This is a genomic window from Xanthomonas sp. NCPPB 3218 (genome assembly GCF_056725185.1).
This window is the reverse complement of the sequence record NZ_CM161516.1, coordinates 3890056-4005398: the sequence shown is the minus strand read 5'-3', so window position 1 is coordinate 4005398 and position 115343 is coordinate 3890056. Positions and strand designations below refer to the sequence as shown.

Genomic DNA, 115343 nt, shown 5'->3' with positions numbered 1-115343 from the left:
ACGGCAACGCACCACCGAGCCAGGCACCAGCGGCAGCGGCAGCACCACCAGCACGTCGGCCGGGTCGCCGTCGCCGCACAGGGTGTTGGGCACATAGCCGTAATTGCAGGGGTAACGCATCGGGGTGGACAGGATGCGGTCGACGAAGATCGCGCCGCTGGCCTTGTCCACCTCGTACTTGACCGGCTCCGAATCCTTCGGAATTTCGATGACGACGTTGATTTCTTCCGGCAGATTCTTGCCGGAGGTGACCAGTTCAAGACCCATGCGCGTAACTCCCGAGGCGTCATCTAGTGTGTGGAGCGCGATTCTACGCGTTCGGCTGTTGCGGTGCAGCGACACTGAATGGGCAATGTTCTGACCGCCGTGTGCGGCATAGCCCGCATTCATCCCGGGGAGCTCCCCGATCGTCGCGGCCCGCGGCGCGGCGCACGCTGCAGACTCATCCACTGCTCGGGAACTGCCATGTTCAAGCCTGTGCGTTTGCTCGTTGTGCTGCTGCTCGCCGGTGCCGCCAATTTCGCCTCTGCGGCGACGCCGGCGCCGACCTTCGTCGATGCGGTGGACTGGCCCGCCAATAGCGAAGGCTGGGAAGCCTTTGTCGATCTGGAGCAGCGGCTGGAACAGGATTTCGACAACATCTGCGGCGACACCTTTTGCGGCGGCGAGTTCAGCGACTACCAGCCGCTGCGCTTGCGTTGCTCGGTGCACCGGGTCAGCGGCGTGGTGCGCAGCTGCATCTGGACCTTCGGGGCCAGCGAGGTCAGCGTCGACCCCGGCAGCGGGTACCTGCGCTCGGACAGTCGGGTCTGGCGCTGCACGGCGCCGCTGAAGGCAGGGACGCGTCTGGACGAGATGTACCGCACCCTGGCGGTGAACAATCCGCTGTTCGAGCCACTGCCCGGTGGGGCGCCGCCGATCTATGACGGCTTGATTGGTTGCCTCTGAGGAACGCTTGCACCGCAAGCCGTGGCGCGGTGTGTTGCCCGGTGCAGCGATTGCATGCGGGCGCCGGACCTGCCCGGCGTCGGCACGTGCGAGCCGATGCGGCACGCGGACCTCAAGGCCACAGACCTATCGCTTGCCCGTAGCGGGCCGACAAGCGGTGCAAGCCGGCGCAGGGACCGGTGCGGTGCCTGGGATCCGGAACGTGAGCCGGCACGTTCCGGGTCCCCGACTTCCATCACCTTCGATCCGCCTGCGGCTTGCGAAAAGTCGGCCTCAAAGCAGCGGCACCAGCAGCAGGGCCACGATGTTGATGATCTTGATCAGCGGATTGATCGCCGGTCCGGCGGTGTCCTTGTACGGGTCGCCCACCGTGTCACCGGTGATGGCGGCCTTGTGCGCCTCGCTGCCCTTGCCGCCGAAATGGCCGTCTTCGATGTACTTCTTGGCGTTGTCCCAGGCTCCACCGCCGGTGGTCATCGAAATCGCCACGAACAGGCCGGTCACGATCGTGCCGATCAACAGGCCGCCCAGGGCACGCGGGCCGAGCAGCAGCCCGACCACCACCGGCACCACCACCGGCAGCAGCGAGGGCAGGATCATTTCGCGGATCGCCGAGCGGGTCAGCATGTCGACTGCGCGGTCGTATTGGGGCTTGGCGGTGCCGGCCATGATCCCCGGAATCTCGCGGAACTGGCGACGCACTTCTTCGACCACGGCGCCTGCCGCGCGCCCCACCGCTTCCATCGCCATCGCGCCGAACAGATACGGGATCAAGCCGCCGATCAACAAGCCGATGATCACGCTGTGGTCGGACAGATCGAAGGCGAAGACCTCGCCGGGATTGGCCGCCTGCAGGTTGTGCGTGTAGTCGGCAAACAGCACCAGCGCGGCCAGTGCGGCCGAGCCGATCGCATAGCCCTTGGTGACCGCCTTGGTGGTGTTGCCCACAGCATCCAGTGGGTCGGTGATGTTGCGCACCTCCGGCGGCAGCTCGGCCATCTCGGCGATGCCGCCGGCGTTGTCGGTGATGGGCCCGTACGCATCCAGCGCCACGATCATGCCGGCCATCGACAGCATTGCCGTCGCTGCGGTTGCAATGCCGTACAAACCGCCAAAATGAAACGCGCCCCAGATTGCCGCGCACACCGCGATGACCGGCAGCGCGGTGGATTTCATCGAGACGCCCAGGCCGGCAATGATGTTGGTGCCGTGGCCGGTGGTGCTTGCGGCGGCCACGTGCTGCACCGGCTTGTACTGGGTGCCGGTGTAGTACTCGGTGATCCAGACGATCAGGCCGGTAAGCACCAGGCCGATCAATGCGCAGGCGTACAAGGCCGTGGCGCCATGCGTGTTGTCGCGCATCAGCGACTGGGTGATCGGCCAGTAGGCGAGTGCGGCCAAGACGCCGGAAACGACCACGCCTTTGTAGAGCGCGCCCATGATCGAGCCGCCCGCTTTGACCTTGACGAACGAGGCGCCCACGATCGACGCGATGATGGAGACGCCGCCCAGCACCAGCGGGTACAGCACCGCGTGCGGCCCGGTTTCACTCAACGTCAGGCTGCCGAGCAGCATCGTGGCGATCACGGTGACCGCATAGGTTTCGAACAGATCCGCCGCCATGCCGGCGCAGTCGCCAACATTGTCGCCCACGTTGTCGGCGATCACCGCCGGATTGCGCGGGTCGTCCTCGGGGATGCCCGCTTCCACCTTGCCGACCAGGTCTGCGCCCACATCCGCACCCTTGGTGAAAATGCCGCCACCCAGGCGCGCGAAGATCGAAATCAGCGACGAACCGAATGCCAGTCCTACCAGCGCATGCAGGTTGCGCTCCAGCGGCAGTCCCATCGCTTGCAGCAGCGCGTAATAACCGGCCACCCCGAGCAACCCTAGCCCCACCACCAGCATGCCGGTGATGGCGCCGCCGCGGAACGCCACATCCATCGCACGGCCGATGCCATGGCGTGCGGCCTCGGCCGTGCGCACGTTGGCGCGTACCGACACGTTCATGCCGATATAGCCGGCCAACCCGGATAGCACCGCACCAATCGCAAACCCGATGGCGGTGTACCAACTCAGAAACAGCCCGACCAGGACGAACAGCACGCCGCCGGCAATCGAAATGGTGAGGTATTGCCGGTTGAGATACGCGCGTGCACCTTCCTGGATCGCGGCGGCGATCTCCTGCATGCGTGCGTTGCCGCTCGGCTGCGCGATCACCCAGCGTGCCGATACACCGCCATAGACGATTGCCAGGACCGCACATCCCAGCGCAAGTGGTAACCCGTAGTGTTCCAGCATGACCCCTCCCAGAGAATGGATGTCGTCCGGTCGGGACGAACCAAGGGCGATGCACGCAGCGAGTGGGGTGGCGAATACGGACTCGACGGCCATGGAGGCCGCAATGCGCGTCGCGATGTTCGGGTGGCCGGATTGCGGGCGAGTATGCGCCGCGGCCTGCGCCGCTGCCACCACTGCGGCTTTGGCGCGTCGTTCAGTCGCGGCATGACAGCCTGCGGCCAACGTGATCGAGCCGATCCAGGAGTGACGATGTCCAACCATGCCGCGTCAACATATGCCGTGACCATCGCTGCAGTGCTGCTCAGCGCCCATGCGCTCGCTGCCGACCCGACGCCGGAGCTGAAACAGCGCCCGGCCGGCACCGCGCAAGCGGTCGGTGCCGTGCACACCCTGCGCCAGATTCCAGAAGCCTGTGCGCGCCTGGAAGGCGTATTCACCGGCAATGCTGCGCAGCCGTATACGTTGTCGGTGGTGCGCAGCAGTCCCACCTGCCAGCCACGCGCCCGCTTCGTGGATTTCGCCAAGGCCACGCCCAGCGTCGCATCGGGCTGGATCTACAACGACGTGATCCGCGTCCCCAGCGCAGCCTGCCCCGCGCAGCAGGCGGTAGTGCGCATCTGGCGCAAGCCGGTGGATGCCAAGCCGCAGCTCGATGGCCAAGGCCAGTCGCGCATCTATCTGGAAGATGCCAAGCAACAGGCTGCCGCCGGAAAGATCCCGCAGGTGCCGATGTTTGCTGCGCAGATGACGGTGGAAGGCAAGGCCTGTCAGTAACTCAGGCGTTCGCTTCAGTCACTCTATTCAACGACAAACCCCGGCCAGGCCGGGGTTGTCTGCATGACGCTTCACAAGGTCACATGCGTCGTCGCAGCGGCGCATCCGTCGATCAGTGTCGTCAAAAACCTGGACGACCAGGCGGGGCACTGTATCGATGACCGCATGCCGTGTTGCGGTGCATGAGCACTGTGGCAGAGGTGCGAGTGGGTGTATGGGCGTGCAGTGTCCATTACCCCTTCCGGTCGCCCACGCCGACGTTCATCCCTCCCAGTTCGGCAATTTTTTCGCCACTGCCACGTTCTTCAGCGTCACATACTTCGGCAACCCGTCGCTGCCGTAGGCCAGCGGCGCTTCGCCCTTGATCAACGGGGCGAAATAACGGCGAGCGCGCTCGGTGATGCCGAAGCCGTCTTTGCGCAGGAAGCTGGGCGGCATCTTCTTTTCGTGGTTGGCCACCTTGTGCAGCGGGGCCGGCACGATCTTCCAGCGATACGGTGCGTCGCTGACGCGTTCGATCACCGGGATCACCGCGTTCATGCCCTTGAGCGCGTATTGCACCGCGGCCTTGCCGACGGCCTGTGCCTGCTCCCAGTCGGTCTTGGAGGCCAGATGGCGTGCGGAGCGCTGCAGGTAATCGGGCAGGGTCCAGTGCACCTTGTAGCCGAGTTCCTGCTTGACCTGCGCGGCCAGGAACGAAGCCACGCCGCCCAGTTGCGCATGGCCGAACGAATCGGCCGCGCCGCCCGCGTCGGCGACGAAGCTGCCGTGTGCGTCCTGAATGCCTTCGCTTGCGACCACCACACACCAACCGACCTTTTCCACCACCTGCTTGACCTTGGCCAGAAACGCGGCCTGGTCGTAGGCCCGCTCGGGCAGCAGGATGATCTGCGGTGCGTCGTCCGGGCCTTGGCCGGCCAGGCCTGCGGCAGCGGCCAACCAGCCGGCGTGGCGTCCCATCGCCTCGTAGATGAAGACCTTGGTCGAGGTGTCGGCCATGGCGGCGACATCCAGTGCCGCCTCGCGCACCGATACCGCGGTGTATTTGGCCGCCGAGCCGAAGCCGGGGCAGGTATCAGTCACCGCCAGATCGTTGTCGATGGTCTTGGGCACGCCGATGCAGTGCAGCGGGTAGCCATAGGCCTTGGCCAGCTGCGAGACCTTCCAGGCGGTATCGGCCGAGTCGTTGCCGCCGTTGTAGAGGAACCAGCGCACGTCATGCGCACGCAGCACATCAAGCAGGCGCTCGTACTTGGCGCTGTCTTCTTCCAGCGATTTGAGCTTGTAGCGGCACGAGCCAAACGCGCCACCCGGGGTCTGCGCCAGTGCGGCGATCGTGGCGGCGGACTCCTTTGACGTGTCGATCAGCTCCTCGCGCAATGCGCCCAGGATGCCGTTGCGTGCGGCCAGCACCTTGATCTTGCGTGCGCGCGCCTCGGTGATCACGCCGGCGGCGGTGGCGTTGATGACGGCAGTGACGCCGCCGGACTGGGCATACAACAAGTTGCCAGTAGACATAGGGGGACGGGCTCCTCGATGGGACATGGCGCAGGGGACAGTGCCGGGACATTCCCCGGATGCGGTAAGCTGCACGACCATACGGTCAGCGCTGGCGAAGACCTGAGTCTAACGCCGCCAACCGCAACGCGTTTTTATTCGAAAGTGGAGTCCACTGATGCGATTGGTTCTGTTGGGACCGCCCGGTTCGGGCAAGGGCACCCAGGCGACACGTCTCAAAGACAAGTTTGAGATCCCGCATATTTCCACCGGCGATCTGCTGCGCGCCGAAGTGGCCGCCGGCTCGCCGCTGGGCCTGAAGGCCAAGGAAGTGATGGCACGCGGTGATCTGGTCTCCGACGAGATCCTGCTCGGCATGCTGGAGGCGCGGCTCGGTCAGGCCGATGTCGCCAAGGGTTTCATCCTCGACGGCTATCCGCGCAACGTGGCGCAGGCCAATGCGCTGGACGACCTGCTCGGCAAGATCGGTCAGCCGCTGGATGCGGTGGTGCAGCTGGATGTGGCCAGCGAATTGCTGGTCGAGCGCATCGCCGGCCGCGCCAAGGCCGAGGGCCGCGAGGACGACAATCCCGAGTCGGTGCGCAAGCGCCTGCAGGTCTATACCGACTCCACGGCACCGGTGATCGGTTTCTACGAACAGCGCGGCAAGCTGGCACGCGTGGACGGCGTGGGCTCGCTGGATGAAGTGCTGAAACGTATCGGCACCGCGCTCGGTCGCTGAGACGGTTCGGGCCGGGCAGTGCGCCCGGTCCATCCGCCGCGCTGGAATCCGTCGCGGCTTGCGTAACGCATTGATTGCGCAAAAGAAAAACCCCGGACGTACAAGACGCCCGGGGCAGAATAACGCCAGCAATGAGCTTGCTCAGAGCTCCACAGCATGAGCTCCCTGGGGATTTGGCCTCTTGGGGAGTAGGACCAAAGGGGTGCTGCGACTGGCGTTCAGCATAGTGATGGATGTGACGCAGTTCGCATATCGGGAAATTCCCGACAGTACGGTAGGTCTTTCCTGACACTGCGCTCGGCAACGAGGCGGAATGGCCGGCAACTCCGGCGATCGGCGACAATGCGCCCCATGACCAAACTCCACATCCTCGGCATCGCCGGGACCTTCATGGGCGGTGTCGCCGCCCTTGCGCGCGAGCTGGGCTGGCAGGTAGAGGGCAGCGACCAGGCCATCTATCCGCCGATGTCCACCCAGTTGGAAACCCTCGGCATCGCGCTGGCACAAGGCTACGCGCCGTCCAATATTTCGGCCGATGCCAGCGACGTCGTCATCGGCAATGCCTTGTCGCGCGGCAACCCGGCGGTCGAAGCAGTGCTCGATGCCGGCCGTCGCTATAGCTCCGGTGCGCAATGGCTGGCCGAGCAGGTGTTGCCGGGCCGCGACACCCTGGCCGTCGCCGGCACCCACGGCAAGACCACCACCACCACCATCCTGAGCTATCTGCTGGAAGCTGCCGGGCGCGCGCCGGGCTTTCTGATCGGTGGTGTGGCCGAAGACTTCGGGGTCTCGGCGCGGCTGGGCCAGGGACGCGAATTCGTGGTGGAAGCCGACGAATACGACACCGCGTTCTTCGACAAGCGCAGCAAGTTCGTGCATTACCGGCCGCTGGTGGCGATCCTCAACAACCTCGAGTACGACCACGCCGACATCTTTCCGGACGTGGCCGCGATCCAGCGCCAGTTCCATCATCTGGTACGCACGGTGCCGGCGCGCGGGCGGCTGATCGTCAACGGCGAGGATGCGCGCCTGGCCGAGGTGCTGGCGATGGGCTGCTGGACCCCGGTGGAGCGCTTCGGTTTCGATGCCTCTCTCGAGTGGAGCGCACGCTTGATCGCCGCCGACGGCAGTGCATTCGCGGTGCTGCAGCGTGGGGTGGAGATCGGCCAGGTGCAGTGGCCGCTGGTCGGGCGGCATAACGTGCTCAATGGATTGGCGGCACTGGCCGCCGTGCATGCGGTAGGCGTGGATCCGGCAACGGTGATGCCGGCGCTGGCGCGCTTTCAAAGCGTCAAACGGCGGCTGGAGCTGTTGGGGCAGGCGCGCGACATCACCGTGTACGACGACTTCGCCCATCACCCCACTGCGATTGCGACCACCTTGCAGGGCTTGCGTGCGAAGGTTGGTGCGGCGCGCGTGCTGGTGGCGATGGAGCCGCGCAGCAATTCGATGCGGCTGGGCGCACATGCGCAGGCGTTGGCGCCGTCGTTGCGCGATGCCGATGCGGTGGTGTTTCTGCATCGCCCCGAACTGGCCTGGGATGCCGCACCGATCATCGCGCAGGTGCGCGGTGAGGCGCACGTGGCGCATGACGTGGAGGCGTTGCTGCAGACACTGGGCGAGATTGCGCAGCCGGGCGACCATGTGGTGTTCATGTCCAATGGCGGTTTCGATGGCGCGCCGCGTCGCTTCCTGGCGCAATTGTCCCGATGACCGGCCTCACGACCACCGCCGACACCAGCGCCTTGCCGCTGTTTCCGCTGCACAGCGTGCTGTTGCCGGGTGCGGCAATGGGCTTGCGCGTGTTCGAGCGCCGCTATCTGGACCTGGTGCGCGAGAGCGGCCGCACCGGCAGCAGCTTCGGTGTGTGCCTGATCCTGGATGGCAGCGAAGTCGGCGTGCCGGCGACACCGGCTGCGTTCGGTACCGAAGTGCGTATCGAGGATTTCGATGTCGGTGCCGATGGCGTGCTGGTGCTGCGCCTGCGTGGCACGCGTCGCTTCCGTGTGCAGCGCTCGCGCATTCGCGACAACGGGTTGGTGGTCGGCGAGGTGAGTTGGTGCGAGCCCGACAGCGACGACGAACTGCGGCCCGAGCATGGCCTGCTGGCAACCGTGCTCGAGCGCATGCTCGAACAAGTCGGCGGCGAATTCGCCTCTGCCGGGCCGGAGCTGCTGGACCAGGCGGCATGGGTCGGCTGGCGGCTGGCCGAACTGCTGCCATTGACCGAGCAGCAGCGTCTGTCGCTGTTGCAGCTGGACGATCCGCATCGGCGCCTGGACCAATTGCTGGCCTGGATGCCGTGACGCGGTGAAACAACTGCGCGCGTGACCCATCACCGCGCTTGCACCCTTGCAACGGCACACTCGCCACGCTTGAGTGCGCTCACGATGGCATCCATGTAGTGGATGCGCGCATGGGCGTCACTCGTTTTCGATCCACGGAGTGTGCCTTGATCATCGATGTCAAACCGCGTGTGGCGGATGTGTTCAGTCAGGTCTGGCGGACCCTGGCGGTATTGTTCGTGTGGGACGTGTTGATCACGATCATCTACTACGTGCTGCCGTTCCGCGCGCCCGCATTGCCGTTGACCATCTTCGGCTCGGCGCTGGCGTTGTTCCTGGGCTTTCGCGCCAACTCGACCTATCAACGCTGGTGGGAAGGGCGTGTGCTGTGGGGCCAGATGATCAATGCATCGCGCAATCTGGTCCGCCTGAGCGTCAGCATCCTGTCCGCGCCGGAAGCGGCAGCACTGGGCCGCACCATCGCGCTGCGCCAGATCGCCTACGTCAATGCGTTGCGCTGCCAATTGCGGCGGCTGCCGGTGGCGATGGCGCTGGAGCCGCGTCTGCATGCCGACGAAGTGGCCGCGGTGATCACGCGCACCAATGTCGCCAATGGCCTGCTCGACACCACCGGGCGCAGCGTCGAGCAGGCGCGTCGCGATGGCTGGATCGACAGCATTCAACAAGCCAGTGTCGAGCGCATCCTGGTGGATATCGCCAACGCGCAGGGCGGCATGGAACGGCTGAAGAATACGCCGTTGCCGTACCAATACCGCTTCTACCCGAACCTGTTCACGCGGCTGTTCTGCGTGCTGCTGCCGATCGGCCTGGTGGAGACGCTGCAATATGCGACGCCGGTGGGGTCGACGGTGGCAGGTCTGATGTTCCTGGCAGTACTCAAGATCGGCGACGAACTGGTCGACCCGTTCGCCAATGCCATCCACGACCTGCCGCTGGACAGCATGTGCCGGACGGTGGAAATCGACGCCTTGCAGGCCATCGGCGAACAGGCGCCCGAGCCGATGCAGCCGGTGGATGGCGTGCTGTGGTGAGTGCATCGCGCCTGCATCAATGCGGTTTGTGCGTATCCAAACGGCGTTGAGGCGCAGGCTCTCGGTCAGCTCGAGAGCTGATCGGACGCTGCGGATGCGTCGGTTGTAGGCGGCTGATCTGCAGACTGGCTGCAGGGGGCCTTGCCCGCCTACCGTCACGGGACACGCTGCAAATCCGTCCATGTAGGTTCTTGCGCGGACGCGGCATCCATGCCGCGTAAGGTCCCGCGAGCGGTGAGGCAACGCGCACTCGACCAACCAGGCTGTTGAGCTGAACATTCGGCCGCATCCACGCGACGCGAGCGCGTTGCCGCCATCGGTACAGCGTTCAAGAAGTTCTCCTGGCGGCTCCTGTCTACAGAAGTGCGCGTTCGCCGACCGCTGCTGCTGCCCGATTGATCAAGGACGCTGTCGTGACGGATCCGATGCAGCCGGATCGGACGCGGTGGTTTCCGTTTGTGATGCAGCGCTGTCTTTGTCCTCTCGCTGCAGCGCATTTGCCGACGTGCTGTCGATCAATATCACTGGGACCTGCGAGCGCCGACGCTGTTCGACGCGATGCGGCAATGGGCCGAGTGCTTCACGTAATGCGCTTAGCGCCGGGTCGACACCACGCAGCGGATACCACAGGCCGATCAGGCTGAAGTGGCGGCTGTAGCGCAGCGTCTGCGTGCTGCCCACCCACAACGGTTGCGCGCCAGGCTGCAGGCGTGCGGCCGCCGGCCACAGGCGCAACACATGCACATGGCCGGGCGCGGCGTGACGCACCATCAGCAGCGCTTCGACCTGCGTGTCCAGCGTGGCCGGGAGGATCGGCACCTCGTCCGGGCGGCCGCCGACATCCAGCAGATGCAGCGCCTGCTCCCAGCCGGCTTGTGGCTGGATGCGCCACCCGCGTGCTTCCAGCTGGCGCTGCAGCGGTGCCAGCGGGCCGGCCAGTTGCACGTCCAGCGGCCAGCGCTGGTCGTCGTCGAATTCGTTGCGGCGTGCCGGCAGCAGGCGCCATTGGCCATCCCACCAGTCGCTGGCGGGCAACTCCATCAGCAACGGTGGCGGCGGTTCGAACCTGGCCAGTTTGGTGCCCAGGTTGCGCGGTGCGAACACGATCGCGCAGGTCAGGAACACGCCGTAGAAGATCCACGAGACCGGCTTGACCCAGAACGCACGGGTGGCACGACGGCGATAGGCGATGCCCAGCACCAGCAGCCAGAAGATGCCGAACAGCATGCCGCCGACCACGTCGCTGAGCCAGTGCGCGCCCAGATACAGGCGGGCGAAACCGATCAGCGACACGATCGCGCCACTGACCAGGTACGGCCATACCCGGCGCCGGCCCGGCAGCTCGCGCGCGATCAGCAGCGCGAAGAAGCCAAAGCCGATCGTGGCCATGGTGACCGCCACCGACGGAAACCCGAAGCCGCTGCTGGCCGCCGGCGGGCGCACCACCTGCACGGTGGCGCCCAGCAGTTGTGTCAACGCCAGGCCGAAGGCCAGTGCGATCACCCAATGCGCCACCGCCATCCAGCGGCGCCGCCAGGCCAGATAGCCCATTGCCGCCGCGATCGCCGGCAGCAGCACCTGCCAGTCGCCCAGCGAGGCCAGCGCCACCATCGGGTAGTCGGCCAGCGGGTTGCGCAGCGCCAGCATCAGATCGTGCACGGCCAGGTCCACGCGCAGCGGCTCACCGTGCGCCAGCACCACCATCAGCAACACGAACCAGCCCCAGCCCAGCAGCAACAGCATCAACGCCATCATCGCCAGCGGTACCGACTCGCGACGGCGCGGGTCGAATACGCTCACCGACCAGTTGCCCAGCACCGGATGCCGATGCGACCACTCCAGCAGGCGCGCCAGCAAGGCGTCCAGGTGGCCGGCCGACCAGCGGTACGAGTACAGCACCATCGCCCAGGCCAGGCCGATCACTGCGGCCAGCAAGGCGACCACCACGAACAGGCGGCCGGCGACTGCAGCCACCGCGTCGTAGGCAGTGCCCAGCACCCAGCCGGGCACCAGGAACAGCAGCGCCCACGAGATGCAGGCCAGGCCGCTGGCGATCAGATAGCGCTTGAACGGCATGTGCGACATGCCGGCGATGGCCGGCACGAACGGCCGCACCGCGCCCACGTAACGCGCGATCAGGATGCTCTTGAAGGCATTGCGCCGGAACAGGAGCTCGCCGCGCTCCAGCAGTTGCGGGTAGCGGCGAAACGGCCAGTAGGTGTGCAACTGGTGGCCCCAACGATGGCCGACCCAGAAACTGAGCGCATCGCCGATGAAGGCGCCCAGGGTGGCACAGGCCACCGCATACGGCCCGTTGATCTGACCCAGCCCGATCAGCACACCGATGGCGAACAGCAACGGCAGCGCCGGCACGATGGCGCCAAGCACGATCACCGCATCGGAAAATGCGATGGCAAAGATCACCACGCCAGCCAGGGTGGGGTGGTGTCCGATCCACTCCAGCGTGGCGTCGATCCATGAATTCATCCCGCGATTATAGGTGGGCATGGCGATGAGGTGACTTGCGCCCTCGTCACATCGCCCGGTCCGCTTCACCTCGGGTTGCGGGCGGATCAGAGCGCACGCGAGCTTGACCGCAGGCAACGCGCGCTGTGGCGATGCAGGCGCCCCGCCTACAATGGGGGATGAGTGACGAACCCGCCGGCAACCTACCGCTGAAGTCCGATACCTTCGGGCGCATCCTGTTGATCCGCGACGCCGATCGCCTGTTCGTGCGGCGCGACCTGAGCGCGGCGCCATGGCTGCTGCGCGGGGTGGCCTGGTGGCTGGCGCGGCGCGAAGCCCTGGCGCTGCGCCAGCTCGATGGCTTGGCGCGGACACCGCGTCTGTTGCACTGGGACGGATGCCATCTGGACCGCAGCTATCTGGCCGGCGACGCGATGTACCAGCGCCCGCCGCGCGGCGATCTGGCCTACTTCCGCCGTGCGCGCAGGTTGTTGCAGCAGTTGCACCGCCGCGGGGTGGCACACAACGATCTGGCCAAGGAAGCCAACTGGCTGGTGCAGGACGACGGCAGCCCGGCGGTGATCGATTTCCAGCTGGCGGTACGCGGCAATCCGCGCGCGCCCTGGATGCGTCTGCTTGCACGCGAAGACCTGCGGCACCTGCTCAAGCACAAGCGCATGTACTGCCCGGCCGCGATCACCCCGGTGGAACGTCGCGTGCTCAAGCGCACCTCCTGGGTCCGCAAGCTGTGGTTCGCCACCGGCAAGCCGGTCTACCGCTTCGTGACCCGCCGCGTGCTGCATTGGGAAGACAACGAGGGGCGGGGGCCGAGGCCCTGAGGGGCGGGGATTGGTTATTGGGGATTGGGGATTCGTAAGAGCGTATGGCTTGGGCCTGCGGGTTGGTCGATGCAAGTGGGGGAGGCGATACGCTTTTGCGAATCCCGAATCCCGAATCCCGAATCCCGAATCCCGAATCCCGCACCGTTCTTGCTCGGGTTGTAAGCTTTTGCGAATCCCCAATCCCCAATCCCCAATCCCCAATCCCCAATCCCCAATCCAATGACCCTAAACGGCAAAACCCTCTTCATCACCGGTGCCTCGCGCGGGATCGGCCTGGCGATTGCGTTGCGGGCGGCGCGGGATGGGGCCAATGTGGCGATCGCGGCCAAATCGGCAGTGGCCAATCCCAAGTTGCCCGGCACCATCCACAGCGCGGCCGCGGCGGTGACTGCGGCCGGTGGGCAGGCGCTGGCGCTCAAGTGCGATATCCGCGACGAAGCGCAGGTGCGTGCTGCGGTGGCCGCCACGGTCGATGCGTTTGGCGGCATCGATATCCTGGTCAACAACGCCAGTGCGATCTGGTTGCGTGGCGCGCTGGAGACGCCGATGAAGCGCTTCGACCTGATGCAGCAGGTCAACGCGCGCGGCAGTTTTCTGTGCGCGCAGGCGTGCCTGCCGCATCTGTTGCAGGCGCCCAATCCGCATATCCTCACGCTGGCGCCGCCACCGTCCTTGAACCCGGCGTGGTGGGGCGCGCATACCGGCTACACGCTGGCCAAGATGGGCATGAGCCTGGTGACGCTGGGGCTGGCAGCCGAGTTCGGCCCGCAAGGCGTGGCGATCAATGCGCTATGGCCGCGCACGGTGATCGCCACCGATGCGATCAACATGATCGATGGCGTGGACGCAGCCGCGTGTCGACGGCCGGAGATCATGGCCGACGCGGCACATGCGGTGCTGACGCGCGAGGCGGCCGGATTTCATGGCCAGTTCCTGATCGACGACCAGGTGCTGGCCGAGGCCGGCGTCACCGACCTGAGCGGCTACGCGGTCGACCCGTCGCGCGCGTTGTTGCCGGATCTGTTTCTCGACTGAGCGCGGCCAACGGCCCGCGCGCGCAGCCGGCCTGATACGGGTACGCCGTCAGCGGCGCATGCGGCCAGCGCGATTCGAAAAAATCGATGCGGCGGACCAGCGGCCGCGCCCCGGCATGACAGCCAAGCCGTCGGCGTCCGGGCGTGAGCACAGGGAGTTCACAGTCGTGTTTGCTATCGTGCGCGGCTGAAACCGTTTCCAACAAGGATGTACAGCGCGTGTCTTCGATGTTCCGTGTAGTCGTTTTGGCGGCGTCCGTGTCCGTCCTGGTGGCCGCTTGCGGCGGCAAGTCGCCGTCGCCTGCAACCGATGCCAAGACGAGTGAAAAACAGCCGGACTCCCTGCAAGGCGTGACCGCAAAGCTCGGCGCCTACATCGACTGCTTCAATCGCATCGATGCGAAGGTGCACGCCGGCGCCAGGCAATACACCGGCTGGATGCAGGACCCGTTCGCCGGCCCGACCGGTCGCGAATCCGGCATGACCGGCCCGTACGATATCGACGCCTACGACATGAAGCAGTGCGATGCGCCGGTCAGCGCGGCCGCTGCGGCGAACCCGTCGCTGCCTGCATTGGACAAGGCGGCGCGCGACTACCGCGCGGCGTTGAAGGCGCTGCAGCCGATCAGTCACGCGGTAGCCGACTACTACACGCGTCAGGACTACGAAGACGACCAGTTCGCCAAGGGTAAGCAGCTGCACCCGGAGCTGATGAAGGTGCTGGCCACCTATGCCGATGCCAGTACCGCCTTCAGCGCCGAACTGGACACGCAAAACGACGCGGCGCAACGCGAAAAACTCAAGATGCTGGAGCAGGGCGAGGGCCGCACGCGCGAATACTACCGGCTGGCGATGATGCTCGACGCCAAGGAGATCGCCGATGCGCTGGAACAGGAGCAGTTCGACGTGCCACGGGTCAGTACGCTGCTGGACGGCTTCAACCGTCTCTCCGACGAAGCGCATGCCAAAGTGGCCGATCAGGAGCCGGGCAGGCTGGACTGGAACAGCTTCGAGACCGCTGCGGAAACCTTCCGCAGACAAGCCAAGGCGCGGGTGAAACGCGTGGTCGAACGAACGCCCTATAGCAAGATGGAACAGGGCTGGCTGGACAACCCCTCGCTGGCGCCGGAGGGTTCGCCACGCAAGTTGCTCAACACGTACAACGCGCTGGTGTTCGAAAGCAATCGTCAGTAATTGCCGCGCTGCACCCGCCGCGCGCGTGCCGAGGGTGCGCCGCGCCAGATGTCATTCGGCCGCACGCTGCGGCAGCCACCTCGTTCAACCCATCACTGGAACCCAAGATGACCCTTCGACTTCGTTATGCGCCGCTCACCGCGGCGATGGCTTTTGCCGCGCTGCTTGCCGGCTGCCAGAAAGACGCACCCGCCGCCGCAGTGGAAGGCGCCGACAAGATCAATGCCTACATCACGTGCTTCAATGGCGTTGAGCAGCCGATCCACGAGAGCTACCAGCAATACATCGAGTGGATGCAGGACCCCGAGGCTGGCCCGACCGGCAAGGAAAGCGGCATCCATGCACCGGGCACGGTGCTGTCGCATCACGTGGACGAATGTGGTGCGCCGATGACTGCGGCGCTGGCGCAAACGCCGGCCAACCCCGAGCTCGATCCGGTGGCCAAGACCTATCAGGAACGGTTCACCGCACTCAACGAGCGTATCGGCGAAGCGGTGCGCTACTACGACCGCGAGGATTATCTGCGCGACGACGGCAAGGGCATGAAGGCGCTGCACGCGCCGTTGATGCAGGCCTATCATGCGTTCTTCGAAGCCGGCGAAGCCATGAATGCCGCACTCGAACGTAACGAAGACATGCGTCGCCAGGCGCAGATCGATGCGATCGAAAAGGAAGAAGGTCGCAGCGCCTCCTGGTATCACCTGAAGATCATCGGCGAAGGCAAGCAGCTGGTGCAGGTGCTCGACAGCGACACGCCGGATCTTGCCGCAGCGCAGTCCCAGCTCGCGCGTTATCAAGGCATTCTGGAAGAGGCGCAGAAAGCCAAGATCGGCCAGGGCGATGCGATGTGGGGCCACATGGAACGCTCCGCCGACAAGCTGGCGCGCGAGTCGGGACGACTGGTCGAACGTATCCGCACCAAGACGCCACTGAACAAGAGCGAGCAGATGCTGCTGGAAAGCGGTTCGATGCCGCCGGGCGGCACCCGCCAGGCCGTGCTGGCCAGCTACAACGATCTGATCGACATGAGCAACCGCATGTCCCATTGATGCTGTGCAGGCATTCCTGTCGCGTTGTGTAAGCGGATCGCGCACTGCTTTCACCGTGCACACCGATTATCTCGACAGGTCCTTGCCCGCCCATCGTCGCGGGCTCTTACGCGGCATGGATGCCTGTAAGAGCCTACAAGGACGTACTTGCGGCGTGTCCTGCGATGGTGGGCGGGCAAGGGCCCCGCAGCAAAGCAACAGATCATTCGTTCTACGATTGATCCATCAGCACTATCCAGGTCCATCGAAACACACCACATAAAGAAGTCGAGACCTGTAAGCGTGACCGTGTTTAGGCGCGATCAGCTGCTGAGATCGAAAGTTCGGCGAGTCGACGGCGCGATGCCTCCACCGCTTGCGGGACATGCCGTGAATCCGTGCCAGCAGGCTCCCTAGCGGCATCCTTGCCGCCAAGGGTTCCGAAATCGATAAGACCACCGCACATGTCAGCCTTGTTGCATGCCGATGGGAACCGCAAAGCCGGCTGCCTCCGCTTCTCGGCGGGCGCAGGCGTTGCGTCGCGTCGGCAGCACCGCGTCAGCCGTTGGAGATCTCCGGCAGCGGCTCGGCACACTGGCGGCAATAGCGTGCGTCGGGCGCGTGGCCTTCCAGCCCGCAACGTGGACAATTGCGCACATCGCGCTTGCCGGTGTGGCCACCTTCGCGCAGCGTGCTGGCCAGCTCGGCGGTGTAGATGCCGGTAGGCACGGCGATGATGCTGTAGCCGATCAGGATCAGGGCCGAGGTGATGAAGCGGCCCAGCGTGGTCTGCGGCACCAGGTCGCCAAACCCCACCGTGGCCATGGTCACGATGGCCCAGTACATGCTGGTCGGGATGCTGGTGAACCCATGTTGGGGGCCTTCGATCACATACATCGTGGCGCCGGCGATCACGGTGATGGTGAGCACGCTGAACAGGAACACCAGCACCTTGCGCCGGCTGCGCCACAGCGCGTCCACCAGTTGCCCGCTTTCTTCGATGTAGCGGGTGAGCTTGAGGATGCGGAACAGGCGCAGGATGCGCAGCACACGCACCACCAGCAGCGTCTGCGCACCGGGCACGAAGAACGACAGATAGCTGGGCAGAATCGAGAGCAGATCGATCACGCCCCACACGCTCAATGCGTAATGCAGCGGGCGCCGCACCACCGCCAGGCGTAACGCGTATTCGACGGTGAACAGGACCGTGAACGCCCATTCCAGCGGCACCAGCCAGTGCGCCGAATGCGAATGGATGCGCGGCACGCTGTCGATCATGATCACCACCACGCTGGTGAGGATCGCCACCACCAGCATCAGGTCGAAATTGCGCGATGGGCGGGTGTCGTGCCGGTAGATGATGTCGAACCATTGCCGGCGCCAGCCGTGGTCGGTGGCGGGAGTGAGCTGGGGATCGGAGAAGGGGCGCATCCGCGCATTGTGCCGCAGGCCGGCGAATGCGCGAGAATGCGCATTCTCCCTCCGCTTCTGTGACCCACCATCATGAGCACCGCTGCCGATTCGCCCCTGTCCCTCGCACATTACTACCTGCCGGTGTATCGCCCGCGCCAGGTGGTGCTGGAGCGTGGCCAGGGCAGTCGCGTGTGGGACGACCAGGGCCGCGCGTATGTGGATCTGTCCGCCGGTATTGCGGTCAGCGGGCTGGGCCACAACGATCCGGACCTGATGGCCGCGCTGACCGAGCAGGCCGGCAAGCTGTGGCACACCAGCAATGTGTTCTTCAGTGCGCCGCCGCTGAAGCTGGCCGAAGAGCTGGTCACCGCCTCGCGCTTCGCGCACAAGGTGTTCCTGTGCAATTCGGGTACCGAGGCCAACGAAGCGGCGATCAAACTGGTGCGCAAGTGGGCCAGCAGTCAGGGCCGCCCGGCCGACAAGCGCGTGATCGTGACCTTCCGCGGCAGCTTCCATGGGCGCACCCTGGCGGCGGTCACCGCCACCGCGCAGCCCAAGTATCAGGAAGGCTACGAGCCGCTGCCCGGCGGGTTTCGCTATGTGGACTTCAACGATGTCGCCGCGCTGGAAGCGGCCATGGCCGCGGGCGATGTGGCCGCGGTGATGGTCGAGCCGATCCAGGGCGAGGGCGGGGTGATGCCGGCCGCGCCGGGCTTCCTGAGCCGCGTGCGGGCGCTGTGCGACCAGCACGATGCACTGCTGGTGCTGGACGAGATCCAGTGCGGCATGGGCCGGACCGGCACGCTGTTCGCGCATTGGCAGGAGCAGGTGACGCCGGACATCGTGACGCTGGCCAAGGCGTTGGGTGGCGGCTTCCCGATCGGCGCGATGCTGGCCGGCCCCAAGGTGGCCGAAACCATGCAGTTCGGCGCGCACGGCACCACCTTCGGCGGCAACCCGCTGGCCGCGGCGGTGGCGCGCGTGGCGCTGCGCAAGCTGGCTTCGCCGCAGATCGCCGAGAACGTAGCGCGTCAATCGGCGGCGCTGCGCGCCGGCCTGGAGGCGCTCAACACCGAGTTCGGCCTGTTCGCCCAGATCCGCGGGCGTGGCCTGATGCTGGGCGCGGTGCTGGCGCCGGCGCATGCCGGGCAGGCCGGCGCGATCCTGGATTTTGCCGCCAAGCATGGCCTGCTGTTGCTGCAGGCCGGGCCGGATGTGTTGCGCTTCGTGCCGGCACTGAATCTGACCGATGCCGAGCTGGCCGATGGGTTGGAACGCCTGCACCTGGCCATTGCCGAGTACGTGGCGCAGAAGTGATGGAGTCCTGCGCGTTCTGCACCGTCGTGGCGGGTGCCGCGACGGTAAGCGCGGTGGGGTAAGCGGCGCGGGTCGTTGCGTTTCTTCGAGGCGTTCAACGCTGCGATCAGCGTCTTGCGTCACCCTTGAGGGTGATCAGTGTTTCGTGATGCTCAACGATTCCCGATTCCCCAATCCCCAATCCCGGCTCTTCACCCCAGCCCATACCGTTTCAAGACCCGCCGCAACGCCCGCGCATCGCGCACCGTGTCCGCATGCAGGCCGGCGGCACGCGCGCCGCGGACGTTGACGAACAGGTCATCGACAAACAGCGTGCGTGAGGCAGTCGCATCGAGCTGTGCAAGCGCGCGCTGATACACCTGCACATCGGGCTTGCGGCCGCCAAGCGCGCCGCTGCACAGCACGCGGCCCTGCAATAGCGGAAACAGCGGCGGCACGATCCGCTCAATCGCTTCCGCCATCAATGGCCCGTTGTTAGTGAGCACCGCCACCGCGGTGGTTGCCGCCACCGCCAGCACCTGCGTCAGCACTGCCGGGTCGGCGCGGCATGCCGCCACGCGTGCGGCGATCCAGGTGGCGCGATCGATCGTACAGCCAAGGCCGTCGCTGAGCTGCGCCAGATAGGCCGGCGTGTCGATCACCCCGGCGTCGTAGGCGCGCTCCAGGCCCTGCTCGAACAACACCTGTTGCACACGCTGCGGCGTGCACGCCGCCGCATTGGCAAGCGCCGCCACACGGCGCGGCCGCGAATAGCTGGCCAGCACGCCGTCGAAATCGAGCAGTAACAGGGACGGGGCTGCAGGCGGCATGGGTGCACTCGGAATGTGGCGGGGCAGCGTTGTCGATTCACCACGGGATGGCAAGCGTGCAAGACCTGGTATGTCCGGATCCACGCAGGTGGGTAGGGATGGTACCCATTCAGATCGTTGAATTCGGCAGCAACCTACCCACCCGCGCCGCCCCTACCCTCCGCGCGGCGCTTGCGGTGGAACTGTGCTGGGTATGGTCGATGCATGCCGCATCCGCGGTGTCAGCCGGTCTTGGGGAGCGGGCCCGGTCACTCAGCACGTCACACCATCCAGGGGGTCGATTGCATGCGCAAGCGCTTGAACACCGATCAACTGGCGGCGTCGGTCGCCGCCATTCTCACCACTGCCACGCGTGGCCGCACGCTGGCTTCGATGACCTTGGTGCTGGCTGGCGCACACAGCCTGCCCGTCCTGGCACAGGAAGCGCGCACGCTGGACGCGGTCAGCGTGGTCGGTACCGGCTCCACGCGCACCACGGCTTCCATCTCCGTTGCCGAGATCCAGGCCCAGGTGCCCGGCGTGGCACCGCAGCAGTTGCTGGCGAGCCTGCCCGGCGTGAATGTGCAGACCACCGATCCATTCGGGCTGTACGAGTTCGGCGACTCGATGACCATCCGCGGCTTTTCCGCCAACCAGATCGGCGTGACCCTGGACGGCATCCCGATCGAAACCTTCGACACCCGCGAAGGCGGCCCGATCACCCGCTACGTGTCCAGCGAGAACCTGCTCGACGTCACCGTGTCGGCCGGCTCCGGCGATGTCACCCAGCCGTCGTACCACGCACTCGGCGGTGCGATCCGCTACACCAGCCTGCCCCCGAAGGGCGGCGACAGCTGGAGCGGCAATCTCACCCAGACCATCGGCTCGGACGATCTGGTACGCAGCTTCGTGCGGCTGGATACGCCGGACTGGTGGGAAGGCGGCCCCAGCGCGTACCTGTCTGCCTCGCGCACGCAGGGCGGGGTGTGGGACATGGAACCGGCCACGCAGAAGAGCGATCACTTCGAAGCCAAGATCCGCCAGGCCTGGGACGTGGGCCACCTGACCCTGGGCTGGATCTACAACAACCGCAAGGACTACGACGTGCAGTCGTACAACTCCGACGGCTCGGTCGCGTGGGATCTGCACGAACGCATCACCGGCAATCCGGAAGTGGATGCCGAGCATTACAGCGAATGGCAGAACGGCCGCCGCGACTCGCTGCTCAGCCTGCACGGCGATTTCCTGTTCAACGATGCGATCGGTTTCACCTTCACCGGCTACTACGAGAACAAGCATGGTTACGGCGTCGGCGGCACGCCGCCGAGCACGGCCACTGGCCTGTACAACGATGCCATCGCCGGTACGCCAGGGCGCACCGACATCGCCATCAACGACCCGCAGATCGTCGATGCCAACGGCAATGTCACCCGCGTCGGTGCGATGACGCGGCGCGAGGAAATCATGGGCGGCGATCGCTACGGCGTGACCACCGCGGTGTCGTGGGAGACCGAGCACAACAAGCTCGAAGTCGGTGCGTGGTACGAGAACTACGACTTCGACCAGGTGCGCCCGCTGTACAACCTGGACCCGGCCACCGGCGCACTGCTCAAGGGCTCGCTGCCGATCGTCATCTACTACGACAACCACTTCTCCACCGAGGTGAAGCAGCTCTACATCAAGGACACGCTGCGCCTGCTCGATGACCGGCTCACCATGGAGTTCGGTGCCAAGGGACTGGATGTCAAACGCGACTACAACGGCATCGCCAATCTCGATGACTTCAATGTCGGTGTGCGCCGCGATGTCACCATCAAGAACAGCGACTGGTTCCAGCCGCAGGTCGGCGCCAGCTTCCAGCTCGCCGACGGCGTGCAGGTATTCGCCAACTACGCGGAGAACTTCAGCTCGGCGCCGCGGCTGGCGTTGACCTCGGGCGCATTCAATCCGGATATCGCGCCGGAGGAATCGACCAATATCGATATCGGCATCCGCGCCGAATCCAGCCAGTGGAGCGGCTACGTCGCTGCCTACAAGATCGATTACGAGAACCGCATCATCGCGCTGACCGACCCGGACCCATTGGTGGTCGCACCCACGATCTACGCCAACGTCGGCGACGTGCAGACCTATGGTGCGGAAGTGTCCGGCATGTGGAAGCCGGCACCGGGCTGGCGGCTGGGAGCGTCGCTGACCTGGAACAAATCCGAGTTCCAGGACAACTATTTCGGCCCGGTCAGCGGCAACCTGGTGCAGGTGGAAGGCAACGAAGTGCCGGACTCGCCCAAGGTGATGTTCAGCCTCAACGGCGGTTGGGAGGGCGAGCATTTCTTCGCCAACCTCGACACCAAATACACCGGCAAGCGCTACGGCGACACGCTCAATACCGACCAGGTGGATGCCACCTTCATCGTCAACGGCAGCATCGGCTATCAGGGCGAGGATGCCGGGTTCCTCGCCGGTGGGCGGCTGCAGTTGTCGGTCTACAACCTGTTCGACAAGGACGATGCGATCGGTGCGGTGTTCCCGAACGAAAGTTCCGGCTCGTACCAGTTGATCGCACCGCGCCAGCTGTTCGCCAGTCTGTCCTACAAGTTCTGAGGCGGTGATGCGGCCGGCGTCACTGCCGGCCGCGTCATGCGTTTTGTCAGTCGCACTCGTTCCATGACATGCAAGGACTACGCGTTGATGCAAGGCAATCATTCTGGGGCGATGACGCGGCGGCAACTGCTGGCGCGCATCGGCATGACCGCTGGCGGCGCGATGATGTACCAGGCGATGAGCAGCCTGGGCATGGCCGCCGAATCAAATTTCAAAGGGCCGCTGCAACTGGACGGCGACCCGAAAGGCGCCTCGGTGCTGATTCTGGGGGCGGGGCTGGCCGGCATGGCTGCGGCCTTCGAACTGCGCAAGGCGGGGTACCGCGTGCAGGTGCTGGAATACAACGACCGCCCCGGTGGGCGTAACTGGACGCTGCGTGGTGGCGACCGTTACACCGAACTGGGCGGGGCGACCCAGCATTGCCAGTTCGACGACGGGCTGTACCTCAATCCGGGGCCGTGGCGCATTCCGCATCACCACAAGGCGGTGCTGAGTTACTGCAAGCAATTCGGTGTGGCCCTGGAGGCATTCAACCAGGTCAACTACAACGCGCTGTTGCACAGCCAGCAAGGCTTTGGCGGCAAACCGCAGCGCTTTCGCGCCATCGATGCCGATTACAAGGGCCACGTGTCCGAGCTGCTGGCCAAGTGCACGCAGCAGCAGGCGCTGGACAAGAGCGTGAGCCGTGAAGACCAGGAGGTGCTGTTGGAGTCCTTGCGCACCTGGGGCGCGCTCGACCACAAGTTCGGCTACGTCAAAGGCAAGGACAGCAGCGAGCGGCGCGGCTTTGCGCGGTATCCCGGCGGCGGCCTGTCGGGCAAGCCGGAGTTCTCCGATCCCTTCAGCGTGCAGGACGTGTTGCGCTCGCGTCTGTGGACCACGTTGGCGGCCGGCAACAACTACGAAATGCAGACCACCATGTTCCAGCCGGTGGGCGGCATGGACCAGATCGGCAAGGCGTTCGCGAAGCAGCTTGGCGATGCCATCACCTACAACGCCAAGGTCACCAGGATCGATCAGGACGGCAACGGCGTGCGTGTGTCCTGGCAGGATGCCGCGCACGGCGGCGAAGAACGCATCGCCAGCGCCGATTGGTGCATCTGCACGATTCCGCTGTCGGTGCTCAGTCGTATTCCGGTCACCGCCGGCGACGCGATGACCACCGCGATCGGCCAGGTGCCGTACGCGGCATCGGTGAAGGTGGGCCTGCAGTTCAAGCGCCGCTTCTGGGAAGAGGACGAGGCCATCTACGGCGGCATCAGCTATACCGATCTGCCGATCACCTTGATCAGCTATCCCAGCACCAACTATCACAGCCCCGGCAAGGGCGTGCTGCTCGGTGCCTACGTGTGGGGACTGGACGCCTACCAGTTCACCTCGATGCCCCCGGAGCAGCGTGTGCGCAAGGCGGTCGAATACGGCACGCAGCTGCATCCGCAGTATCCACGCGAGTTCGAGAACGGCATTTCGGTCGGCTGGCACCGTGTGCCGTTCACGCATGGCTGTTTCGGCATGTGGAGCGAGCAGGCGCGTGCCGAGCACTACACGCCGCTGTGCCAGATCGACGGGCGCCTGGCGCTGGCCGGTGAACACGTCTCCTATATTCCGGCCTGGCAGGAGGGCGCGATCTTGTCCGCGCACGATGTCGTCGGCCGTCTGCATCGCAAAGTGCTGGCCGGAGGAGGTCGCGCATGAGTCTGTTACCACGATTGGCCGCGGCCAGCTTCGTCGTTGCGATGGCTGCCTTGCTGGTGCCGCCGGGCGTATACGATGCGCAGGCGCAGAGTTCCGATGCCACCCAGCTGTTCCCGCAGCAGGGCTTTGCCAAGGCATCCGGCCAGGATGTCTACCAGGCGATCTGCCAGGGCTGCCACATGCCGGCCGGGCGCGGCGCGCAAGGTGCCGGCGAATACCCGGCGCTTGCCGGCAATCCCAAGCTGGCCGCCGGACCCTACGTCACCATGATGGTGCTCGACGGCCACGCCGGCATGCCCGGCTTCGGCGAGATGCTCAACGACCGCCAGGTGGCCGAAGTGGCAAGTTATGTGCGCACGCATTTCGGCAACGATTACGCCGAGCGCGTCACCGTCGACGACGTCAAATCGCTGCGCCACTGATTCCCCCTTTTCTCTCATGCAAGGAGTTGCCATGTCCCGTCCAGTGACAGCCGTCCTCACTGCCGCCCTGTTGTGGTCTGCGGGTCTCACCGCTGCGCACGCCGCCGAGGTGATCCGCCACAAGATTCCCAACAGCGATTTCCCCATCGCTGCCGCCGTGGAAATTCCTGCCGGCAAGGCCACTGTCTATGTCAGCGGCAAGGTGCCGGCGGTGGTGGATGCCAGTGCGCCCAAGGATTCGGCTGCCGCCTATGGCGACACCAAGGCGCAGACGGTGAGCGTGTTGAACCAGATCAAGCAGCAACTCGCAGCGCTCGGCCTGGGGATGGGCGATGTGGTGAAGATGCAGGTGTTTCTGGTCGGCGATCCGGCCATGGGCGGCAAGATGGATTTCAACGGATTCATGGAGGGTTACCGCCAGTTCTTCGGCACCAAGGAGCAGCCCAACCTGCCGGCACGCTCGGCCTTCCAGATCGCCGCGCTCGGCAACCCGCTGTATCGGGTGGAAATCGAAGTGGTCGCCGTTCGTCCCTGAAACCGTCGTGCCGTCCTGCTGGAGGTTGTCATGAAAACTGCTCTTTCGCGCCGCATGTTTCTGCGCGATTCCGCGCTGTTTGCCGGCGCTGCCGGTGCGAGTGCGCTGCCGCTGCTGGCCAGCGCCGCCGAACGTTCCGCCGCCGTCGCGCCGACACCGGCCAGTGCGCTGTCGCCGGTGATGATCGGCTCCAACGAGTTTCCCGATGGCCCGTCGGCGGCCGCGGTCAAGGCCATCGCACAGATCGCACCGCAAGGCGGACGCTACCTGCGCGATGTGCAGAGGGAACTGATGGATACCCTGGCCGCCGAGCTCAAGCTGCCGGTCGATCACCTGATGGCCTACGCCGGCTCCACCGAGCCGCTGGACTACACGATGCTGGCGTTCACCTCGCCCAGCGCCGCGCTGGTCACTGCCGATCCCACCTACGAATCCGGTTGGCGCGCCGCCACCCGCAATGGCGCAAACCTGATCAAGGTACCGTTGCGCAAGGACTTTTCGCACGATGTGCAGGCGATGTGCGCCGCCGACGCCAGCCCCGGCGTGATCTACATCTGCAATCCCAACAATCCCACCGGCTCGGTCACCGCACGTAAGGATCTGGACTACGCATTGGCGCACAAGCCCAAGGGCAGCGTGCTGGTGGTGGACGAGGCCTATATCCACTTTGCGCAGAGCACCAGCAGCGTGGTCGACATGGTCGCCGCGGGCGAGGACGTGGTGGTGTTGCGCACCTTCTCCAAGCTCTACGGCATGGCCGGCATTCGCCTCGGCTATGCGGCCGCGCGCCCGGACCTGCTGGCCAAGCTGATGTTCTACAGCGTCAACAGCCTGCCAGTGACCGCCGCCGCCGCAGGCCTGGCCAGCCTGCGCGATCCCGCACTGGTGCCGCAGCGACGCGCGCGCACCGCGGCCACACGCAAGGACGTGATGGAGTTTCTCGCCAAACAGGGCTACGCCTGCACCGCCTCGGAGAGTAACTGCTTCATGGTCGATGTGAAGCGCCCGGCCGCCGGCTTCAAGGACGACATGGCCACCCATGGCGTGTTCATCGGACGCAGCTGGCCAGTATGGCCGACCTGGTCGCGCATCACCGTCGGAACCGACGCGGAGATGGCACGCTTCAAGCAGGCCTTCGTGCAGGTGATCGCCGGCAAGCGCGGCCCGTTGCCGCTGCCGGACGCTACGGCCGCTGTGCATGATCCGATGGATGCTTTTTTCCGTTACGCATGAGGCGTTACTCTGGCACCACCGGCGCATGCGAACGCGCTGGTGTGGCCAGGCGCGCTGGGCGTCGCGCATCCCTTAACGCAGGAGTGTTCCCTTGAAAGTGTTTTCGACATTTGCCGTGCTTGGTCTGGTGCTGCTGGCGCCTTCGGCATGGGCGCGTACCTGCGCCGTCACCATCACCGGCAACGATCAGATGAAGTTCGACCAGAGCGCGATCAAGCTGGCACCCGACTGCACGCAGGTGGACCTCACGCTCAAGCACTCCGGCAAGATGGCCGCCACGGTGATGGGGCACAACTGGGTGCTGACCAAGTCCGCCGACTTCCAGGCAGTGGCCAATGCCGGCATACGCTCCACCATTGCCGACAGCTATCTGCCCAAGGCCGACGCGCGCGTGATCGCCCACACCAAGGTGATCGGCGGCGGCGACAGCACCACGGTGAGCTTTCCCACCAGCAAGTTGAGCAAGGGCGGCGATTACACCTTCTTCTGCTCGTTCCCCGGCCACTGGGCGATGATGAAGGGCACGCTGAGTTTTGGTTGAGCTGTCACGTGCCGCAGGTGTGCGTGGCCGCGGCAGGAGTGAAGTGTGAGGGAGCTGGCACGCGGTCACGCCGCGTGCTCCAGGGCAATCGTGAGCGGAGCGGACGGCAGCGCCAACCAGCGTCGTGGACGCTGCTTCTGGTTCCGGCGTTGGCGCATCAGCGTCTTTCGCCGAACGCGATGTAGTCTGCGTTTTTAACGGGCTTTCCCGGTCAATCGGTTGATCTACTCGTAGCTTGGCAAGGCGATGGCATTGGCGTCCCGTGCAAAATGGTTGTTGATGAACGACCTGAGTGCGGGCCGGCTGGCCAGGCGGATGGCGTTGCGCAGCACGGCCAGGCCGAAGCGGGTGTGCGGCCACAGCAGGCGCGGAACCAGCTTGGGAATGTTCTGCCCCTGTTTGACGAAGGGGCGCATGATGCGTTCGTAGTGAGCGAAGGCGGTTGCCGGCGTGTCCGACCTGGCAAGCTCCCCGGCAAGGACGTAGGCACCCACGATCGCAAGCGTGGTGCCGATGCCGGACAGTGCGGTCGGGCACCATGCCGCATCGCCGGTCAGGACCACCCGACCGTTGGACCAGCGGTCCATGCGTACCTGGCGCAGCACATCGAAGTAGAAGTCGTCGACGTCCGTCATCGCATCCAGGATGCGTGGAAACTCCCAGCCCAGCGCAGAGAACTGCGCACGAATGAAGGCGCGCTGTTGCGCCACGCTCCAGCTGTTCTCGTGACCGGGTCGCTTCTGGATGCCGAGATAGACTCCCAACTTGCCGTCGCGTGCAGGTTTCACCACCGCTCCCCGACCACCCAGCGTGTTGTATTGCCGCGCATAGACGCCGTCACTGGCGATCTGCGGAATGCTGAAGTAGGCAATCGTCAGGTCCATCCAGCGCGGCCGATTTTCTTCAGGGAAAACCAGCTCCCTGGTGTGCGAGCCGACGCCCTCGGCGATCACCACAAGTGCATAGGTTTCCTGGTGGCCGCCAGCAAAGGTGACCTGGACGCCACCGTCGCGCTGCTCAATGTGTTCGATGCTGTCACCGAAGCGGAAGCGCACTCCTTGCGCTGCTGCGGCCTCGTAGACGATCCGGGCGATATCGCCGCGACGGATTTCCATCTCCGCGGTCGGGCCGCCGTCGGTGTCGGAGTGCGCCGCTTCGAAGCGGCCGACCACGTGATTGTCTTCGGTGACCCAATCGGTGCCGCGCTCCCGGGTGCTGCGTTCGAGCAGCAACGCCTCCAGGCCCATCCGGCGCAGCACGTCTCGCGCGGTGCCGCGCACGTCCACGTTCTGTCCGCCGTCGCGGAACGCCGGCGCGCGCTCCACGACTTCAACATCGCGGCCATACCTGGCAAGCCACCAGGCCGTGGTGGTGCCGGCAACGCTGGCGCCCGTGACAAGGATACGAGCAGCCATGCTGTGAGCTCCCGATAAAAATACATCATACATGATGTATTTTTATCGGCGGAAGCCAGCCCCGGCGCTGGCGGTCAGCCTGGCGACGTCTCCGCACTGCCGGGCGGGGCCGCTGCGCGCAACAACCCGCGTTGCAAGGCCTGCGCCAACGCGCTTTCGCGGCTGCGTGCATCGAGCTTGCGATAGAGGTTCTTCAAGTGGAACTTGACCGTGTTTTCCGACAGGTGCAGACAGCGTGCGATCTGCTTGTTGGAATACCCACGTGCCAGCTGCGCGAGCACTTCCAGCTCGCGCTCGCTGAAGATGTCGCCGGCCGGGTCCTCGTCGCCGCTGAGGCGTTCGAGCAGGGCCTGGATGGTGAGTGCGCGGGTGGTGCCGCCGACGGTCTGCGGGTCGTGTTGACGCAGCGAGCGCAGCATTGCCTTGGCCGGCAGTCCGAGTTCGACGATCGCCTGCCAGCTTTGCGTCAGCGCCACATGATCGAGCGCGCTGTACAGATGCGGCAGCGCCGCGGCCAGTTCGCCACGCTGCTGCAGCACCAGGGCGATGCGTGCGCGGGTGCGCGCGAGGTGGCACAGATTGTCATTGGCCAGGCAGGCCTGTTCGATCTGGCCCAGGATGGTCAGCGCGGCGCTGCTGCGTCCGGCCAGCCGGTGCCAGCGTGCCAGCGCAAAGCCCATCGCCGCGCGATCGCGCCAGCGGTGGGGCGAGCGCAGCGTATGCGCCAGGCCGGATTCGCCGCCGGTACGGGCGATCACCACATCGATGGCGGCATTACCCGGATGTTCCAGCAACAGCATCAAGCGCCACGCTGCCGCCAGCTCGGACAGGCGCGTCAGCTTGCGCCCGTGGGCGATCTGTTCGACGTGTTCGAGCAGCGCCAATGCACTGCGCCCGCTGTGGTCGCGCACACGCTCCAGTCCCAGCGCGGTGTCGTAGGCGGAAGCCAGCACGTCCATGCCACCGTCGTGCTGTTCCAGCAGTTCCAGCGCCGGATGCAGCAGGTCGGCCGCATCGTCGTGGTGGCCGCGTTCGTAATGCAGTTGCGCGAGCAGGCACTGGCCGGCGGCCTCCAGCACGCGATCCAGTTGCGGGGTGCGTGCGCACCAGTTCAGGGCCTGCCGGTAACAGGCTTCGGCGTCGCCGAGTTGCCCGCGGTAGAAAAAGCTCTGGCCCAACGCCAGCAGCGCCTGGCTTGCGCCCGGTTCGCTGCCACCGCGCTGCATCGCGTCGCGTGCGTTCAGGGCGTAGCGTTCGGCCAATGCAAAGGCGCCCTGCGCAATGGCGGTGGTGGCGCAGATGCACAGCAGCATGCCGCGGCCCAGATGATCGTCTTCGTCCAGCGCGGATGCCTGCGCGGCGATCTGGGTCAGGCCATGTGGATTGCCGCAGATCTCGTCGAGGCGATCGCGCAACAGCGCCACCACCACCGTGTAGTCGCGCTGCAAGGGCTCACGCAGCGCCGCTGGAAAGTCGCGGAAGCGTTCCAGCAGCAGGCGCGCATGGCTGAACTCGCCGAGCCTTGCGTGCAGATGCGCCTGGGTGAGATTCAGCGCCGGGGTGTCGCGGATGGTGCGGTGTTCGAAATGCCGGAGCAGTGCGCGCACCTCGTGCGTGCCGTGGGTCAGCACCAGTTGCCAGGTGCCGGCGCGCGCGATGTAGCTGGCGGCCAGGTCGCCGCACTCGGCACGCGATGCGTGCCGCACCGCTTCGGCCAGATGCTGGTGCTCGCCAAACCAGCGTGCGGCCCGTTGATGCAGGTGCGTGGCCTGGCCGGGATGTTCGCGATCGAGCAGTTGCTGCAGGAAGTCGGCAAACAAGGGGTGATAGCGGAACCATTCGCGCTCGCCATCCATGGGCACCAGCAGGCCGTGGAAATGTTCCAGCCGCGCCAGCAGCCGGCCGCTGTCGTCGCGCTGGCGCACTGCATCGGCCAGCGCTGCGTTGACGCGCTCCAATGGACTGGTTCGCAACAGCAGGTCGCGCGTGTCGGCATCCAGATCGTTGACCACCTGTTCGGCCAGGTACGCGGCAATCTGTGCACTGCGGCCGGAGAAACGCGCGGCCACCTCCTGTTGACGCTGCGCGCCGCCCTCCAGCCACAGGCGCGCCAGATGCAGCGCCACCGGCCAGCCTTCGGTGTAGCGCAGCAATTCGTCCACCACCGGCGCCGGGACCTGGGGCCCCAGCAGTGCCTGCGCCTCGTGTTCATCCAGCGCCAGTTGCGCACTGCCGAGACGGCTGAGCTGCGCCTGCAGGTCCAGCCGCGCCAGCGGCAGTGCCGGCACGCGCCGGGTGGCCAGCAGCAGGTGCAGGCGTCCGCCGCCGTGTTCGACCAGGCGCAGTACCAGCTCGTCGACGATGCCGCTGCCGAGCCGGTCGTAATCGTCGAGAATCACGCTGATGCGCCGTGGCGCCGCGCGCAGCGCGCGGATCAGCACCGTCACCGCCTCGCGCGGATCCTGGTCGCGGTTGTGCAGCACTGCGGCGCACAGCGCCGGATCGGCACCTGCGTGCTGGATCGCCAACGCCAGATGGCCAAGGAAGCGCGCGGCATCGGCGTCCTCTTCGTCCAGCGACAGCCAGGCCACGGCCGCGTGCTCGCGTGCGCGCAGCTGCGCATGCCACTGCGCCAGCAGCGTGGTCTTGCCGAATCCCGGCGGTGCCAGCAGCAGGGTGAGTGGCCGGGCCTGGGCCTGATCCAGCGCCGCCAGCAACGCGCCGCGCACCACCGCACCGGTACGCGGCAGCGGCGGCTCCAGCTTGCTGGCAAGCAGCCAATCGGGAAGGGCGGAATCGCGCGACGGTGAGGGGCGCGGTGTGAGCAACGCAACAGGCTTGAGCATGAGGCGAGGGCGGCCCTGGCAAGCGTCGGCAGCGCGCCGGCTCGACACGCTGCAGATCGTGATGAAACAGCGGCGATGCAGATCGCGTCACCGTGACCGGCGACAACGTCATATCGGCTGCTTCGAGGGTCCCCACCCATGCCCATCCGTGGACACCTTTCAGAAAGGTATGACAGCCACAAGACAAAAGCAAAGCTTGTCGTTGCGCCGCCGCCTGAATGGCGCAAGCGATGGCGCAGGGCGCGCGCAAGCGCCAGGCAACAGCCGAGTCCATCCGGACGCCATGGGCCCGGACACGACGCCGGCGCCGCGCCTGTTCAGCGTCGGCGCGGAGTCGAGATACACATCAGCCATCGCCGATGGCGCGAGCCTTGCGGCCAGCGCCATCGGTGAGCATCGCGAGGCACGCGATCACGCCTGGCTTTCAACGCCACACAAGGTCAGCGTGTCCGTGCCAGCTCGCAGACAAGACGACGTCCGAAGACGCCTCAGTGCGCCACTTCCGCAAACGCCTCGCGCGCGGCGGCCAGTGTGGCCTCGATCACTGCCGCGTCGTGCGCGCTGGACATGAAGCCGGCCTCGTACGCCGACGGCGCCAGATACACGCCCCGCTGCAGCATCGCATGGAAGAAACGGTTGAAGGTGGTGATGTCGCAGGCAGTGGCCTGCGCGTAGCTCTCCACGATCTCGTCGGTGAAGAACAATCCGAACATGCCGCCGACCTGATTGGTGGTGACGGCAATGCCGGCCGCGCGCGCGGCATCTTCCAGTCCTTCGCACAATACGCTGGTGGCCTCGCTCAGGCGGGCGTGGAAGCCCGGCTCCTGCACCAGTTCCAGCATCGCCAGACCGGCCGCCATCGCCACCGGGTTACCCGACAAGGTGCCGGCCTGGTAGATCGGGCCGGCCGGAGCGATCTGCTCCATCAAGTCGCGCCGGCCGCCGTACGCACCCACCGGCATGCCGCCGCCGATGATCTTGCCGAAGGTGCTCAGGTCCGGCGTGACCCCGTAATGCGCCTGCGCGCCACCGAGCGCGACGCGGAAACCGGTCATCACCTCGTCGAAGATCAGCAGTGCGCCATGCCGGGTGCACAGCGTGCGCAGATGCTGCAGGTAGCCGGCCTGCGGCGGAATGCAGTTGGCGTTGCCGACCACCGGTTCGATGATCACTGCCGCCACGTCGGCGCCGATCTCGTCGAACAGGGCGGTGGCGCCTTCGAAGTCGTTGAAGCTGAGGGTAGCGGTCAACTCGCTGAGGCCGGACGGCACGCCCGGCGAGGTCGGCACACCCAGGGTCAGCATGCCGCTGCCGGCCTTGACCAGGAACGAGTCGCCATGGCCGTGATAGCAGCCTTCGAACTTGACGATGCGGTTGCGCCCGGTGGCGCCGCGCGCCAGGCGCACCGCCGACAGCGTGGCTTCGGTACCCGAATTGACCATGCGCACCATCTCGCAGGACGGCACCAGCCGGTGGATCGTCTCGGCCATGGTGACTTCGGCCGCACACGGCGCACCGAACGACAGGCCGTCGCGGATCGCGCGCTCCACCGCTTCGCGTACTGCCGGGTGATTGTGGCCGGCAATCATCGGCCCCCACGAGCCCACGTAGTCGATGTAGCGGTTGTCGTCCACGTCGTACAGATACGGGCCATCGGCGCGCGCCACGAAGAACGGCTCGCCGCCGACCGACTTGAATGCACGCACCGGTGAGTTGACGCCGCCGGGCAGCAGCGTCTGCGCCTGGGCGAACAGGGCGTGGGAGCGGGTGTGGTTCATGCGCGCAGATCCTTGAGTGGTACCGAGTGGGGGCGGCGCGGCCCGACTGCGGGCAGCGCACTCGCCATTGTCAGGCTTGCGGCCCCCGTCCGCCTACCCACCAGGTGCCTGCCTACCCGTCGGAGCGCGCGGGTAGGGCAACCCGGCTGCCTATGATCGAACGGGACGGTATCGACGGTTTGGCATGAGCAGATGACCCGCGGTCATTGGCCTCCCGCGGCCGATGTTCAGAGAGTGTGATTCCGGTAGCCATTGGCGCCGTTCATTTTTGTCGCGTTGCCGACAGTTCCAGACTTGGGGGAGACAGCATGAACCGTAGTATCCAGAAGCGTGCCTTGGCGTTGGCGCTGGTCATGGCCATGGGGAGCGTCCACGCGCAGTCCACCAGCGGCAGCATCGTCGGCAGCGTGGGGCAGAGCAGCGGCACCAGCGTGCTGGTGGAAAACAACAGCGGGTTCAGCCGCGAAGTACCGGTGGATGCGCGCGGCCGTTACACCGCCGGCAACCTGCCGCTGGGCACCTACAAGGTCACCGTCAAGCGCGACGGCGCGGTGGTGGAGACGCGCGAGAACGTCGCGATCACCGTCGGCGCCAACACCGACGTCTCGTTCGCTGCCGCGTCGGGCAGCGGCATGCAGACCCTGGACAGCGTGACCGTCACCGCCGCAGGCCTGACCACCATCGACGTCAGCAGCGTGGACACCCGCACCGTGGTCACCGCCGAGCAGCTGCAGCAGCTGCCGCTGGGCCGCACCGCCGAGGCAATCGCGCTGCTCGCACCGGGCGTGGTGGTCAACAGCGGCGGTTTCGACAATGGCCCGCTCGGTGGCTCGCTGCCCAGCTTCGGCGGCTCGGCCGCCAGCGAAAACGCCTATTACCTCAACGGCTTCAACACCACCACCATCAGCAACAACCTGGGCGGCCTGACCCTGCCGTACGGTGCCATCGACCAGCAGGAAATCTTCACCGGCGGCTACGGCGCGCAGTACGGCCGCGCCAATGGCGGCGTGATCAACCAGATCGGCAAGCGTGGCACCAACGAGTGGAAGTTTGGCGCGGCGGTGATCTGGGAGCCGAACGGCCTCAAGGCCAACCAGCGCGACATCTACTGGCGCCCGGACAGCCAGGGCAGCACGATCAACAACGCCGCCTACCGCTACGCGCGCTCTGCCAATGGCCTGTATCAGCCGGCGAGCGAGGCCGAAGCCAACCAGACCACCTACAGCGCCTATGTCGGCGGGCCGATCATCCAGGACAAGCTGTTCTTCTTCCTGGCTGCCGAACAGGTGGATTCGGACGGCGTACGCGTCGGCACCAATCGCGACACCGACAACGGCCGCACCGGCGGTCTCACCGATTACGACTACAAGCAGAAGCGCTGGTACGCCAAGGTGGACTGGAACATCACCGACAATCACCTGATCGAGGTGACCGGCGCCAGCGACGAGGCAGAGACCAACGGGTCGATCTACCGCTACGACTACGTCAATCGCCAGCGTGGCAGCTATTTCACCGACGAGTCCACCTGGAAGACCGGCCCGACCCTGTTCACCGGCAAGTACACCGGCTACCTCAGCGACAACCTCACCGTGACCGCGCTGTACGGCAAGATGAAAACGCCCGATGAGCTGACGCCCTTCAACTACAACGCGGCCGGCGGGCCGGTCATCAACAGTGCCGCGCTGCAGAATCCGGCCTACACCGGCGGCACACCGCGCATCGGCAATCAGCTGGTCACCTCGGTCAGTTCACCGGATCGCGAATACAAGAAAGACAATCAACGCCTGAATCTGGAATGGCGCATCGGCCACCACACGCTCAACTTCGGGATCGATAACCAGAAGTCCGAGGGTATCGATGTGGGCTCGGTGCTGTCCGGCCCGGGCTTTGCATGGACCTATGGCCAGACCAACGATCCCAATGGCCTGCGGACGGGCGGGCTGGTCAGCCAGTCGGCCAACGAAGCCGGCGGCATCGGCGCACCTAGCCCGGGCCTGGTCGATCCGGTCAACGGGTCCAGCGGCTATTACGTGGTCCGCAACATCAACACCAGCCTGTATTCCTACGAGGCCAAGCAACGCGCCTATTACATCGAAGACAAATGGCAGGTCACCGACAACCTGCTGCTGAGCATCGGCCTGCGCAAGGACGAGTTCACCAACTACACCCCGTTCGGCGACCCCTACATCGAAGTGGATAATGCCTGGGCGCCGCGGCTGGGTTTCAGCTGGGACGTCAACGGCGATTCCAGCCTGAAGGTGTTCGGCAACGTGGGCCGTTATTACCTCGGCCTGCCGTTGTCGGCAGTGAGCCTGTTCACCCCGGCCACCACCACCGATACCTACTTCACCTACAGCGGCATCAACGCCGATGGCACGCCGATCCTGGCACAGCAGCTGGGGTCGGCGGTGTCGGCCAACTCGCGTTTCGGACGCATCGCCGACGTGCGCACCGCGGTGGTCAAGGACATCGAAGGCGAGAACCAGGACGAGGTCATCCTCGGTTTCACCAAGCAGCTGGACACCGGCTGGGTGCTGGGCGTGCGCGGCACGCATCGCCGCCTCAATGCGGGGATCGACGATCAGAACTACGACGTTTCCAATACGGCGTTGATCGCCGCTGCGGCCGCCCAGGGTGTCACCATCGACTTCTCGCAGGTTGCCGGTGCATCGCTGATCAATCCGGGCCAGACCAACACCTGGGGCGTGATCGGTACCGATGGCCAGTTCCATGAAGTGTCGGTGAGCCGCGAGGCGGCGGGCTTCCCGAAGTTCAAGCGCAATTACTCGGCGGTCGAATTCAATCTGGAGCGCCCGTTCGACGGCAAGTGGTACGCCAAGGTCAACTATGTCTGGTCGCATAGCTACGGCACCACCGAAGGCCAGGTGCGTTCTGACCTGTGGCGCACCGGCGGCGCTTTGGGCAGCTACCAGGGCCAGGCCTCGGTTTCCACCACGCAGAGCTGGGACCACGCGGCGCTGATGGAACACTTCAACGGCGATCAATCCAACGATCACCGTCATCAGCTCAAGCTGTTCGGTTTCTACCAGTTCACTCCGCAATGGGGTGCGTCGGCCAACTTCAGCCTGATCTCGGGCGCGCCGCACAATTGCCTGGGCAACTACTACGGCGACAACTACACCGGCACCGACCCGGCCGGCTACGGTGGCAGCGCGATCACCGGCGGCCCTTACCACTACTGCTACAACCCGGAGACCGGCACCGGCGTGGCGTCGCCTCCTGGCTCGCAGGGGCGGCTGGGCTGGATCGCGCAACTCGACATGGGCGTGACCTACAAGCCGGCATTTGCCGCCGGCAAACTGGCACTGCGCTTTGACGTGTTCAACATCACCAACGAGCAGACCGCAACCAACATCTACCCGTTCTCGCAGTTGCCCGACAACACCACCAATCCGCTCTGGGATCAGGTGGTGGCCTACCAGGCACCGCGCTCGGGCCGGGTGACATTGAGCTACGACTTCTAATCGCGCCAGGCGAGAAGGTCGGTCCCGGCAGCGACGCGTGATGGCACGCGTCGCTGCCTTGTTGTCTGTACGTCACGTCGCCATTCGTATGCGCTGATGGAGGATTGGTCGCGCGCATAGATCAGTCGTAAAGCGGTTGATCTGCAGTTTGGCTGCGGGCCCCTTGCCCGCCCACCACCGCAGGACACGCCGCAAGTACGTCCCTGTAGGCTCTTACGCGGTATCCATGCCGCGTAAGGTCCCGCGACGGTGAGCGGGCAAGGACCCGTCGAGATAGTGGGTGTGCATGGTTTTGGATAAAGCAACCGACTGACTTTCTGCTGGGTGTCCTCGCCGCGCCCTCTACGCTGTGAGTTTGCTGCGGGGTCCTTGCCCGCCCACCCTCGCAGGACACGCCGCAAGTACGTCCGTGTAGGCTCTTACGCGGCATCCATGCCGCGTAAGGTCCCGCGACGGTGAGCTGGCAAGGACCCGTCGAGATAGTGGGTGTGCATGGTTTTGGATAAAGCAACCGACTGACTTTCTGGTGGGTGTCTTCGCCGCGCCCTTTACGCTGTGAGTTTGCTGCGGGGTCCTTGCCCGCCCACCATCGCGGGACACGCCGCAAGTACGTCCGTGTAGCTCTTACGCGGCATCCATGCCGCGTAAGGTCCCGCGATGGTGGGCGGGCAAGGACCTGTCGGGATGGTCGGTGTGCGTGGTTGCAAGCAGGGCATGGCGTGCGCTGGTCGAATCACTATGCGTCAGCCAGCTTCCCGCCACCTCCCTATCGCAAGCCGATCAGTGGACAAGCTTTCAACACGCGACCTGCAAGCGCCTCATCTGCCACTGTAAGCCGCGCAACAAGCTCTCAAGAAAATAGCCGGCAAATTTCCCGGTGCGGTGTCCTTGCCGATTGCGGGACCCTTGGCGGCATGGATGCCGCCAAGGAGCCTCCACGGACGGATTCACGGCGTGTCCCGCGAGCGGTGAGGGCACTGCGCGCTCGACCCACCGAGCTTTTGATTGCATCCAATAAACGACGCTTCGACTCTAGTCTCGGTCTCTTGTGTCTTCGCTTGCGCGTGTCGCGGGTAACGTCTGTCGTCTGCCAGCCACGCTAGCGTGCAAACCCGGCCCGATATGCCTGCACTGCCGCGAGCGAGTCCGGCGCGGCGTACACGCCGCTGACCACTGCAATCAACTCGGCACCTGCAGCCACCAAGCCGGGCACCTGCGCAGCCGCGATGCCACCGATCGCCACGCGCGGCACTCCCAGCGCTGCGGCTTGCTGCAGCAACGCCGGCGTGGCGCGACGTGTCGTCACCTTGGTGGTGGTCGGGAAGAACGCGCCGAAGGCCACATAGCTGGCGCCGGCCGCGACCGCTGCGCGCGCGCGCGCAATCTCGTCGTAGCACGACACCCCGATGATGGCCTGTTCGCCCAACAGCGCACGCGCCGCGGCCGCCTCGCCATCGTCTTCGCCCAGGTGCACGCCTTGCGCGCCCACCTGTCGTGCCAGCTGCGCATCGTCGTTGATGATCAACGGCACATCGTGCGCAGCGCACGCCTCGCGCAGCGCGCTGGCCTGTTCCAGGCGCAGCGCCGCAGTGGCCTGCTTGTTGCGGTACTGCAGCCAGGTGACAGCGGGCAGCAGCGGCAAGGTGCGCGCGATCAGGCGTGCGGTGTCGGGTTCGTCGGGCGTGATGAGGTAGACGCCGCGGGCGTTGTGCAGGTCGGACATGGCAGCGCTTCCGGAAGCGGTGGGTGGGATGGGACAATGCAGCCCCACCGTTGCGTGACCGCGATTATCCGATGAGCGAGACATCCACGACCACCTACCGCACCTGGATGTGCGTCGTCTGCGGGTTTCTCTACCACGAGGCCGACGGCATCCCCGAAGAGGGCATCGCCCCGGGCACCGCCTGGCAGGACGTTCCCGACACCTGGACCTGCCCGGATTGCGGCGTGACCAAGGACGACTTCGAGATGGTCGAGATCGACTGAGAGCGGCTAACAAAACTACTGCGCCGCCGTCAGGCGGGCGCTGCGGTGCGCGGGATCGGCATGTACCACTCGTACACTCCGGCTCTGAGCGCGCCGTCCGCACCCACCTGACGACCGCTCGCTACGTTTTATTCGCCGCTCTAGTGCCTTGGCGGCTCAGTTGGGTCGCTGCGTTTTTCGCGCCACAACATCGCCGGCACACGTTCGCACGGTGCTGGCGAGGGCCTTGCAGGCTGTGTTTTCAGTGCGCGCGCGCGCGCTGACTGTTCAGTTCGACCAGATGTTCGTGCAGATTGGCCGCGTCCTGCGCACTGGGATTGAGCTGCAGATAACGCGACAGATCGTGACGTGCGCCGTTGCGGTGGCCCAGGTGCAGATAGGCCATGCCGCGATCGCGTAGCGCCTCGGGCTGGTCCGGCACCAGCTTCAGGATGCGGTCGGCACTGCGCGCGGCGCGGTCCCAGTGCTCGGCATCGGCGTAGACGCCGTGCAGATTGCGCAGGATGCGGATCAGGATCGCGCGATGCGGTGCGGGGTCGAGGATCTGCGCCAGGGCGCGGTCGTCGGGGATCTCGCCACCCAGGTGCGGACGCGCGCGCTCGCGCAGCTCGTCCACGCCCAACGGGCGGCCGCCGTTGAACGGGTCCATGACCAGCACGCCGTCGTCCACCGGCAAACGCACCAGGAAATGCCCGGGAAACGACACGCCCGCCAGCGGAATGCCCAGCCGGCGCGCCACTTCGATCTGCACCATCGCCAGCGAGATCGGGTTGCCCAGGCGGCGTTCGAAGACCTGGTTGAGGTAGCTGTTGCGCGGGTCGTAGTACTCGTCGTGATTGCCCGAATAGCCCAGCTCGTCGAACAGGTAGCGATTGACCGCGGCCATCTTCAGCGGCCACAGGTCGATCGCCTCCACCTCGCGGCGCAGATGCTCGACGTGGCTTTGCACCAGCGTGTCGTACAGCTCGGCGTCCAGCTGCGGATACTCGTCGCGCGCGATCAGCAGCGCGGTGGACATCAACGGCACTGCGTCGTCGTCCAGGCTGGCGAGCGCGGTCCAATGGGGAAGTGGGAGCATGTCGACCATGCTGCCAAGAGTGTCGGCAAGCGGCGCGTGGTTCAAGTCCGGTACTTCCTGACAGGAAGGGCCTGTCGCGTGAGATTCACTTGAGCTTTGGGATATCCGGGCTCAGGGTCAGGCTGGCGCCGTCCTGCAGGTTGAGCCTGGCGGCCTGGCCGGCATTGAGTTCCAGCACGTAACGGGCCGGGCGCTTGCTGGGGTAGGGCGGGCAGGCGTCGCCGCCCGAACACGGCGGCACGTCGCGCTGTTGCGACACCAGCCGGCGCTCATTGTCGAAATACAGGATATCCAGCGCGATCTTGGTGTTCTTCATCCAGTACGCCAGCGGTTCCTGGCGGTCGTGGACGAACAGCATGCCGTGATCGTCCGCCATGGCATCGCGAAACATCAGGCCTTTGGCGCGGTCGGCATCGTTCTGCGCCAGCTCCACCTGGTAGCGCGTGCCGGCCAGTTCCACCCAGCTGCCGCCGCTGCTGGTGCAGCCGCTGAGCAGGATCAACAACGCAAGGGGGAGGAAGCAAAGACGGCGCATGCGGCATACCAGTGGGCGGGGATGCCGCACCATCTGCCAAGCGGCCGCGTGCGTCAAGCCGCTGTGGTGCGGCGTACCGTCATCGCAGGTAACGGGAGTCCGGCCCGCTGTCGCTTCGCAACGCGGGCCGCAACTGCGTATGCGCGTGCTTGCACGCGATCGCTCAGATCACCCGCGGCGGCTCGCCACCGACAATCACCACATCGGCCGGGCGACGCGCGAACAGGCCCACGCAGACCACGCCGGGAATCTGGTTCAGGCTGCGCTCCAGCGCCACCGGGTCGGTGATCTGCAGGTTGTGCACGTCCAGCACCACGTTGCCGTTGTCGGTGACCACGCCATCGCGCCATACCGGCTGACCGCCGGTGAGCGCCAGGATCTGGCGGGCCACCAGGCTGCGCGCCATCGGAATCACTTCCACCGGCAGCGGGAACTTGCCCAGCACCGGCACCTGCTTGCTCGGGTCGACGATGCAGATGAAGCGCTCGCTGGCTTCGGCAATGATCTTCTCGCGCGTCAACGCTGCGCCGCCGCCCTTGATCAGGCAACGATTCGGGTCGCACTCGTCGGCACCATCCACGTACAGCGACAGATTGCCGGTGTGGTTGAGATCCAGCACCTCGATGCCATGGCGCCTGAGCTGCGCGCTGCTCTGCTCGGAGCTGGACACCGCCCCCTTGATGCGGTGGCTGATGCGGCCCAAGGCATCGATGAAGTAGGCCACCGTCGAACCGGTACCGACCCCGACGATCATGCCGTCTTCCACGTAATCGATCGCTTTTTCGGCGGCCAGGCGTTTTGCTTCGGACATTTGGGGGCTCGGGATTGGGGAATCGGGAATCGGGATTGGGGAATCGCAAGAGCGGCTGGGCTGAGCGGGATTTGCAAATCGCAAATCCCGAATCTCTACTCCCGGCTACTCCATCGCCAGCAACAATTTCCACTGCGCGGCGGTCACCGGCAGGATCGACAGGCGGTTGCCGCGGGCGATCAGCGGGAAGCCTTCGCCCAGTGCGTCGGCCTGCTGCTTGATTTCGTCCAGTGCGATCGTGCGCGTGAGCTTGCGCTCGAAGGCCACGTCCACCAGCATCCAGCGCGGATCTTCGCGGGTGGCCTTGGGGTCGTGGTAGTCGGATTTGGGATCGAACTGGGTGTCGTCCGGATACGCCGCGCTGGCGACCTTGGCGACGCCGACAATGCCCGGCACTCTGCAGTTGGAGTGGTAAAACAACACCCCATCGCCGACATGCATGCCGTCGCGCATGAAGTTGCGTGCCTGGTAGTTGCGCACGCCGTTCCACGGTTCGGTGCCGACGCGTTCCAGATCATCGATGGAAAACGTGTCCGGCTCGGACTTCATCAACCAGTAGCGCTTGCGGGCAGTCATACGGAAACGGCGTCGTCTTTCAGGAAGGTGGCGTGTTCGGTGCAGATCGCATCCACCGCCACGTCCCAGGATTCGGTGGGCAGGGCGGGTAGCTGCTGCGCGGCGAAGCCGACGCCGACCAGCCAGGGCGGCGGCGTCTGGCGGTGCCGGAACGCGAAGCTCCGATCATACCAGCCGCCTCCCATGCCCAGCCGCCGGCACTGCGCGTCGAAGCCGGTCAACGGCGTCACCACCAGCGCCATCTCCTCGGGTGCGAGCAGCGCGGTGCGCGCCACGTCCGGCTCGGGGATGCCGTAGCGGTTGCTGACCAGCCCCTGGCCCGGCCGCCACGGCGCAAAGCGCAGGACGCGCCCGTCCAGCACCGGCAGGCAATAGCGCACGCCGGCCGGCAGGCTCAGTTGCCAGCGATGCAGCGCGATTTCGCCATCCATCGCCCAGTACCCGGCCACCGCGCCGGTCTGCGGCGCGAACGGCAGCGCCAGCAGGCGCTCGGCCAGCGCATCGGCGGCTGCCAGGCGCTGCGCTGCGGGCAGGCTGCGGCGCAGCGCACGCAACTGCTGGCGCAAGGCGTCTCGGTCGTCGGTCATGGCGTCTCGCAGCGATAGGCGGAGGGATATTGTCGATGGCGTGGACGCGCCTGCCTAGCTGCGCGTGTCCCACCGATCGCCGGTGCCCGCAAGTCTCTCGCCTGTCGCTGAGCGCGTGCATGCAGCACTGGCAACGTTGCGGCGCACGCACGCACGCATGTCTTAGCGTAGTCATTACAACAGCGGCGCAGCCGAACTGCGCGTGCCGTGCGTTTCAGACACGCAAAAAGAAACGGCGCCCGAAGGCGCCGTTTCAGATTTGCATTCTCCGCCGTGAACGATGCGGGCGAAACGACCTTGAACCCGGGGTTCAAGTGGGGACGTTGTGAGGCCTTCGGGCTTCCCGCTACAAGGCGGACTTGCACTCCCGGCTTCGTCGCGCCCCCGTGGTCGTAATTAAGGGACAAGGCGAATGTTTTGCACGCTGTCGTTTACAGCAGAGAACGCAGGTGAAGTATAGACCTCTGCTGCGCGATGGCTAGCCCATTCGTCGGCCGGCGCAATTGAAAGTTCATATTTGCGACGACAGTGCGAACTGCACCTCAACGCGGCGTGTCGGACACGCTGTCCAGGCGGCGATTCAAGCTGTCCAGCGTGTTGGCCAGTTCACGGTCGTACAACGCTTGCTGATCGCGCAGCTGCTGCAATTCGTGCGCCAGATTGAGTGCGGCCAGCACCGCAACGCGGTCCACCGCTGCCATGCGATTGCTGCCGCGAATCTCGCGCATGCGCAGATCCAGCAGGCGCGCCGCAGCGGTGAGGCTCTCGCGTTCGTCGGCGGTGACGCCAACGGTGTATTCACGATCCAGAATACGCACGCTGACCGGCTCGTTGTTGCTCACGTGTGCTGCTCCAGGGATTTCAAGCGCACGATCATCGCTTCCACGCGCGAGCGCGCCTGTTCGTTCTTGGTCAGCAATTGCGCGCGCTCGCCGATCAACTGTTCCTGCTGGTGACGCAGGCTGCGGTTCTCGTCGGTCAACCGCTGGCTGCGCTCGACCAGGGCCTCCACACGGGCGGCAAGTGCGCGGATCTGGGCGAGGGCGGCGGCGTTGTCCATGCGCTCACGATAGGGGCGCGTGCGCGCGGCGGTCAAGCGCCCGATCGCAGCCCGCTTACCCGCCGTCAGGCCAATCCCGACAAGGGCTTGCACTGCGCCCGGCGCGGCCGGCGTCACGCGCGTGGACCCCGTAGGGAACACGCCGCTGGCGGCCGACGCGGGGGTGCCTTGATACACTGGGAAGTCAAATCGCCGGCCCATGTGCCGGCACCTCCTGTTCCCAGCCTGGATGACCCGATGGATCTGCCCGATGTAACCGCTGTGCAAAACGAAAGTCGCCAGCTGGAGTTGGCTTCCTCCGCAGCGGAGTTGCACGGCGGGCTGTGCGGGTGGCTCTCCGGTGGGGGTGCCGACAGCGGCGACTGGCTGGCGCGCATCCTGGCCGACACCGCGCAGGTGGCGCCCAGGCAGGGCGGGGCGCTGGACCAGATGCGGCAGGCCACGGTGGCGCAGCTGGAAGACCGCGATTTCGCTTTCGAATTGTTGCTGATCGACGACGGCGCACCGCTGGCGGCGCGCACCGATGCCTTGTTCGACTGGTGTCGTGCCTTTCTGGGTGGCTTCGGCCTGGCGGCGCAGCAGCGCCCGGCACTGACCGAAGAGGGCGAAGAGGCGCTACAGGACCTGGCGCGGCTGGCGCAGGCGTCCAGCGACGATTTCGATGCGGCCGACGAAGACGACACCGCCCTGGCGGAGATCGAGGAGTTCGTGCGCGTAGCGGTGCTGTTGCTGCATGGCGACTGCGTGATGGGGCCGCGCTTCCGCCAACGTCTGAACTGACCGCACGACCGCCATGAAAAAACTCACCGGGATCGGCGCGGCCGAGTACGCGCGTCGGCGCAAGCAGCTGATGCAGATGGCCGGCGATCAGGCCATCCTGATCCTGCCGGCGGCGCCCGAGCGGGTGCGCAGCCACGACACCCACTACCCGTATCGGCAGGATTCGGATTTCTGGTATCTGAGCGGTTTCCCCGAGCCGGAAGCGGTGCTGGTGCTGGTGCCGGGCCGCAAGCATGGCGAGGCGATCCTGTTCTGCCGCGAGCGCGATGCCGAGCGTGAGGCCTGGGATGGCCCGCGCGAGGGCCAGGAAGGCGCGGTGGAGCGCTACGGCATGGACGATGCGTACCCCATCGACGATGTCGACGAGATCCTGCCGGGCCTGCTGGAAGGGCGCAGCCGCGTCTATTACCACTTCGGGCGCGATGTCGACTTCGACCTCAAGCTGATCGGCTGGCTCAAGCGCGTGCGCGAGCAGGTGCGCCACGGCGCGCAGCCGCCGCACGAATTCCTCGAGCTCGGGCATCTGCTGCACGAGCAGCGGCTGTTCAAGTCGCGCGACGAAATCGCCTTGATGCAGCACGCCGCCGACATCAGCGTGCGCGCGCATCGCGCCGCCATGCGGCTGGCGCGGCCGGGTGTGCACGAGTACGAACTGCAGGCCGAGGTGGAGTGCGCGTTCCGCGCCGCCGATGCGTGGCCGGCGTACGGCAGCATCGTCGGCACCGGCAGCAATGCCTGCGTGCTGCACTACCGCGCCAACAATGCGCGCAGCCGCGATGGCGAACTGGTGCTGATCGATGCCGGCGCCGAGTACCGCGGCTACGCGGCCGATATCACCCGCACCTTTCCGGTCAACGGCCGTTTCACCCCCGCGCAGCGTGCGCTGCACGATCTGGTCGGCGCTGCGCAGGCTGCCGCACTGGCGCAGGCGCGCCCCGGCGTGCCCTACGAAGCCGGGCATCTGGCCGCGGTGCAGACCCTGACCGAGGGGCTGCTGCAGTTGGGCCTGCTCAAGGGCAAGCTGGAGCGCAATATCGCCGACGGCCATTACAAGCGCTTCTATCGGCACAAGACCGGCCACTGGCTGGGGCTGGATGTGCACGATGTGGGCGACTACCGGTTGGCTGGCGACTCGCGTCTGCTCGAGCCCGGCATGGTGTTCACCATCGAGCCGGGGCTCTACATCTCCGCCGACGACACCACGGTGGAGGCCAGGTGGCGCGGCATCGGCATCCGCACCGAAGACAATGTGCTGATCACCGCCGACGGCCATCGGGTGCTGACCGATGCGCTGGCGCGCAGCGCCGACGAGATCGAAGCGGAGATGGCGGACCGCGACGCGTTGCGCGCATAGCGCGGTCATGCCGCCATGAGCCGCCGCGACCTGGATCGGTGCATTGCCTTGCGAGCAACACGCGCACTGCCGGCTTGGTTGAGATTGCGCGGCGTATCCGGCTGAGGGCGGCGCCGGCGTTCGAGCCGCGCCGGGCGCCTTGCAGGCATGAGACGCCCGGCCGTTGTGCTGCGCGCCGTTCTACTGGCCCAGTTGTGGCGTCTGGGTGCGTTCGGGCTGCTGGACCTGTTCGCCCGGGGTAGCCAGTTGCTGCGCGCGTGCGAACGATTGCGCTTCCGGCGTGTTCAATGCCTGCTCGGTCTTCATGTGCGCGCGCAGATGCGCCGGGTTGGCCGGGTCGCCCTGCACCACGAACACGTTTTCGCCACCGTGTACGCCGCGATTGTTGGCCTCGCTCATCAGCACATGATCCACGCGCGACAGGCCGCCTTCCTTGGCCAGCGGCAACAGGGCCGCGCTGAGCCGGTCGCTGGTCTGGTCGGGTGTGCGTCCATGTGCCGCATCGATTGCATGCACGCCGCGCTGGATCTGTTGATACATCGGATGGTCGGGGTGCGAGGACTGGCGTGGATCGTTCATGGCAATGCTCCGTGCGGTGCGGAAGGATTCAAGGGGCGGCAAACACCGGGCGGGTCAGATTTTCGGGCGCGCCATCGGTGCACACCACCTCGTCTTCGATACGGATGCCGCCGTAGGGTTTGAACTGCGCAACGCGCGCCCAGTCGACGCTGGCGGCATGGCCGTTCTTCTTCACTTCGTCCAGCAGCATGTCGATGAAGTACACGCCCGGTTCGATGGTGACCACCATGCCCGCTTCCAGCACGCGGGTCAGCCGCAGATACGGGTGGCCGGCGGGGCGTTCGATGCGGCCGCCGCGGTCGCTGGCCGCAAAGCCTGCCACGTCGTGCACCTGCAGGCCGATCAGATGGCCAAGCCCGTGCGGGAAGAATGCCGCGCTGACGCCGGTGGCGAGCGCAGCTTCCGGCGACACGGTGAGGATGCCGAAGTCCTTGAGGATGCCCATCAGGGCCAGATGCGCATCCACGTGCAACTGCTTGTAATCCACGCCGCTGCGCACGCTCTGGCCCATGCGGATCTGTGCGGCATCCACCGCATCGATCAGGGCCTGGAATTCGCTGCCGGGGTCGGCGGCATAGGTGCGGGTGATGTCGCTGGCGTAGCCGTAGGCCGAAGCACCGGCATCGATCAGGAAGCTGCGCAGCGGCTGAGGCGGCTGCTGGCCGAGTTCGGTGTAGTGCAGCACCGCGCCGTGTTCGTTGAGCGCGATGATGTTGCCGTAGGGCAGTTCGTTGGCGTCCTGACCGACGGCGGCGCAGTAGGCCATATGGATGCCGAACTCGCTCTGGCCGGCGCGGAAGGCCGCTTCGGCGGCGCGATGGCCGCGCACTGCCAGCTGCTGGGCGATGCGCAGCAAGGCCAGTTCGTACGGCGTCTTGAACGCGCGCTGGTAGTCCAGGTAATCGAGCACCGGCTGCGGATTGTTGGGCACATACGCACCTAGCGCGCTCTGCGCCTCGCCCAGGATGGCGCAACGGTCGGTCTGCCTGGGCAGCAGCGCCAGGGCCTGGTCCGGGGTGCGGATGATGTGGATGTCGCAGTGCTCCACCCACCAGCCGCTGGGCGCCTCGGGCACCACATGCCAATAGTCCAACGGCTGGCAGAAGATCAGCGTCGGGCGCTTGCCCGGGGTGTAGACCAGCCAGCTGTTGGGCACCCGCGTCAGCGGCACCCAGGCCTTGAACTGCGGATTGACCGCATAGGGATAGTCGCGGTCGTCGAACACCTGGTAATGCAGGCTGCCACTGGGCACCACCAGGTGGTCGAAGCCGCCGCGCTGCAGCGCCTCGTCGGCGCGCGCGGTCAGCGTGCGCAGGTGGTCGGAATACAGGTGGCTCAAGGACGGCTGGGGCATGCGGGGCTCGATCGGCAATGCAAAGACAGGTCGCGATTTTGCCGTAATCGTGGTGATGCTGTCCTTCAGCCCAGCATGTGTTCTTCGGCGATCCAGGCGCGCAGGCGTTGGCGATGCGGCTCGGACATGGTCAGGAAGCGGAAGCCGGCCCAGGCCTGCCCGGGTGCGTGCGCGGCTTCGCTCCACAACAGATGCACGCCGACATCGATCTCGGTGGCGCGGCCGATGCGCTCGGGCAGGCTGAAGCGCAGCTGGTACAGGGCGTCGTCGTGCAGCGGAACCGAGGCCAGCAGCAGCATGCCGGTTTCCGAGACATTGCCGACCCGGCCGATCTGCGCCTCGCTGAGCATGTCGGTCACCGGTATCAGGTCGGACGGCTGGCGGCGCGGTGCGCGGCGGGTGTCCTGGATCATGGGTTGACCTCCGCGGCGGGCGCTTGGCCGGCCAGGCTGCGCAGCGTGCGCACGGTGGCATGCCAGGCGCGGTCGATCAGGCGCGATTTCTCTTCGACCAGCAGGCGCGCCTGGCCGCCGGCCATCAGCCGCGACAGGCCATCCAGCGAGTGCTCGGCGACCTTTTGCCCACGTTGATTGACGAACAGCGCGTTACCGGTCATCGGGCTGTACCAGGACAGCCGTTGCCGACGTAGGTCGCCCTGCTGGTTGATCACGAACTCGAACCAGCTGCCGAACGGCAGGCTGCGCAGCTGCGTGTAGCAGGCCTCTTCGGCCGGCGAACGCGGGCCGGCGATGTCCTTGCGCGGTGTGCTGTCGCCCTGGTCGCCCAGCCGCGTGCGCGCCTTGAGCCTGGTGGCGAGCTCGGTGCGCGAGGTCGTCTCGTCCTCGCCGCCGGGCGTGGACAGGCGCCGCGCAATCGCCGCCGCTTCATCGTGGTGATAGCCGACCTGCAGCAGCGCGGTTTCGATCTCGGTGCCGAGCGCGATGTCGGCAGGTTGCCCCTTGCTGCGGCAGGTGACTTCGGCGATGCGCGCGGTCAGGGCCTGGCGCTCGTCCCATTCGGGCGATTGCTCGCCCTGGCGCAGCAATGTCAGCGTCAGCACGTCCGACCATGCCTGACGCAGCAGCGCCTGCACGAAGCGCGGCGGGACGCTCTGCTCGCACAGCTGCTCGATGCGCGCCTCGGCCTGCTGCTTGGCCGACTCCAGCCGCTCCTTGCCGCGCGCCGCATCCACATGGCGGCGCTCGGCGAGGTCGGCCTTGCGCACCAAGGCGCGCAGATGCGCCTGGATATCGGCGTTGGCCGCGGCGAACACGGCCTCGTCGCCCTGGTAGTCGTTGACGATCCGGTCCACCGCGCTGCCCAGCTTGTGCAGCAACTGCGGGTCGACATCGTCGTCGCCCAGCCAGACCGCGCCGGACTCGGCCACGGTGTTGAGCAATTCGCGCACCGGGTGCTGGTCGCGCACGAAGAAATGCATATCGGCCAAGGCCGCGCGCACCACCGGCACCTGCAACTTGGCGAGCAGGGCCCGCGCCGGGGTCTGCTCGCGCACTTCGCGTTGCATCTGCGCGTAGAGCAGGCCGAGCAGATCGAAGGCGTCGGTGTCCTGCGGCGACAGCGCGGCGTCGGGGCCGTGTTGCGCCCGCAGCAAGGCCAGCAGCTGGCGCTGCACCGCATCGATGCCGGTCGGCTGCGCCGCTGCCGCTGCCTGTGCCGCCAGCGTGCCCTGCAGGCTGGCCAGTGCGTCGCTGACGGCGGCCTTGGGCACGGCCGAGGGGGCGAGCCGGGGAGATGCTTTTTCGGGTGTTGCCTGGGCGCTGCTTGCAGGCGCTGCGCCGTGATCTGCAGAGCTTTGATTCGCCGCTGCGCCTACGTTGCCGGCCGCCTGCGACCGGCGCGCCGACGACATCAGGCCGCCGAGCGCCTGCACTGCATCGCTCAGCGCAGGTGCTGCCTGCTCACCGTCGGTCGCCGCTGCCAGTGTCATCTGCATGGCGGGCGGATCCAGCAGCGCGCTCTGCCACGGTGTCGGTGCCGATTGCCCGCTCCAGCCGGTTGCAGGCCGCCCGTTGCGCGGCGGCAGCGCGCGCGTGCTGGCGGCCGCAGCATCCTTCGGTGCGGTGGCTGCTGCAGGCGGTGCGCGCCGCGTCTGCACCTGGGTGGGCTTGACCAGGTACGGGTGATAGATCAGCCCCGGCAGGATGCCTTCCTGCGCGAGCGTGCCGTTGGCGCGCTCGTACAGATCGTTCAAACGCTCGATGACCTGACGCTCGAACACGCGGTAGAGCGTCAGCTGCCCATCCAGGCTCAGTCCCAGCGTTTCGCCGCACTGGCGCAGCACGCGGCACAAGGCGTACGGGCCCAGCGGCACTGCTTCCAGTTCGAACTCGGCCACCGCGCCGATCACCGCCACCCGCTGCGCCAGCAATTGCAGCGCATCGGCGCGGCGGGAGGTTTCGCGGCGCGCAATCTCGCTGAGCACGATATCGCGATCGATATCGGTGTCCTCCACCAGGGTGAGCATCTGCGGATGCGCTGCGGCATCGGCTGCTGGCATCAGCGACGGGCGATCGCGCAGCGTGGCCAGGTCCTGCGCCAGCTGCTGCAGGAACGCCTGCGGAAACCGATCGATGTGGTCGCGCAGGTCACGTGTCTGCGCATAGGTTTCGGCCTGGATCTGGCTGTTGCGGGCATGCTCGGCCTGATGCAGCAGCTCGCGTTCCAGCTCGACGATGGTCAGCCGCAGCGGCCCGCTGAGCGCCTGCATGCAATGCGCGTGCAGCGCGGCGAGCAGGCGCCGCCCGCGCGCGGAAACCGGTGCATCGGCGATCGGGCCGCTGAGCGTGTGCTGCAGGGAGGAAGCGGGAGTGGACATCCGGGGGAGGCGGGCTCGGTGCGAGGCGTGAGCTATGTAGCATGTTTTTCCGCCGGGCAGCGACCAGGCGGGCGCAGGACGCGCCTCGCCAGCTACGGTCGCCACCCTGATGCGGATGGCGCGCGTGGCGCGGCTCGCTGGATCCGCGCGCCAGTGATGTCGCGTGCGCTACCGATCACGGCGCGGCGTGCTGGCTGCTGTGCCGCGCCGTGATCGCCGCGATCAGCCCAGAAACAGCTCGACCACGTCATTGGTGAAGCGGCGGCCCAGCTCGGTCGGCACCACGCGTCCGTCCTGCGCGGTCATCCAGCCTTGTGCAATCGCGCGCGCCACAGGCAACTCGATGACCGAGGCATCCAGGCCGGTGGAGACTTCGAAATCGCGCAGGGCGAAGCCCTCGTGCAGGCGCAGCAGGTTGAGCATGTATTCGAACGGCAGCCGCTCACGCGGCACGATCTCGTCGCCGCCGATCGACGCCGCGCTGCCGGCGCTGGCCAGGTAACTCTGTGGGTGCTTGTGCTTCCAGCGTCGCAGCACATGCTGTTCGGCGCCGGAGCTGATCTTGCCGTGCGCCCCGGCGCCGATGCCCAGGTAATCGCCGAAGCGCCAGTAATTGAGATTGTGCGCGCATTGCCGCCCGGGCCTAGCGTAGGCGCTCACTTCGTACTGCGCGTAGCCGGCCTCGGCCAGCAGGCGCTGGCAATGCTCCTGCATGTCCCAGGCCGCATCGTCGTCGGGAATGCCCTTGGGCGGCCGCGCGAAGAACACCGTGTTCGGCTCCAGCGTGAGCTGGTAATGCGACAGGTGGGTGGGCTGCAGCGCGAAGGCGCGTTCGAGATCGCGCTCGGCCTGTGCCAGGGTCTGCTCGGGCAGCGCGTACATCAGGTCGATATTGAAATTGTCGTAGCCGGCATCCTGCGCCAGCTTGATCGCACGCTCGGCCTCGGCACTGTCGTGGATGCGACCCAGCCGCTGCAGCGCTACATCGTCGAAGGTCTGCACGCCGAAGCTCAGGCGGTTCACGCCGGCGGCGCGATAGCCGTCGAAGCGGCCATGCTCGGCGGTGCCTGGATTGGTTTCCAGGGTGATCTCCAGATTCGGTGCAAAGCGCAGCCGCGCGGCGGCGGCTTGCAGGAATCTGTCGATGGCTTCGGGCGGAAACAGGCTCGGCGTGCCGCCGCCGAAAAACACCGAATGCACCACGCGCCCCCACACCAGCGGCAGATCCGCATCCAGGTCGCGGATCAACGCATCCACGTAGTCCTCGAACGGCAGCACGCCCTTGGCCGCATGCGAGTTGAAATCGCAGTACGGGCATTTGCGCACGCACCAGGGCAGGTGCACGTAAAGCGACAGCGGCGGTGGAATCAGGTCGGGCACTGCGTCAGGCCATGGTTCACAGCGACAGGGCGTGCAGCTTGTGCTGCAGCGTGGCCAGCGCCACCGCACGGTGACTCAGCCGGTTCTTCAGCGCGGTATCCATCTCCGCAGCGGTCAGGCCATGCACCGGATCCAGGAACACCGGGTTGTAGCCAAAGCCGCCCGTGCCGCGTGGTTCGGTGGTGATCACCCCTTCCCAACTGCCTTCGGCGATCAGCGGTTGCGGATCTTCCGGGTGACGCAGCAGCACGATCACCGCGTAAAACCGCGCGCTGCGGCGCTCGGCCGGCACGGCGCGCATGGCGTCGAGCAGCTTGGCATTGTTGGCCTGCGCATCGGTCGGGCTGCCGGCATAGCGGGCGCTGTACAGGCCGGGTGCGCCGCCGAGCGCGTCGACGATCAGACCGGAGTCGTCGGCCAGTGCCGGCAGACCGGTGACCGCGCTGGCATGGCGTGCCTTGATCAAGGCGTTCTCGACGAAGGTCAGGCCGGTTTCCGGCACATCGTCCACGCCGAGCTCGCCTTGCGCCACGATGCGCAGCGGCAGGTCGGCGAGCATGGCGCGCAGTTCTTCCAGCTTGCCGGCGTTGCCGCTGGCCAGGACCAGTTGTTTCATTGCTTGGGCTCCAGCAGGTCCCACTTGGTGCCGTACAGATCGCGGAACACCACGACCGTGCCGTACGGTTCCTCGCGCGGGGTTTCCAGGAATTCCACCCCGAACGCCTGCATCGCCGCATGGTCGCGCCAGAAGTCGTCGGTGTAGAGAAAATGATCCACCCGCCCCCCGGTCTGGTCGCCGATGCGCGCGCGCTGGGCGGCGTCGGCCGGCTGCGCGAGCAGCAAGCCGGCGTCCTGCGCGCCACCCGGGCCGATCACCACCCAGCGCTTGTCGTCGCCAAGTGCGCGATCCTCCAGCACCTGGAAGCCCAGCGCGCCGGTGTACCAGGCGATCGCCGCGTCGTAATCGGCGACCAGCAGGGTGGTCAGGGCGATGCGCCGGCTCATCCGGCCAGTGCAGCGCGTTGCAGGGCGAACAGTTCGCTCATGCCTTGTTCGGCGAGTGCGAGCAGTGCATTGAGTTCGTCGCGGCGGAAGGCGTGGCCTTCGGCAGTGCCCTGCAGCTCGATGAAGCCGCCGCCGTCATTCATCACCACATTCATGTCGGTGTCGCAGTCGCTGTCTTCGGGGTAGTCCAGATCCAGCACCGGCTCGCCGCGATAGATGCCCACCGACACCGCGGCCACGGCGCCGATCAGCGGGTGCTTCTTGATGTCGCCGCGCTTGAGCAGCAGGTTCACCGCATCGGCCAGCGCCACGTAGGCGCCGGTGATCGCGGCGGTGCGGGTGCCGCCATCGGCCTGCAGCACGTCGCAGTCCAGGGTGATGGTGCGCTCGCCCAGGGCATTGCGATCCACACAGGCGCGCAGTGCGCGGCCGATCAGGCGCTGGATCTCCAGCGTGCGTCCGCCCTGCTTGCCGCGTGCGGCCTCGCGATCGGAACGGGTGTGGGTGGAGCGCGGCAGCATGCCGTATTCGGCGGTCACCCAGCCTTCGCCCTTGCCGCGCAGGAATCCGGGGACGCGGTTTTCCACGCTGGCGGTGCACAGCACGCGGGTGTCGCCGAAGCTGACCAGCACCGAGCCTTCGGCGTGACGGGTGAAGGCGCGTTCGATGCGCACCGGGCGCAGCTGGTCGGCCGTGCGGCCGCTGGGACGGGAAAAGGTCATGCGATGAGTCCGGAAGTCGGGAGGTGGGTCTGGGGCGGCGCGTGGCGGGGCGGTCAGCCAGCGCGGGCCGCTAGGGTACCATTCGCGCTTTGAAGGCACGGGACTGACGATGATTCGAAGCATGACCGCGTTTGCGGGTGGCGAACGCATCACGCCCTGGGGCACGCTCGGTTGCGAGCTGCGCTCGGTCAACCATCGGTTTCTGGAAGTGGGCGTGCGCCTGCCCGAAGAACTGCGTGCGCTGGAGCCGCTGCTGCGCGAGCGCGTGGCGGCGAAAAACAGCCGCGGCAAGCTGGATCTGGCGCTGCGCCTGCGCGCGCCGGACAACGCGCAGACCCTGGCCGTGAACGAATCGCTGCTGCAGGAACTGGGCGCACTGGCCACGCGCCTTGACGGCATGTTCCCCAAGCTGCAGGTCGGCTTCACCGATCTGCTGCAGCTGCCCGGCGTGCTGCAGGTGCAGGACGTGGACGCACCGGCATTGCAGGCGCAGGCCCTGGCATTGCTGGATGAGGTGGTGGACAGTTTCGTCGCCGCGCGCGAGCGCGAAGGCGCCAAGCTGGCCGATGCGATCAGCGAGCGGATCGATGCGATCGAACGTATCGCCGCCGAGGTGCGTACGCTGATTCCCGTCATCCGCGAAGGGCAGCGTGCCAAGCTGGCCGCCCGGCTGGCCGATCTGCCGCATCCGGTGGACCCGGGGCGCGCCGAGCAGGAACTGGTGCTGTGGCTGCAGAAGCTGGACGTGGACGAAGAGCTCGACCGCCTGTCCAGCCACATCGCCGAGATCCGCCGCGTGCTCAGGCAGCGCGAGCCGGTCGGCCGCCGCCTGGACTTCCTGCTGCAGGAATTCAACCGCGAAGCCAATACGCTCGGCTCCAAGTCGGTGGACAGCCGCACCTCCAACGCCGCGGTGGATCTGAAGGTGCTGATCGACCAGATCCGCGAGCAGGTGCAGAACATCGAGTAGCCGGGAGTGGTGATTGGGGATTCGGGATTGGTCGACGGCCATCCCGGGTTTCAGCGGGGCGCGGCCAATACCGGTAGCATATCGACCCCGGTGGTACCGGTCCGCAGCCCGTTCGCGAATCCCGACTCCCCAAGCCCGAATCCCTGACCCTATGCGCGGCACCCTCTATATCGTTGCGGCCCCTTCCGGCGCCGGCAAGAGCAGCATCGTCAACGCCACCCTGGCGCGTGATCCCAAGATCGCCTTGTCGATCTCGTTCACCTCGCGCGCGCCGCGGCCGGGCGAACGGCATGCCGAGCACTACCATTTCGTCTCCGCCGACGAGTTCCAGGGCATGATCGAAGCCGGCGACTTCTTCGAATACGCGCTGGTGCATGGCGACTGGAAGGGCACCGCGCGGCAGTCGGTGGAGCCGCAGCTGGCCGCAGGTCACGACGTGCTGCTGGAGATCGACTGGCAGGGCGCGCGCCAGGTGCGCCAGAAGGTGCCCGACGCGGTCAGCGTGTTCATCCTGCCGCCGTCGCGCCAGGCGCTGGACGAGCGCATGCGCAAGCGCGGCCAGGACAGCGAGGACGTGATGGCGCAGCGGCTGGCCGCTGCCCGCGAAGAGATGCTGCATTTCGAAGAGTTCGATTACGTCATCATCAACGAGACCTTCGACACCGCGGTCTCGGAGATGTGCGCGATCTTCACCGCCAGCCGGCTGCGCCGGCAGGCGCAACAGCAGCGGCACGCGGCGTTGATCCGGGCCTTGCTGGACTGAGCTGCTCAAATCCCTGATTCCAAAGGAAACTGAATGGGCCCAGGTTGCCGTGACGGCGGCCCGGGCGTACACTCCGCCCCCTTTCCCTCATTCGATGCGCGGCCGTTGCTGGTCGCCGGGAGCCCGCATGGCCCGCATTACCGTAGAAGATTGCCTGGAAGTCGTGAACAACCGTTTCGAGCTGGTCATGATGGCGTCCAAGCGCGCCCGTCAGCTCGCCAACGGCGTGCAGCCGTTGATCGAAAATGCCGACGCCAGCGACAAGCCCACCGTGATGGCACTGCGCGAGATCGCCGCACGCCGGATCGACAACGCGCTGATCGACGAAGTCGAGAAGGCCGAGCGCGAGCGCGCCGAACGCGAAGCGCTGGAATGGGCCGCTGCCGAAGTCGTTGCCGACGAAGACATGTCCAAGAACGACGATTGATTGTTCGCATCGCTGCGATCGATCTGAGCAGCCCGCCACGCGCGGGCTGTTTTCGTTTCAGGCCCGCTTTGGTGCCTGCAGTGTGCAAACGTTTGCCGTGACTGCGTTGCTGGCATAGTCTTCCGGCATGAACCCAGGCCCCACTGCCCAGGCGACCGTCGTGACGTCTCCGTCTTCCGACCAGGCCATCCCCGACTACGTCCTGCACTTCGAACGCGCGGCCAGCTACCTTCCCAAGGAGCAGCTGCCGATCCTGCGCCGTGCCTGGGAAGTGGGCGCCAGCGCGCATGCCGGCCAGACCCGTAAGTCGGGCGAGCCGTACATCACCCATCCGGTCGCGGTGGCCGGCGTACTCGCCGAGCTCGGCCTGGACATGGAATCGCTGATCGCCGCGATCCTGCACGACACCATCGAAGACACCCCGCTGACCCGCGAAGAGCTGGCGTCGGAATTCGGTGAAGCGGTGGCCGAGCTGGTCGATGGCGTCACCAAGCTGGACAAGCTCAAGTTCCGCGACCGCCAGGAAGCGGCGGCGGAGAGCTTCCGCAAGATGCTGCTGGCGATGTCGCGCGACCTGCGCGTGATCATGATCAAGCTGGCCGACCGCCTGCACAACATGCGCACGCTGGGCGCGCAGAGCAGCGAGGCGCGCAGCCGCATCGCGCGCGAAACGCTGGAAATCTACGCGCCGATCGCCCAGCGCCTGGGCATGAGCCTGATCAAGTCCGAGCTGCAGAACCTGGGCTTCCGCGCGCTGTATCCGTGGCGTCACGCCATCATCGAAAAACATATCCGCAGCCAGCCGGTGGTGCGGCGCGAATCGATGGCGCAGGTGGAAGTGCAGCTGTCGCAGCGGCTGGCCAAGGAAGGGCTGGAGCACCGCCTGGTCAGCCGCATCAAGACGCCCTGGAGCATCTATTCCAAGATGCACGAAGAGAACAAGTCCTTCGACCAGGTGATGGATGTGTTCGGCTTCCGCCTGGTGGTGCGTTCGGTGGCCGATTGCTATCACGCGCTGGGCGCGGTGCATGCCACCTTCAAGCCGCTGGACGGGCGCTTCCGCGATTTCATCGCCATCCCCAAGGCCAACGGCTATCAGTCGCTGCACACCGTGTTGTTTGGCCCGTATGGCTCGCCGATCGAAGTGCAGATCCGCACCGAGGAGATGGACCTGATCGCCGAACGCGGGGTGGCTGCGCACTGGACCTACAAGGTCGGCTCGGCCTCGCCCAATAGCGCGCAGAGCCGCGCGCACGACTGGATCGTGGAGCTGATCGATTCGCAACGCGCGGCGGGCTCGTCGCTGGAGTTCCTGGACAACGTCAAGGTCGACCTGTTCCCGGACGAGGTCTATCTGTTCACGCCCAAGGGCAAGATCCTGGCGCTGCCGCGCAACTCCACCGCGCTGGATTTCGCCTATGCGGTGCACACTGACGTGGGCAACCGCGCGGTCGCCTCGCGGGTGGACAAGAAGCTGGTGCCGCTACGCACCAAGCTGGTCAGCGGGCAGGCGGTGGAAATCATCACCGCGCGCTCGGCCACGCCCAAGCCGCAGTGGCTGGAGTTCGTGGTCAGCAGCAAGGCGCGTACCGCGATCCGCCACCAGCTCAAGCAGCTCGAACACGAAGACGCCGTGCAGCTCGGCCACCGCATGCTCGATCGCGCGCTGGAAGCGATGGACAGCTCGCTGGAGCGGCTGCCCAAGGGCCGCCTGGACGCCTTCCTCACCGAGCACCGCTATCCACGCCTGGAAGCCTTGCTGGCCGACGTGGCGCTGGGCAACTGGATGCCGACCCAGGCCGCGCAGGCGCTGATGGCCTACGCCGAATTGCGCGGTGGCGGCCACTCCAAGCATTCGCACGAAAAGATCCTGATCGACGGCAGCGAGCGCGGCGTGATCAGCTTCGCCAACTGTTGCCAGCCGATTCCCGGCGACGAAATCATGGGTTACCACACCGCCGGCAAGGGCATCGTGGTGCACCGTCTGGACTGCCCCAACCTGGCCGAGCTGCGCAAATCGCCCGAACGCTGGGTGCCGATCGACTGGGATTCCAGCGTCAGTGGCGACTACGACACCGCCTTGATCGTCGAGGTGGAAAACCGCACCGGCGTGCTGGCCCAGCTGGCTGCGGCGATTGCGCAGAGCCAGTCCAATATCGAGCGCGTGGATTACCTGGACCGCGATTTCAACGCGGCGGTGCTGCGCTTCAACATCCAGGTCCGCGACCGCCGCCATCTGGCCGAAGTGATGCGCCGGCTGCGGCGCCTGCATGTGGTGCAGAGCGTGGGGCGGCAGTAGAAGCGGCGAGCAGACCGTGGCGAGCAGTCGTCAGGTGGCTGTCGGCGTCGCGCTCAAAGCCGGCGTGTACGCGTGGTCCATGCCGCACCGGGCACCGGTCGCACCCGCCCGGCGGTGCGCAGTCGTGTTGCCAGTTGCTTCGAATCCGGTCCCCGCGTTGGACAGTGGCTGCGCTGCCGTGCGTCTGTGACAGCGCACGCGCCTTGCCCGGCTCAGGCGATCAAACGACCCAGCGCAGGGTTGTCGTTATCCTGTTTCCACACCAGGTGCAGCTCCACCGGCGTGGCAGGGGTTTCCTCGCGCAGCGGCAGGTACACGATGCCGGCGTAACGCAGGCCGCTGGCGCCTTCGGGCACCAGCGCCATGCCCATGCCGCCGCGTACCAGCGCCAGCACCGAATGAATCTGGCTGACGTATTGCACCGAGCGCGGCGCGATGCCGCGCGCACCGAACAATTGCGCCAGCAGATCGTAGAAATAACGCGCCTCGTCCGGTGCGTAATTGACCAGCGGCTGGCCGTGGAAATCCTGCAGACGCAGGCTGTCGCGGTGCGCCAGCGGCGAGTCTTCCGGCAGCGCGGCGATCAGCGGTTCGCGTGCCACGCAGCGGCTGTGCAGGCCCTGGCGTTGGATCGGCGGGCGCAACAGGCCGATATCCAGCCGGCCTGCATCCAGTGCGTCCAGTTGCGCCAGGCTGACCATCTCCTTGAGTTGCAGATCCACATCCGGCGCTTGCCTGCGCCACCGCGCGATGGCCTCGGGCAGGAAGCGGTAACTGGCACCTGCGGTGAAACCCACCGACACGTTACCGGCATCGCCGGTGCCGATCCGGCGCGCGCGCAGGCCGGCGTTTTCGGCCATGCGCAGGATCGCGCGCGCTTCGGCAAGCAGGCTGCGCCCGGCCTGGGTCAGCCGCACATGCCGGCTGTTGCGCTCTAGCAGCGCGGTGCCGACGCTGTGCTCCAGCAACTGAATCTGCCGGCTGAGCGGCGGCTGGGTCATGTTCAGGCGCTCGGCCGCGCGACGGAAGTGCAGTTCGTCGGCGACGGCGACAAAGCAACGCAGTTGCTGCAGATCGAACATGGGGGACGGGCCTCGCATGGCAAAACAGGTGAATTGATGCTGCACCCGCAACATCCTTCCGCCGCCAGCGCCGATGAATAGGCGCTGCCACGCCAACGACCACGTTGGCGGGCGCAGCCGGCCATAATTACGTACTGTCGAAAAAGCGTTGCAAAGCAGCCATTTGCGGCGCACTACATCGATTGATGATGCTATTGATTCAACTTGTGTATCAAACAATACGTCCTTTGGTTTGGACCGGCAACGATCTGCGTTTCTAGGATCAACCGCATCCCCCGCCCAGGAGCGTTTGTCCGATGAGCAGCAGATACACCCCTTCCGAAATGGCCCAAGCACTTGGCGCCGGGCTGTTGTCGTTTCCGGTGACCCATTTCGATGCCGACCTGGCCTTTGACGAACCCGCCTACCGCAGCAATCTGGACTGGCTGTCCTCGCACCCGGCTGCGGGGCTGTTTGCCGCCGGCGGCACTGGTGAGCTGTTTTCGCTGACGCTGGATGAAGTGAATCGCGCCGTGCGAGCAGCGGTGACCCAGACCGCCGGCCGCATGCCGGTCATCGCACCGGCCGGTTACGGCACCGCGATCGCCATGGAGATGGCGCAGGCTGCCGAGCGCAATGCTGCCGACGGCATCCTGCTGTTTCCGCCGTACCTCACCGAGTGCGATGCCGATGGCGTGGCCGACCATGTCGAGCGCGTCTGCAAGGCGACCAGGCTGGGCGTGATCGTCTACGGCCGCGCCAACGCCAAGCTCGACGACGTGACGCTGGCGCGGGTGGCCGAGCGTTGCCCCAACCTGGTGGGCTACAAGGACGGCATCGGCGATGTGGATCGCATGACCCGCATCTACGCACGCCTTGGCGACCGATTGCTCTACGTGGGCGGACTGCCCACCGCCGAAACCTTCGCGCTGCCGTATCTGGAAATGGGCGTGACCACGTATTCGTCGGCCATCTTCAATTTCCTGCCCGAGTGGGCGCTGACGTTTTATGCAGCGGTGCGTGCGCGCGACCACGTCACCATCTACCGCGAGCTCAATGACTTCGTGTTGCCGTACACCGTGCTGCGCAATCGCCGCGCCGGTTATGCGGTGTCGATCGTCAAGGCCGGCATGCGCGCGGTCGGCCGCCCGGCCGGTCCGGTCCGCACGCCGCTGGCCGACCTCAACGAGGACGAATTCGCCCAGCTCAAGCAACTGATTGGAGGACGCCGCTGATGCACAGCATCACGGGCCAATCGCTGATCGGGCAGCGCGACGTGCGCGGCGCAGGGGAGGAATTTCATGCGCTGGATGCGGCCAGCGGTGCGGCATTGCAGCCGGCATTCGGCTCGGTGAGCGCACAGGATCTGGAACAGGCCTGTGCGTTGGCGCGGGCGGCGTTCGATCGTTACCGCGAAACGACGCTGGACGCGCGCGCAGTCTTCCTGGAAACCATCGCCGAGCAGATCCTGGCACTGGGCGATGCCTTGATCGAACGCGCCATGCACGAAAGCGGCCTGCCGCGCCCGCGCCTGGAAGGCGAGCGGGGGCGCACGGTGGGGCAGCTGCGCCTGTTCGCCAACGTGGTGCGCGAAGGAAGCTGGCTGCAGGCGCGGATCGACCCGGCGCTGCCGCAACGCACGCCATTGCCGCGTGCGGATCTGCGGCAGCGGCATATCGCGCTGGGGCCGGTGGCGGTGTTCGGTGCCAGTAATTTCCCGCTGGCATTCTCGGTGGCCGGTGGCGATACCGCCTCGGCACTGGCGGCCGGCTGCCCGGTGGTGGTCAAGGCGCACAGCGCGCATCCGGGGACTTCGGAATTGGTGGGCCGTGCGATCCAGGCGGCGGTGGCGCAATGCGGCCTGCCCGAGGGCGTGTTCTCACTGCTGTTCGACGCCGGCATCGAGATCGGTGCACGACTGGTCGCCGACGCGCGCATCAAGGCGGTGGGTTTCACCGGCTCGCGGGCCGGCGGCATGGCGCTGGTCAAGATTGCCGCCGCACGCCGCGAGCCGATTCCGGTGTATGCGGAGATGAGCGCGATCAATCCGGTGTATCTGTTGCCGCAGGCGCTGCAGGCGCGCGCATCGGATCTGGGCAAAGCGTTCGTCGGCTCGCTGACCCTGGGCAGCGGGCAGTTCTGCACCAATCCCGGCTTGCTGCTGGCGATCGATTCGCCGGCGCTGGATGCATTTGTCGCATCCGCAACGCAAACGCTGCAGGCCGTGTCGCCGGCAGCGATGCTCACCGCAGGCATTGGCCAGGCCTACGCGCAAGGCGTGCAGCGTCTGGCCGCGCACCCGCAGGTCAGCACGCTGGCACGCGGCGCTGCGGCGGACGCCGGGCGCTGTCCGGCGGCGTTGTTCGGCACCGACGCCGATGCCTTCCTGGCCGATGAAGCGCTGCAGGCCGAAGTCTTCGGCGCCTCGTCGCTGCTGGTGCGTTGCAGGGACATCGAACAGCTGCGTGCGCTGAGCGAGCACCTGGAAGGCCAGCTCACCGCCACCTTGCACATGGAGGTGGGCGATACCGAACTGGCCGCCGCATTGCTGCCGGTGCTGGAGCGCAAGGCCGGACGCATCCTGGTCAACGACTGGCCCACCGGTGTGGAGGTCTGCCACGCGATGGTGCACGGCGGCCCGTTCCCGGCCACCTCCGACAGCCGCAGCACCTCGGTCGGCACGCTGGCGATCGATCGCTTCCTGCGCCCGGTCTGCTACCAGGATCTGCCGGCTGCGCTGTTGCCTGCCGCCGTCGCGCACGACAACCCGCTCGGGCTATGGCGACGCGTCGATGGCGCGCTGGGACACGACTGACGGCTGCCGCAGCAACGATGCCTGAGGCGTGCCGGAGGAGGGTCCGGTACGCCATCCGCAGGCGCAACGTGGAGTACCGAAGCGCAGTGCGCTTCCATCGTCATAGGTGAGGAACGATGATGGCTATCGATTCAAAAACGGTCGGTTCAACGACGGTTCCGCGCAGGCGCTACCTGATCTTGCTGATGCTGTTCGTGGTCACCACGATCAACTATGCCGATCGCGCCACCTTGTCCATCGCCGGTTCCGCGGTCCAGGATGCGCTGGGCATCGACGCGCTGCAGATGGGCTTCATTTTTTCTGCGTTCGGTTGGGCATATGTGGCCGGGCAGATTCCCGGCGGCTGGTTGCTCGATCGCTTTGGCTCGCGGCGCGTGTACGGCCTGTCGCTGCTGATCTGGTCGCTGTTCACCGCCTTGCAGGGCTTTATCGACTGGGTGCCGGTGACCTGGGCGGTCACCACGCTGTTCGTGCTGCGCTTTCTGGTCGGCATCGCCGAAGCGCCGTCGTTCCCGGGCAATAGCCGCATCGTGGCGGCCTGGTTTCCCACTGCAGAGCGCGGTCTGGCTGCGTCGATCTTCAATTCCGCGCAGTACTTCGCCACGGTGGCGTTCGCGCCGTTGATGGGCTGGCTGGTGCATGCCTGGGGCTGGGAGCATGTGTTTCTGGTGATGGGCGCGGCTGGCGTGTTGCTGGCGCTGGTGTGGCGCAAGACCATCTATGCCCCGCGCGAACATCCGCGCCTGAGCGCGCAGGAACTGGACTACATCCAGCGCAACGGCGCGCTGGTGGACATGGAGCAGGGCAACAAGCCCGGCCGCCAGCCCAAGGGCACGCAATGGCATTACGCCAAGCAGTTGTTGTGCAACCGCATGTTGCTGGGCGTGTACATCGGCCAGTACTGCATCACCACGCTGACGTATTTCTTCCTGACCTGGTTTCCGGTGTATCTGGTCAAGGAGCGCGGCATGTCGATCCTGGAAGCCGGATTTGTGGCCTCGTTGCCGGCGGTGTGCGGTTTCATCGGTGGCGTGCTGGGTGGCTATGTGTCCGACCGTATGGTGCGGCGCGGCTACTCGCTCACCGTCGCGCGCAAGACGCCGATCGTTGTCGGCATGTTGATGTCGGTGACGATGATCGGCTGCAACTATGTGCAGGCCGAATGGATGGTGGTCGGGCTGATGGCGCTGGCCTTCTTCGGCAAGGGCATCGGCGCACTCGGCTGGGCGGTGGTGGCCGACACCTCGCCCAAGGAAATCGCCGGCCTGTCCGGTGGCCTGTTCAATACCTTCGGCAATATCGCCGGCATCACCACGCCGATCGTCATCGGCTACATCGTCTCCACCACCGGCACCTTCGAGTGGGCGCTGGTCTTCGTCGGGCTCAATGCCTTGCTGGCGGTGGTGTCCTATCTGGTGGTGGTGGGCGAAATCAAGCGCGTGGAACTCAAGGCGCCGCCCGGCGGCCCGTCCATGCCCGTGCCCGCAACGCTGTGACCGTCCTGGGAGACTTTCGATGACTATCCACACCGCACCTGCAAGCATCGGCGCCACGCCGCGCATCACCGACATCCGCGTGGTGCCCGTCGCCGGGCAGGACAGCATGCTGCTCAACCTCAGTGGCGCACACGCGCCGTACTTCACCCGCAATGTGCTGGTGCTGCGCGATTCGTCCGGACGCACCGGCGTGGGCGAAGTGCCTGGTGGCGCGGCCATCGCCGGCTTGCTGCAGGAAGCAGCGCCGCTCATTCGCGACCGCTCCATCGCCGAGTATCAGCGCATCCTCAATCAGGTGCGCACCGCCTTTGCCGACCGCGACAGCGCCGGCCGTGGCCTGCAGACCTTCGATCTGCGTATCACCATCCATGCGGTGACGGCCATCGAGTCGGCGTTGCTGGATCTGCTCGGGCAATTCCTCGACCAGCCTGTCGCTGCCTTGCTCGGTGAAGGCCAGCAACGCAGCGCCGTGGATGTGCTGGGCTATCTGTTTTTCATCGGCGACCGGCGGAAGACTGCGTTCGACTATCGCGACGGCAGCGGTGCCCGCGATGACTGGGAGGCTGTGCGGGACCAGGAGGCCTTGACGCCGGCATCGGTGGTGCGCCTGGCCGAAGCGGCCTACGAGAAATACGGCTTCCGCGATTTCAAGCTCAAGGGCGGCGTGCTGCGCGGCGAAGACGAAATCGACGCCATTGTCGCGTTGCACGCGCGGTTTCCGCAGGCGCGCATCACCCTCGATCCCAATGGCGCGTGGTCGCTGGATCAGGCCATCGCCCTGTGCCGCGGCATGCACGGCGTGATGGCCTACGCCGAAGATCCGTGCGGTGCGCAGGATGGGTATTCCGGGCGCGAGATCATGGCCGAATTCCGTCGCGCCACCGGCTTGCCGACCGCCACCAACATGATCGCCACCGACTGGCGGCAGATGGGCCACGCCATCCAGTTGCAGTCGGTGGATATCCCGCTGGCCGACCCGCATTTCTGGACGTTGCAGGGCTCGGTACGAGTGGCGCAACTGTGCCGCGACTGGGGCCTGACCTGGGGCTCGCATTCCAACAACCATTTCGATATTTCGCTGGCGATGTTCACCCATGTCGCCGCCGCAGCGCCTGGGCGGGTGACCGCGATCGATACGCACTGGATCTGGCAGGACGGCCAACGCCTGACCCACGACCCATTGCAGATCGTCGGCGGCCAGATCCAGGTGCCGGCAAAGCCGGGCCTGGGTGTGGAGCTGGACATGGACGCGCTGGAGGCCGCGCATCGCACCTATCAAAGCCTGAGCCTGGGCGCGCGCGACGATGCCGCCGCCATGCAGGCGCTGATCCCCAATTGGACCTTCGACAACAAGCGGCCCTGTCTGGTGCGCTGAAGCGCCCCGATGCCTGCCGCCGGAGCGCCGGCAGCAGCGTACGGCCGCCAGTTCACCGCAGGTGGAGAACCGAGTAATGAAAAGCATGATGGCGATCAGCGGCGCTGCGCTGCTGGCGGTCGGCGCGGCCGGGCGTGCGCGTGCGCAACAACCCGATGAGGGGTTCTGGAATGGCGCAACGGCCGAAGTCACCGCACTCAACTTCTACTACAACCGCGATTTCCGCAGCGGCGAAGGGCAGGGCAAGCGTGCCGAGTGGGCGCAGGGGTTTGTGGTCGATGCCCGTAGCGGCTATACCCGCGGGCCGGTCGGCGCGGGCCTGGATCTGCTGGGTATCGGCGATTTCAAGCTCGATGGCGTGCGCGCCGAAGGCGGCACCGGCCTGCTGCCCAGCAACGACGACGGTACTGCGCAACATGCGCTGACGCGGGTGGCACCCACGCTCAAACTGCGCGCCTCGCAAACCGAAGTGAAGTGGGGCAGCTTCATTCCCAACGAGCCGCTGGTGCGCGCCAGCATCACCCGCATCATGCCGGAAACATTCCAGGGCGTGACGCTGGAATCCAAGGACGTGCCAAAGCTCGATCTGCTGCTCGCGCGCTTCACCAGCGCCTGGTATCGCGATGGCGATTCGCGCGTCCCCATCACCTTGACCAACAAAAATCGCCGTTTTCTGGGCACGCCGGATTCGGATGCGTTGAATCTGCTCTCGGCAACCTACAGCGTCGTGCCCGGCACGCAACTGCGCTATCAGGGCGCGGTGATGGAAGACATCTACCGGCAGCAGCTCTATAACCTGATCCAGACGCACACCTTCGGCAAGGACCAGCTGCGTGTGGATCTGCGGTATTTCCGTACCGATGACATCGGCCAGTCGCGTGCCGGGCCGATCGACAACCGCATGTTCAGCAGCATGCTGTCCTGGCGCACGGGCGGGCACGAATTCGGCGCCGGCTATCAACGCCTGTCCGGCCCCAGCGCCATGCCCTGGCCGGGCGGCACCGACGGCAATGTCTTCAACTGGACCTTCATCAACGACTTTCTCGAACGCGGCGAGCGCAGCTGGCAGCTGCGTTACAGCATCGATGGCAAGAGCATCGGCATCCCCGGTCTCAGCGTCATGGCGCGCTACATCAATGGCGACCATGCGCAGCCGGCCACCTATGCCGGCCAAGGCCGCGAGTGGGCCCGCGATGTCTTGACCACCTATCAATTCCAGAGCGAGCGCTTCAAGCACTTGAGCGTCATCTGGTTCAACGGCACCTTCCGCTCCAATTACCAGCGCAATGTCGATGAAAACCGCTTGATCCTGCAGTACCGCCGTCAGTTCGACAGCCCCGACCGGTAATGCACTCCACCCCACGCCTGCAAGGTAGCCCCACGATGTCCGCAACCCAGCAACCCACCCGTTGGGTCAGCATCCGCGCCCATGCGCGCGACAACGTCGCCATCGTCGTCAACGATGACGGCGCGCCGGCCGGCGCCACCTTTCCGGATGGGCTCACCGCCGTCGAACACATTCCGCAGGGGCACAAGATGGCGCTACGCGACCTGGCCGCCGGCGCGCCGGTGATCCGCCTGGGCGCGGTGATCGGCACTGCCAATGCCGACATCGCACGCGGGGCCTGGGTGAGCGAGCAATTGCTGGCGATGCCCGAAGCGCCCGATCTGGCCGCGCTGGATCTGTCGCTGCAGCCGGCACCCGCACCCGCGCCCTTGGATGGCTACACCTTCCAGGGGTATCGCAACCGGGATGGCAGTGTCGGCACGCGCAACATCCTGGGCATCATGACCAGCGTGCAGTGCGTGGTGGGCGTGCTCGGCCACGCGGTGGAGCGCATCCGCACCGAGCTGCTGCCCAAGTATCCCAATGTCGACGATGTGGTGGCGATCAATCACGTCTATGGTTGCGGCGTGGCAATCACCGCGCCGGAGGCCATCATCCCCATCCGCACGCTGCGCAATATCGCGCGCAGCCCCAACTTCGGCGGGCAGGCGCTGATCGTGGGCCTGGGCTGCGAGAAACTCGCGCCCGAGCGCCTGCTGCCGGACGATGCCAGCGCCGACGACAGCGGCGTCTACCGTCTGCAGGAAGCCAGCCTGGGCTTTGCCGACATGGTCGGTTCGATCATGGCCATGGCCGAAGAACGCCTGCGCCATCTGGACCTGCGTCGGCGCGAAACCGTGCCGGCCAGCGAACTGGTGGTAGGCATGCAGTGCGGCGGCAGCGATGCGTTTTCCGGCGTGACCGCCAACCCGGGCCTGGGCGTGGCGGCGGACCTGCTGGTACGCGCCGGTGCCACGGTGATGTTTTCGGAAAACACCGAGGTGCGCGATGGCATCCATCTGCTGGTGCCGCGCGCGGCCAATGCCGATGTCGCCAGGGCGCTGGTACGCGAAATGGCCTGGTACGACGCCTACCTGGCACGCGGCCAGGCCGACCGCAGTGCCAACACCACCCCGGGCAACAAGAAGGGCGGGCTGGCCAACATCGTGGAGAAGGCGATGGGCTCGATCGCCAAGTCCGGCTCCTCGGCGATCAACGGCGTGGTGCCGCCTGGCGAGCGGGTCAAGGGGCGCGGGCTGCAGTATTGCGCCACCCCGGCCAGCGATTTCGTCTGCGGCACCTTGCAGGTTGCGGCGGGCATGAACCTGCACGTATTCACCACCGGGCGCGGAACGCCCTACGGCCTGGGCATGGTGCCGGTGATCAAGGTGGCTACCCGCAGCGAATTGGCGCAGCGCTGGTCCGACCTGATGGACATCGATGCCGGCGGCGTGGCGACCGGCGACAAGACGCTGGAGCAATTGGGCTGGGAGTTGTTCCGGCGCTATCTGGACGTGGCCAGCGGCCAGCGCACCTGGACAGAGCACCACCGCCTGAACAACGATCTGGCCTTGTTCAATCCGGCGCCGATCACCTAGCCCTGCCGGTTTTCCGCAGTGGCGGGCCGCTGGGTGGCGCAGCGCTCAGGCCGACTGTTGCGCCGCCGCGCAGGAGGCGATGTTCCCGAGTCGGTAGCAATGATGCGGCGCTGCACGTCTCTCGGTGTCGTGACCGCCCCCGTGCGTCGTGACGACCCCGCGGCACAGGTCGCACCCCAGGAGCATCGCGCGCCGCAGCGCTGCCGCACCACAGTGCAACGCATTTGGCGTGGCTTCGCCCGGGCCTTCACCCAAGCCCTCTTTCGCAGGACAGTGGCCAGCGTTTCCAGCGGAAGAGGGGCTAGCGTCCAGCAAAAGAGGGGCGCGCCGTTCCCTTCTCCCTTCGGAAGAAGGTGCCCCGTCGGGGCGGATGAGGGGACGTGCGCAGCCTCGTGCTCCGTCGCGCGGCCTCCAGCGGCGCACGCGCACAGCCTCACCACGCCATCGCGCGCGCGCGGGCAGACACCAGCCCATTGCAAGATGCCCAGCCCACCGGGCAACACGCCGCTACGCCGGCGCCCAACGCCTGCGCGCCGTCACCGCCCACGCCCCATTCGCCCGTCAATGGCAGGCGCCGATACAATGCGCGTTCGTTTTCAGTGTTGATGGAGTCGCCATGTCCCAGATCATCCATACCGACCAGGCGCCTGCCGCCATTGGCCCGTATTCGCAGGCCGTGCGTGCCGGCAACACGGTGTATTTCTCCGGGCAGATCCCGCTGGACCCGGCCACCGGCGAGATCGTGCCGGGCGATGTCGGCGTGCAGGCACGTCGCGCGTTCGACAACCTCAAGGCGGTGGCCGAAGCCGCCGGTGGCTCGCTCGACAAGATCGTGCGGTTGGGCCTGTACCTCACCGATCTCGGTCAGTTCGCCGCCGTCAACGCAGTGATGCAGGAGTATTTCCAGGCGCCGTTCCCGGCGCGTTCGACCATCGAGGTCTCCGGCCTGCCCAAGGGTGCCGGCTTCGAGGTCGACGCGGTGATGGTGCTCGACTGATCCAGCTCGTCTGACTCGAGCGCCCTGCCGTGCCGCGCGTAGCGACCTTCACCCCGCGCCTGGCCGTTGCAGGCCAGGCCTCGCTTGCCAGCCTGCCCGGCGTCGGCCCCAAGGTGGCCGAGAAATTCGCTGCGCGCGGCATCTCGACGCTACAGGATCTGTGGCTGCATCTGCCGTTGCGCTACGAAGACCGCACCCGGCTGACCACGATCGCGCAGTTGCAGAGCGGCGTGCCGGCGCAGATCGAAGGGCGTGTGGATGCGGTGGAGCGCGGCTTCCGTTACCGGCCGGTGTTGCGGGTGGCGGTCTCGGACGAGTCGCACGGCAGCGTGGTGCTGCGCTTCTTCCATTTCCGCGCGGCGCAGGTCGCGCAGTTCGCACCGGGCACGCGGCTGCGGGTGTTCGGCACGCCCAAGCCGGGACAGAACGGCTGGGAAATCGTGCACCCCAGTTACCGCGTGCTGGCACCGGGCGAGGATGCCGGGCTGGGCGACAGCCTGGATCCGGTCTATCCGGTGCTGGAAGGCGTGGGCCCGGCCACGTTGCGCAAACTCATCGGCCAGGCGCTGGAGCGCTTGCCGGCCGAGGCCGCGCTGGAACTGCTGCCGCCGCATTGGCTGCAGGACGAACAACTGCCCTCGCTGCGCAGCGCGCTGCTGACCATGCATCGCCCGCCGGTGAACACCGACCCGCAGCAACTGCTCGCAGGCGGGCATCCGGCCCAGCAGCGTTTGGCGATCGAAGAGCTGCTGGCGCATCAGCTCAGCCTGCGTCGCCAGCGCATCGCCTTGCAGCGCTTCCGCGCACCGCTGCTGCCTGGCAACGGCACCCTGGTGCGGCAACTGCGCGCGGCGTTGCCGTTCCAGCTTACCGGTGCGCAGCAGCGCGTGTTCGCGCAGATTGCCCGCGATCTGGCAAAACCGTCGCCGATGCTTAGGCTGGTGCAGGGCGATGTCGGCAGCGGCAAGACCGTGGTCGCCGCATTGGCGGCGATGCTGGCGGTGGAGCAGGGCAAGCAGGTCGCACTGGCCGCGCCGACCGAGCTGCTGGCCGAGCAGCACCTGACCAATCTGCGTGGCTGGTTGGAACCGCTGGGCGTGCGCATCGTCTGGCTGGCCGGCAAGGTCACCGGCAAGGCACGCGCTGCGGCGATGGCCGAGGTGGCCTCCGGCCAGGCGCAGGTGGTGGTCGGTACCCACGCCCTGATGCAGGACGCGGTGGTCTTCCACGATCTGGCGCTGGCCATCATCGACGAGCAGCACCGCTTCGGCGTGCATCAGCGCCTGGCCTTGCGCGACAAGGGTGCGGCCGCCGGCAGCGTGCCGCATCAGTTGGTGATGACCGCCACGCCGATCCCGCGTACCCTGGCGATGTCCACCTATGCGGATCTGGATGTCTCGGCCATCGACGAGCTGCCGCCCGGGCGCACGCCGGTGCAGACCATCGTGCTCAGTGCCGAGCGCCGGCCGGACCTGGTCGAGCGCATCCGCGCCGCTTGCGCCGAAGGGCGCCAGGCGTATTGGGTCTGCACCTTGATCGAAGAAAGCGAAGAGCCCGGCAAGGGCGCGCCCCCCGGTGGCCCGCCGAGGATCGAGGCCCAGGCGGCGGAGGCCACCTTCGAAGCGCTGTCCGCGCAATTGCCCGGCGTGCGCGTGGCGCTGGTGCACGGGCGCATGAAGGCGGCGGAAAAACAGAAGGCGATGCTGGATTTCAAGCAGGGCCTTACCGATCTGCTGGTCGCCACCACGGTGATCGAGGTCGGCGTGGACGTGCCCAATGCCTCGCTGATGATCATCGAGAATGCCGAGCGCCTGGGTCTGGCGCAGTTGCACCAGTTGCGCGGCCGGGTCGGTCGCGGCGCGGCCGCGTCCAGCTGCGTGCTGCTGTACCAGGCCCCGTTGTCGATGATGGCGCGGCAACGCCTGGAAACCATGCGCCAGACCAACGACGGCTTCGTGATCGCAGAAAAGGATCTGGAGCTGCGTGGTCCCGGCGAATTGCTGGGCACGCGGCAGACCGGCCTGGCCACTTTCCGCATCGCCGATCTCACCCGCGATGCCGGGCTGCTGCCGCGCGTGCAGGTGCTCGCCGAACGGCTGCTGGCCGAAGCGCCGGACATTGCCGACCGCGTGGTCGCGCGCTGGATCGGCAGCGCGGTGCGTTATGCCGCGGCTTGAGTGGCGGGGATTGGGGATTCGGGATTGGGGATTGGTCAGAGCTGGCTGCTGCGGCCTGTAGGTTCGCGTGACCGGCCGATCCTTGCGAAGATGCGGCAACGAATCCCGAATGACCAATCTCCGATCCTATGACCAAAAAGATACCGCTGCTGATCGACACCGACCCGGGCGTGGACGACGCGCTGGCCTTGCTGATGGCCTTCAACGACACCCGGCATGAGGTCGTTGGGCTGACCATCGCCGCCGGCAACGTGGGCCTGGAGCACACCGTGCGCAACGCCTTGAAGGTGTGCGAGATTGCCGGGCGCGACGATGTGCCGGTCTATGCGGGCTGCCCGCAGCCGCTGCTGCATCCCTCGGTGGACGCGGCGCATGTGCATGGCATCGACGGCTTCGGCGATGTCGGCCTGGCGCCGGCCAAGCGCACTGCCGAGACCGAGCACGCCGCGCTGGCCATCCTGCGCCTGTCGCACGAATACGCCGGCGAGCTGCTGCTGGTCGCGCTCGGTCCGCTGACCAATCTGGCCCTGGCCCTGACGCTGGATCCGACCCTGCCGCAGCGCGTGGCGCGGCTGGTGGTGATGGGCGGGGCGCTGACCGGGCACGGCAACATCACCGCCGCGGCCGAATTCAATATCGGCTTCGACCCGGAAGCGGCACATATCGTATTCCGCGGTTTTCCGCAGTTCGACGTGGCCGACTGGGAAGCCACCATCGCGCACGGGCTGCTGCATCGCGATGTCGAGCAATGGCTGGCGGCAGACTCCGCGCAGGCACGGTTCTACGAAGAGATTTCGCGCAAGACCCGGCTGTGGTCCGAAGACAGCCGTGGCGAGCACTGGTACGCCGCCGACGCGCTGGCGATGGCGTTCGCGCTGCATCCGGAGGGCGCGCAGCGGCTGGAGCAGCGGCCGGTGCATATCGAGCTGACCGGTACGCACACCCGCGGCATGACCCTGGTGGACTGGGAGCGCCGGGATGGCAACCCCGACAATGCCAACCTGCTGCTGGACTACGATCGCCCGCAATTCTTCGGCCTGGTCGCGGCGGCGCTGGCGGCGGGCTAGGGCGATCTTGCGCCGGGCGTCTGGAGGCCGCTATAATGCCCGGCTTATCCAGGCAGCCCGGCGCCAAGTCCATGAAAGATAACGTTCATCCCAGCTACAACGACGTCGTCTTCCACGACGTGACGTCCGATTTCAAGATTCTGACCCGTTCCACCATGAGCTCGAAAGAGACCGTGAAGTGGGAAGACGGCCAGGAATACCCGCTGATCAAGGTGGATATCTCCTCGGCCTCGCACCCGTTCTATACCGGCAAGCACAAGGTGATCGACACCGGCGGCCGGATCGACAAGTTCCAGAAGCGCTACGCGCGCTGAGCTTGCAGGACGGGCTGTACCGGCAGCGGCCGCGCATTGCGCGGCCGTTGTTTTTTGGGCGGCGGCAACTTCGTTTTCACGCCTTCGACGGGGCGTCTACGACTTCTGTCCAAGCGACGGCCAAAATGTTGCTGTGCGATAATGACGTGATCCGGGGCGATGCCCTGGACTTCCATCACGTGCCTGCCCATTTGGTGACAGGCGCCTTCCACTGAAGGAGCGTACACAGTGTCCGATCTTGATCAGGTCACGCTCAACGCCGGCGACAAGTCGGTCGTTCTGCCGGTTCTCAAGCCCACGCTTGGCAATGATTGCGTCGATATTTCAAAGCTGACCAAAGAAACCGGTCTGTTCACCTACGACTCGGGCTTTACCGCCACCGCCAGCTGCAAGTCGGCCATCACCTACATCGATGGCGACAACGGCGTGTTGCTGTATCGCGGCTACCCGATCGAACAGTTGGCCGAGAAGTCCAGCTTCCTCGAAGTCTCGTACCTGCTGATGAACGGCGAGCTGCCGACCGCGGACGAATTCAAGAAGTTCGACCACGAAGTCACGCATCACACGATGATGCACGAGTCGCTGAAGAACTTCCTCGGTGGCTTCCGGCATGACGCCCACCCGATGGCCATGCTGGCCGGTTCGGTCGCCTCGCTGTCGGCGTTCTACCACGACACCCTGGACCTCAACGATCCGGAGCAGCGCCGCCAGGCCGCCATCCGTCTGATCGCCAAGGTGCCGACCCTGGCTGCTGCCGCGTACCGCTATTCGATCGGCTGGCCGATCCGCTACCCGCGCAACAACCTCAACTACGTCGACCGCTTCCTGCACATGATGTTCGAAGTGCCGAGCGAGCCGCTGGAGATCAATCCGGTGGTGGCCAAGGCGCTGGATCTGCTGTTCATCCTGCATGCCGATCACGAGCAGAACGCCTCGACCTCGACCGTGCGTCTGGTCGGTTCGACCGGTGCCAACCCGTACGCCTCGGTCGCAGCGGGCATCACCGCGCTGTGGGGCCCGGCACATGGTGGCGCCAACGAAGCCGTGCTGAAGATGCTGGAAGAGATCGGCACCGCCGACAACGTCGAGTCGGCCGTGGCCAAGGCCAAGGACAAGAACTCCTCGTTCCGTCTGATGGGCTTCGGTCACCGCGTCTACAAGAACTTCGACCCGCGCGCCAAGATCATCCGCGAGATGACCCACAAGGTGCTGGGCGAACTGGGCGTCAACGATCCGCTGCTGGAAGTGGCGCTGAAGCTGGAAGAAGCCGCGCTGAAGGACGACTACTTCGTGCAGCGCAAGCTGTACCCGAACGTCGACTTCTACTCGGGCCTGATCTACAAGGCGCTGAACATCCCGGTGGAAATGTTCACCGTGATGTTTGCCATCGCACGCACCGCCGGCTGGGTGTCGCATTGGCTGGAGCAGCAGGTCGACCCGGAAATGAAGATCGGCCGTCCGCGCCAGATCTACACCGGCTACGACAAGCGCGACTACACCGACGCCGGCCAGCGCTAAGCGCCTGCGGTTGTCTGCTTGAACGAACGCCCCGCATTGCGGGGCGTTTGCTTTTGCGGGTTGGCGTTGTGGTCAGTGGTCACGCGTCATGGCGCGCTGCGCTCAGCGCGTGCGCGGCAGGGTGTGGCCACCATCCTCTTCTGCCAACAACTGACGCAACTGGGCGGCCGAGGCGCGCTGCATCGGTTTTTCGTCCAGCTGCGACAGCGGTGCCTGGCGCAGGGCATCGTACGGCAGCACGGTCAGGTCGAAGCTCAGTTCCTCGGCACTGAACAGCCAGACCGGGAACTCGGCCGTGCGCTCGCGGTCCAGGCGCAGCCGGCGCGTACGCGATTCGGCCGGAATGCGGTGTTCCTCCAGGAAGCGCTGCACGGCGTCGGCATCGTCGCTGTGCAACTGCAGCTGCACCGGCGCATTGGCGTCGGCCGTGCCATCGAGCACCGGGCCGGTCAGGCGCGGCTGGAACGGGCTAAGAAACTCCAGCGCACGCAATGCGGCTTCGCGACGTTGGCGCAGCCGTAGCCCGTGCGCAGGCCCGGCGAACAGGCGCTGGTGCTCGCGCAACGCATCTTCGATCTCGCGGTTGCGCGGCAGCGATGCGTCGTCGTGGATGCCTAGCCGGCTGGCCGCCTTGAGCTTGGCCTGATGAAAATCGCGGATGCCACCCTCGGCCATCAGCCGGGCCGCTTCGTGCGCCAGGCGATGGCGACGTTCTCGGGTTCGCGTATCGGCGTGTTCGCGCGCGTGATGCATGACCGGGCTCCCCTAATGAACCTGGTTCGACTCTACAACAGCGGCATGAAGAGGTGGCGAATGCCCCGTGTTCCCTGCAAGGGCAATCACGCAACGGTGATTACCCGTTGCCTTCTACTGAACTGAAGGCAGTCGATTCCGCGGACCCGATCGGGGAATCGAGCGGACGAAGCCGTTCCGATTCCCCAATCCCGAATCCCGATTCCCCAATCCCGGCCCTCAAAAGATATCGAAGGCCTTCTCGTCCTGCTGTTCCTGCAGGCCGTAGTCGTAGTCCTGCAGGCGATCCAGGTCCTCGTTCTTCACCCATTCCACCGCACCATTGATGGTGGCCTGGGTCATGCCGTCGGGCGGATCGTTGGCGGCGATCGGCTTGTCCTTCAGCGCCACGCGCATGTAGTCGATCCAGATCGGCAGTGCCGCCTTGCCGCCGTACTCGCGATAACCGAGCGAACGGAAGTCGTCGCGACCCACCCACACCGTGGTGGCGTAGGGGCCGCCGAAGCCGGAGAACCAGGCGTCGCGGTGATCGTTGGTCGAGCCGGTCTTGCCGCCGACGTCCTCACGCCCCAGCACCTTGGCCGCGGTGCCGGTGCCGCGCTGGACCACGTCGCGCATCATCGAGACCAACTGGTAGGCGGTACGCTCATCGATGGCGCGCGGCGCGATCTTGGTTTCGGCAGTGGCTGCCGGGGCGGTCTCCGTCGGCGTGGCCGGGGTCGCCGGGGTCGGCTCGATCGACTTGGGCAGCGCGGGGGCGCCGAAGTTGAAGCCGTCCACCACCTGGCTCACCGGCGCGACATTGCCGCCCTGCAATGCGCAGGTACGGCAGGCCACCGCCGGCACTTCCTTGAAGACGACATTGCCGTCGCGGTCCTTGACCTCGTCCACGATCCAGGTCTCCACCCGCGAGCCGCCGTTGGCGAACACTGCATAGCCACGCGCGACCGACAACGGCGTCAGTGAGGCCGTGCCCAGCGACATCGACAGGTTGGGCGGCAGCTCGGCTTCCTGGAAGCCGAACTGGCTGATGTACTTGCGCGCAAAATCGACGCTGATCGCGTCCAGCAAGCGGACCGAGACCAGGTTGCGCGATTGCACCAGTGCCTCGCGCAAGCGCATCGGGCCGCGGAAGCCGCCGCCGTCGTTCTGCGGCGACCAGGTCTTGCCGCGGCGGTCGCGGAACACCACCGGCGCATCGAGCACGATCGAGGCCGGGTTGAAGCCTTTCTCGAACGCGGCCGCATACACGAACGGCTTGAAGCTGGAGCCCGGCTGGCGGCGCGCCTGGGTGGCGCGGTTGAACTTGTTGCCGGCGAAGCTGAAACCGCCGACCAGCGCGCGCAGCGCGCCGCTGTTGGCATCCAGCGACACCAGTGCGGCCTGGCCGCGCGGCAACTGGTCGATGATCCACTCGCCATCCTTCTCGCCGGCGCGGATGCGGGTCAGGTCGCCGCGCGTCAGCAGCTTGGCCGGCGTCTTGTTGGTCCAGCGACTGGCGCTGGCCGGCAAGGTGAGCTCGGTCTTGTCGCTCTGCACGACGGTCACGCCGCCGTCGGCATTGGTGCGTGCCACGATCACCGCGCGCAGGCCGCCCTGGGTGAACACGCCCGACAGATGCTTGGCCAGTGCCGTGGCATCCGCATCGGCGGCGACATCGAAATGCTGCTCCACCCCATGCCAGCCATGCCGGTGGTCGTACAGGCGCAGGCCTTCGGCAACCGCCGCATCGGCGCCGGTCTGCAGCGTGGCATCGATGGTGGTGGTGACGTGGTAACCCTTGTTGAGCACATCGCCGCCGTACTTGGCGATCATTTCCTGGCGCACCAGCTCGGCCACGTACGGGGCGTAAACCTCGACCGGCGGCTCGTGCGGCTTGGCGTGCATCGGCACCGCCTTGGCGGCGTCGGCTTCGGCCTGGCTGACAAAGCCCAGGTCGGCCATGCGTTGCAGCACGTAGTAATCGCGGCGCTCCTGCGCGCGTTCCGGATTGCTGATCGGGTTGCCGCTGGACGGGAACTTGGGGATGCCGGCCAGCGAGGCCATCTCGTCCAGGCTCAACTCGCTCATCTTCTTGCCGTAGTAGTACTCGGCGGCAGCACCGACGCCATAGGCGCGATTGCCGAAGAAGCTCTTGTTGAGATACAGCTCGAAGATCTCGTCCTTGCTCAGCTCACTCTCGATCTTGCGCGCCAGCAGGATCTCGGCGAGTTTGCGGGTGTAGCTGTATTCGGAACTGAGGAAGAACTGCCGTGCCACCTGCTGGGTGATGGTCGAACCACCCGGCACGCGCTTGGCATCGGTGCTGGCCAGCAGCCACACCGCACGGGCGATGCCCTTGTAGTCCACGCCGCCGTGTTCGTAGAAGCGCGCATCCTCCGTCGCCAGGAAGGCCTGCTTCAGGCGCAGCGGCACGTCCTTCATCTGGATGGGGTAGCGCCGGGTCTCGCCATAGACGGCCATCAGGCGGCCGTCGCTGGAATAGACGTACATCGGCTCCTGCAGCTCAACCTGCTTGAGCGACTGCACGTCCGGCAACTTGGAGGAAATGGCGTAATACAGGCCGCCGGCAGCAATAGCGCCAAGCAGGGCGAGCACCACGAACGCGGCCAGGATCCAGCCCAGCCAACGGCGAATACGGGGCATGTAAGAGAGATTCCGATTGCAGATTTCTTGGTCACAGAGTATAGATGACGCCGGGTTTGGCTGGGGCCGAACTCTGGGGATCGCAGGAAACAGCACTGGGGTCACGTCGCGGGGCCATTGCCATGCGCGTGAAGGGCTTGTCACCTGTTAAAATTTAATTATTAATACGAGGGCGCAGACAAGCGTCCAAGTGCCCATCGGCAGGGGAGTTTCCGTGGGGCTTCTACCCAAGAGTCAATCGCCACTGATTGGTGTCGATATCAGTTCCACTGCGGTCAAGCTCTTGCAGCTGTCGCGCAGCGGGAACCGTTTCCGCGTGGAGCATTACGCGGTGGAACCGTTGCCGCCGAATGCGGTCGTGGAAAAGAACATCGTCGAGGTCGAGGCGGTCGGCGAAGCGATTCGTCGCGCCATCAACCGTTCCGGCAGCAAGGCCAAGAACGCCGCAGCCGCAGTGGCCGGGTCGGCGGTGATCACCAAGCTGATTCCGATGCCGGCCGATCTGGACGACAGCGATCTGGAAGCCCAGGTCGAACTGGAAGCCACCAACTACATTCCGTACCCGATCGAGGAAGTCAATCTCGACTTCGAGGTGCTCGGCCCGATGCCCAACAGCCCGGACATGGTCCAGGTGCTGCTGGCCGCCTCGCGTTCGGAGAATGTGGAACTGCGCCAGTCCGCGCTGGAACTCGGTGGCCTGACCGCCAAGGTCATGGACGTAGAGGCCTTCGCGGTCGAGAACGCCTTCGCCCTGGTCGCCAGCGAGTTGCCGGTGGCCGCCGATGCGGTGGTTGCGCTGGTGGACATCGGCGCGACCATGACCACGCTGAGCGTGTTGCGCTCCGGTCGCAGCCTGTATAGCCGCGAGCAGGTCTTCGGCGGCAAGCAGCTCACCGACGAGGTGATGCGCCGTTACGGGTTGACTTACGAGGAGGCCGGCCTGGCCAAGCGTCAGGGCGGCTTGCCGGAGAGCTACGAGGTCGAAGTGCTGGAGCCGTTCAAGGAGGCGACGGTGCAGCAGATCAGCCGCTTGCTGCAGTTCTTCTACGCGGGCAGCGAATTCAATCGCGTCGACTGCATCGTGTTGGCCGGCGGCTGCGCTGCGCTGTCGCGCTTGCCGGAAATGGTGGAAGAGCAGCTCGGCGTGACCACCGTGGTCGCCAACCCGCTTGCGCAGATGACGCTGGGCCCGAAGGTCCAGGCCCACGCGCTGGCGCTGGATGCACCTGCATTGATGATCGCCACCGGCCTGGCCCTGAGGAGCTTTGACTGATGGCAAGAATCAATCTTTTGCCCTGGCGTGCCGAGCGCCGGAAGGCGCGCGAGCGTGAGTTCTATTCGATGCTGGGCTTCGCCGCGTTGGGCGGCGTGCTGCTGTCGGTCCTGATCTGGTTCTACTACGACGCGCAGATCAGCGGCCAGACCGAGCGCAATGCGTTCCTGACCGCCGAGATCGACAAGGTCAAGGCGCAGAACGAAGAGATCAAGGAGCTCGACAAGAAGAAGGACCGCCTGCTCGCGCGCAAGAAGGTGATCGAGGAGCTGCAGGCCAATCGTTCGCAGATGGTGCATCTGTTCGATTCGCTGGTGCGCACCATCCCCGATGGCGTGGCCTTGACCAACATCAAGCAGGACGGCGACATCCTGACCCTGGAAGGGCGTTCGCAGTCCAACGCGCGCGTCAGTACCTATATGCGCAACCTGGAAGGCTCGGGCTGGATGACCAATCCGGACCTGTCGATCATCGAGGCCAAGAGCCAGGACAAGGCCGGACAGCCCGCGGGACCGTCGATGGACACCAAGACGCTGCCGTACGTGTTCACGCTCAAGGTCAAGCTGGCCAATCCGAACGAGGCCGACAAGAACGGCACCGCACCGGTCGATGCGCAAGCGCCGGGTGCAACGCCAGCCGGTACGGCCCCTGCGGGTGCGCCAGCGGCGGCACCTGCAGCACCTGCGCCTGCCACGTCGCCGGCCGCTGCTCCTGCACCCGTGCAGCCAGCGCCGGCGTCCGCCAATCGGCCGCAGGAGGGGGCGGCGTCATGAGTAAGAAAGCATTCAAGCTCAGCGATCTGGATTTCAACAACATCGGCGGCTGGCCGCAGCAGGCACGCATCGTGTTCTGCGTGGTGGTCGGCCTGTTCATCATGGTGCTGGCCTGGTTCCTGTTGATCAGCGGCAAGCGCGATGAACTCGAAGGCCTGGAAGGCACAGAAACGCAGCTGCGCACCGAGTTCGAGACCCAGCAGGGTCGCGCGGTGAATCTGGAGCCGCTCAAGCAGCAGCTCGCGCAGATGGAGCAGGTACTGCAGCAGATGCTGCGGCAGCTGCCCAGCAAGACCGAAATGCCGGATCTGATCATCGACATCTCGCAGACCGCGCTGTCCAGCGGCCTGTCCAACGAGTTGTTCCAGCCGGGCCCGGAATCGCCGAAGGAGTTCTACGCCGAAAAGCCGATCGCCTTGCGCATGGTGGGCAGTTATCACCAGTTCGGTGCCTTCGTCAGCGGTGTGGCGTCGTTGCCGCGCGTGGTGATCCTGACCATGCACGACATCAACCTCAAGCCGAGGGACCCCAAGGCCGGCATCACCCCGCGCGGGGCGCTGGAACTGTCCGGCACGGTCAAGACCTATCGTTATCTTGACGATGAGGAAATGGCAGAGCAGGAGAAGGCCGCGGCCGACGCTGCGAAGAAGGGCGGCCAATGACCATGAAACTGCTCAAGATCCTGTCCTGCGTGGCGCTAATTGCTGTATTGCCGGCGTGTACGCGCGGTGTGACCAGCACACCGGGCGATGCGCCGAACCTGGAAGCCTGGGTCGCCGAAGTGCGCGCACGGCCGGCGCCGCCGTTGGAGCCATTGCCGGTGATGCAGCAGTTCGAGACGTTCGAATATGCGGCGCAGTCGATGCGCGACCCGTTCAGCGATGCCTGGGTCAGCGCCGAAGGCGGCAACGGCACGCGTCCGGATCCGAACCGGCGCAAGGAGCCGCTGGAAGCCTATCCGCTCGACGCCCTCGACATGGTGGGGACCATTGGCGGTGGCTCGGGCCTGGTTGCGCTGGTCATGGCACCCGACAAGGTGACCTACCGGGTGCGGCCGGGCGTGTATCTGGGACAGAGCGATGGCCGGGTCACCGGGGTCTACGAAGACCGCATCGAGCTGATTGAACTTGTGCCGGACGGTGCGGGCGGATGGCTTGAACGGCCGGCCGCGCTCGCATTGGATGATCAATAAAGTGATAGGGGATAGCACGATGACGTTTTCCAATGCCCGGCGGCTGCGTCCGGTTCGACGCCACGCGGTATTCCAGGCCTGCGCGATGGGGTTCGCGCTGGCGCTGGCGAGCGGTAGCGCGTTCTCGGCGGCGGCACTGAAGCAGCCTGTGCAGGACCCGGCCAAGACCGCTCCGGCGAGCCTGGCGGTGTCCAAGATCGATTTCAAACGTGGTGAGGATGGCGCTGGCCGTCTGATCCTGCAGTTCGACGGCCAGGGCGCCAGCCCGGATCTGCGCACGCAGGGCGACAACGTGCTGGTCGACATCAGCAACGCACGCCTGCCCGCCGAACTGCAGCGCCCGCTCAACGTCACCGACTTTGCAACGCCGGTGCAGCGCGTCGAGGTCAAGCCATCCGGCTCGGGGTCGCAGCTGGTGCTGTCGACCAAGGGCGCGTTCGATTCGCTGGCCTACCAGACCGGCAACGAATACGTGGTCGAAATCACTCCGCGCAAGGGCCAGCCCGCGGTCGGTGGCGTCAGCGCCGCAGCCGTCACCCAGGCCGCCGCGCAGATCGCTGCGCGCGGTTACAGCGGCCGCCCGGTGACGTTCAACTTTCAGGACGTGCCGGTACGCACCGTGCTGCAGCTGATCGCCGAGGAATCCAACCTCAATATCGTCGCCTCCGATACCGTGCAGGGCAATGTCACGCTGCGCCTGATGAACGTGCCGTGGGACCAGGCGCTGGACATCGTGCTGCGCGCCAAGGGCCTGGACAAGCGCCGCGACGGCGGCGTGGTGTGGGTCGCCCCGCAGCCGGAGCTGGCCAAGTTCGAGCAGGACAAGGAAGACGCCCGCATCGCGATCGAGAACCGCGAGGATCTGATCACCGATTACGTGCAGATCAACTACCACAATGCGGCCGTGATCTTCAAAGCGCTGACGGAGGCCAAGGGGATTGGTGGCGGTGGTGGTGGTGGTCAGGGCGGCGGTCAAGGTGGACAAGGTGGCCAGCAGGACAATGGATTTTTGTCGCCTCGCGGTCGCCTGGTTGCCGACGAGCGCACCAATACCCTGATGATCAGCGATATTCCGAAGAAGGTCGCGCAGATGCGCGAGCTGATTTCGCATATCGATCGGCCGGTGGATCAGGTGTTGATCGAAAGCCGTATTGTGATCGCGACCGACACGTTCGCGCGTGACCTCGGTGCGCGGTTTGGCATCACCGGTTCAACTGGCCGCGGTATTTTGAGCGGCTCATTGGATAGTAATGTCAATTTCCAGAATACCTCGGCTCAGCGTGCCAATGAACTTGCCAACACGGGCACAAGCACAACGCTAGCGTCGCATCTATTCCCGACTGGGTTGAATGTGGACCTTGGTGCAAGCGGGTTTACCAACAGCAGGGCAGCAGGTTTGGCATATACGCTGCTGGGCTCCAATTTCAATCTCGATATCGAGCTTTCGGCGATGCAAGAGGAGGGGCGTGGCGAGGTCGTTTCAAATCCCAGAATCGTCACTGCCAATCAGCGTGAGGGTGTCATCAAGCAGGGACGGGAAATCGGTTATGTGACAATCAGCGGCGGCGGTGCTGCCGGTTCGGCCGCGCAAGCCAACGTACAGTTCAAGGAAGTGTTGCTTGAGCTGAAAGTCACTCCGACCATTACCAATGACAATCGCGTCTTCTTGAACATGAATGTCAAGAAAGACGAAGTCGCGCGGTTTATCATTCTGGAAGGCTATGGCACCGTGCCGGAAATCAATCGTCGTGAGGTCAACACCGCCGTTTTGGTCGGTGATGGCGAGACGGTGGTAATCGGTGGTGTTTACGAATTCACAGATCGCGAAAGCGTCTCCAAGGTTCCCTTCCTGGGCGACATTCCATTCCTCGGAAATTTGTTCAAGAAACGTGGACGCAGCAAAGAAAAAGCCGAGTTGCTGGTCTTCGTTACCCCGAAGGTGCTACGTGTTGCGAGTGCTACCCCTTAAGAGGCAGCCATGTCGAAAAAAAGGCCGCGAAAGCGGCCTTTTTCCATGATGAGGCATGTCGTTAATGGCGGTAGGCGGTTTGGGCCGCCGAGGTGGTCACAAGCAAGCGATATGTTGTCTGCATCAAGACCATCAAAGCTTCTGGGCCGTTTCCGCTGTGATCGTGCTGGCCTGATCGCTTTGCCAAGGCGCGATGCCTGCGGTCCCTGCTTGTGTGACCTGTTTCATGCCCGGAGTCACTGACTGAATGCTCAGGGATGATCGAGTGAACCAATTGCGCTCGAATCGGTCACACTGGTCCTATGAACGCACCGCCGCTGTTGCCCCCAGAAGCCGCTGCCGCGCCCGCCCAGGACCGGTTGCATCGTCAATTCACCCTGCTGCGCGAGTCGCTGGCGCAGCGCATCGTGGGCCAGTCCGCGCTGGTCGAACGGTTGCTGATCGCCCTGCTGGCCGACGGGCATCTGCTGGTCGAGGGCGCGCCCGGGCTGGCCAAGACCACCGCGATCCGCGCGCTGGCCTCGCGGCTGGAGGCGGATTTCGCGCGGGTGCAGTTCACCCCTGACTTGCTGCCCTCCGATCTGACCGGCACCGAGATCTGGCGGCCGCAGGACAGCCGGTTCGAGTTCATGCCCGGGCCGATCTTCCATCCGATCCTGCTGGCCGACGAGATCAATCGCGCGCCGGCCAAGGTGCAGTCGGCACTGCTGGAGGCGATGGGCGAGCGTCAGGTCACCGTCGGGCGGCATACCTATGCGCTGCCGCAGCTGTTCCTGGTGATGGCCACGCAGAACCCGATCGAGCAGGAAGGCACGTTCCCGTTGCCCGAGGCGCAGCTGGATCGCTTCCTGATGCACGTGCGTATCGGCTATCCACAGGCCGATGCCGAGGCGGAGATCCTGCGTCTGGCACGTGAGGCCGCGCGCGACACCCTGGAAAAGCACGAGACGGTAGCCGACAAGATCCCGCTGGAAGATGTCTTTGCCGCGCGTCGGGTGGTGCTGGACGTGCATCTGGCGCCGCAGCTGGAGCGCTACCTGATCGAGATCGTGCTCGCATCGCGCGATGCGCAGCGCTACGACCCGGCATTGGCGCGGCGGATCGCCTGGGGCGCGAGCCCGCGTGGGTCGATCGCACTGGAGCGCTGCGCACGGGCGCGTGCATGGCTGGCCGGGCGCGACTACGTGACCCCGGACGATATCCGCGCAATCGCGCCGGACGTGCTGCGCCATCGCGTGCTGCCCAGCTACGAAGCCACTGCCGAAGGCTGGGATGGCGAGCGCCTGGTCGCCGCCTTGCTGGAAAAGATTCCGCTGCCCTGATGGGGTAGCGTGTCGCCGAGGTATGCCGTCCTCTGACCAGAATCCGATGTCTTCGATGCCGTCTTCTTCCCCTGTCACCGCTCCGGCGTCGATCGCCGGCGATGGACTGCGGCCGACGCTGACGGAGCTGATCGCGCTGCGTGGCACCACGACCCATCGCGGGCAGCCAGGGCGTGGCCGCCATGGGCTGGTCGGGCCGGTACCGGCCGCAACGCGTGGGCGCGGGATGGAATACGCCGAGTCGCGCGAGTACGTGGCCGGCGACGATGCGCGGCATATCGACTGGCGCGTCACCGCGCGTACCGGGCGCGCGCACACCAAATTGTTCCAGGCCGAGCGCGAACGCTTGAGCCTGATTGTGGCCGATACCTCGCCAGCGCTCTTCTTCGGCACGCGGGTGCGCTACAAATCGGTGCAGGCCGCCCGTGCCGGCGCCGTCGCGGCGTGGCTGGCGCAACGGCAGGGCGACCGGATCGCCGCGCTGCGTGGCACTGCCAGCGAAGCGCCGATTGCACCGCGCTCGGGTCAACGCGGCGTGTTGCCGGTGCTGGACGCATTGGCGCGCTGGTACACGCAGCCGCCGTCCGGCGATGCGGGCCTGGAGGTGGCACTGGACCATGCCGCGCGGCTGCTGCGCCCGGGTGCGCGGCTGACCGTGCTGGCCGATGCGCGCAGCGCCAGCAGGATTTCTGCCACGCGCTGGTCGGGCCTGGCCTTGCATCACGAGGTGGTGGTGATCGTGCTGGTCGACCCGCTGGAGCTGGCGCCACCGGCCCGCGCACTCAGCTTCGATGTGCGCGGCGAGCGCATTGCAATCGATCTGTCCACGCAGGCCGGACGTGCGCGTTGGCAGGCCGAATTCGTGGCGCCGCTGGAACAATTGACCGCGGTCCTGCAGGCACGCGGTGTGCGCTTGCATCGCCTGTCCACCGACGATGCCAGCGATGCCTGGTTGGGCGGCAGTAGCGCCGTGCGGAGCCGATGACGATGTCGCCGCAATCGCTGCCGCTACGCGATGTCCATCTGCCGCCGTCGCCGTCGTGGTGGCCGCTGGCGCCGGGCTGGTGGCTGGTGATCGCGGCAGTGGTCCTGGTGCTTGGCAGCGCATGGTGGTGGTGGCGTCGCCGTCGTCAGCAGCAGCGGCGCTGGCTGGCGGCCTTCGATGCCGAGCTGCAGCGCGCAACGACCCCCGCACAGCGTCTGGCCGCGTTGTCGGTGTTGCTGCGACGCGCAGCGCGCAGCGTCGATGCGCAGGCCGACCGGCTGCAGGGCGAGGCATGGCTGCAGTTTCTGGACGGGCGCAAGAGCAAGACGCAGGCCTTTTCGCAGGGACCGGGGCGCGCGCTGCTGGACGGCGGTTTTCAACGTGCGCCGGCGGTGACCGATCTGGATGCGGTGCAGGCGCTGGCGCGGCAGCGTTTTCTGAGTCTGATGCGAGGCCGGCGATGAACTGGCTGCAGTGGTCGCAATGGCAGGATGCGCTGGCGCACTGTGCATGGCCGTGGGCATGGTGGTTGATGCCGCTGCCGTTGCTGATGTGGTTCTGGCCGCAGCGCAGCGCCGATACCGCGGCGCTGCGCGTGCCGTACGCCGATCAACTGCATGCAGTTGCACAGGCAAACAGGGCACCGGTACTGCGGGTGCCGCGCTGGCTTGCCTGGCTGGGCTGGTTTTTCCTGTGCGCGGCGCTTGCGCGCCCGCAACAATTGGGCGATGTGATCCAGCCGCCGCGCGAGGCGCGGCAGATGATGCTGGCAGTGGATCTGTCCGGCAGCATGAGCGAGCCGGACATGGTGCTCGGCGGCAATGTGGTGGATCGCCTGACCGCCGCCAAGGCGGTGTTGTCGGACTTTCTGGATCGTCGCGACGGCGATCGGGTCGGCTTGCTGGTGTTCGGTCAGCGCGCCTACGCGTTGACGCCGTTGACCGCCGACCTGACCTCCGTGCGCGACCAGTTGGCCGACAGCGTGGTGGGACTGGCCGGGCGCGAGACGGCGATCGGCGATGCGATCGCGTTGTCGGTCAAACGGCTGCGCGAGCAGAAGCAGGGCCAGCGCGTGGTGGTGTTGCTCACCGACGGCGTCAACACCGCCGGCGTGCTCAATCCGCTCAAGGCCGCAGAGCTTGCCAAGGCCGAAGGCGTGCGCGTGCATACGATCGCCTTTGGCGGCAACGGCGGCTATTCGTTGTTCGGCGTGCCGATTCCGGCCACGGGCAACGACGATATCGACGAAGACGGCTTGCGCAAAATCGCCGCGCAAACCGGTGGGCGCTTTTTCCGTGCCCGCGATACCGAAGAACTGGCCGGCATCTATGCCGAGCTGGATCGGCTGGAGCCGGTCAAGGCGCTCGGCCCTTCGGTGCAGCCGCGCGTGGAACGCTATTACTGGCCGTTGGGTGCCGCCATCGTGATTGCGCTGCTGGCCTATGTGTTGCCGCGGAGATGGCGATGAACGCGCTGACCGAACTGGCTGGCTGGCTGCAGTCGTTGCATTTGCTGCGCCCGGGGTTGCTGTGGGCGCTGCTGGCGATCGTGCCGGCGGCAGTGCTGTGGCAGTTGCGTCGACGCGATGCGGACGTGTGGCGGCAAAGCGTGGATGCGCATCTGTTGCCGACCTTGCTGGTGTCGGGCAGTCGGCGTGGATGGCTGGGATTCGTGCTGGCTGCGCTGACCTATGCGCTGGCGGTGCTGGCGATGACTGGGCCGAGCTGGCGGCAGACCGAGCGGCCGGTGTATCACTCCAGTATGCCGCTGGTGGTGGCGCTGGACCTGTCCTCCAGCATCACCGCCAACGACCTGCCACCATCGCGTCTGCTGCAGGCGCGGGCCAAGTTGGCCACGTTGTTGCGCAAGCGGGCCGGTGGCGAAGTCGCATTGCTGGTCTATGCGGGCGAGAGTTTCACCGTTGCGCCGTTGACCGAAGACACCGCCAACGTGGCGTTGTTTCTGGATGCGTTGTCGCCATCGGTGATGCCGGTGGACGGCAAGCGCGCCGATGCGGCGATCGACGCGGCCACGCAGTTGCTGCTGCAGGCGGGTTTCAAGCAGGGCGACATCCTGCTGGTCAGCGACAGCGCCGATCGCACGGCCGGAAGTTCTGCACGGTTGGCGCGCTCGCGTGGATTCAGCGTCTCCGCGCTCGGCGTGGGGAGCACGCGCGGCGCGGCCTATCGCACCACGACCGGTGAGATTGCGCAGACACGGCTGGATGAAGGCAGCCTGCGCGATCTTGCCGGGCAGGGCGGTGGTCGCTATGCGCGCATCACCGCCGACGATACGGACCTGCGTGCGCTGGGTGTGCTCGATCCGGCGCAACAGCCGCTGGCCGATGAAGCTGCCGAGTCCACCGGCGGCAAGACCTGGCTGGACGAGGGCTACTGGCTGCTGCTGCCGGTGATGCTGTTGGCACTGCTGGCGTTCCGGCGGCGTACGGTTGTGGCGATCCTGGCCCTGGTGTGCGTGTTGCCATTGGCCCAACCCGCGCATGCTGCCGACGGCACCTTGTGGCAACGCGCCGATCAGGTGCAGCAGCAACGCCTGGATGCCGGCGTGCAGGCGTATCGCAAGGGCGATTTCGCCGCGGCACAAAAAGCCTTCGAAAATGTGCCCACCGATGAGGGTTTGTACAACCTCGGCAATGCGCTGGCCAGGCAGGGCCAGTACGACCAAGCGATTGCGGCTTACGACCGGGCGCTCAAGCAACATCCGGATCAGCCCGACGCCATCGCCAATCGTGCGGCGGTGGAGGCGGCGCGTAAGCGCCAGCAGCAGAACAACAAGGACGGCAAGGGCAAGGACGGCAAGGGCCAGTCCGACGACCAGAAGCAATCCGGTCAGAACGGCTCCGGCCAGAATCAGTCCGGGCAGAACAAGCAGAACGCTCCAAAGCCTGGCCAGGACGGGCAAGGCAAACAGGACTCGCAGGGTAGACAGGACGGCAAGGATCAGCCGTCTGCGCAGACGCCGCAGGATGCAGCCTCGCAGAACCAGCAGTCCAAAAACGGCCAGGGCGAGCAGAGCAAGCAGGACGCAGCGCCGCAATCGGCCGATGCCAAGGCGCAGCAGCAGGCCGATGCCGCGCAGCGGCAAAAGATGCAGCAGGCGATGGCGCAGGCTGGCGACAAGGGCGCCGATGCAAACGGCAAGCAGGCCGCCGCGGCAACGGCGAACGAAACGCCGGAACAACGCGAGCAACGCCAGGCGGTGGATGCCTGGCTGCGGCGGGTGCCGGACGACCCGGGCAGTCTGCTGCGTACCAAATTCAGGCTGGAACACGAACGCAGGCAACGGGACGGACGATGATCGGCACACACCATTTGCGCCGCGCGGCGATCGGCATGTTGACCAGCGCGATGCTGCTCACCTGTGCACCGGTGGGTGCCGTCACGCGCGCGTGGCTGGATCGCGACAGCGCCAATGCCGGCGACGTGGTGATGCTGAATATCGAAACCGATCAACGCGGTGTCGATCCGGATTACACGCCGTTGCGCAACGATTTCGCGCTGGGGGCCAAGAGCGCCAACCAGCAGATGCAGGTGACCAATGGGTCGGTGACGGTGCGCGCGCTGTTCGGTGTGGTGTTGACGCCGCGCAAGAGCGGCGAGCTGATCGTGCCGGCGATCCGCGTGGGTAACGAGCGCACCGAACCGTTGCGGTTGCAGGTGGGCGCGTCGGCAAGCGATGCCGGCAGCAGCGCGTCCGGCGCAGCAGCGGCGGCGCAAGGCAACGAGGATGCCTTCGTCCAGACGCAGGTGGACGATCCGCAGCCCTATGTGCAGCAAAGTGTGGGCGTGGTGGTGCGGCTGTATTTCGCCACGCAGCTGGCGTCCGGCGAGCTGGACCTGGAAGCGCCCGATGGTGCATCGCTGCAGCGCATCGGCGACGACGTCAGTTCGGTCAAGGTACTCAATAACCGCCAATACAACGTGGTCGAGCGGCGCTATCTGCTGGTGCCCGAGCGCAGCGGCCGCCTGGTGTTGCCGTCGGCACGTTTCAATGGCCGCTCGGTCGGCGGCTTCTTCGACGACTATTTCGGTCGTGGCAATGGCGAGCTGAGTGCACGCAGCGCCAGCATCCCGCTGCAGGTACGCGCACAACCGGCCAACGCGCCGCAGCCGTGGTTGCCGCTGCGCAGCCTGCAGTTGCGGTATACGACCACGCCGCAGCGCGCCACCGCCGGTGAAGCGGCACAGCTCGTGGTGGAGGCCAGCGCACGCGGCGCCACCCAGGCGCAGTTCCCGGAACTGCCGACCCCGAGCGTGCCCGATGCGCAGGTGTTCGCCGAGCCGCCGCAATACGAAGAACGCTTCGTGGATGGCTCGCCGCAGCTGCGGCTGACCCGCCGCTATTCGATCGTGCCCAACCGCGCCGGCCCGCTGGTGGTGCCCGGCTTGCAGGTGGCGTGGTGGGATGTGGGTGCGGCAGCAGCCAAGACCGCGGCGTTGCCGGACCTCACACTGGACGTGGCGGCAGGCAGCGGCGCGTTTGCGGCGCCCGCGCCCGCGCCAACGCCTGCAGCCAATCCATCACCGGATAACGCTGCGCCAACCGCTGCGGCTGGCACGCTGAGTCTGCAGCAGGCTGCGGCCACGCAACGGCCTTGGGGCTGGATCGCTGCGGCGATCGGCTTTGCGCTGCTGTGGATTGCCACCCTGGTGTGGGCCTTGTTACGGCGTCGCGGCGGTTCGCACGGCGCGCCGGTGATCAATGCCAGCGATGCAGCTGCGCCCGGCCGGCGTGTGACGCACGGTGTGGCCGAGCTGCGACGCGCGCTCGATACCGGCGGCATGGACGACGTGGCCGCAGTGTTGTGCGGCATGGCCGGCGTTGCCGATATCGACAGCGTGCTGGCAGCGTTGAGCGACCCGGCGCAGCGGGCGGCGGTGGCACAGATGCAGCGCGCCCGCTGGGGCGGCGATGGCGACGTGACCAGTGCACGTTCGGCATTGCGCGAGGCCTTTGCCAAGGGCCCGCGTTGGCGGCATGCCACGGCTGCGGAGCCGGAGGTCTTGGCGCCGCTGTATCCGCCGGCGCCTTGATCGGTTTCTCGGCATCGGCAACCGCTGACAGGTCCTAGGTGGTCACCATGTCCTATCTCGCTTTGAAACTTTGATTCCGGTTGCACCTGGTTCTTCGCCTGTGCTGGTTAAAGCAAGGCGTTAGGTCTGTGGCTTCGCTACAGGGCCCTTGCCCGCCCACCATCGCGGGACACGCCGCAAGTACGTCCATGTAGGCTCTTACGCGGCATCCGTGCCGCGTAAGGTCCCGCGACGGTGGGCGGGCAAGGGCCAGTCGAGATGGTCGGTGTGGTCGGTTGCAAGCAGAGCATGATGCGCTTGGATAGTGTGGAGGGATCACTTGTAGAGCGGCTGCCCTACGGCTTGGCTGCAAGGCCCTTGCCCGCCCACCCTCGCGGGACACGCCGCAAGTACGTCCTTGTAGGCTCTTACGCGGCATCCATGCCGCGTAAGGTCCCGCGACGGTGAGCGGGCAAGGACCCGTCGGGATGGTCGGTGTGCATGGTTGCAAGCAAGAGCTCATGGCCGGATTCCACGGCGTCCCAAAGGCGTTTGGGCATCGCGCCTCGGTACAGGCAGTTCCAAATATCGGCTGTGCCCGCGCCACAATGAGCGCGCCAGATGTGTTGAACGCTCCAGCGCCCGTATCGGCTGACGTGGAGGTGCACCTACCCTCGGGCAGGCACACGGCGACAGGCCGGGTAGGTGGCCGCGTCGATGGCGTTTGTTAAGCTCCGGGGCTTGTGTCCAGATCAAGGCCCGACCAGATGACTGCATCCCCCGCCGCACGCCGCCCGGGCCTGCCCCTGCATTGGAAGATGGGCATTGGCTTCGCCGTCGGTCTGCTGCTGGGTCTGGCCGTCTACTACCTGGCTGGCAGCGATGCCGACTGGGTGCGCGTGGTCACCAAGTACGTCACCACGCCGTTCTCGCAGATCTTCCTCAATCTGATCTTCATGCTGATCGTGCCGCTGCTGTTTTCGGCATTGGTGATGGGCATTTCCGAAATGGGCGACATCCGTGCGCTCGGGCGCGTGGGCTGGCGCACCCTGGGCTACACCGTCGTGCTGTCCGGCGTGGCGGTGTTGCTGGGGCTGGTGCTGGTGAATGTGCTCAAGCCTGGTGCCGGCGTGGACCCGCAGCTGGCCAACCAGTTGATCCAGCAGAACGCCGAGCGCACCCGCGAGATCATCTCCAGCTCCGGCACCCAGCCGCAGGGCATGGACATGCTGTTGTCGATCGTGCCCAGCAACGTGATCGCGGCAGCGTCCAGCAACGGCGCGATCCTGTCGCTGATGTTCTTTGCGGTGATGTTCGGCGTGGGCATGGTGCTGACCGCCGACGAAAAGGTGGCCACGCTCAAGCGCGGCATCGAGGGCATCTTCGAAATCTCGATGACCCTGATCGGCTTGGTGATCCGTCTGGCACCGTATGCGGTGGCTTGTTTCATGTTCAATCTGGCTGCGCTGTTCGGCTTCGATCTGCTGATCCGCCTGGGCGCTTATGTGGGCGTGGTGGTGCTGGCGCTGGGCCTGCACATGGTGGTGAGTTATGGGCTGGCGGTGAAGTTCGCCGGGCGCTCGCCGATCGGCTTCTTCAGGCAGACCCAGGAGGCCACGATGATGGCGTTCTCCACCGCCTCCAGTAACGCGACCCTGCCGACTGCCCTGCGCGTGGCCGACGAGATGGGCCTGCCGCCGCGGGTGTCGCGTTTCGTGCTGACCGTGGGCGCCACCGCCAACCAGAACGGCACCGCCTTGTTCGAAGGGGTGACGGTGATCTTCCTGGCGCAATTCTTCAACGTGGACCTGAGCATCGGCCAGCAGTTCATGGTGATGCTGGTCTGCATCCTGGGTGGCATCGGCACCGCCGGCGTGCCGTCCGGCTCGCTGCCGGTGGTGGCGCTGATCTGCGCGATGGTCGGGGTCAACCCGGTCGGCATCGGCATGATCCTGGGCGTCAATCATTTCCTGGACATGTGCCGGACGGCGCTGAACGTGACCGGCGATCTGGCGCTGACGACCTTGGTTGCCAAGGGCGAGGAGTAGGGAGTAGGGAGTAGGGATTGGGGATTCGTTGGAGCGGGGTGCTGCGATCGTCAGGCGCCAGGTGGGGTCTTGCGGCGTTGCGACGGTGTCTGACACTGATTGCATCGCTTCCAGCGGACGAGTCTGCCAAGGTCGGCTCCGGCTTCACCAATCCCGAATCCCGACTCCCCAATCCCGGCTCCCTAACGCGCTCTGTGGGAGAATAAGCGGCTCCGCTTCCAGCGGTGTTCCCCTCCGCTTCCATAGACGCCCATGACCCAGCCCACCCGCCGCCAGCTGGCCAACGCCATCCGTTTTCTCGCCGCCGATGCGGTCGAAGCCGCCAAATCCGGCCATCCCGGCATGCCGATGGGCATGGCCGATATCGCCGAAGTGCTGTGGAACGATTTCTTCCGGCACAACCCGAACAACCCGCAGTGGTTCAACCGCGACCGTTTCGTGCTGTCCAACGGCCACGGCTCGATGCTGCAGTACGCGCTGCTGCACCTGTCTGGCTACGATCTGCCGATCGAGCAGCTCAAGCAGTTCCGCCAGCTGCACAGCAAGACCGCCGGTCACCCCGAGCGCAGCGAAACCCCCGGCGTGGAGACCACCACCGGCCCGCTCGGGCAGGGTTTTGCCAATGCGGTCGGGTTCGCGCTGGCCGAGAAGTTGCTGGCGCAGCGCTACAACCGCCCGGAGCTGGAAATCGTCGACCACCGTACCTGGGTGTTCATGGGCGATGGCTGCATGATGGAAGGCATTTCCCATGAAGCCGCTTCGTTGGCCGGTACCTGGGGCCTGGGCAAGCTGGTCGCGTTCTGGGACAACAACCAGATCTCCATCGACGGCAACACCGCCGGCTGGTTCAGCGACAACACCCCGGAGCGCTTCGAGGCCTATGGCTGGCATGTGATCCGTGATGTGGACGGACATGACGCGGAGAAGATCAAGGCCGCCATCGAGACCGCGCTGGAGAACACCGACAAGCCCACGCTGATCTGCTGCCGCACCAAGATCGGCTTCGGCGCACCGAGCAAGGCCGGCAAGGAATCCTCGCACGGCGCGCCGCTGGGCAAGGAAGAACTCGAGGGTGCCCGCAAGGCGCTGGAGTGGCCGTACGGCCCGTTCGAGATTCCCGAAGAGATCTACGCCGGCTGGCGCGCAGGTGGCACCGGTACCCTGCGTCAGGCCGAGTGGGAGCAGCTGTTCGACAAGTACGGCAAGCAGTACGCGGCCGAAGCTGCCGAGCTGACCCGCCGCTCGCACGGCGAGCTGCCGGCCGACTTCATCGCCCAGGCAGATGCCTACATCGCCAAGGCGCAGCAGGACGGCCAGACCATCGCCTCGCGCAAGGCCTCGCAGCTGGCGATCGAAGCGTTCGCGCCGTTGTTGCCGGAACTGATCGGCGGTTCGGCCGACCTGGCGCATTCCAACCTGACCTTGTGGAAGGCCAGCAAATCGGTGGCCACCGATGATCCGGATGCCAACTACGTCTATTACGGCGTGCGCGAGTTCGGCATGACCGCCATCGCCAACGGCCTGGCGCTGCATGGCGGCTTCATTCCGTTCGACGCCACCTTCCTGGTGTTCAGCGATTACGCGCGCAACGGCGTGCGCATGAGCGCGTTGAATCCGGCCCATGCCATCCACGTGTACACGCACGACTCGATCGGCCTGGGCGAGGACGGCCCGACCCATCAGCCGGTGGAACACCTGGCCTCGCTGCGCTACATCCCCAACAACGATGTGTGGCGCCCGGGCGATGCGGTGGAATCGGCGGTGAGCTGGAAGGCCGCCATCACCCGCAAGGACGGCCCGAGCTGCCTGGTGTTCAGTCGCCAGAACCTGCAGCACCAGCCGCGCAGCGACGCGCAGCTCAAGCTGATCGAGCGCGGCGGTTATGTGCTGGCCGATGCCGAGGGCGGTACGCCCGACGTGATCCTGATCGCCACCGGTTCGGAAGTCGGTCTGGCGGTGGAAGCCAAGCAGACCCTGGACGCGGCCGGGCTGAAGACGCGCGTGGTGTCGATGCCGTCGACCGACGTGTTCGATCGCCAGGACGCGGCCTATCGCGAGTCGGTGCTGCCCAATGCGGTGCGCAAGCGCGTGGCGGTGGAAGCGGGCGTGACCGGCTTCTGGCGCAAGTATGTGGGCCTGGATGGCGATGTGGTCGGTATCGACACCTTCGGCGCCTCGGCACCGGCCGACCAGCTGTACGCGTACTTCAAGATCACCGCCGAGCATGTGGTGCAGGCGGCAAAGGCGCTGTAAAAAGCGCCGAGTGGCTTCCAATGAAACGCCGGCGAAAGCCGGCGTTTTTGTTTGCGCTGCACGTGGCGACCTTGCATGTACGTATCGCCTCGGTCGGGGAATCGCGGTTCTTGCGGGGGTGGGAAGGTGCCTGGCGTGTTGCGTGAGGATCACCTGGCCGGACTTGTCCGGAAGGCCGGGCAAGCCGACGTGCCTGATGGCATACAGGCGACATCCTCAGCGCGCGTCGCCCGGGTGGCCGGTGCGCAGGCGTTTGCCCGCCGGGTCGCGGCCGGAGGCCGCTGTGGCGTTCGCTCCCCGCCATTGCGATGCAGGGCGGCCTGAATTACCTGTTTAAAATGTAAATCATTCCCATTAAAATGGCGCGTTGCCACGGTCGCGTGGCACGTCCTCCCCCTTGTCTCGCCGTCGGGCAGCCTTGCCGCGACCGGTGCCCTCGACTGTCTGTGCTGGAGCTGTGATGAATCGTCCTACCGTAATGCGTCTTCTTCCCATTGCGCAGCGTCCGCGCGCGCTGTCGCATGCGGTGTTCGCCGCGCTGTGCACGTTGTCGGCAGGCCAGGCGCTGGCTGAAACGCCGGCCGGCGATGCCGAGGTCACCACCCTGGACCGGCTCATCGTGCAGGGCGAGCAGGCCAAGGGCTATACGGTGGAGAAGACCACCGCCGGTACGCGCATGAACCTGTCGCTGCGGGAGATCCCGCAGTCGGTCAGCGTGGTCACGCGCGACCGCATGGACGACCAGAATCTGCAGAGCATCACCGATGTGCTCAACAACGTCTCCGGCATCTCGGTGGCGCAGAGCGACAGCGAGCGGCTGGAGTTCTACGCGCGCGGTTTCTACATCGACAACTACCAGTTCGACGGCATCCCGGCGTACATGGAGCAGGCCTGGAGCTACGGCGATTCGGCGCTGGACGTGGCGCTGTACGACCGCGTCGAAGTGGTGCGTGGCGCCACCGGCCTGCTGACCGGCTCGGGCAATCCGTCGGCCTCGATCAACCTGGTGCGCAAGCATGCGCTCAGCCGCGACTTCACCGGCACCGTGTCGGTGGGCGGTGGCGATTTCAACAAGACCCGCAGCGTGGCCGATGTCACCGTGCCGCTCAGCCCCGAAGGTACCGTGCGTGCGCGCGTGATCGGCGTGTACCAGGACGGCGAGTCGGACATGGACCGCTACGGCCTGCGCAAGAAGATCGGCTCGGCGATCATCGATGCCGACCTCACCGACAGCACCTTGCTGAGCGTGGGTTACGAGTACCAGAAGAAGGAATCGAACGATGTCACCTGGGGCGGCTTCCCGCTGTTCTACAGCGATGGCACCCGCACCAACTATGACCGTTCGTTCAACCCGGCGGCCGACTGGACGTTCTGGGACACGCGCCTGCAGCGCACCTTCGCCAGCCTGCAGCAGAGCTTCGACAACGGCTGGACCCTCAAGGCCAATTTGAGCCACGAGAAGACCGAAGCGGCCAATCACCTGTTCTATCCGTTCTATACGATCTTCGGCTTCGACCGCGCCACCGGTGGCGGCGTGGTGCCGTATTCGGGCAACTACCTGACCGAGCGCAAGGCCGATGGTGCCGACGTCTATGCGGAAGGCCCGTTCCAGCTGTTCGGTCGCGAGCATCAGCTGGTTGCCGGCGCCAGCTACAACCGCCGCGAGTACGTCAATAACGGCACCTTCGATTTCCCGGCGCCGCTGGACAGCTACCTCGGCTGGACCGGTGCCTACCCGGAACCCAACTGGAGCCCGCGCACGGTGCAGAGCACCGGCACCATCAAGCAGAAGGCGGCCTACGTGGCTGCGCGCTTCTCGCTGGCCGATTCGCTGAAGTTGCTGGTGGGCGCGCGCTACACCGACTGGCAGATCGATGGCGGCAACTTCGATGCCACGCAGGGACTGGCGCCGTTCTCCGACAGCCAGACCGAAGTCACCCCGTACGCCGGTCTGGTCTACGACATCAGCGATGTGTGGTCCACGTACGTCAGCTACACCGAAATCTTCAACCCGCAGACCCTGCGCGATGCCACTGGCGGCTACCTGGATCCGTTGACGGGCAAGGGCTACGAAGCCGGCGTCAAGGCAGCGTGGTTCGACGACAGGCTCAACGCCTCGCTTGCGGTGTTCCGCATCGAGCAGGACAACCTGGGCGTGGCCACCGGCGGCTTCGTCCCCGGTAGCAGCGAGTCGGCGTATGAAGCCGCCAACGGCGTGGTCAGCGAAGGCTTCGATTTCGAGGTGTCCGGGCGGGTGACCGAGAGCTGGAACACCACCTTCGGCGCCTCGCACTACACCGCGCGCGATGACAGCGGCACCTCGATCAATACGCATCTGCCGCGCACCACCCTCAAGCTGTTCAACAGCTACACCCCGCAAGGTGCGTGGAGCGATCTGACCGTGGGTGGTGGCGTCAACTGGCAGAACCGCTCGTACTATGTGGACCCGGTCTACGGCGCCTTTCAGCAGAGTGCCTACGCACTGGTCAGCGCGTTTGCGCGCTACCGGTTGTCGCCGCAGTTCTCGGTGCAGCTCAATGTCGACAACCTGCTCGACAAGCGCTACTACTCTCAGTTCAACGGTGGCTATGGCGCATGGGGCGCCTCGCGCAACGGCATGCTGACCTTCAACTACACGTTCTGATCGCAGACCGGGCCGGGCGCGATGTCAGCGCCTGGCCTGGTGTTGCAACGATGCAGGCACCTTGCAGAAGGTGCCTGTTTTTGTGTCTGGCACCAGCGGAGTGATCGTGGATCTGCGGCGCATGCCGCACTGCCTGCTGGTATCGGTTTGCTTCGGTGGTATCGAAGTGGCGCGCAAGCGACTGATGCTTTCCAACAATGTCGGCGCGCTACAGAAACACTTCCTGCCTACGCAAACGTACACGCGAAGACGTGCCGGTAATCGCATCGACGGTCAGGGCTACAGCGGGTCCAGATACGGTGCCATCACCTCTGCAACCCAGTCCATGAACGCACCTACGCGTTGCGGCAGATGGCGACGCTGCGCGTAGAGCAGGGTGACCGGCATCGGTTCCGGCGCGATGGCGGACAGCAGCTCGATCAAGGCGCCGCTGTCCAGGTGTGGGCGCAACGGGCTGGCCGGCGCCTGGATGATGCCCAGGCCCGCCAATGCCGCAGCAAGATAGGCATCGCCGTTGTTGACCGTCACCGGGCCGCGCATCGGCAGTAGCTGGTAGGCCGGTCCATCGCGGTACTCGAAGCCGGATGATCGCTGGCCCAGCGTCGGCACGTAATGCACCAGGTCGTGGTGAACCAGATCGTCCAGGCGCTGCGGCATGCCCCGTCGCGCGAGGTAGTCGGCACTGGCGCAGTTGATGATGCGAAACACGCCGAGCGGTCGTGCGACCAGGTTGGTGTCTTCGAGCGTGCCCACGCGCAACACGCAATCGAAGCCTTCGCGCACCACATCGACACGGCGGTCGGTGCCGCTGATTTCCACCTCCAGCTGCGGGTGCTGCGCCAGGAACGTGGGCAGCGCGGGAATCACGAAATTGCGCGCGATGCCGGAGGACATGTCCACCCGCAGGCGCCCGCGCAGCTGGCTGCGCTCGCGCTGAAACATGCTCTGCAATTCGTCCATGTCGTCGAGCAGATCGCGGCTGCGCTGGTAGAACGCGGTGCCATCGCCGGTGAGTTGCACGCGGCGGGTCGTGCGATGCAAAAGCTGCGTCCCAAGCGAGGCTTCGAGCCGCTGCACGGCGGTGGAGACGCTGGCTTTGGGCAGGCCCAGCGTTTCGGCGGCGCGTGTGAAACTGCCGAGCTCGGCGACGCGCAGGAAGGCGCGTAGCGACTCCAGGGTATCCATCGATTGGTCGACGTTCTTGAACGGTGCAATCAGGTTGGACCGATTTATGTGGCGCGGCAAGCGCAATAGTCTTGGCACGGCCAAGCAATGTCACCCCCGCCAGCGGTCACCGACCAGCTCTGTGATTGCTCCAAATCGCATCCCGACACGCAACGGAGTCCATCATGTCGACCACTACACCGATCACCCTGATCACCGGCGGCAGCCGCGGCCTGGGCCGCAATGCCGCGCTTGCGCTCGCTGCGGATGGCAGCGATATCGTGCTGACGTACCGCAGCCAGGCAGATGAGGCCGCTGCGGTGGTCGCCGAAATCCACACGCTTGGCCGCCGTGCGCAGGCACTGCCGCTGGATGTTGCCGACGCCGAGTCCTTCGCAGCATTCGCCGAGCAGCTGAAGCAGGTGCTGGCCGGTTGGGACCGCACGCAGTTCGATGCGCTGGTCAACAATGCGGGTACCGGGCTGCACGCGGCCATCGCCGACACCACGCCGGCGCAGTTCGACGCCCTGGTCAACATCCATCTTAAAGGGCCGTATTTCCTGACCCAGGCGTTGCTGCCGCTGATCGCCGACGGCGGACGCATCCTCAATGTGTCCAGCGGCCTGGCACGTTTCGCACTGCCCGGTGCCTCGGCTTACGCGATGATGAAAGGCGGGATGGAGGTGTTCACCCGCTATCTGGCCAAGGAACTGGGCGCGCGTGGCATTCGTGCCAATACGCTGGCGCCGGGTGCGATCGAGACGGACTTCAACGGCGGCAGCGTGCGCGATAACGCGCAGGTCAATGCGATGGTGTCGTCGGTCACGGCGCTGGGACGCCCAGGGCTGCCGGACGATATCGGGCCGGTGGTCGCTGCATTACTCGCGCCGGGAACCGGGTGGATCAACGCGCAACGCATCGAGGTATCGGGCGGCATGTTGATCTGAATGCACAGGCCTGCGCATCGCGCGCAGGCCTATGTGTGCATTACCGCCTAGTGCATCACTGCAGGGTCTGGTCGCCATGCAATACGGGATAGGGATTCAAGACCTCTCCCTTCCACCATTGTTTTTCCGGCCCCAGGCGGTGGATCTCGAAGTGCAGGTGCGGTGCGGCAGGATCGGCATTGCCGGTACTGCCGACGTAGCCGATGACCTGGCCGCGCTTGATTGCCTGCTTTTCTGCCAGGCCGTCGGCATACCGTTCCAGGTGTGCGTAGTAGTAGCAGTACGTGCCGTTCGGATCGAACTGGTAGACGGTAAGGCCACCGCGCTCGCTTTTGAACAGTTTCTCGACCGTGCCGTCTGCAACTGCAATGACCGGTGTGCCGGTCGGCGCAAGAATGTCGATGGCATCGTGCACGCGGCCTTCGCTGCGTGCGTCGGTAAAGGTGTCCTGCAGCTGGCCGCTGCCGATGCCTTGCACCGGAATCAGCAGGCCGCTGCCTGAACTCGCAGCTTCAGGAGCGGCTGCAGACGCAGGCGCGGCTGGCGTGTTTGCGGCGGGCATCATCTCGGTGGATGGCGACGATGCGGCAACGGCTGGAGCGGCAACCGCTGGAGCTGCAGAAGGCGCTGCCATTGCCGCCTCTGGCGCGTCAGGCTGCGCTGTCACCGCGGGTGCAGCTGCGGACGCCGGTGCCACCGCCGCCTGTGGTGCCTCGCGTTCCAGCCACCAATAGCCGGCTGCACCGAGCAAGACACCGACCACCAGCATCATCAGCAGTTTCATGCTTACTCCTGCATCACCACCGGCATGGACGGGCCAACCACGCTGGCCAGATTGACCACGTCCCAGTTGGTCAGGCGCACGCAGCCATGCGATTCGGTCTTGCCGACATGGCCGGGTTCCGGCGTGCCGTGCAGGCCGTAATGCGGCTTGGACAGATCGATCCACACGCGTCCGACCGGATTGTTCGGGCCGGAGGGCAGGGTGGCCTTCTGATCGCCCTTCTTCGCGTCCCAGAACAGCTTGGGGTTGTACTTGAACACCGGGTCGCGCGCCACGCCCAACACCTTCCAGCGGCCGATCGGCAGCGGGTCGTGCTTGCTGCCGGAGGACACCGGGAACTGCGCATACACCTTGCCGTCGGCATCGAACAGGCGCAGCGTCGACTCGGACTTGTCGACCACCAGCTTGGCCGGCTTGGCCAATGGCGGGACGCCGTCGATGTTCGGCACCTGGATCACGCCACCGGCCTTGTTCAAATCCACGCCGGGGTTGAGCTGGCGCAGCAGTTCCGGAGCGGCGTGGAAACGCTCGCCCAGCGCCTCGTCCACCGAGGTGTAGCCCAGCGACGTCAGCTTGGCCTGTTCGGCCGGTCCTTTCGGAATCGGCTGGAACGGCCCGGCCACATCGGCATCGGTGAGCGTGTACTTCACCAGCGCTGGCGTGGTGTCGGCCTGCAAGGCCTGCCAGGTGGCGTCATCCAGCTCACCGGTGACCTTGATCTGGTGCGCTGCCTGAAATCCGGACACCGCACGCTTCTGGTTGGAGCCGCGCTCGCCGTCGATCTGTCCGGGCGAGAAATGCGCGCGATCCAGCAGCACCTGCGCATGCAGGTCCGAACGCGGGCCAGTCGGCACGACCGTCGCAGCGGGAGCTGCTGCAGGTGCCGGCGCAGGTGCGGCGGCGGGCTGCGGCGCTTGCGCCAGTGCGGACAGGGAGGTGCCCAGAGCAAGGGCGAGCAAGCAGGCGCGAGCGTAGATGCGTGGTGGCATGAGCAGGTCCGGAAGAGGCATGCGCGCACCTTGCCCGAGCCGCCTGCGTGGTCTGCGTGAAATGGCTGCACCGGGACTGACTGGGCGCGCAGTCGCGATGCGGGTCAGGAGTGGATACCTGCCATCTCGTCTCCGCACAGCTGCCATAGATGCCGCTGCCTGCCACTTCTACCCGAGCGGCTGAGAGAGTTGTGCACCACGCCGTAATCGATCGCCTGCATGTCAATCAGGCGATCGATACGGAGTGGTGCAGACCCGGTCCCTGCAGCTGCAGACATGGCGCTGCAGCTGTGCAGGTCTGCCGTCAGTAGGTGTAGCCCAAGGTCAGCATGTACACCCGTCCGGTCTGTACATAGGCGCCGTCGGCGCCAGGGTCGTAGGCCATGTAGCGCTTTGACTTGCCCTGGGTTTCGTAGAACGTGGCGGCATTGAGCAGGTTCTTGGCCGACACACCGACATCGACGTGGGGCAGATGATAGGTCGCGGTGAAGTCCAGCGATTTGACCGGTTGCAGGTAATAGTTGAGCCGGTCGCTGGTCAGCCCCAGCAATTGCAGGCCCGTGTAGTTGTAGCTCAGGTCGGCGCGCAGGTGCGTATCGTCGTAGAACAGATCCAGGTTGTAGATACGCTCGGGTGCGCGTGGCAGCCAGGTCTTTTCCGGTTGGTCGCTGCGTCTGCTGTCTGCTTCGCTGTGCTGCAGGGTGAGGTTGGCGGTGACGCCGACGTTGCTCCACAGGCCCGGCAACTCCTGCAGGCGCTTGCTCGCTGCCAGCTCCAGTCCATAGAGCTTGGCGGTGCCGCCGTTCTGCGGCATGGTCACCGGCACGCCGTTTTCGAAGGTGGTGCCGGTCGGTACCAGCCCGCCCAGGGTGTTGTCGTTGCTGGTCGCCGATTGCGAGGTATAGATGAAGCCGGTGATGCGCTTGTAATAGGTCGATGCGCTGAGCACGCCGCCGCTGTGATCGTAGAACTCGGCGGAGAGATCGGCGTTGTCGGCCTTGCTCGGCTGCAGATCGGGATTGGGCCTGGAGATGCCGACCACCTTCTGGGTATCGTCGATGGTGTACACCGTCTCGCCGGAAATCAGGCCGAACGCCGGGCGGCTGAAACTGCGCCGCAACGAAGCCCGATACACGGTGAGATCATCCGGCCGATAGTTGATGCTGATGCCCGGCAGCACTTGCCCATAGGTGCTGCCGGTGCCGACGAAGCTGCCGGTGCTGCCATCGCCGCTGGATTGCCAGGATTCGGCCGCATAGCGTGTCAACTCGTAGCGCACGCCGGGCAGCACGCTCACCGAGCCGACATGCAGCGCGGCCATTGCATAACCGGAATAGATCGCCTCGGTGCTGGAGGTGGTGTTGGCGTTGTAGTCGTTGGCGGTATAGACGCCTGCGCCGTTGGGATCGTCGACGTACTTGTAGGGCAGCGCCTGCGCAAGCATCCAGTTGCGGTCCAGCAGCTTGAACGGGCCGGCGTAGCGGCCGTCGAAGGCGTGATAGGTGACGCGGCCCGGGATCGCGCTCAGTGGCGGCCCGCCTGCGGTGGGGAAGGCGTAATTGGGTCCGCCAAAATACGGCCCGTTGGTGACGAAGTTGCCGTCCTTGTGGAAGAACGGGTGATCGTAGGCGCCGCGGTCGGAGTGGTCGGCAGACAGGCCGAGCTTGACGCTGTCCAGTACGTCGCCGTCGACCTGGTAGGTGATATCGGTGTGCGCATTGATGCGGTTGTCGTGACTGCCGGCGTCGTGCCCCTGCACCTTCCACAGCAACGACGAATCCAGGTTGTAGAAAAAGTCCTGCAAGGCAGGCGTGCTTGGCGCGATGCTGGGATAGCGGGGGTTGCTGAGGTCGAAGGCGAAGCTGCCGGGCGTAAAGCCATACAGGCTTGCCGATACGTAGTCCGGGCGGCTGCGGGTGCCGCGACCGACCGAGCTGCCGTAGTCGAAGCGCAAGCGGCCCAGCGTGGTCTGGCCTCCCAATTGCAGCGTCGCCAGTTTTTCGTCGATATCGTGCGTATTGAAGTAGCCGCCACGCACGGCGGTGGGCTGGTTGCGATAGGTTTCCAGGCGCGCGCTGGATTGGTCCTGCTGCCCGGTGACACCGTAGCTGCCGTAGATCGCACGCGCGTACAGCGCGCTGTTGTCGCCTTGCCAATCCAGCGAGAGGTTGCCGCCGTAGCGTTCGATCTGGCTGGTGTAGAGGCTGTACTTGTAGCGGGTGCTGATCAACGGACCGACATCGCGCAGGTCGGTTGCAGTGGCGAGGGCGGGATCGGCCGGCACGTATTTGCTGTTGGGCGCCGGCGCCTGCGCCATGTTGTTGTTCCTGCCGTAATACGCCGATGCGTAGAGGCCGAAGGCATGGCCATCGCCAAACTTCCAGGCCAGCTCCTGCTGGAAGGTGCCGCCGCTGTCCTTGCCGCCCAGCTTCGAGGCCAGCGCATTGAACTGGCCCTGCGCGGTGCTCTTGGCGTAGACATCCTGGCCGAAGTCGAAGGCATTGGGCGTGCGCATGTCGATCGCGCCGCCGATCGCATCGCCGGGCATGTCGGGCGTTGGGGATTTGGACACCTGCACCGACTGGATGCCGAACGGCGCCAGCATGTTCAACGAGATTGCGCGCGTCGATGAATCGGTTTCCGGCATGCCGAAGCCGTTGAGCGTGTAGGCGTTGTAGCTGGCGTCCATGCCGCGAATGCTGACGTAGGCGTTTTCGCCGGTGGTGGCCTGGCCCAGATGCATGTCGCTGTATGCGGACAGGCCCGGCATGTGCGACACGACATCGGCGATGCCGCCCGAAGGGATCGCATCGATCTGCTGCTTGCTCATCACGCTGTTGACGCTGCTGGACAGGCGCTGTTCGTTGAGCGATCCCGGTGCGGCGGCGTGCTTGGCCTGCACGTTGACCGAATCCAGCGTGGTGGTGCCGAGCTCCGGCGTCTCGGCAAACGCCGGCGCGGACAGTGCCAGCGCGATGGCGCAGGTCAGGCGATGGGTGGTGCGTGGGGACTGCATGCAATGGCTCGCGTGGTTGGAGAAGATGGAGTGCCCCTTACTGCGGGTGCGGGTGTGCATCGCCGACGCCTTCCGTTGCGACAGGTCTGTGTGTGGTGCGGAGATTGCGACGACGGCAGTGACCCGGACTCAGTGCCTGAGGTCGTCGCCCTTGCAGTGCGCTTGCGCCAGCTGCGGATTGCAGCGTGCGACCGCATCGCCTTCGAAGCGCACCACGTAACCGTTGCCGGCCGGCTCATGTGGGGGGAAGTCGGTGCTGAGCAACTGCGCGCCGCTGGCCAGCATGCGGTCGCGGCGGGTGGTGTCGTGTTGCAGTGCTTCCTTCAGGTCGGCGTCGGTACGCGTGCGCACCAGGTAGCCGGCTTTCACCAATTGGGTGATCGTCTCGGCGGGGCCATCGTTGAGTTCGGTGAAGGCGGCATCGTCTTGGCCAGGCACGGCATTGGTGAAGCACACGCGTCCGCGCAGCGACGGATGCCCGCGCAGGTAGCTGGCACCGGCCGTGCGTTGGTCGAGCAGGAACACCACCTTGCCGCGTGCCTCGCTCAACGACGGCCAGCCATGCGCAAGCACTGCGGCGTTGAGCGTGGCTGCGTTGCCACGGACCTGATCGGGGCTGAGATACTCGCCGGGTCGAAACACCGAGCGCAGTTCGGCATCCAATGCATCCATCGTCGCCGGATCGAACGGCTCCGGCTGCACGGTCGGAAACGCCAGTTGCACCGGCGCCTGCTTGGTTTCCAGCAGGATGAAGATCGGCACATGTCCGGGGTGCTGCTTCGACCACGCACGCACTTCCTGCAGGCACGCGATCAAGGGCTGGCAGGTGCTGCGCTGGTCCACGTCCTGCACGTGCATGACCTTGAAGCCGGGTTTGCTCATCACTCCGGCCGGTGCGCCGGGCGGTGCGGGTGGCAAGCCGGCCTTGGCGATCTGCGCGACGCTGGCCGGGTGTGCGTAGCGACCACCGTTGGCGTCGGCGAAGACATCCAGTTCGAGTTGTCTGACGCCATCGTCCAGTTGTTGCCCCAGTGGCGGATGGCGGTAATCCAGTGCCGCGAACAGCTCCGGACTCAGTCGTTGCAGCAGTGTCGCTTCGCTGGGAGCGAAGCCGGCGTGGTAGCTGTTGTGGCTGCCGATGTATTGCAGATCGGTGAGGCGAGGCGCGGCATGCGCGGTCACGCCGGCCAGCATCAGCAGGCCAAGGAATGCAGCGCTACGTGTGTTGCTTCGCCTTGCGCGTGATGGCTTCGCTGTGCGGTCATCGCGTGGATTCACAGCCGAAACAACGAATAAGCAGCGCATGCAGCCAGGCCGGAAAGAAGGTGGTCGCCATCATCCGGGCCAAATTTGACGCAAGGCTTTCCGCCGTGTTGCCGTCGTGCGTCACAGTGCGAAAAACGCGCCATGGCATCGCTTTTCGCGACACCGGCGCGTCAGTGCACTCTGGTCTTTTGCAAGGCATACGCCAGCAGCCGTGCCTGCACCCGTTCGGCGATGCTGCGTGGCGCATCCAGCGCCATCCGTTGCAGACCGGCGGCTTCGTATGCATCGCCGCTCTCGCGTGACAGCAGTGCGCGCCAGACGGTCATCAGCTTTGCGCTATTGCCGGCGGTGGCGCGTTTGAGCCAGCTCAGGGCGCGCAGCAGGTGTTGCTCGACCTCGGTGAAGTCGCTGCCGAGCGGGTAGTCGGGCAGGCTGCCATCGCGGCGGAACGGCGCCAGCGCCTGTTCCAGTGCCTGCGGCGTGTTGCGTTGCGCACGCGCAGGCAGTGCAGGGTCGCCACGTAGCTTGCGCGATGCCTTGGCGGTTGCCAGCAACGCGTCCTGGAAGCGTGCATCGCAGATGCCGGCCATCGCCAGCACGCAATCCTGATCGGTTTGGTGGCGCAGGTCGGCGATGCCGTACTCGGTGATGTACAGATCGCGCAGATGGCGCGGAATGGTGGTGTGCCCGTAGTTCCAGCGCACATTGCTCGCTGCGTGTGCACCGGCATCGCGCGTGGCCCGCAGCATCAACGCGCTGCGCGCCTGCGGCAAGGCATGCGCCATCGCCACGAAGTTGTACTGGCCGCCCACGCCGGAAACCACACGGCCATCTTCCAGCCCGTCGGACACCGCCGCGCCGAGCGCGGTGGCCATCATGCAGGAGTTGAAGAAGCGCGCATCGCGGCGTTGCAGCCGCTCCAGCGCTTCGTTGCCGCCATACAGCTGGTTGATCTCGCTGATGCGACGCATGCCGATGGCATCGCGCGTGTCCGCATCCAGCTCGCGTAGCCACTGGTAGAAATCCGGCGAGCCGAGATAGAACGCCCCATGCAGAAACTCGCCTTCGCGGGCCAGGCGCGCGTGATCGGCCGCATCGGCGCTGCCGTCGGCGATGCGCTGCATCAGCGCCAGATCATCGTGCACCTTGCGGCGGATCACGCCGCTGTCCACCAACTGCTTGAACCCTTCGTTGAGCATTTCGCTGCAGCCGTACAGGCCGATCTCGAACGGCGCCAGGCCACCGCTGGCGCGCACCGCAGGATGCTGTTCCAGTTCCGGGTCCAGCGCCTGCAGCACGCGCCGATAGGTGGCGTTGTCGGTATGTCGCAGTACCAGCGCATGGCTCAGCGCATCGGCCAGGGTGCCGATGCCGATCTGCAAGGTGCCGCCATCGCGGACCAGCGCGCTGGCATACAGACCGATGGCGTAGTCGACGCTGTTGACCGGCTGCCTGGGCAACCCGAACAGGCGCGGCGACGGACCGGGCAGGTCGATCACCAGATCGAAGAACGCCTCCTCCACTGCCGCGGTTCCGCCGATCCACGGCAGTTGCGTGTCCACTTCCGCAACCAGCATGGGGCGCGGCAGGCCGAGCGCCTGCACCGCATCCAGCGTGTCCTGGGTGATGTCGTTGTTGCACGACAACGACAGCCGCGTGCCGCCCGGTTCGCGCGCCACCTTCTGCACGATCAGGTTCGGTGCGCGCTGCGCCACCGCCGCAGCAGCGTGGGTGTAGTTGAGGCTCGTGTAGTTGGCCTGCGCCTGGGTGGAGTGCAGCAGCCCGCCGGACTGCGTGTAGAACTCTTCCACCTGCACATGCGCCGGCAGCGCATCGCGCAGCATGTCATCGACATAGGTAAGACGCGGGAAATCCTCGCCAAAATGGCGCGCGATGAACGGCGCCGCAAAGCGTGCCTCCAGTCCCGCGCCGGGCCTGGGCGGATTGAGCGACAGCGCCGTGTACAGCGCCAGTGGCCGGGTCGGCGTGTGCTTGAGCTGCGCATACAACGCGTTCAACAACCGGTGCGGCTTGCCGATGCCCAACGGCGCTCCGACGCGCAGCGGGCCATCGAGGCGTTGCAGGATGTGCGCAACCGCGCCGGGCAGGTCGGTAAGGTGTTCGGTCATCGGTGCAGGGTAGCCGAGGCGATGGCGGGGCAGGTATCTGGATCGCCGACAAGGCCTGGTCTGCGCATGCATTTCCCGCAAGGCAATCGAAAACGCGCTTGACAGGGACAAGATTTACATGCGTAATCGATAAAAATTACGGATGTAATCGCATGTCGATCAGTGACGCCGAAGCGTTTGTGATGCAGGTGCTCTGGGATGCGGCGCCACGCAGCGCCGACGAGGTGGTCGCCGCGCTGGCAGGCCGCAGCGACTGGGCCGAGCCCACCGTCAAGACCTTGCTCAACCGCCTGCTCGGCAAGGGCGCCATCCGTGCCGAGAAGCAAGGGCGACGCTATCTCTATTCGCCGGTGCTGGCGCGCGAGCAGTGGGTGCAGCAACAGAGCGAGGGATTGCTGCAGCGCCTGTTCGGCGGACGGGTGGCGCCACTGGTGGCGCACTTCAGCGAGCGCGGAAAACTCAGCGCATCCGATATCGCGGAACTGAAACAACTGCTCAAGGAGCTGGACGATGAACACTGAGGCCTGGGTCCTGTTGTCCCGCGCAACGCTGTACACCACCGCTGCGCTGCTGGTCTGCCTGCTCCTGCGTCGCCCGCTGCGCAAGCGGTCGGGTGCAGGCGCGGCGTATGCGATCTGGTCCTGCGTCCCGCTGGCGCTGGTGGCGGCCTTGTTGCCCGGCCCGTCTCTGGGCATCGCGGTGCCAGGATTTCCGGCGCTGACCGCCATGCCTGCGCTCTCCAGCGTGCATGGCGAAGGTCGTGCGTGGGCAACATGGCTGGCAGCAGCGTGGCTGGGCGGCGCGGTGGTGATGGCGATCGGATTGTGGACGCGGCAACGGCGTTTCATGCGCAGCCTGGGGACGTTGCACCGGCTCGACGACCGGCTCTGGTCGGCCGCGCGCGATGCCGGTCTTCCTGCATCGTTGGGACTCTGGCGTCCGCGCATCGTGCTGCCGGCGGATTTCAGTGAGCGCTACAACGCCGATGAGCGCGCCCTGATCCTGGCGCATGAGCGCATGCATCTGCGCCGCGGCGACCTGCATGCCAACCTGCTGGCGGCGCTGATGCTCTGCATCGGCTGGTTCAACCCGCTGATGCATCTGGCCTGGCGTGCGTTCCGGCTGGATCAGGAGCTGGCCTGCGATGCGGCCGTGCTGGCGCAACATCCGGGCAAGCGCCGCAGTTACGCCACCGCCATGCTGAAGACCCAGCTTGGACGCGACTTTACGCCGCTCGCCTGTCATTGGGCTGCATCGCATCCGTTGGCGCAGCGGATCGCGGCGCTGCGCGGTTCCCCCGTTGCTGCCGGGCGTGCGCGCTGGCGCGTGGCGATGGTCCTGCTGCTGGCGGCGACGATCAGTACAGCCGCCTGGGCGCTGCAGCCGGCACGCATTGCGTTAGCGGCACAACCGGCGCTGGCGGCCGGCAACGCGGTGGATTTCGCCACGATGCAACCGCCGAGATATCCGGCAGCCGCGTTTGACGGCGGTATCGAGGGCTTTGTCGAACTGCAGATCGACATCGACCCTGGCGGCGTGCCGCAGCATATCGACGTCGTGCAGAGCAGGCCGGCCGGCGTGTTCGATCAAGCGGTGCTGGAGGCAGCGCGCCAGTGGCGGCTGAAACCTGTTTATGCACATGGCAAGCCGATTGCTTCCACGGTGCGCGTGCCGGTGAAGTTCGAACTGGATGGGCCGGAGCAAACGTCTACCGATGCCGCCGCCGCGCGCTCGGAGGCGCCAGCGTCCAACCGCCTTGCCGGTTGTGCTTCAGCGGGCTGCGCAAGGCGGGAGAGGCCGTGATGCAATCCAGGGCAACCAGCAAAACGACTGCACAACTGCCAGGCGAGCGCGCCCGGTGCCAGGGATTGGCATGTGCCGCTCGTACACGCCGGTTCCTGCGCGCTGGCCACGCCCACCCGACAACTGCTCGCCACGTGTTGTCGGCCGTCCTTGCGCCGACCTGCGCCGCAATCCTGGCGCTGTCGCTTGGCGCATGTGCAACGCAAGGGGTGCAGGAACAGCAGCGCAGCCAGCGCGAAGATTCGGTGGACCAGCGCATGCTGAGCGCGCAACCGGGTGGCAATGGTGGCGGCTCCATCCAGTCTTACACGTTGGCGCCAGCACAGCGCTTTTGCATGCCGCGCGCGCTGCGCAGCGATGCGCCGGTGCTGCCGGCCGATTCGCCGCGGCAGAGCTTGCCGCCGACCACCGTGTGCGCGCATGTGATCCTGACCGCCGACGGCGCGGTACAGCGCGTCGACCCCATGTCCGATCGCGACGAATGTGCGGCCGGTCTGCTGCCGGACAATGCCGATCTGGTGCAGTCGGTGCGTACCACGGTGCAGCAATGGCAGTTCGTTCCGGCCGCGCTGTGCACGTTTGCCGCAGGTGTGGCGCAGCCGGCCGCGCTGGACGATTGCAGCGGCGCCATTAGCCAGCAGCCGGTACCGGTGACGCTGTCGTTCGCGTTCACCTTCGAAGTGCGGCAAGGCAAGGTCAGCGTGCGTACCGGCAAGGTGGCGCGTTGAGCGCGCGCATCGCGGCGATCAGAGCATGTCGGGTGCGAACAGGTGCCGCCGCGAGACTTCGTCGCCGGACAGCATGAAGCGGCCATCGCCGCGGTAATGCACCGTCCTGGGAAGCGCGGGCCGCTTGGCCACCTGCGCACTCACCACTTCCCAGACAAAGAGCGCGTGGCGGTTGATCTGCCGGCCGTCGTGCAGGCGGCATTCGAAACTGGCGTAGCACTCGGCGATGGCCGGCGCTGCGACCCGTTGGCCGGGCACGGCGGTCAGCCCGAAGTGGTCGAACTTGTCGATCTGTGCACCGCTGCTGTTGCCAATGCCAATTACGGTGTCGAGCAGCTCGGCCGTCGGCAGGTTGATCACGCATTGCTTGCTGCGCCGGACCAGTTCGAAACTGTGGTTGCCGGGGGCGATGCAGCACGCGATCAGCGAGGGCGAAAACTCCAGCACCATATGCCAGCCCATGGTCATGATGTCGCGCTGGCCCTTGTAGGCCGAGCTCACCAGCACCACCGGCCCCGGTTCCAGGAAGCGGCGCGCCTGCTCCACCGGGAATGCGTGCTTTCGATACTGTTTCATGGACACGCCAGCTGGTTGAATGCGGTGATCACCGGTGCCGATGCGCTCATTCCAGCACATGCACGCTATCGGCGATGCGCTGCACTTCGTCGGGATTGTGGCTGACATACAGCATCGGCAGACGGATCTCGTCGCGCACGCGTTGCAGGTAGGGAATCAGTTCTTCGCGGCGCGCCTGATCCAGTGCCGACAAGGGCTCGTCGAACAACAGGATCGCCGGTTGCGACAACAAGGCGCGGCCGATCGCCACGCGCTGCGCTTCGCCCCCAGACAGATTGCGCGGCCGGCGTTGCAGTAACGGCCCAATCCCCAACAGCGCCACCACGTCGTCGAAACCGAATGGCGCCGTGCCGCGCGCATGCCGGCCGTAACGCAGATTGCGGCGCACATCCAGATGCGGGAACAGCCGCGCATCCTGGAACACGTAGCCGATCCTGCGCTTGTGCGTGGGCAGGTTGATGCCTTGCCGGGCGTCGTACAGGCAGCGCCCGTCGATGCGGATATGCCCGGCCTGCGGCTGCACCAGCCCGGCGATGGCATTGAGCACCGTGGTCTTGCCCGCACCGGAAGGACCGACCAGGGCCACCACCCGCGCCTGGTCCTGGATGTGGAGATGCCGCTGGAAGTTGCCGCGCTGCAGTTGCAGGTCGATATCGAGCATCAGCCGTCCTCGCGCGGATGCGGCCTGCGCACCAGCCACTCGGACAGCAGCAGCGCCGCCAGCGAGATCGCCAACGCAACGCCGGCCAGCCGCCACACGCCCGATTCCATGCCCGGCACCTGCATCAGCCCGTAGATGGCCGACGACAAGGTCTGGGTTTCGCCAGGAATATTGGACACGAAGGTGATGGTCGCGCCGAATTCGCCCAAGGCCTTGGCGAATGCCAGCACCATGCCGGCGACCAGGCCCGGCCAGGCCAGCGGCAAGGTAATGCTGAAGAACACCCGCCATGGGCCCGCACCGAGCGTGGCGGCGGCTGCTTCAAGACGGCGGTCGGTCGCTTCGATGGACAGGCGGATCGCGCGCACCATCAACGGAAATCCCATCACCGCGCATGCCAGCGCCGCGCCGGTCCAGCGGAACGCGAACTGGATACCGAGATGTTCCAGCAACCAGCTGCCGACCGGCCCCTGCGTGCCCAGCACCACCAGCAGCGCATAACCGGTCACCACTGGCGGCATCACCAGCGGCAGATGCAGCAGGGCATCCAGCAGCGCCTTGCCCGGAAAGCGCCGCCGCGCCAGCAGCCAGCCGCAGGCGATGCCCGGCGGCAGGCTGGCGATGGCCGCAACGATGGCGACCTTGAGACTCAGGCCGATCGCGGTCAGCTCCTGCGGGGTGAACATCGACAACGGCGCGCCTCAATCCTGCAACGAAAAGCCACGGCGAACGAAGATCGCCCTGGCCGGCTTGCTGCCCAGCCATTGCACGAACGCGGCCGTGCCGGCATTGCTGCTGTTCTTCAACGCAGCCACCGGATACACGATGGCATCGTGGCTATCGGCGGGAAAGGTGGCGACCACGCGGACCTTGGGTTCGGCGCGTGCATCCGAGCCGTACACGATGCCCAGCGGCGCTTCGCCGCGCGAGACCAGCATCAATGCGGCGCGCACGCTTTCCGACTCGGCCAGGCGATTGCTTACTCCATCCCACTGACCGAGTTTGCGCAGCGCTGCGGCGGCATACTTGCCGGCCGGCACGCTGTTGGTCTGGCCAACCGCCAACCGACCGCTGTCACCGAGCGCCTTGGCAATCGCGCCGGGCTGGCGCGGATCCACGCGCAGCTTGCTGGTGGCCGGGGCGATCAACACCAGGGTATTGCCGAGCAGGTTGTGACGCTGCGCCGGCACGACCAGGCCGCGTTGCTGCAGATAGTCCATCCATTCCAGGTCGGCCGAAAAGAACACGTCCGCCGGTGCGCCTTGCTCGATCTGGCGCGCCAGTGCTGAGCTGGCGGCGTAGGAGACGCGCACCGGCGTGCCGGTCGCCTTTTCGTAAGCGGCCGCGGCCTCGTCCATGGATTCCTTCAGGCTTGCTGCAGCAAACACCGTCACCGGCGCGCTCTGCGCAGTGGCCAGGACGGGCAGGGCAAGCATCAGCACGCAGAACGCGCGCTGCCAGAAACCGATCGTGCGCATGGGAAGCTCCAGCAAGGTCAGGCAGCGATCATAGCGGCTGTGCATCATGCGCCGCGTGGTGGCGACGCTGGCGCGTCAGCCAAGCACGCCGTCGCAGCGGCCGGCCTGCAGATTGGTCTGCAATGCCTGCCGGATCAGCCTGGGCTCGGACAGCGTGGCATCGCGGGCCTGGCGCTGCGCCACGAATGCATCGATCTCCACGCCGTCGCGCACGTGGATATTGCTGCGCCGCTGCTCGCCGATGCTGGTCTGGTACGCCACCTCACGGCCGCCCGGGCCGTAGTCGTGGCAGACGAACACGCGCGTGTCCGCCGGCAGCGCGTACATGCGCTGGATCGAGGCGAACAGTTGCCGTGCATCGCCGCCGGGGAAATCGCAGCGTGCGGTGCCGGCGTCCGGCATGAACAACGAATCGCCGGGGAACAGCGCATCGCCGATCAGGTACGCGATGCTGTCGCTGGTATGCCCGGGCACCGCGATGACACGTACCTGCAGCGTGCCAAGCTCGAAGCGCTCGTCATCGGCGAACAGGTGATCGAACTGCGAGCCGTCGGCACGGAAGTCGTCCGGTAACGCACAACGTGGCGCAAGCGTCTGCTGCACATCGCGGATGCCGTCACCGATGCCGATGAGTGCCTGTGGCCAGTGCTGCTTCAGCCACTGCGCGGCAGACAGGTGATCGGCATGCGCATGGGTTTCCAGCAGCCACTGCACCTGCCAGCCGTGGTGGGTGACGGCATCGACGATGGCTTGCGCGGCGCGCGTGCCGACCTGGCTGGTGTCGGCCGCATAGTCCAGCGCCGGATCGATCACCGCTGCCGCGCCGGTCGCCGCGTCGGCGACCACATAGGTGAAGGTGTTGCTGTCGGCGTGAAAGAACGCAAGCACCTCGGGCTGCATCGGCGTCTCCATCTCAGGGCGCGGCCAGCGCCGCATTGAGCACGGCGGCCAGTCGGTCGCCGGCCTCGCGCAATTGGGTCTCGGCAAGCGGACGATAGGTCGCGATGTAGTCGTCCGGCAATACGTGCTTGCTCGGATAGACGCCGGGCGTGACCGCGATCTTGCAGGAGGCCTGCGCCCATGCCGCAGCCGGCGGTGGCAGCACCGGCGATGTCGCAGCGGTCGCCGGCAACGCCAGCAGGCGTTGCAGATACGCATCGTCATCAAGATGGCGGTCGTTGAGCATGCCGCTGTCCCACAGCGCATGCAGGTTGCTGCCCTTGCCGGCGACCTGCAGCTGAAATTCATTGCCGCCCTTGTCGTACGCGTAGCCGGCATGCATCGGCTGATGGATGTCGCCGACAAAATGCACCACGAACTTCAGGGCCTGCCGGCGCACGTCCAGCGGCTGGCTGCGGTCGGCAAGCAGCGCGGTCTGCCGGTCGAGCGCGGCGATCACGCAGTTGCCGTCCGGGCAGTCGCGCGGCGGCGCATACGTGCAGTCATGCTCGCCAAGATTGACGTAGTGCCAGGGCCCGGAGCGCTTGCCCAGCTCCGGGTCGTGCTCGCGCAGCTCGTCGGCCCAGCTGGCGACACCGGCCAATGTCGGGGTGGCTTCGCCCTTGAGCAGTTGCGCCACCTGCGCTTGCGCCTGCGGGCTCAGTTCGGTCTCGGCAATGCGCGCCACCAGGCGGTGGCCTTGCGGCCCCCAGGCGAACGCGCTGATGGGCTGAAGGGCCGCGACCACGGTTGCGGCAAGAAGGAGGATGCGAGGAGAGAAGGTCTTCATCCGGCAATTGTACGCATCGGTCCGGGACGGTTTGATGGCCGTCCCCGGTCGAACACAGCCACGGCTCAGCGTGGCGTCTGCGGCATGCTCAGAAGTACACCAGGTACGACACGCCATAGGTCAGCGGATCGATCCGCGCCTTGCCCAGCCGGCTGCCATTGAAGTCGACGTTGCTGCGCGAATTCGTCCAGCGTGCATCCACCCGCAGGCCGCTGCGATCGTTGAAGATGAAGTCCACACCGACATGCGCGGTGGCGCCCACCGAGTCGTCGAAGCTCAGGTCGCCATTGCCGAAGGCGTCATCGACGTCCTCACCGACAAACGTGGTGTAGTTGATGCCGACACCCACGAACGGCGACACCGTGCCGTAGCCATTGATGTGGTACTGCAACAGCACGCTCGGCGGCACCGACCAGTAGCTGCCCACCTTGCCGACACCCTCGAGCTCCAGATCGTGCTTGCCCGACACCGCGGCATGCACCTCGATGCCGAGGTTGTTGCGCAGGAAGTATTCGTAGGTGAACGACAGCGCCGGGGCGCCCTTGATCTCGGCACGCGTGCCACCGAAGCTGCCGCTGTCGGACTTGGGCGAGACATAGCCGGCGCCGTAGCCCGTGGTCCAGTGGCCGGCCGATTGTGCAAGGGCGGGCGTGGCCGAGGCGGCCAGTGCGATGGCGAGGGCGGTACGGATCAGCATGCTCATGGAATCCCCGGATAGGTCGGACAGGCGGTCGACGTGACCAACCTGTCCGCAACTCCGGCGGTGGATTCACGTCCCTGGACGCCAAGTGTGCCAGAGATGCATCGCGCACGCTGCCGGGCTCAGAAGCGGTGCACGTAGGCCACCCCGTAGACCAGCGGGTCGATGTTGACCGTGCCGATGCGGTTGCCGTCGAGACGCGCTTCGGTGTCGATGTCGATCCAGCGCAGGTTTACCCGCAGCGCGCCGCGGTCGCTGAGCTTGTAGTCCACGCCCGCGTGCAGGGCCAGGCCCCAGGAATCGTCCAGTTCCAGCTCGCTGCCGGCCAGCGCGCCGCGCGTGTCGGTGCTGAAGAAACGGGTGTAGTTGATGCCCGCGCCAACGAACGGCGAGAGCCTGCCCTGGCTGTTGAAGTGGTACTGCAGCGAGATCACCGGCGGCAGATGCTTGGTGCTGCCGACACGCCCCAGGCCACGGAGCGCGATGTCGTGCTCGAACGGCAGCGCAGCCAGTATTTCGATGCCCAGGTTGTCGGCGATGAAGTATTCGGCGGTGAAGGTCGGCTTGATGTCCTTGCCGACGTCCGCCTCGAGCGTGCCGCCGACCAGGCGGCCGTTATCGGACTTGGGAGCGACCTGATGGGCACCGACGGCAACGGTCCAGTCGCCTTTGGATTGAGCCAGTGCGGGGACGCTGGCGAAGCTGGCGGCCAGGCCGGCGAGCAGAAGGGTAGAGCGCATGCGCATGGAAACTCTCGTTGTGTGCAGGGGATGGGTGAAGTCTTGATGGTTTGCCCGCTGGATGCCTTGATCCTGATCAATCCATCCGCGCAGGGACGCTGTGGGTCATGCGCAGATACGAGCAGGCACCGGCAGCGGCAGCAGCGATCTGCGCCATGCCGGTGATCGCACCGGCGCATTGTGCAACGCGATGCGCCTGGCGCAGGCGGCGGCGGGGGAGGAGCGCCGCCGTCTGGGTGCGCGGTGGAGCAGTTAGCGAGCCGGTGGCTGCAGCGCTGGCGCACTTACTTGACCTGGGCGAGCGTGGGCGCATCCACTTCCGGCATCGCCGAGCTGTGGTGGTTGATGATCAGCCACTTGTCGTCGCGCTTTTCGTACACGAAGGTGTAGCGCGCCTGCACCTTGCTCTTCTTGCCGTCCTTGTCAGTCAGCGTGAAGGTGTAGACACCGGCATCCACCGCGCTGTCGTCATCGAGCACGCGCACGGTGCGGTAGTTGACGACGCCTTGCGGCTTCTTGGTCAGGAACATCTCGAAGTACTTTTCGATCTGCGCACGCGAGGCGCGCACTTCGTTGGAGACGGTCGGCAGCAACACGCCGTCCGGCGCGTACAGGTCGGCCACCTTGTGCGGGTTGCCGGTGGCCAGCGCCGCGTTCCAGGTG

97 protein-coding genes and 3 other RNA genes (2 of these 100 only partly in view) are annotated in these 115343 nt (G+C 66.0%); 56 read left to right on the top strand and 44 right to left on the bottom strand.

Going from position 1 to position 115343, the window contains the following annotated elements; all coding sequences use genetic code 11:
- A protein-coding gene (gene ppa, locus AC1PLS_RS16610) for an inorganic diphosphatase (protein WP_005990841.1) crosses the window boundary here: on the bottom strand, positions 1–267 show its 5' portion. 270 nt of this gene lie to the left of the window's left edge; the window shows 267 of its 537 coding nt (coding positions 1–267); its start codon is at positions 265–267; the stop codon falls past the left edge of the window.
- A 198-nt stretch (positions 268–465) separates the two neighbouring features.
- Here ppa and AC1PLS_RS16605 point away from each other — a divergent pair, with 198 nt between their 5' ends.
- Complete coding sequence (locus tag AC1PLS_RS16605; protein WP_481104508.1) at positions 466–948, top strand: hypothetical protein; 483 nt, start codon at positions 466–468, stop codon at positions 946–948.
- Between the two features lie 273 nt (positions 949–1221).
- Here the strand turns inward: AC1PLS_RS16605 and AC1PLS_RS16600 are convergent, their stop codons facing one another.
- Entirely contained in the window at positions 1222–3249 is a 2028-nt protein-coding gene (locus tag AC1PLS_RS16600; protein ID WP_054593074.1) for a sodium-translocating pyrophosphatase, read from the bottom strand.
- Positions 3250–3498: 249 nt separating this feature from the next.
- Here AC1PLS_RS16600 and AC1PLS_RS16595 point away from each other — a divergent pair, with 249 nt between their 5' ends.
- A complete protein-coding gene (locus AC1PLS_RS16595) occupies positions 3499–4023 on the top strand; it encodes a hypothetical protein (RefSeq protein WP_046344187.1) in 525 nt (174 codons plus the stop codon).
- Between the two features lie 261 nt (positions 4024–4284).
- On the opposite strand, the gene AC1PLS_RS16590 is transcribed toward AC1PLS_RS16595, so the two are convergent.
- Positions 4285–5541 (bottom strand): 6-phosphofructokinase, encoded by a 1257-nt coding sequence (locus tag AC1PLS_RS16590; protein WP_154832600.1) that lies wholly within the window; start codon positions 5539–5541, stop codon positions 4285–4287.
- Between the two features lie 157 nt (positions 5542–5698).
- On the opposite strand from AC1PLS_RS16590, the gene AC1PLS_RS16585 reads away from it, so the two are divergent.
- The 4 genes from AC1PLS_RS16585 to AC1PLS_RS16570 all read left to right on the top strand — a co-directional run bounded on the left by AC1PLS_RS16585 (position 5699) and on the right by AC1PLS_RS16570 (position 9599).
- Positions 5699–6262 (top strand): adenylate kinase, encoded by a 564-nt coding sequence (locus AC1PLS_RS16585; protein WP_481103867.1) that lies wholly within the window; start codon positions 5699–5701, stop codon positions 6260–6262.
- A 342-nt stretch (positions 6263–6604) separates the two neighbouring features.
- Positions 6605–7975 (top strand): UDP-N-acetylmuramate:L-alanyl-gamma-D-glutamyl-meso-diaminopimelate ligase, encoded by a 1371-nt coding sequence (gene mpl / locus AC1PLS_RS16580; protein ID WP_481103866.1) that lies wholly within the window; start codon positions 6605–6607, stop codon positions 7973–7975.
- Positions 7972–8568 carry an LON peptidase substrate-binding domain-containing protein gene (locus tag AC1PLS_RS16575; RefSeq protein ID WP_481103865.1) on the top strand — a complete coding sequence of 199 codons (597 nt, stop codon included), beginning with the start codon at positions 7972–7974 and terminating at the stop codon, positions 8566–8568. Before mpl ends, AC1PLS_RS16575 begins: the two co-directional genes overlap by 4 nt.
- Positions 8569–8714: 146 nt before the next feature.
- The gene (locus AC1PLS_RS16570) at positions 8715–9599 is read left to right on the top strand and encodes a bestrophin family protein (protein WP_024938088.1); all 885 of its coding nucleotides are present in this window, start codon (positions 8715–8717) and stop codon (positions 9597–9599) included.
- A 399-nt stretch (positions 9600–9998) separates the two neighbouring features.
- On the opposite strand, the gene AC1PLS_RS16565 is transcribed toward AC1PLS_RS16570, so the two are convergent.
- On the bottom strand, positions 9999–12086 hold the full coding sequence (locus AC1PLS_RS16565) for a bifunctional DedA family/phosphatase PAP2 family protein (RefSeq protein WP_481103864.1): 2088 nt from the start codon (positions 12084–12086) through the stop codon (positions 9999–10001).
- A gap of 158 nt (positions 12087–12244) precedes the next feature.
- On the opposite strand from AC1PLS_RS16565, the gene AC1PLS_RS16560 reads away from it, so the two are divergent.
- The 4 genes from AC1PLS_RS16560 to AC1PLS_RS16545 all read left to right on the top strand — a co-directional run bounded on the left by AC1PLS_RS16560 (position 12245) and on the right by AC1PLS_RS16545 (position 16184).
- The gene (locus AC1PLS_RS16560) at positions 12245–12904 is read left to right on the top strand and encodes a serine/threonine-protein kinase (RefSeq protein WP_481103863.1); all 660 of its coding nucleotides are present in this window, start codon (positions 12245–12247) and stop codon (positions 12902–12904) included.
- A 222-nt stretch (positions 12905–13126) separates the two neighbouring features.
- Positions 13127–13942, top strand: a complete 816-nt coding sequence (locus AC1PLS_RS16555; RefSeq protein WP_065048197.1) for an SDR family oxidoreductase — start codon at positions 13127–13129, stop codon at positions 13940–13942.
- 218 nt (positions 13943–14160) lie between these two features.
- Positions 14161–15135: a YiiG family protein gene (locus AC1PLS_RS16550; protein ID WP_102580713.1), complete on the top strand. Its 975-nt coding sequence runs from the start codon at positions 14161–14163 to the stop codon at positions 15133–15135.
- Between the two features lie 107 nt (positions 15136–15242).
- Positions 15243–16184 (top strand): YiiG family protein, encoded by a 942-nt coding sequence (locus AC1PLS_RS16545; RefSeq protein ID WP_104575490.1) that lies wholly within the window; start codon positions 15243–15245, stop codon positions 16182–16184.
- Between the two features lie 537 nt (positions 16185–16721).
- Here the strand turns inward: AC1PLS_RS16545 and AC1PLS_RS16540 are convergent.
- Positions 16722–17594, bottom strand: a complete 873-nt coding sequence (locus tag AC1PLS_RS16540; protein ID WP_481103862.1) for an ion transporter — start codon at positions 17592–17594, stop codon at positions 16722–16724.
- Between the two features lie 72 nt (positions 17595–17666).
- Here AC1PLS_RS16540 and AC1PLS_RS16535 point away from each other — a divergent pair, with 72 nt between their 5' ends.
- A complete protein-coding gene (locus AC1PLS_RS16535; RefSeq protein ID WP_024938094.1) occupies positions 17667–18893 on the top strand; it encodes an acetylornithine transaminase in 1227 nt (408 codons plus the stop codon).
- Positions 18894–19084: 191 nt separating this feature from the next.
- Here AC1PLS_RS16535 and AC1PLS_RS16530 read toward each other — a convergent pair whose 3' ends face one another.
- On the bottom strand, positions 19085–19702 hold the full coding sequence (locus tag AC1PLS_RS16530) for an HAD-IA family hydrolase (RefSeq protein ID WP_481103861.1): 618 nt from the start codon (positions 19700–19702) through the stop codon (positions 19085–19087).
- A 297-nt stretch (positions 19703–19999) separates the two neighbouring features.
- Between AC1PLS_RS16530 and AC1PLS_RS16525 the strand changes: the two genes are divergently transcribed.
- From AC1PLS_RS16525 to azu, 6 genes are all read left to right on the top strand, one after another.
- Complete coding sequence (locus tag AC1PLS_RS16525) at positions 20000–22282, top strand: TonB-dependent receptor (protein ID WP_180969623.1); 2283 nt, start codon at positions 20000–20002, stop codon at positions 22280–22282.
- 87 nt (positions 22283–22369) lie between these two features.
- A complete protein-coding gene (locus AC1PLS_RS16520) occupies positions 22370–23977 on the top strand; it encodes a flavin monoamine oxidase family protein (protein ID WP_024938097.1) in 1608 nt (535 codons plus the stop codon).
- Positions 23974–24399: a c-type cytochrome gene (locus tag AC1PLS_RS16515; protein ID WP_024938098.1), complete on the top strand. Its 426-nt coding sequence runs from the start codon at positions 23974–23976 to the stop codon at positions 24397–24399. Before AC1PLS_RS16520 ends, AC1PLS_RS16515 begins: the two co-directional genes overlap by 4 nt.
- A gap of 31 nt (positions 24400–24430) precedes the next feature.
- Positions 24431–24934: a RidA family protein gene (locus AC1PLS_RS16510; RefSeq protein WP_039519172.1), complete on the top strand. Its 504-nt coding sequence runs from the start codon at positions 24431–24433 to the stop codon at positions 24932–24934.
- A gap of 30 nt (positions 24935–24964) precedes the next feature.
- Complete coding sequence (locus AC1PLS_RS16505; RefSeq protein WP_104568018.1) at positions 24965–26167, top strand: pyridoxal phosphate-dependent aminotransferase; 1203 nt, start codon at positions 24965–24967, stop codon at positions 26165–26167.
- Between the two features lie 91 nt (positions 26168–26258).
- Complete coding sequence (gene azu / locus AC1PLS_RS16500) at positions 26259–26708, top strand: azurin (protein ID WP_016903022.1); 450 nt, start codon at positions 26259–26261, stop codon at positions 26706–26708.
- Between the two features lie 224 nt (positions 26709–26932).
- On the opposite strand, the gene AC1PLS_RS16495 is transcribed toward azu, so the two are convergent.
- The 3 genes from AC1PLS_RS16495 to hemL form a co-directional block, all read right to left on the bottom strand.
- Positions 26933–28123, bottom strand: a complete 1191-nt coding sequence (locus AC1PLS_RS16495) for an FAD-dependent monooxygenase (protein WP_481104507.1) — start codon at positions 28121–28123, stop codon at positions 26933–26935.
- Positions 28124–28197: 74 nt separating this feature from the next.
- Positions 28198–30969, bottom strand: coding sequence for a winged helix-turn-helix domain-containing protein (locus AC1PLS_RS16490; protein ID WP_481103860.1), 2772 nt, complete (start codon positions 30967–30969; stop codon positions 28198–28200).
- A gap of 488 nt (positions 30970–31457) precedes the next feature.
- A complete protein-coding gene (gene hemL / locus AC1PLS_RS16485) occupies positions 31458–32747 on the bottom strand; it encodes a glutamate-1-semialdehyde 2,1-aminomutase (protein ID WP_024938103.1) in 1290 nt (429 codons plus the stop codon).
- A 308-nt stretch (positions 32748–33055) separates the two neighbouring features.
- Here hemL and AC1PLS_RS16480 point away from each other — a divergent pair, with 308 nt between their 5' ends.
- Entirely contained in the window at positions 33056–36232 is a 3177-nt protein-coding gene (locus AC1PLS_RS16480; RefSeq protein ID WP_160955201.1) for a TonB-dependent receptor, read from the top strand.
- Positions 36233–37331: 1099 nt separating this feature from the next.
- Here the strand turns inward: AC1PLS_RS16480 and thiE are convergent.
- A complete protein-coding gene (thiE, locus tag AC1PLS_RS16475; protein WP_126966761.1) occupies positions 37332–37955 on the bottom strand; it encodes a thiamine phosphate synthase in 624 nt (207 codons plus the stop codon).
- 23 nt (positions 37956–37978) lie between these two features.
- On the opposite strand from thiE, the gene AC1PLS_RS16470 reads away from it, so the two are divergent.
- Complete coding sequence (locus tag AC1PLS_RS16470) at positions 37979–38218, top strand: rubredoxin (RefSeq protein ID WP_024938106.1); 240 nt, start codon at positions 37979–37981, stop codon at positions 38216–38218.
- Positions 38219–38278: 60 nt separating this feature from the next.
- Positions 38279–38355: non-coding RNA, sX9 sRNA (locus AC1PLS_RS16465), on the top strand.
- Positions 38356–38459: 104 nt separating this feature from the next.
- On the opposite strand, the gene AC1PLS_RS16460 is transcribed toward AC1PLS_RS16465, so the two are convergent.
- From AC1PLS_RS16460 to AC1PLS_RS16425, 8 genes are all read right to left on the bottom strand, one after another.
- A complete protein-coding gene (locus AC1PLS_RS16460; RefSeq protein WP_046344164.1) occupies positions 38460–39341 on the bottom strand; it encodes a SirB1 family protein in 882 nt (293 codons plus the stop codon).
- 40 nt (positions 39342–39381) lie between these two features.
- Positions 39382–39831 (bottom strand): DUF192 domain-containing protein, encoded by a 450-nt coding sequence (locus AC1PLS_RS16455; protein ID WP_102251357.1) that lies wholly within the window; start codon positions 39829–39831, stop codon positions 39382–39384.
- Positions 39832–39994: 163 nt separating this feature from the next.
- A complete protein-coding gene (gene rpiA, locus AC1PLS_RS16450) occupies positions 39995–40642 on the bottom strand; it encodes a ribose-5-phosphate isomerase RpiA (RefSeq protein WP_016903557.1) in 648 nt (215 codons plus the stop codon).
- A gap of 105 nt (positions 40643–40747) precedes the next feature.
- On the bottom strand, positions 40748–41218 hold the full coding sequence (locus AC1PLS_RS16445) for an EVE domain-containing protein (protein ID WP_481103859.1): 471 nt from the start codon (positions 41216–41218) through the stop codon (positions 40748–40750).
- Entirely contained in the window at positions 41215–41805 is a 591-nt protein-coding gene (locus AC1PLS_RS16440) for a 5-formyltetrahydrofolate cyclo-ligase (RefSeq protein ID WP_102580704.1), read from the bottom strand. The genes AC1PLS_RS16445 and AC1PLS_RS16440 overlap by 4 nt, the downstream gene beginning before the upstream one ends.
- 261 nt (positions 41806–42066) lie before the next feature.
- A non-coding RNA gene (gene ssrS / locus AC1PLS_RS16435) (6S RNA) lies at positions 42067–42251 on the bottom strand.
- A gap of 96 nt (positions 42252–42347) precedes the next feature.
- The gene (locus AC1PLS_RS16430; RefSeq protein WP_016903560.1) at positions 42348–42647 is read right to left on the bottom strand and encodes a cell division protein ZapA; all 300 of its coding nucleotides are present in this window, start codon (positions 42645–42647) and stop codon (positions 42348–42350) included.
- Entirely contained in the window at positions 42644–42865 is a 222-nt protein-coding gene (locus AC1PLS_RS16425; RefSeq protein ID WP_024938110.1) for a TIGR02449 family protein, read from the bottom strand. The genes AC1PLS_RS16430 and AC1PLS_RS16425 overlap by 4 nt, the downstream gene beginning before the upstream one ends.
- A 237-nt stretch (positions 42866–43102) precedes the next feature.
- On the opposite strand from AC1PLS_RS16425, the gene AC1PLS_RS16420 reads away from it, so the two are divergent.
- Complete coding sequence (locus AC1PLS_RS16420; RefSeq protein ID WP_024938111.1) at positions 43103–43645, top strand: YecA/YgfB family protein; 543 nt, start codon at positions 43103–43105, stop codon at positions 43643–43645.
- A 13-nt stretch (positions 43646–43658) separates the two neighbouring features.
- Positions 43659–44999 carry an aminopeptidase P N-terminal domain-containing protein gene (locus AC1PLS_RS16415; protein ID WP_102251359.1) on the top strand — a complete coding sequence of 447 codons (1341 nt, stop codon included), beginning with the start codon at positions 43659–43661 and terminating at the stop codon, positions 44997–44999.
- A gap of 180 nt (positions 45000–45179) precedes the next feature.
- Here AC1PLS_RS16415 and AC1PLS_RS16410 read toward each other — a convergent pair whose 3' ends face one another.
- The 8 genes from AC1PLS_RS16410 to rph form a co-directional block, all read right to left on the bottom strand.
- Positions 45180–45578: an XVIPCD domain-containing protein gene (locus AC1PLS_RS16410; protein WP_481103858.1), complete on the bottom strand. Its 399-nt coding sequence runs from the start codon at positions 45576–45578 to the stop codon at positions 45180–45182.
- A 28-nt stretch (positions 45579–45606) separates the two neighbouring features.
- Positions 45607–46932: a Xaa-Pro dipeptidase gene (pepQ, locus tag AC1PLS_RS16405; protein WP_184608605.1), complete on the bottom strand. Its 1326-nt coding sequence runs from the start codon at positions 46930–46932 to the stop codon at positions 45607–45609.
- Between the two features lie 65 nt (positions 46933–46997).
- Positions 46998–47345, bottom strand: a complete 348-nt coding sequence (locus AC1PLS_RS16400) for a PilZ domain-containing protein (RefSeq protein WP_046344154.1) — start codon at positions 47343–47345, stop codon at positions 46998–47000.
- Positions 47342–49768, bottom strand: a complete 2427-nt coding sequence (locus AC1PLS_RS16395; protein WP_481103857.1) for a DUF1631 domain-containing protein — start codon at positions 49766–49768, stop codon at positions 47342–47344. The genes AC1PLS_RS16400 and AC1PLS_RS16395 overlap by 4 nt, the downstream gene beginning before the upstream one ends.
- A gap of 222 nt (positions 49769–49990) precedes the next feature.
- Positions 49991–51148, bottom strand: a complete 1158-nt coding sequence (hemW, locus tag AC1PLS_RS16390) for a radical SAM family heme chaperone HemW (protein WP_481103856.1) — start codon at positions 51146–51148, stop codon at positions 49991–49993.
- 16 nt (positions 51149–51164) lie between these two features.
- On the bottom strand, positions 51165–51764 hold the full coding sequence (gene rdgB / locus AC1PLS_RS16385) for an RdgB/HAM1 family non-canonical purine NTP pyrophosphatase (protein ID WP_016903568.1): 600 nt from the start codon (positions 51762–51764) through the stop codon (positions 51165–51167).
- On the bottom strand, positions 51761–52153 hold the full coding sequence (locus tag AC1PLS_RS16380) for a VOC family protein (RefSeq protein ID WP_184433612.1): 393 nt from the start codon (positions 52151–52153) through the stop codon (positions 51761–51763). The genes rdgB and AC1PLS_RS16380 overlap by 4 nt, the downstream gene beginning before the upstream one ends.
- Positions 52150–52875 (bottom strand): ribonuclease PH, encoded by a 726-nt coding sequence (gene rph, locus AC1PLS_RS16375; protein WP_024938119.1) that lies wholly within the window; start codon positions 52873–52875, stop codon positions 52150–52152. The genes AC1PLS_RS16380 and rph overlap by 4 nt, the downstream gene beginning before the upstream one ends.
- A gap of 109 nt (positions 52876–52984) precedes the next feature.
- On the opposite strand from rph, the gene AC1PLS_RS16370 reads away from it, so the two are divergent.
- The 4 genes from AC1PLS_RS16370 (at position 52985) to AC1PLS_RS16355 (ending at position 57334) form a co-directional block, all read left to right on the top strand.
- Positions 52985–53845 (top strand): YicC/YloC family endoribonuclease, encoded by an 861-nt coding sequence (locus AC1PLS_RS16370; RefSeq protein ID WP_349777946.1) that lies wholly within the window; start codon positions 52985–52987, stop codon positions 53843–53845.
- A 151-nt stretch (positions 53846–53996) separates the two neighbouring features.
- On the top strand, positions 53997–54608 hold the full coding sequence (gene gmk, locus AC1PLS_RS16365; RefSeq protein WP_016903572.1) for a guanylate kinase: 612 nt from the start codon (positions 53997–53999) through the stop codon (positions 54606–54608).
- Positions 54609–54735: 127 nt separating this feature from the next.
- Positions 54736–55035 carry a DNA-directed RNA polymerase subunit omega gene (gene rpoZ / locus AC1PLS_RS16360; protein ID WP_002812428.1) on the top strand — a complete coding sequence of 100 codons (300 nt, stop codon included), beginning with the start codon at positions 54736–54738 and terminating at the stop codon, positions 55033–55035.
- A 127-nt stretch (positions 55036–55162) separates the two neighbouring features.
- Complete coding sequence (locus tag AC1PLS_RS16355) at positions 55163–57334, top strand: RelA/SpoT family protein (RefSeq protein WP_024938122.1); 2172 nt, start codon at positions 55163–55165, stop codon at positions 57332–57334.
- Between the two features lie 212 nt (positions 57335–57546).
- On the opposite strand, the gene AC1PLS_RS16350 is transcribed toward AC1PLS_RS16355, so the two are convergent.
- Complete coding sequence (locus tag AC1PLS_RS16350; protein WP_046344132.1) at positions 57547–58416, bottom strand: LysR family transcriptional regulator; 870 nt, start codon at positions 58414–58416, stop codon at positions 57547–57549.
- A gap of 296 nt (positions 58417–58712) precedes the next feature.
- Between AC1PLS_RS16350 and kdgD the strand changes: the two genes are divergently transcribed.
- The 11 genes from kdgD (at position 58713) to AC1PLS_RS16295 (ending at position 73079) form a co-directional block, all read left to right on the top strand.
- Positions 58713–59630, top strand: a complete 918-nt coding sequence (gene kdgD / locus AC1PLS_RS16345) for a 5-dehydro-4-deoxyglucarate dehydratase (RefSeq protein ID WP_046344130.1) — start codon at positions 58713–58715, stop codon at positions 59628–59630.
- A complete protein-coding gene (locus AC1PLS_RS16340) occupies positions 59630–61210 on the top strand; it encodes an aldehyde dehydrogenase (NADP(+)) (RefSeq protein ID WP_046344128.1) in 1581 nt (526 codons plus the stop codon). The genes kdgD and AC1PLS_RS16340 overlap by 1 nt, the downstream gene beginning before the upstream one ends.
- A gap of 116 nt (positions 61211–61326) precedes the next feature.
- On the top strand, positions 61327–62706 hold the full coding sequence (locus AC1PLS_RS16335) for an MFS transporter (protein ID WP_046344127.1): 1380 nt from the start codon (positions 61327–61329) through the stop codon (positions 62704–62706).
- Positions 62707–62725: 19 nt separating this feature from the next.
- Positions 62726–64081, top strand: a complete 1356-nt coding sequence (gene gudD / locus AC1PLS_RS16330) for a glucarate dehydratase (protein WP_081008578.1) — start codon at positions 62726–62728, stop codon at positions 64079–64081.
- 76 nt (positions 64082–64157) lie between these two features.
- Complete coding sequence (locus AC1PLS_RS16325) at positions 64158–65429, top strand: OprD family porin (protein ID WP_184433616.1); 1272 nt, start codon at positions 64158–64160, stop codon at positions 65427–65429.
- Positions 65430–65464: 35 nt separating this feature from the next.
- Positions 65465–67006 (top strand): galactarate dehydratase, encoded by a 1542-nt coding sequence (gene garD / locus AC1PLS_RS16320; protein ID WP_184433618.1) that lies wholly within the window; start codon positions 65465–65467, stop codon positions 67004–67006.
- A gap of 616 nt (positions 67007–67622) precedes the next feature.
- Entirely contained in the window at positions 67623–68003 is a 381-nt protein-coding gene (locus AC1PLS_RS16315) for a RidA family protein (protein ID WP_024938123.1), read from the top strand.
- A 29-nt stretch (positions 68004–68032) separates the two neighbouring features.
- Positions 68033–70180, top strand: a complete 2148-nt coding sequence (gene recG, locus AC1PLS_RS16310; protein WP_184433620.1) for an ATP-dependent DNA helicase RecG — start codon at positions 68033–68035, stop codon at positions 70178–70180.
- Positions 70181–70308: 128 nt separating this feature from the next.
- Positions 70309–71247 (top strand): nucleoside hydrolase, encoded by a 939-nt coding sequence (locus tag AC1PLS_RS16305; RefSeq protein ID WP_104555325.1) that lies wholly within the window; start codon positions 70309–70311, stop codon positions 71245–71247.
- 71 nt (positions 71248–71318) lie between these two features.
- Positions 71319–71561, top strand: a complete 243-nt coding sequence (locus AC1PLS_RS16300; protein ID WP_024938126.1) for a type B 50S ribosomal protein L31 — start codon at positions 71319–71321, stop codon at positions 71559–71561.
- Between the two features lie 228 nt (positions 71562–71789).
- Positions 71790–73079 (top strand): citrate synthase, encoded by a 1290-nt coding sequence (locus AC1PLS_RS16295; protein ID WP_024938127.1) that lies wholly within the window; start codon positions 71790–71792, stop codon positions 73077–73079.
- 102 nt (positions 73080–73181) lie between these two features.
- Here the strand turns inward: AC1PLS_RS16295 and AC1PLS_RS16290 are convergent, their stop codons facing one another.
- Positions 73182–73832, bottom strand: a complete 651-nt coding sequence (locus tag AC1PLS_RS16290; RefSeq protein ID WP_166770367.1) for a hypothetical protein — start codon at positions 73830–73832, stop codon at positions 73182–73184.
- A gap of 219 nt (positions 73833–74051) precedes the next feature.
- Positions 74052–76478: a penicillin-binding protein 1A gene (locus AC1PLS_RS16285; RefSeq protein WP_166770368.1), complete on the bottom strand. Its 2427-nt coding sequence runs from the start codon at positions 76476–76478 to the stop codon at positions 74052–74054.
- A 214-nt stretch (positions 76479–76692) separates the two neighbouring features.
- On the opposite strand from AC1PLS_RS16285, the gene AC1PLS_RS16280 reads away from it, so the two are divergent.
- From AC1PLS_RS16280 to fhuE, 14 genes are all read left to right on the top strand, one after another.
- Positions 76693–77751, top strand: coding sequence for a pilus assembly protein PilM (locus AC1PLS_RS16280; RefSeq protein WP_039423791.1), 1059 nt, complete (start codon positions 76693–76695; stop codon positions 77749–77751).
- Entirely contained in the window at positions 77751–78524 is a 774-nt protein-coding gene (locus AC1PLS_RS16275) for a PilN domain-containing protein (RefSeq protein WP_024938131.1), read from the top strand. Before AC1PLS_RS16280 ends, AC1PLS_RS16275 begins: the two co-directional genes overlap by 1 nt.
- On the top strand, positions 78521–79186 hold the full coding sequence (locus AC1PLS_RS16270) for a type IV pilus inner membrane component PilO (protein WP_024938132.1): 666 nt from the start codon (positions 78521–78523) through the stop codon (positions 79184–79186). Before AC1PLS_RS16275 ends, AC1PLS_RS16270 begins: the two co-directional genes overlap by 4 nt.
- Positions 79183–79716, top strand: a complete 534-nt coding sequence (locus AC1PLS_RS16265) for a pilus assembly protein PilP (protein WP_024938133.1) — start codon at positions 79183–79185, stop codon at positions 79714–79716. Before AC1PLS_RS16270 ends, AC1PLS_RS16265 begins: the two co-directional genes overlap by 4 nt.
- A 19-nt stretch (positions 79717–79735) precedes the next feature.
- Positions 79736–81685: a type IV pilus secretin PilQ gene (locus AC1PLS_RS16260; protein WP_104542282.1), complete on the top strand. Its 1950-nt coding sequence runs from the start codon at positions 79736–79738 to the stop codon at positions 81683–81685.
- Positions 81686–81987: 302 nt separating this feature from the next.
- The gene (locus AC1PLS_RS16255) at positions 81988–83007 is read left to right on the top strand and encodes an AAA family ATPase (protein ID WP_166770372.1); all 1020 of its coding nucleotides are present in this window, start codon (positions 81988–81990) and stop codon (positions 83005–83007) included.
- Between the two features lie 22 nt (positions 83008–83029).
- Positions 83030–83992, top strand: coding sequence for a DUF58 domain-containing protein (locus tag AC1PLS_RS16250; RefSeq protein ID WP_167763754.1), 963 nt, complete (start codon positions 83030–83032; stop codon positions 83990–83992).
- Between the two features lie 2 nt (positions 83993–83994).
- Entirely contained in the window at positions 83995–84456 is a 462-nt protein-coding gene (locus AC1PLS_RS16245) for a DUF4381 domain-containing protein (protein ID WP_127159814.1), read from the top strand.
- Complete coding sequence (locus AC1PLS_RS16240) at positions 84453–85460, top strand: vWA domain-containing protein (protein ID WP_024938137.1); 1008 nt, start codon at positions 84453–84455, stop codon at positions 85458–85460. The genes AC1PLS_RS16245 and AC1PLS_RS16240 overlap by 4 nt, the downstream gene beginning before the upstream one ends.
- Entirely contained in the window at positions 85457–87310 is a 1854-nt protein-coding gene (locus AC1PLS_RS16235) for a VWA domain-containing protein (RefSeq protein ID WP_184433622.1), read from the top strand. Before AC1PLS_RS16240 ends, AC1PLS_RS16235 begins: the two co-directional genes overlap by 4 nt.
- The gene (locus AC1PLS_RS16230) at positions 87307–89046 is read left to right on the top strand and encodes a BatD family protein (protein WP_184433624.1); all 1740 of its coding nucleotides are present in this window, start codon (positions 87307–87309) and stop codon (positions 89044–89046) included. The genes AC1PLS_RS16235 and AC1PLS_RS16230 overlap by 4 nt, the downstream gene beginning before the upstream one ends.
- A 746-nt stretch (positions 89047–89792) precedes the next feature.
- Complete coding sequence (locus AC1PLS_RS16225) at positions 89793–91073, top strand: dicarboxylate/amino acid:cation symporter (RefSeq protein WP_102253528.1); 1281 nt, start codon at positions 89793–89795, stop codon at positions 91071–91073.
- A gap of 252 nt (positions 91074–91325) precedes the next feature.
- Complete coding sequence (tkt, locus tag AC1PLS_RS16220) at positions 91326–93326, top strand: transketolase (RefSeq protein WP_104593883.1); 2001 nt, start codon at positions 91326–91328, stop codon at positions 93324–93326.
- Between the two features lie 460 nt (positions 93327–93786).
- A complete protein-coding gene (fhuE, locus tag AC1PLS_RS16215) occupies positions 93787–95970 on the top strand; it encodes a ferric-rhodotorulic acid/ferric-coprogen receptor FhuE (RefSeq protein WP_184433626.1) in 2184 nt (727 codons plus the stop codon).
- Between the two features lie 279 nt (positions 95971–96249).
- Here the strand turns inward: fhuE and AC1PLS_RS16210 are convergent, their stop codons facing one another.
- Positions 96250–97221: a LysR family transcriptional regulator gene (locus AC1PLS_RS16210; protein WP_065032772.1), complete on the bottom strand. Its 972-nt coding sequence runs from the start codon at positions 97219–97221 to the stop codon at positions 96250–96252.
- Between the two features lie 98 nt (positions 97222–97319).
- On the opposite strand from AC1PLS_RS16210, the gene AC1PLS_RS16205 reads away from it, so the two are divergent.
- Complete coding sequence (locus tag AC1PLS_RS16205; protein WP_184433628.1) at positions 97320–98081, top strand: SDR family NAD(P)-dependent oxidoreductase; 762 nt, start codon at positions 97320–97322, stop codon at positions 98079–98081.
- 55 nt (positions 98082–98136) lie between these two features.
- On the opposite strand, the gene AC1PLS_RS16200 is transcribed toward AC1PLS_RS16205, so the two are convergent.
- The 5 genes from AC1PLS_RS16200 to AC1PLS_RS16180 all read right to left on the bottom strand — a co-directional run bounded on the left by AC1PLS_RS16200 (position 98137) and on the right by AC1PLS_RS16180 (position 106265).
- On the bottom strand, positions 98137–98865 hold the full coding sequence (locus tag AC1PLS_RS16200) for a M23 family metallopeptidase (RefSeq protein WP_184433631.1): 729 nt from the start codon (positions 98863–98865) through the stop codon (positions 98137–98139).
- A gap of 2 nt (positions 98866–98867) precedes the next feature.
- Positions 98868–99797 (bottom strand): L,D-transpeptidase family protein, encoded by a 930-nt coding sequence (locus AC1PLS_RS16195; RefSeq protein WP_184434382.1) that lies wholly within the window; start codon positions 99795–99797, stop codon positions 98868–98870.
- Between the two features lie 361 nt (positions 99798–100158).
- Positions 100159–102870 carry a TonB-dependent receptor gene (locus AC1PLS_RS16190; protein WP_481103855.1) on the bottom strand — a complete coding sequence of 904 codons (2712 nt, stop codon included), beginning with the start codon at positions 102868–102870 and terminating at the stop codon, positions 100159–100161.
- A 129-nt stretch (positions 102871–102999) separates the two neighbouring features.
- Entirely contained in the window at positions 103000–104064 is a 1065-nt protein-coding gene (locus tag AC1PLS_RS16185) for a phosphatidylinositol-specific phospholipase C1-like protein (RefSeq protein ID WP_184433636.1), read from the bottom strand.
- Positions 104065–104306: 242 nt separating this feature from the next.
- A complete protein-coding gene (locus tag AC1PLS_RS16180) occupies positions 104307–106265 on the bottom strand; it encodes an acetyl-CoA hydrolase/transferase C-terminal domain-containing protein (RefSeq protein WP_481103854.1) in 1959 nt (652 codons plus the stop codon).
- A 152-nt stretch (positions 106266–106417) separates the two neighbouring features.
- Here AC1PLS_RS16180 and AC1PLS_RS16175 point away from each other — a divergent pair, with 152 nt between their 5' ends.
- From AC1PLS_RS16175 to AC1PLS_RS16160, 4 genes are all read left to right on the top strand, one after another.
- Positions 106418–106786: a BlaI/MecI/CopY family transcriptional regulator gene (locus tag AC1PLS_RS16175; RefSeq protein WP_184433641.1), complete on the top strand. Its 369-nt coding sequence runs from the start codon at positions 106418–106420 to the stop codon at positions 106784–106786.
- Positions 106776–108068 carry a TonB family protein gene (locus AC1PLS_RS16170; RefSeq protein ID WP_184433644.1) on the top strand — a complete coding sequence of 431 codons (1293 nt, stop codon included), beginning with the start codon at positions 106776–106778 and terminating at the stop codon, positions 108066–108068. The genes AC1PLS_RS16175 and AC1PLS_RS16170 overlap by 11 nt, the downstream gene beginning before the upstream one ends.
- 70 nt (positions 108069–108138) lie before the next feature.
- Positions 108139–108214, top strand: a non-coding RNA gene (locus tag AC1PLS_RS16165) — sX9 sRNA.
- Complete coding sequence (locus tag AC1PLS_RS16160) at positions 108203–108796, top strand: hypothetical protein (protein ID WP_439655006.1); 594 nt, start codon at positions 108203–108205, stop codon at positions 108794–108796. The genes AC1PLS_RS16165 and AC1PLS_RS16160 overlap by 12 nt, the downstream gene beginning before the upstream one ends.
- Before the next feature lie 18 nt (positions 108797–108814).
- On the opposite strand, the gene AC1PLS_RS16155 is transcribed toward AC1PLS_RS16160, so the two are convergent.
- The 9 genes from AC1PLS_RS16155 to AC1PLS_RS16115 form a co-directional block, all read right to left on the bottom strand.
- Positions 108815–109372 carry a flavin reductase family protein gene (locus AC1PLS_RS16155; protein WP_184379126.1) on the bottom strand — a complete coding sequence of 186 codons (558 nt, stop codon included), beginning with the start codon at positions 109370–109372 and terminating at the stop codon, positions 108815–108817.
- Positions 109373–109418: 46 nt separating this feature from the next.
- Entirely contained in the window at positions 109419–110033 is a 615-nt protein-coding gene (gene modC / locus AC1PLS_RS16150) for a molybdenum ABC transporter ATP-binding protein (protein WP_016902262.1), read from the bottom strand.
- Positions 110033–110719 (bottom strand): molybdate ABC transporter permease subunit, encoded by a 687-nt coding sequence (gene modB, locus AC1PLS_RS16145; RefSeq protein WP_172454204.1) that lies wholly within the window; start codon positions 110717–110719, stop codon positions 110033–110035. Before modB ends, modC begins: the two co-directional genes overlap by 1 nt.
- A 15-nt stretch (positions 110720–110734) precedes the next feature.
- On the bottom strand, positions 110735–111511 hold the full coding sequence (modA, locus tag AC1PLS_RS16140; protein WP_102596950.1) for a molybdate ABC transporter substrate-binding protein: 777 nt from the start codon (positions 111509–111511) through the stop codon (positions 110735–110737).
- A gap of 75 nt (positions 111512–111586) precedes the next feature.
- Entirely contained in the window at positions 111587–112411 is an 825-nt protein-coding gene (locus tag AC1PLS_RS16135; protein ID WP_184433647.1) for an MBL fold metallo-hydrolase, read from the bottom strand.
- Positions 112412–112424: 13 nt separating this feature from the next.
- Positions 112425–113357 carry a S1/P1 nuclease gene (locus AC1PLS_RS16130; RefSeq protein ID WP_260300146.1) on the bottom strand — a complete coding sequence of 311 codons (933 nt, stop codon included), beginning with the start codon at positions 113355–113357 and terminating at the stop codon, positions 112425–112427.
- Positions 113329–113943 (bottom strand): OmpW/AlkL family protein, encoded by a 615-nt coding sequence (locus tag AC1PLS_RS16125; protein ID WP_184433652.1) that lies wholly within the window; start codon positions 113941–113943, stop codon positions 113329–113331. The genes AC1PLS_RS16130 and AC1PLS_RS16125 overlap by 29 nt, the downstream gene beginning before the upstream one ends.
- A gap of 119 nt (positions 113944–114062) precedes the next feature.
- Entirely contained in the window at positions 114063–114686 is a 624-nt protein-coding gene (locus AC1PLS_RS16120) for an OmpW/AlkL family protein (protein ID WP_054592158.1), read from the bottom strand.
- Between the two features lie 278 nt (positions 114687–114964).
- On the bottom strand, positions 114965–115343 hold the 3' portion of the coding sequence (locus tag AC1PLS_RS16115; RefSeq protein ID WP_481103853.1) for an SgcJ/EcaC family oxidoreductase. Its footprint extends 134 nt past the window's final position; only the last 379 of its 513 coding nucleotides appear in the window; the start codon falls outside the window, past its right edge; its stop codon occupies positions 114965–114967.

Excerpts from the sequence above, each read along its gene's own strand:
- AC1PLS_RS16605 (WP_481104508.1), top strand. The coding sequence starts at position 466 with ATGTTCAAGCCTGTGCGTTTGCTCGTTGTGCTGCTGCTCGCCGGTGCC.
- AC1PLS_RS16600 (WP_054593074.1), bottom strand. The coding sequence starts at position 3,249 with ATGCTGGAACACTACGGGTTACCACTTGCGCTGGGATGTGCGGTCCTG.
- AC1PLS_RS16595 (WP_046344187.1), top strand. The coding sequence starts at position 3,499 with ATGTCCAACCATGCCGCGTCAACATATGCCGTGACCATCGCTGCAGTG.
- AC1PLS_RS16590 (WP_154832600.1), bottom strand. The coding sequence starts at position 5,541 with ATGTCTACTGGCAACTTGTTGTATGCCCAGTCCGGCGGCGTCACTGCC.
- AC1PLS_RS16585 (WP_481103867.1), top strand. The coding sequence starts at position 5,699 with ATGCGATTGGTTCTGTTGGGACCGCCCGGTTCGGGCAAGGGCACCCAG.
- mpl (WP_481103866.1), top strand. The coding sequence starts at position 6,605 with ATGCGCCCCATGACCAAACTCCACATCCTCGGCATCGCCGGGACCTTC.
- AC1PLS_RS16575 (WP_481103865.1), top strand. The coding sequence starts at position 7,972 with ATGACCGGCCTCACGACCACCGCCGACACCAGCGCCTTGCCGCTGTTT.
- AC1PLS_RS16565 (WP_481103864.1), bottom strand. The coding sequence starts at position 12,086 with ATGAATTCATGGATCGACGCCACGCTGGAGTGGATCGGACACCACCCC.
- AC1PLS_RS16560 (WP_481103863.1), top strand. The coding sequence starts at position 12,245 with ATGAGTGACGAACCCGCCGGCAACCTACCGCTGAAGTCCGATACCTTC.
- AC1PLS_RS16555 (WP_065048197.1), top strand. The coding sequence starts at position 13,127 with ATGACCCTAAACGGCAAAACCCTCTTCATCACCGGTGCCTCGCGCGGG.
- AC1PLS_RS16545 (WP_104575490.1), top strand. The coding sequence starts at position 15,243 with ATGACCCTTCGACTTCGTTATGCGCCGCTCACCGCGGCGATGGCTTTT.
- AC1PLS_RS16540 (WP_481103862.1), bottom strand. The coding sequence starts at position 17,594 with ATGCGCCCCTTCTCCGATCCCCAGCTCACTCCCGCCACCGACCACGGC.
- AC1PLS_RS16535 (WP_024938094.1), top strand. The coding sequence starts at position 17,667 with ATGAGCACCGCTGCCGATTCGCCCCTGTCCCTCGCACATTACTACCTG.
- AC1PLS_RS16530 (WP_481103861.1), bottom strand. The coding sequence starts at position 19,702 with ATGCCGCCTGCAGCCCCGTCCCTGTTACTGCTCGATTTCGACGGCGTG.
- AC1PLS_RS16520 (WP_024938097.1), top strand. The coding sequence starts at position 22,370 with ATGCAAGGCAATCATTCTGGGGCGATGACGCGGCGGCAACTGCTGGCG.
- AC1PLS_RS16515 (WP_024938098.1), top strand. The coding sequence starts at position 23,974 with ATGAGTCTGTTACCACGATTGGCCGCGGCCAGCTTCGTCGTTGCGATG.
- AC1PLS_RS16510 (WP_039519172.1), top strand. The coding sequence starts at position 24,431 with ATGTCCCGTCCAGTGACAGCCGTCCTCACTGCCGCCCTGTTGTGGTCT.
- AC1PLS_RS16505 (WP_104568018.1), top strand. The coding sequence starts at position 24,965 with ATGAAAACTGCTCTTTCGCGCCGCATGTTTCTGCGCGATTCCGCGCTG.
- AC1PLS_RS16495 (WP_481104507.1), bottom strand. The coding sequence starts at position 28,123 with ATGGCTGCTCGTATCCTTGTCACGGGCGCCAGCGTTGCCGGCACCACC.
- AC1PLS_RS16490 (WP_481103860.1), bottom strand. The coding sequence starts at position 30,969 with ATGCTCAAGCCTGTTGCGTTGCTCACACCGCGCCCCTCACCGTCGCGC.
- hemL (WP_024938103.1), bottom strand. The coding sequence starts at position 32,747 with ATGAACCACACCCGCTCCCACGCCCTGTTCGCCCAGGCGCAGACGCTG.
- AC1PLS_RS16480 (WP_160955201.1), top strand. The coding sequence starts at position 33,056 with ATGAACCGTAGTATCCAGAAGCGTGCCTTGGCGTTGGCGCTGGTCATG.
- thiE (WP_126966761.1), bottom strand. The coding sequence starts at position 37,955 with ATGTCCGACCTGCACAACGCCCGCGGCGTCTACCTCATCACGCCCGAC.
- AC1PLS_RS16455 (WP_102251357.1), bottom strand. The coding sequence starts at position 39,831 with ATGCGCCGTCTTTGCTTCCTCCCCCTTGCGTTGTTGATCCTGCTCAGC.
- rpiA (WP_016903557.1), bottom strand. The coding sequence starts at position 40,642 with ATGTCCGAAGCAAAACGCCTGGCCGCCGAAAAAGCGATCGATTACGTG.
- AC1PLS_RS16445 (WP_481103859.1), bottom strand. The coding sequence starts at position 41,218 with ATGACTGCCCGCAAGCGCTACTGGTTGATGAAGTCCGAGCCGGACACG.
- AC1PLS_RS16440 (WP_102580704.1), bottom strand. The coding sequence starts at position 41,805 with ATGACCGACGACCGAGACGCCTTGCGCCAGCAGTTGCGTGCGCTGCGC.
- AC1PLS_RS16425 (WP_024938110.1), bottom strand. The coding sequence starts at position 42,865 with ATGGACAACGCCGCCGCCCTCGCCCAGATCCGCGCACTTGCCGCCCGT.
- AC1PLS_RS16420 (WP_024938111.1), top strand. The coding sequence starts at position 43,103 with ATGGATCTGCCCGATGTAACCGCTGTGCAAAACGAAAGTCGCCAGCTG.
- AC1PLS_RS16415 (WP_102251359.1), top strand. The coding sequence starts at position 43,659 with ATGAAAAAACTCACCGGGATCGGCGCGGCCGAGTACGCGCGTCGGCGC.
- AC1PLS_RS16410 (WP_481103858.1), bottom strand. The coding sequence starts at position 45,578 with ATGAACGATCCACGCCAGTCCTCGCACCCCGACCATCCGATGTATCAA.
- pepQ (WP_184608605.1), bottom strand. The coding sequence starts at position 46,932 with ATGCCCCAGCCGTCCTTGAGCCACCTGTATTCCGACCACCTGCGCACG.
- AC1PLS_RS16400 (WP_046344154.1), bottom strand. The coding sequence starts at position 47,345 with ATGATCCAGGACACCCGCCGCGCACCGCGCCGCCAGCCGTCCGACCTG.
- AC1PLS_RS16395 (WP_481103857.1), bottom strand. The coding sequence starts at position 49,768 with ATGTCCACTCCCGCTTCCTCCCTGCAGCACACGCTCAGCGGCCCGATC.
- rdgB (WP_016903568.1), bottom strand. The coding sequence starts at position 51,764 with ATGAAACAACTGGTCCTGGCCAGCGGCAACGCCGGCAAGCTGGAAGAA.
- AC1PLS_RS16380 (WP_184433612.1), bottom strand. The coding sequence starts at position 52,153 with ATGAGCCGGCGCATCGCCCTGACCACCCTGCTGGTCGCCGATTACGAC.
- rph (WP_024938119.1), bottom strand. The coding sequence starts at position 52,875 with ATGACCTTTTCCCGTCCCAGCGGCCGCACGGCCGACCAGCTGCGCCCG.
- AC1PLS_RS16370 (WP_349777946.1), top strand. The coding sequence starts at position 52,985 with ATGATTCGAAGCATGACCGCGTTTGCGGGTGGCGAACGCATCACGCCC.
- gmk (WP_016903572.1), top strand. The coding sequence starts at position 53,997 with ATGCGCGGCACCCTCTATATCGTTGCGGCCCCTTCCGGCGCCGGCAAG.
- rpoZ (WP_002812428.1), top strand. The coding sequence starts at position 54,736 with ATGGCCCGCATTACCGTAGAAGATTGCCTGGAAGTCGTGAACAACCGT.
- AC1PLS_RS16355 (WP_024938122.1), top strand. The coding sequence starts at position 55,163 with ATGAACCCAGGCCCCACTGCCCAGGCGACCGTCGTGACGTCTCCGTCT.
- AC1PLS_RS16350 (WP_046344132.1), bottom strand. The coding sequence starts at position 58,416 with ATGTTCGATCTGCAGCAACTGCGTTGCTTTGTCGCCGTCGCCGACGAA.
- kdgD (WP_046344130.1), top strand. The coding sequence starts at position 58,713 with ATGAGCAGCAGATACACCCCTTCCGAAATGGCCCAAGCACTTGGCGCC.
- AC1PLS_RS16340 (WP_046344128.1), top strand. The coding sequence starts at position 59,630 with ATGCACAGCATCACGGGCCAATCGCTGATCGGGCAGCGCGACGTGCGC.
- AC1PLS_RS16335 (WP_046344127.1), top strand. The coding sequence starts at position 61,327 with ATGATGGCTATCGATTCAAAAACGGTCGGTTCAACGACGGTTCCGCGC.
- gudD (WP_081008578.1), top strand. The coding sequence starts at position 62,726 with ATGACTATCCACACCGCACCTGCAAGCATCGGCGCCACGCCGCGCATC.
- AC1PLS_RS16325 (WP_184433616.1), top strand. The coding sequence starts at position 64,158 with ATGAAAAGCATGATGGCGATCAGCGGCGCTGCGCTGCTGGCGGTCGGC.
- garD (WP_184433618.1), top strand. The coding sequence starts at position 65,465 with ATGTCCGCAACCCAGCAACCCACCCGTTGGGTCAGCATCCGCGCCCAT.
- AC1PLS_RS16315 (WP_024938123.1), top strand. The coding sequence starts at position 67,623 with ATGTCCCAGATCATCCATACCGACCAGGCGCCTGCCGCCATTGGCCCG.
- AC1PLS_RS16305 (WP_104555325.1), top strand. The coding sequence starts at position 70,309 with ATGACCAAAAAGATACCGCTGCTGATCGACACCGACCCGGGCGTGGAC.
- AC1PLS_RS16300 (WP_024938126.1), top strand. The coding sequence starts at position 71,319 with ATGAAAGATAACGTTCATCCCAGCTACAACGACGTCGTCTTCCACGAC.
- AC1PLS_RS16290 (WP_166770367.1), bottom strand. The coding sequence starts at position 73,832 with ATGCATCACGCGCGCGAACACGCCGATACGCGAACCCGAGAACGTCGC.
- AC1PLS_RS16285 (WP_166770368.1), bottom strand. The coding sequence starts at position 76,478 with ATGCCCCGTATTCGCCGTTGGCTGGGCTGGATCCTGGCCGCGTTCGTG.
- AC1PLS_RS16275 (WP_024938131.1), top strand. The coding sequence starts at position 77,751 with ATGGCAAGAATCAATCTTTTGCCCTGGCGTGCCGAGCGCCGGAAGGCG.
- AC1PLS_RS16270 (WP_024938132.1), top strand. The coding sequence starts at position 78,521 with ATGAGTAAGAAAGCATTCAAGCTCAGCGATCTGGATTTCAACAACATC.
- AC1PLS_RS16265 (WP_024938133.1), top strand. The coding sequence starts at position 79,183 with ATGACCATGAAACTGCTCAAGATCCTGTCCTGCGTGGCGCTAATTGCT.
- AC1PLS_RS16260 (WP_104542282.1), top strand. The coding sequence starts at position 79,736 with ATGACGTTTTCCAATGCCCGGCGGCTGCGTCCGGTTCGACGCCACGCG.
- AC1PLS_RS16255 (WP_166770372.1), top strand. The coding sequence starts at position 81,988 with ATGAACGCACCGCCGCTGTTGCCCCCAGAAGCCGCTGCCGCGCCCGCC.
- AC1PLS_RS16250 (WP_167763754.1), top strand. The coding sequence starts at position 83,030 with ATGCCGTCCTCTGACCAGAATCCGATGTCTTCGATGCCGTCTTCTTCC.
- AC1PLS_RS16245 (WP_127159814.1), top strand. The coding sequence starts at position 83,995 with ATGTCGCCGCAATCGCTGCCGCTACGCGATGTCCATCTGCCGCCGTCG.
- AC1PLS_RS16240 (WP_024938137.1), top strand. The coding sequence starts at position 84,453 with ATGAACTGGCTGCAGTGGTCGCAATGGCAGGATGCGCTGGCGCACTGT.
- AC1PLS_RS16235 (WP_184433622.1), top strand. The coding sequence starts at position 85,457 with ATGAACGCGCTGACCGAACTGGCTGGCTGGCTGCAGTCGTTGCATTTG.
- AC1PLS_RS16230 (WP_184433624.1), top strand. The coding sequence starts at position 87,307 with ATGATCGGCACACACCATTTGCGCCGCGCGGCGATCGGCATGTTGACC.
- AC1PLS_RS16225 (WP_102253528.1), top strand. The coding sequence starts at position 89,793 with ATGACTGCATCCCCCGCCGCACGCCGCCCGGGCCTGCCCCTGCATTGG.
- tkt (WP_104593883.1), top strand. The coding sequence starts at position 91,326 with ATGACCCAGCCCACCCGCCGCCAGCTGGCCAACGCCATCCGTTTTCTC.
- fhuE (WP_184433626.1), top strand. The coding sequence starts at position 93,787 with ATGAATCGTCCTACCGTAATGCGTCTTCTTCCCATTGCGCAGCGTCCG.
- AC1PLS_RS16205 (WP_184433628.1), top strand. The coding sequence starts at position 97,320 with ATGTCGACCACTACACCGATCACCCTGATCACCGGCGGCAGCCGCGGC.
- AC1PLS_RS16200 (WP_184433631.1), bottom strand. The coding sequence starts at position 98,865 with ATGAAACTGCTGATGATGCTGGTGGTCGGTGTCTTGCTCGGTGCAGCC.
- AC1PLS_RS16190 (WP_481103855.1), bottom strand. The coding sequence starts at position 102,870 with ATGCAGTCCCCACGCACCACCCATCGCCTGACCTGCGCCATCGCGCTG.
- AC1PLS_RS16185 (WP_184433636.1), bottom strand. The coding sequence starts at position 104,064 with ATGCTGGCCGGCGTGACCGCGCATGCCGCGCCTCGCCTCACCGATCTG.
- AC1PLS_RS16180 (WP_481103854.1), bottom strand. The coding sequence starts at position 106,265 with ATGACCGAACACCTTACCGACCTGCCCGGCGCGGTTGCGCACATCCTG.
- AC1PLS_RS16175 (WP_184433641.1), top strand. The coding sequence starts at position 106,418 with ATGTCGATCAGTGACGCCGAAGCGTTTGTGATGCAGGTGCTCTGGGAT.
- AC1PLS_RS16170 (WP_184433644.1), top strand. The coding sequence starts at position 106,776 with ATGAACACTGAGGCCTGGGTCCTGTTGTCCCGCGCAACGCTGTACACC.
- AC1PLS_RS16155 (WP_184379126.1), bottom strand. The coding sequence starts at position 109,372 with ATGAAACAGTATCGAAAGCACGCATTCCCGGTGGAGCAGGCGCGCCGC.
- modC (WP_016902262.1), bottom strand. The coding sequence starts at position 110,033 with ATGCTCGATATCGACCTGCAACTGCAGCGCGGCAACTTCCAGCGGCAT.
- modB (WP_172454204.1), bottom strand. The coding sequence starts at position 110,719 with ATGTTCACCCCGCAGGAGCTGACCGCGATCGGCCTGAGTCTCAAGGTC.
- modA (WP_102596950.1), bottom strand. The coding sequence starts at position 111,511 with ATGCGCACGATCGGTTTCTGGCAGCGCGCGTTCTGCGTGCTGATGCTT.
- AC1PLS_RS16135 (WP_184433647.1), bottom strand. The coding sequence starts at position 112,411 with ATGCAGCCCGAGGTGCTTGCGTTCTTTCACGCCGACAGCAACACCTTC.
- AC1PLS_RS16130 (WP_260300146.1), bottom strand. The coding sequence starts at position 113,357 with ATGGCGTGTCGTACCTGGTGTACTTCTGAGCATGCCGCAGACGCCACG.
- AC1PLS_RS16125 (WP_184433652.1), bottom strand. The coding sequence starts at position 113,943 with ATGAGCATGCTGATCCGTACCGCCCTCGCCATCGCACTGGCCGCCTCG.
- AC1PLS_RS16120 (WP_054592158.1), bottom strand. The coding sequence starts at position 114,686 with ATGCGCATGCGCTCTACCCTTCTGCTCGCCGGCCTGGCCGCCAGCTTC.